This is a genomic window from Pseudomonas sp. GW458-11-26-14-LB4, from assembly GCF_059423925.1.
This window is the reverse complement of sequence record NZ_JBWKYU010000025.1, coordinates 1-92,235: the sequence shown is the minus strand read 5'-3', so window position 1 is coordinate 92,235 and position 92,235 is coordinate 1. Positions and strand designations below refer to the sequence as shown.

Here is a 92,235-nt window from a genome sequence, read left to right as displayed (position 1 = left end):
CCCCGGATAAATCCCTCCACTCAGCCTTCCGATGGGGCCGGCACGTCAAAAGCCTTACTCGAGCTAACGCTCATCGTTTTGAGTGGTGAAGAGCGTAGTGCGGTGCTGCTCAAAACTGGAGTTCAGCTCGGTGATTCAGGTCGGTGTATTCCGTATAAACAACACCGTCAGTTCCCTCTCCCTCCGGGAGAGGGCTAGGGTGAGGGGAGCTTTTGAGGTTGTTTAAATCTCAACAACTACACCGGATCCTTCCCACAAGGTTTTCAGGTTGTCCGTCGGAAGTGCGCTCTCTAGTCTTTGGCTGTCGCTGCCAATTCAGCGAACAGGTGTGGAAACCTGATTTCAAGTAGTTGCAAAGCATCTCCCCGTAATCGTTGCCGATGTCTTCTTTCGTCTGCAAACTGCGTCGCGGCGGCTGTGCGCAGGCAGACTTCGGTCTGGCCGGTTGCCTACTTATCGGTTTTCCACCCTGCGTACAGCTGCCACCTCTTGTCGTGTGGAAACGACAAGGGATGGCTCCATAGCCAAGTAGGAGTTTTTCATGGACAAACTGATACCCGACCCACCCCTCGAATCACCCACCCCACTCGAAGAGGCCATGCGCGCCGAAGACCTCGCCCGTAACCGCGAAGCCATCAAACGCGCCCTCGACTACTACCTCTGCCCCAACCCCACCAAACCGCGCCCGAGCACGATGTATATGGTCACTCCCAACGTCGACACCGAAAGCCTGCTGGCCAATGCCTGCGAGTCCCTGGCGTCGGCCAGTACCATCGCCAGCAATTTCGCCAATGAGCTTTCGGGCCCGCAGCGCAGTACGGCACTGGGAATCCAGCAGATCATCATGCTGGCGGAGCTGGCGGTGAACCGGGCGCTGGATCGGGTTGATCCGCAAACGTGATCCGCTAGTCGAAGAGTCCCGAAAAGGCACAGGTCGTACCCTTTTTGGGGCTCTTTAAACTCCGCTCACGCAGGTATACTGCGCGCTTTCGCGGCTCGTCCACCGGGCCGGACTTTTTGCTTCGCGGAGCTTTCATGACTTCCCCAATCGACAACGCTGTGAGCGATGTCCCGGCAGAGCTGGCCGAGGCCGGCGAATCCAAGCCGACCATTCCTGCGTTCAAGTTTCCGTTCAAGCCAGGTGAGCTGGCAGCTGCCAAAGCGGCGAAGCAGCCCCAGTTCAAGGGCAAGGACGGTGATCGTCATGCCAAGATTCCGGGTGTGGCGCCTTCGGGCACTCGCCGTTCGATGGGCAAGCGCTGATTCATTCCCGCCTCGGCCGTCGCTGTGATTTTCGGTCACAGTGATGGCTAATTGCTCAGTTCCTGAGCCAGATCAACGTTTCACCAGTGAGTGCGCTTAGAGTCAGCAGCCCTGCCGACTCTTTCCAATAAAACGAGCGCGCTTTTCATGAAGATCAATCTCCCGGTGACCGGGCGCAATGTCGATGTTGCGCCGGATGCGAACATTCTCTCGACCACCGATCTGACCAGCGCGATCACCTACGCCAACGACGATTTCATCAGGATCAGCGGTTACAGCCGCGACGAGCTGCTGGGTGCGCCGCACAATTTGCTGCGTCATCCGGACATGCCGGCGCAGGCGTTTGCCCATATGTGGCAGACGCTCAAGCGCGGGCGGTCGTGGATGGGGCTGGTGAAGAATCGTTGCAAGAACGGTGATCACTACTGGGTCAGTGCCTATGTCACGCCGGTCACGCAGAACGGTGCGGCGGTGGAGTATCAGTCGGTGCGCACGCGGCCGGATGCGCGGCAGATGGCGGCGGCGGAGCGGGCGTATGCGCAGTTGCGTGAGGGGCGGGCGGTGCGTTGGCAGCGACTGCCGGCGCTGAGTTTGCGGGCGAAGATCATGGCGTTGACCAGTTCGGTGCTGGCGGTGGTGCTGGGGATTGAAGCCTGGCTGCGGCCGGAGTCCATGGGCATCGAAGCGGCTGCGCTGGTGGTCGGCAGCGGCGCGTGTGCCTTGGGCGTGGGTTGGTTGTTGCGGCCGCTGGAGCGTTTGACCGAGCGTGCCCGGCTGATTGCCGACAACCCGTTGAGTCAGGGCATTTATACCGGGCGGCGGGATCAGTTCGGGCAGATCGAGTTTGCGTTGCAGATGCTCGAAGCGCAGGTCGGCGCGGTGGTCGGGCGGATTGGTGATGCGTCGCAACGGCTGGCCGGACATGCGGCGCAACTGGTGGATCATCTGCATAGCAGTCACACCAGCACGTTGGCGCAGCAGGCGGAAACCGATCAGGTGGCGGCGGCGATTCATCAGATGGCGGCCAGTGTGGCCGAGGTCGCCAGTCATGCGCAGCAGGCGTCGGTAGCGGCGGATATGGCGGGGACGGAAACCCGTGAAGGTCATCTGTTGGTGGGCGAGAGTCGCAGTGCGGTGTTGCGGCTGGCCGAGGAGTTGGGGCGGGCGACCGAGGTGATTCATCAGCTCGAAGGTCATAGCAGCGAGATTTCCGGGGTGCTGGAGGTGATTCGCAGCATCGCCGAACAAACGAATCTGCTGGCGCTCAACGCGGCGATCGAAGCGGCACGGGCCGGGGATGCCGGGCGCGGGTTTGCGGTGGTGGCCGATGAGGTGCGGGGTCTGGCTCAGCGCACTCAGCAGTCGACCAACGAGATTCAAAGGATGATCAGCGCCCTGCAAAACGGCGCGCGGGATGCGGTGCTGGTGATGCAGCAGAGCAGCGAGCATGTGGATAACAGCGTCGAACAGGCGCAGCGTGCGGCCCGGGCACTGGACGGGATCAGCGGGCGGGTCGAGCAGATCACCGAGATGAGTCTGCAGATTGCGGCAGCGGTCGAAGAACAGAGCGCTGTGAGTGAGGACATTAACCGCAACATCGTCAGTATTCGCACGGCCTGTGAATTGACGGTGGATGAGGGGCGCCAGAGCCAGCTCAACTCACAGGATGTGGCGGGGCTGGCGGGGGATTTGCGCTCGCTGGCGCGGGAGTTCTGGGGGCGGCGGCAGGGCGCTTAGGCCGCGCGCAGTGAAATGAACGCGTAGGTCTGTGGCGGCTCGGACACCACTTGTGCCCCGGCCGCCCGTACTTGCCCGGCGATGTCGTCGCCGGAGACATGGAACAGCCAATCGCTGGAAGTTTCGTTTAATGGCTGCGCCGTGACCTGATCGATCACCGAGGCAAACGCACCCATGTCCGGCAGGTACGCGGTGAACCCATCGCCCTTGAGCGCGGTGGTGCGGATGCCGAGCAAGCCGCAGATCGCATCCTTGATCCGGATGTCGTCGCGATCCGCCTGACGGGAGCGCTGGATCAGCGTCACCAGTTCCTGATCCACCAGTTCACCGCCGACGATCAGGTCCGGCCCTTGCTCCCAGGACTCCGGCGGGCAGTCCTTGGCGGCAGGGTTGAGCGGGATATGCGGATTGATTTCGGCGGGATAGATACGGCACACCAGCGGCCGGCGCTCGTAAATGCGGCACAGTTTGTTTTCGTCAAGATTCCGGCAGGGGCCGACGTTGTAGGCCGCGAAAGTGATCGCCACATGGGCGTCGGACATTCCGCTGCGCACCACCGCCGAACGCCGTTGCGCATGTTCGCGCTGCTGTTCCGGCAGGCCCAGGCCGTTGGCAAGAAACGCCTCCACCAGCACGATCACCTGACCGCCGTCGGCCGCCCACATGCGAGCTTCGGCCAAGGTCAGGGGCACGTGGTGATCGGTGCAGCATTTGCCGCAGCCTACGCAGGAAAAGGTCGTATTCATTGAGCGGGCAATCTTCAATCAGGGTGTGAATCGGCGACGTAAAGCCGCCGTACAGGACCGGAGTGAAGCAAGTTGTGCGCCATGCGCTCAGGGTTTGGCGGTCGGGCGGATCGAGTCCCATTCGGTGACGAACGCGGTTTTCGACTTTTTGTTGTACAGGCACAGCTCGGTGCCTTGCTGGCCCTTCATGTGTTTTTGCGGGTACTGGCCTTGCAGCAACAGCGCGGTGTAGCCGACGCGATCATCGAATTGCGCGGCGTTGCCGACCGGTTTGGCGTTTTTCAGGCCGCTGGCCTTGGTGCAACTGGCGAGCACGGCTTTGTCGTAGGCCGCCCAGGCATCGGGGCTGGAGGCGTGGGCCAACGGGGCAATGAGGCAAAGCACGGAGAGGGCGAGGCGTTTCATGGTTCGGGCATCCTTGGAGGTTTGATCGCCAAGGTTGGAACATGCCGCAGGATTTTAGTTTGTCAGTCCGGCACCATTTCCCGGCGAACCACATACATTCCAGACATTTCGTACAAGCGCTGCGCTCGCCGGTTGTCTTCCAGCACCTTCAGGTCGACAAATCCTTCGCGTCGATCCTGAAACGCCTTGAATGCATGAAGCAGCAAAGCCCGACCCAATCCACGTCCTTGGGCGCGAGGATGCACCACCAGGTTCTTGATGTAGGAACTGGTCCAGCATTGCGCCACGCCGATGACGCCGTCGGCATCGCTGGCGATGAAACACAGTGCCGGATCGTATTCCGGATCGTTTTCAAACTGCTGTTGCCAGACGTCCAGCGCCTGCACCCGGCCACCGCCTTCGCGGTAGCCGATCTGCATCAGTTCATGCACGGTGTATGCGTGTTCGGCGCTGTAGGTCGTGAGTTCGATGCCGTTCGGCCATTCGATGGTCGGCACGTCCTGGCTCAGGTCGCGCCGCATCAGAAAACAGAACGTCGCGCTCAAGACTCAGTGACCCTGAGCAGCCACATGCTTGGCCGCTTCGATCAGGCAGTGGGTCAGCTCCGGTGAGGAGAACTTGGTCAGCACGCCGTTGGCGCCGGCGAGGCGGGCCTTTTCGCTGTTCATCGCGCTGTCCAGCGAGGTGTGCAGCAACACGTAGAGGTGGGCGAAGTCCGGGGTTTCGCGCAGGGTGCGGGTGAAGGCGTAGCCGTCCATCTCGGACATTTCGATGTCGGAGACGATCAGGTTGATCTGCTGCGCCGTACCTTGCAAATCCAACAGACAGTCGATGGCCTCCTTGGCGCTGCGGGCGGTGTGGCATTGCAGGCCGAGGTTGCGCAGGGTGTGCACCGATTGCTGCAGCGCCACCTGACTGTCGTCGACCACCAGAATCCGTGCGTTGCCCAGCACTTCGGCGTCTTCCATGCTCAGCTCGGTCGGGGCCATTTCGATCTGCGCCGGGGCGATGCCGTGGATGACTTTTTCGATGTCCAGCACCTGCACCAGCGTGCCGTCCACCGAAGTCACGCCGGTGATGTAGGCGCGTGAACCGCCGGAACCGAACGGCGGCGGTTTGATGTCGGTGGTCAGGCAATGCACGATCTTGCTCACCGCCTGCACGTGCAGGCCCTGTTTCGAACGGCTGACGTCGGTGACGATCAGGCAGCCGCCGTTCGGATCTTCCAGCGGCCGCTCGCCGATGGCGCGGCTCAGGTCGATCACCGACAGCGAAGCACCGCGCAAAGTGGCGATGCCTTTGACGTGCGGGTGCGACTCCGGCAGCTTGGTCAGCGGCGGGCAGGGGATGATTTCACTGACCTTCAGCAGGTTGATCGCCATCAGCTTGCCGCTGCGCAAGGTAAACAGCAGAAGCGAAAGTGAATCTGCGCGGGCTTTGTTGGAAGACATAAAAACCTTCTGTGGAAAAAGGTGATGGGCGAGAGTGGAAATCGCCAGAAACTATTGATGCCGGGTTATCGGCGTCAAAAGGTTGGGCTTTAGGTTAGTTGTCGGGTGGTGGTGTGTCAGTTTGATCGATGGCCCTCACCCCAGCCCTCTCCCGGAGGGAGAGGGAGCCGAATGGGGGATGCTTCAAAGCTACACCGACCTGAAAGTGCATTGTTGAATCCATAATCGACTCGGTGGTTCAGGTCGATGTAGGGCGCAAGACACCTCGGTCGGCTCCCTCTCCCTCTGGGAGAGGGCTGGGGTGAGGGAGCTTTTAAACTTGAAGCACATATCAGCCCTTCATTCCCAAGCGCTTCGCCATCCGCCCCAGATTCGCCCGGTCCAGCCCCAGTTCACGGGCGGCACTGGCCCAGTTGTCCTGATTGCGCTCAAGCGCCGCGCTGATCAACTGCCGCTGATACTGCTCGGTGGCGGTGCGCAGGTCACCGCTGATCAATGGCAGGGCGGCAGTCGCTTCGGACGGCACCGACGAGTTATCCACAACCTCGCGTGGCAGGTCGAGGTCCATCGCGCTCAAGCTGAGAATCTTCGGCCGCACCTTGCAGTTGCCCAGCGCTTTCAGTGCGCTGCGTCCGATCAAGTGTTCCAGTTCCCGCACGTTGCCCGGCCAGGTGTAAGCCAGCAGCGCCTCCTGGGCGTCGCTGTTCAGGCGCAGGCTGTTGAGGCCCATGCGCGAGCGGTTCTGTTCCAGGAAATAACCGCTGAGCAACAACACATCGCGGCCCCGGTCACGCAGCGCCGGCACCCGCAACGGGTAGACGCTGAGGCGATGGTAGAAGTCGGCGCGGTAGCGGCCGCTGCGCACTTCTTCAGCCAGGTCGCGGTTGGTCGCGGCGATCAGGCGCACATCGACCTGGTGTTCCTTGTCCGAACCCAGACGTTGCAACTGGCCGCTCTGCAATACCCGCAACAGCTTGGCCTGGACGGTCAGCGACAACTCGCCGACTTCATCCAGAAACAGTGTGCCGCCGTTGGCCAGTTCGAACTTGCCGCGCCGGTCGCTGGTGGCGCCGGTGAAGGCGCCGCGCACGTGGCCGAACAGTTCGCTTTCCACCAGCGTGTCCGGCAGGGCCGCGCAGTTGAGGCTGATGATCGGTTTGTCGGCGCGCTTGGAGGCAGCGTGGATCGCCTGGGCCACCAGTTCCTTGCCGACTCCGGTTTCGCCAGTGATCAACACGGTCAGGTCGCTGCCGCCGACCAGATTGATTTCTTCCACCAGCCGTTTGTGGGCCTTGCTCTGGCCGATCATTTCACGGTTTTGCTGACCGCTGGCCTGACGATAAACCTCGGCGCGCTGGTGTTCGTCTTCAGCGCGAATCGCCAGACGCTCGATGCGTTCAGCGGCATTCACAGTGGCCGATGCGAGACTGGCGAAGGCTTGCAAGGCGTCGAGTTCGATCGGTTCGAAACGCTCGGGATCGAGGGCGTCGAGGGTGATCAGGCCCCAGAGTTTTTCATCGACGAACAACGGACAGCCGAGGCAGTCGTGAACTTCGAGGTGGTCGTCGAGGCCGTCGACCAGCCCGTCATACGGATCGGGCAGATCGCTGTCGGCGGCGAAACGGGTCGGCCCTTCGCCGGCCAGCAGCACTTCGAAGCGCGGGTGTTCGCTGACCTTGAAGCGTCGACCAAGAGTGTCGGTGCTCAAGCCATCCACCGCCAGCGGCACCAGCCATTCACCGTCGAGACGCAACAGGGCAGCGGCATCGCAGGGCAGCAGGGCGCGCATGGCTTCGAGCAGGCGTCGATAGCGCTCGCCTTCGGGCAGTTCGCGGGACAGGTCGGAGACCAGTGGGAGCAGGGCTGTGAGCAATGATTTGGCGGACATAGGCTTGTAGTCAAAGAGACACGTTGTAGTCGAAGCGACTATAGAGGTACTTGTGTCGATCTGACTACATAATTTTCAAGCTATTGATTTGTATATAAAAAATAGTTGGCACGAATACTGGAATGGATAAGGCACTTTTAGAGAAAGCTCAGGAGTCACCCTTATGCTTAGCGTCCAGGATCGTGCCATCGTCAAATCCACTGTGCCTCTGCTGGAAAGCGGCGGCGAAGCGCTGATCACCCATTTCTACCGCATGATGCTCTCCGAGTACCCGGAAGTCCGCCCGCTGTTCAATCAGGCCCACCAGGCCAGCGGTGACCAGCCTCGCGCCCTGGCCAATGGCGTGTTGATGTACGCCCGTCACATCGATCAACTCGACCAGTTGGGCGATCTGGTGGCGAAGATCATCAACAAACACGTGGCCCTGCAAATCCTGCCGGAACACTACCCGATCGTCGGCACCTGCCTGTTGCGCGCCATCTCCGAAGTACTCGGCGAAGAAATCGCCACGCCGGAAGTGATGAACGCCTGGGGCGCAGCCTACGGTCAGTTGGCCGATATCCTGATCGGCGCCGAAACCGCCATTTATGACCAGAAAGAGCAAGCCGTCGGCGGCTGGCGCGGGGCGCGGGAGTTCATCGTCGCGGCCAAGGTCGAGGAGAGCGCGGAAATCATTTCGTTCTACTTCGAGCCGGCGGACAAGGGCCCGATTCTCGCAGCCGAGCCAGGCCAGTACATCGGCATGAAGCTGATCCTCGACGGCGAAGAAATCCGCCGCAATTACTCGCTGTCGGCACTGGCCAACAAAGGTCAGTACCGCATCAGCGTCAAACGCGAACCGGGCGGCCGTGCCTCCAATTACCTGCACGATCAACTGCATGTCGGCGCCAGCATCCAGCTGTTCCCGCCATCGGGGGAGTTCACCCTGACGGCCAGCGACAAACCGTTGGTGCTGATCAGCGGCGGCGTCGGCATCACTCCGACTTTGGCGATGCTGGAAGCGGCGCTGGAAACCGAGCGTCCGGTGTACTTCATCCACAGTGCGCGCAACGGCAGCGTGCACGCGTTCCGTGACTGGATCGACGGGCTGGCCGCGCGTCATCCGCAGCTCAAGCGCTTCTATTGCTACGCCGAAGATGATGGTGTGAGCCCGGCGGCGGACAAGGTCGGGTTGTTGAGCGAGGAGCAACTGGGCGAGTGGCTGCCGGCGGAGCGTGATGTGGACGCTTACTTCCTCGGGCCGAAAGGCTTCATGGGGGCGATCAAGCGTCACCTGAAGGCGCTGGGTGTGCCTGAGAAGCAGAGCCGGTATGAGTTCTTCGGGCCGGCTGCTGCTCTGGAATAATCCAGGACCGAGTCGCCTCTATCGCGGGCAAGCCCGCTCCCACAGGATTTGAGTTCGACACGGCCCTTGTGGGAGCTGGCTTGCCAGCGATTGGCCGTTACACGGCCCTGATTCTTAAATTCTGTTTAAAGGTTAATCGTTTCTTAACCGGTTTATCGTTTATTCCCCGATGCTGATGATAGGCGCTCGTTCGTTTACATGATCAGGATCGCCCCCATGTCGCACTTCGCCTCTTCCCGTCGTTTCAGCCTGGCCACTTTGGGCCTGTCGGTTGCCTTGTTTTCCAGTCCGTTCGCGTTCGCCGAATCCGCGTTGATCCAGCCACAGACCCTGATCGTCGATCAGAGCCTGCCCAAGGCCCAGCGAGATGCAATGGAACTGGCGGCGCGGCGTTACGGCAGTTTCTGGAACACGGGTGAAGAGGCGTTGGCCACCGCCGCCCTGTCGCCGCAGTTCGTCGACAAGACCCCGCCGGAAGGCCGGGTGCAGGGGCCGACCGGGCCGCTGCTGGCGTCGAAGTTCTTTCGCACGGCGGTGCCGGACGTGAGTTGCGAGATCGAGCAAATGATCGTCGCCGGGGATCGCGTGGTGGTGCATCTGCACTTTCGCGGGCATTTCACCGGCACGTTCAAGGCTCTCAAAGGGCAGGGCCAGCGTGTAGACTTCCGGGCAACCGATATCTATCAGATCGACAACGGTCGCATCGCGGCCAATTGGCATATCGAAGACAACATCAGCCTGATGGCGCAACTGCAAGCGCAGCCGCCGGCCAGCTGAACCATGGACATGAAAGGGAAACGCGATGAGCGAGGAAACGATTCGATTGGGACGTGAGCGGCGCTATCTGGTGTTGCTGGGCATCATCTGCCTGGCGCTGATCGGCGGCGCGCTGTACATGCAGATCGTGCTGGGCGAGGCGCCGTGCCCGCTGTGCATCCTGCAGCGTTATGCGTTGCTGCTGATCGCGCTGTTCGCGTTCATCGGCGCGGCCATGCGCACCCGACGCAGCATCACGGTGTTCGAGGTGCTGGTGGTGATTTGTGCCATCGCCGGCGCCGGTGTCGCCGGGCATCACGTGTACACCCAGTTCTATCCGGCGGTGAGCTGCGGCATCGATGTGTTGCAACCGATCGTCGATGACCTGCCGCTGGCAAAGATCTTCCCGCTGGGCTTCCAGGTCGACGGTTTCTGCTCGACGCCGTACCCGCCGATCCTCGGCCTGTCGCTGGCGCAATGGGCACTCGTGGCCTTCGTGCTGGTGGTGATCCTGGTGCCGCTGCTGACCTCGCGTAACCGAAAAGCGTTGCGCTGAATCAACTTTTCGGCGCGTGCGCCGATAAACCAAACGCCTCGATTTGCGGTGACGCAGATCGAGGCGTTTTGCATTTCAGGGTCTGTGTGAAAACACCGTGACGAACGGCAAGGAAGGGTGCGACAGGTGTGCGACATGTTGTCACACAGGCCGTGTCGCAGCTCGTTTCACAGGCCCGGATTGGAGTGCTGTTACAAAAAAGGATTGGTCTGTTTCAGCGTTTTTCGGTTTTTGCACGCGTGTGCCGGATCAGGCAGTTTTAACAGACTCCGGCAGATGGCCAAAAGCCTTGGCATATCGGGCTTTGCGCGGATCGCGCCGTGGGAAAAAGCCCTCGGAGCTGTCTGAACTGAGGCCGATAGACCTACATTTTTTGGTGTTTTTGTTGAGAATCGATTTCGATAACATGCGGAACTTTTGCAAAAACGGTGATGGATTGTTGCTCGGAGCGATAAAAATTATTTCGGGATAAGACATGGTGTATAGGGCGCTACCTATCTACAATCGCCCGCACTGAATTCCCGGCACTGTTCAGCCTTTATTAAGGAGGCGAGCAGGAAGTCGGGTGTCGAGCAGCCGAGAGGCTTGCGAGACACCCAGGTGTCGGTGCCTTCCAACTTTCCGCACCAAATGGAATTGGTCTGTAACAAGGCCTTTGACCACGAATTCGAATAAGAACTGACCGCTGTCCCAGGTTTTGTCGAGCGTCTGACGCGCGACGGGCGGCCCTTATTCAATCCAAAGAAAATGCCAACCCTTGGCAGGGTGAAGTGTTGGCGATCAAAACCCAACTGCATTGCGCAAGCTGCTTTAGAGGTCGTGAGATGAGTAAAAACAGGTACCCCAGATTACTAGGCCTAGTGCCGCTGCTCGGCACGTTGTTGCTGGGAGGCTGCAACATGACCTTGCTCAATCCAACGGGCCAGGTCGGCCTGGAACAGCGCAACCTGATCATCACCGCCACGCTGCTGATGCTGTTGGTCGTTGTGCCGGTCATCGTGATGACCTTCCTGTTCGCCTGGAAGTACCGTGCCTCGAACAAGAACGCCGTCTACACCCCGAAATGGTCGCACTCGACAAAGATCGAAGTGGCAGTCTGGACCATCCCGGTCCTGATCATCATTGCCCTGGGTTACATCACCTACAAGTCGACCCACTCGCTGGATCCGTATCGTCCGATCGAATCCGACGTCAAGCCTGTGACCATCGAAGTGGTCGCGCTGGACTGGAAGTGGCTGTTCATCTACCCGGAACAAGGCATCGCCACGGTCAACAAGATCGTGTTCCCGGCGCACACCCCGGTTAACTTCCGGATCACTTCGGACGCGGTGATGAACTCGTTCTTCATCCCGGGCCTGGGCGGCCAGATCTACGCGATGGCGGGCATGACCACCAAGCTGCACCTGATCGCTGACCGCAACGCTGAAATGGACGGTATCTCCGCCAACTACAGCGGCGCTGGTTTCACCGGTATGAAATTCAAAGCGATCGCAACTTCTCAGGAAGATTTCGACGCCTGGGTAAGTGAAGTCAAAAAGGCACCTAAACAGCTTGAAGCCGCTGAATACGCAGCCCTTGCCAAGCCAAGCCAGAACAATCCAGTCGAGCTCTACTCCTCGGTCACGCCGAACCTGTTCCAGACCATCGTCGACAAGTACGAAGGCATGAAACCGGGCAAGCCGCTGAAGCACGAGAAGAAAGAGAAAGAAGTGGCGGCAACGGATATGGACTCGAATTCGCATTCAGCTGCCGGGGCAGAGGAGTAAACGATGTTTGGTAAATTAAGTTGGGAAGCGATCCCTTTCCACGAGCCGATCGTGATGGTCACCATCTCGATGATCGCGCTCGGTGGTCTGGCGTTGTTCGCTGCAATCACCTACTTCAAGAAGTGGACTTACCTGTGGACCGAGTGGCTGACGTCGGTCGACCACAAGAAAATCGGCGTGATGTACATCATCGTCGCCATGGTCATGCTGCTGCGCGGTTTTGCCGACGCCATCATGATGCGTACCCAGCTGGCCATGGCCACCGAGGGTTCGCCTGGCTACCTGCCACCTGAACACTATGACCAGATCTTCACCGCTCACGGTGTGATCATGATCATCTTCATGGCGATGCCATTCTTCACCGGCCTGATGAACCTTGCAGTGCCGCTGCAGATCGGCGCGCGTGACGTTGCGTTCCCGTTCCTGAACTCCCTGAGCTTCTGGCTGCTGGTATCCGGCGTCGTGCTGATCAACCTGTCCCTGGGCGTCGGCGAATTCGCCAAGACCGGCTGGGTTGCCTATCCACCGCTGTCGGGTCTGCAATACAGCCCTGGCGTGGGGATGGACTACTACATCTGGGCGCTACAGCTATCGGGTCTGGGTACAACGTTAACGGGGGTTAACTTCCTCGCGACCGTGCTGAAAATGCGTACCCCAGGCATGAAACTGATGGACATGCCGATCTTCACCTGGACCTGCACCTGGGCAAACGTTCTGATCGTGGCTTCGTTCCCGATCCTGACCGCTACCCTGGCACTGCTGACCCTTGACCGTTACATGGATTTCCACATTTTCACCAATGAACTTGGTGGCAATCCAATGATGTACGTCAACCTGTTCTGGGCATGGGGCCACCCTGAGGTTTACATCCTGATCCTGCCGGCGTTCGGCATTTTCTCGGAAGTCATCTCGGCCTTCACCGGCAAGAAACTGTTCGGCCACCACTCGATGATCTACGCCTCGGGCGCGATCTCGGTACTGGGCTTCATGGTTTGGCTGCACCACTTCTTCACCATGGGTTCGGGTGCCAGCGTCAACGCCTTCTTCGGTCTGGCGACGATGCTGATTTCCATCCCGACGGGTGTGAAACTGTTCAACTGGCTGTTCACCATCTACCAGGGCCGTCTGCGCTTCACCAGCCAGGTTCTGTGGACCCTGGGCTTCATGGTGACCTTCGCCATCGGCGGTATGACCGGCGTACTGCTGGCCATTCCGGGTGCTGACTTCGTTCTGCACAACAGCCTGTTCGTGATCGCTCACTTCCACAACGTGATCATCGGCGGCGCGGTATTCGGCTACATCGCAGGCTTCGGCTTCTACTTCCCGAAAGCGTTCGGCTTCAAGCTGCACGAAGGCTGGGGTAAAGCAGCGTTCTGGTTCTGGATCTCGGGCTTCTTCGTCGCGTTCATGCCGCTCTACGCTCTGGGCTTCATGGGCATGACCCGTCGTCTGAACGCCACCACCAACCCTGAGTGGGTACCGTACCTGTACGTTGCCATGTTCGGTGCGGTGATGATTGCTGTGGGTATCGCCTGCCAGCTGATCCAGCTGTACGTGTCGGTGCGTGACCGCAACAAGCCGGAAAACATGTGCGAACACGGTGACCCGTGGAATGCCCATACCCTGGAATGGTCGACCTCGTCGCCACCTCCGTTCTACAACTTCGCTGTACTGCCAAAAGCAGACTGCATCGATCCGTTCACCGAGGCCAAGGAAAACGGTACTGCGTACAAGGCTCCGGCCAAGTACGAACCGATCCACATGCCGAACAACACCGCCACTGGCGTGGTGATGGGCGCACTGCTGACCGTGTTCGGTTTCGCGATGATCTGGCACATCTGGTGGTTGGCGATCGCCAGCCTGGCCGGCACTGTCATCTACTTCGTGATTCACGCAGCACGTGACGATCAGGGCTACATGGTGCCGGTTGAAACAATCGAGCGCATCGAAGCCGAGCAGCACAAGCGTCTGGTAGCGGCCGGGAAGATCCCTGCTTCCGCAACCCGTGTTGAAACCAAGTTGGAACAGGCTTAAACAATGTCGAACTTAGTGACCAATGCTGGACACGCCCATGGTCATGACCATGGGCACGATGACCATCACCACGACTCGGGCGAGATGACCGTATACGGTTTCTGGCTCTACCTGATGACCGACTGCATTCTGTTTGCGTCGATCTTCGCGGTGTACGCGGTACTGGTAAACAACGTCGCCGGTGGCCCGTCGGGCCACGACATCTTCGAACTGCCATACGTGCTGGGCGAAACCGCTCTGCTGTTGTTCAGTTCGATCACCTACGGCTTCGCCATGCTGGCGTTGTACAAAGGTAAGAAGCAGCAGGTTCTGGGCTGGTTGTTCATGACCTTCCTGCTCGGCGCAGGCTTCATCGCCATGGAGATCAACGAGTTCCACCTGCTGATCTCCGAGGGCTTCGGTCCTAGCCGTTCGGGCTTCCTGTCGGCGTTCTTCACGCTGGTCGGTACCCACGGTCTGCACGTGTCCGCCGGTCTGATCTGGATGGGCATCATGATGTACCAGGTCAACAAGCACGGCCTGACGGCGACCAACAAGACCCGTCTGAGCTGCCTGAGCCTGTTCTGGCACTTCCTGGACGTGGTGTGGATCTGCGTATTCACCGTTGTTTACCTGATGGGGACCCTGTAATGGCTAATGCACACTCCCATGACAGCCATGATGCTGGCCACGGCAGCGTAAAGTCGTACGCCATTGGCTTCATCCTGTCGGTAATCCTGACCGTCATCCCGTTCGGCCTGGTGATGTTCCCGACCCTGCCGAAGTCGACGACGCTGGCAATCGTCCTGCTGTTCGCCGTGATCCAGGTGATCGTTCACCTGTATTACTTCCTGCACCTGGACCGTTCCATCGCTCAACGTAACAACGTGATTGCGTTCGTCTTTACGGCCATCGTGATCGTGCTGCTGGTCGGTCTGTCGCTGTGGATCATGTTCAGCATCCACACCTACATGATGGCGAAGTGAGGTAAACCCGATGTCGCTCAAGCACTTTATCCAAATCACCAAACCGGGGATCATTTTCGGTAACGTGCTTTCTGTGGCAGGCGGGTTCTTCCTGGCCTCGAAAGGGCATGTCGATCTGGCCGTGTTTCTGGCAGCCATGATCGGCACTTCCCTGGTTGTGGCCTCCGGTTGCGTGTTCAACAACTGCATCGACCGCGACATCGACCTGAAGATGGAACGCACCAAGAACCGGGTGCTGGTCCAGGGCTTGATCTCCCTGAAACTGGCCCTGGTCTATGCGACCGTCCTGGGTGTCGCCGGCGTTGCGTTGCTGTACAAGGTGGCCAACCCGTTGGCTGCCCTGTTCGCCGTGATCGGCTTCATCATCTACGTCGGCTTCTACAGCCTGTACCTCAAGCGCAAGTCGGTTCACGGCACGCTGGTGGGCAGTCTGTCGGGCGCCATGCCGCCCGTGATCGGTTACGTGGCCGTGACCAACAGCTTCGACATGGCCGCGCTGACCCTGCTGGTGATGTTCAGCCTGTGGCAGATGCCGCATTCCTACGCCATCGCGATCTTCCGCTTCAACGATTACCTGGCCGCATCGATTCCGGTGCTGCCAGTGAAGCGCGGGATCCAGGTGGCCAAGAAGCACATCCTGATCTACATCCTGGCCTTCCTCGTGGCGACCTTGATGCTGACCTTCAGCGGTTACGCCGGCATGAGCTACCTCGCCGTCGCCGCGGCCATGGGCATGTACTGGCTGTACATGGCCTGGACCGGCTACAAGGCGGTGGATGACACGGTCTGGGCACGCAAGCTGTTCGTGTTCTCGATCTTCACCATCACCGCGTTGAGCGTCATGATGTCCCTGGACTTCAAGGTGCCGACCGAGCTGCTGTTGACGTACGCGCCGTAAGGTTCGAACGTTGTACGAGAAACCCCGTTCATCGAGAGATGAGCGGGGTTTTTTGTTGCTCGGTTGATGGAGAAACGACGTCCTTTGTCGCGAACAGACTCTCTCCCAAAAGGGTGGCGTAATCAGCCATTCCCCCGAAACGACTAGCTAGAAATCGACAGGTTGCGGTCGGTAGGCAAAAGTCCTAGATTCGGATCCAACTACATGCATCGATCTAGAGGCTGGGCGAAATGACTGAGAGGATGACCTGCGACGAGCGATTCATTGCCCTGGCAAAAGAGCTGAACTACGACATCAATGGCGAGAACACGGTGGGTGGCAATTACGCGCCGTTGATCCGTCATCGCGATGAGATCTACATCAGCGGCATGGTGCCGCGCACCGAGGGCAAGATTCAGTATCCGGGGCGGGTGGGGCAGGAGTTGACGCTCAAGGATGCGCAGGCCGCGGCGAGTATCAGCGCGATGCGGTGTCTGGCCTTTATCGTCGATGCAGTCGGTTCGCTGGACAAGGTCCGGTCGTTGTTGCGGGTCACGGTGTACGTGAAGTCCACGCCGGATTTCGTCGACCTCAGCGAAGTCGCCAACGGTGCATCGGACGTATTCAGTTATGTGTTGGGCGATGTCGGGCGCCATACCCGCACCACCGTCGGTGTCTATCAGTTGCCGAAAAACGCAGCCATCGAAGTCGACATGATTGCCGCCGTGCACCCATCGGCATAACCGCCAATCTGCGGACAACAAAAAGCCCCGCCTGAAGTTCAGAGCGGGGCTTTTTCGTCAGCGCCGGTATTACTGGGCGGCGATGCTGTAACCGTCGAACGCGGTCTGCTGTTGCAGCGCGGTGATGATGTTCTTGCGGTTGATCGCGTGCTCGGTGCCGGCGTTGTCGACGAAGGTTTCGCCTTCGATTTCCGCATCGTCGCCTTCACCGACGAAGGTGAAGCCGAGGAATTCCAGTGCCTCGCGATCCACGCTCAGGCGCGAGCGCGGTGTGCGCATTGGCAGGGTCACGCTGATGCCGTCCTTGCTGATGCTGAACACTTCAACGTCTTTCTTGGCGCGTGCGGCCTTGCTCTTGCCGCCGCTCGGGTTGCTGATCGCCTGGTGGGTCTGGTTCAGAACCTTGAGGGCCAGGCCATAGACGATTTCCTGGAACGCCGGATCGTCCTTGAAGCTGGACAGGATGCGGCTGATCGGGAATTTGCTGCTCAGATCTTCGAGGGCGGCGATGTCGGCGGCTTCGGCGTCCTTCAGGCGCTTGAGTTCGCCCATCAGCTCATAGGCCTGGTCGTCATCGAAGCGGTCGTGGGCCTGACGGATCGCGGCGCGCAGTTCGCGGATCTGATCGCTTTCGCGGCTCGACTGGAACGCGTCCAGCACCATCTCGCTGATGATCTTCGCCTGTGGGATGTGTTGTGAAAGATTGATGGAGTTTTCGTATTCCGCTTTGGACGACAGAGTGACTACGGATTCAGCGGTGTTGAAATCGGACATTGAAATTTCACTACTTTTTTAACTTGAGATGAGACGAGAAAGCGCTGGGGGCTTTTTCAGGCCGACTAATTTAGGGGAGCGCGGCAGCGTTGTCACGGAGCAAGGGGCCGGTGGTGCCGATTATTTGTCCGGATGATTTGTGAAGGGCAACCAGGCACCGCGCGTGTCCTGTCTCATTCATTGGCGACAGCGTTCTCGGGTAGTCGCCGGGACGTCAGGCCACGCAGCGTCCAGTAGAGCTTCAACGAACGGGTACCGATCAGGCCGCACATGAAACCCGCAATGCCGGACTTGAGCAGCTGCATGTCCGAGGACGCGGAAATCTCCGGATTCACGTCATGCTGGTAACCGAAGTAGTAGTTCGCGGAAAAGAACATCAGGTACATGATCAGGATTTTTACCGTGCCCGGCATGATCAGCCCTGTCGCAGAGTCGTCGAGCACCACGCCCCGCCGCGAGAACACCAGCCAGGCCGAGAGACCGCCCAGCAACAGCGCGCCGAACCAGGTGCTGAAAAACAAGGCCGGGTTGATCGACAGGTTCAGGGAGTACAGCGACCACGCCAAAAACGCCGGGGGTGTTATCAGCATAGAGGCACGGCTTTCGCGTCGGGGAGAAAACGACTTGATGCCGAAATAAACCACCAGCAGAAAAATCAGGTAAACCCGTAGCGGAGTGTTTTGCAGAATCGTGAGCATTGCGCAGCATCCATGCTGGAAAAGGAGGAGGGTGGAGCATAGCCGGGGTCACAGTAACCGTCGGCTATTTCAGCCGCAAACGCTCCATCGCGATCACCGACGTTTCAAATCCCAGGCTGGCGAAAAACGCTTCGGCGCCTTCGCGCCCGGCACGCAGGACCCAGGTAATGTCGGTGTTGTCGCCCATTACATGTTCGACCAGCGCCCGCCCGATGCCCGCGCGCCGATGTTGCCCGTCGACCACGACCATCGACAGGTAACCGTTGGACAAGCCATCGGTGATGCCACGGGCGAAACCGACAATTTGCTGGCCGCTCAATGCCACAGCGCTGCGCTGAGAGTTCTGAACAAGCTGTGCGAAATGTTCGGCGGTGCCGGTGCGATGGCCCCAGCCGTGCGCCTCCAGAAACTGCCTTGCTGCCTCCACTTCCGTGGGCAGAAGGTCGCGTATTGAAATGTCTTTGTTCATTCGTTGATTCCGTCCTTGGTGTATTTCCAACAGTAGCCGCGTTGCTTACGGTCTGCCCCACATCTGCATGGCGAACTCGACGAAGCGACGCAGTTTAGGCAACCGATAGCGATCCGGCGCGTAAAGCAGATGCATCGGGCGGTTCGGCGGCTGATAGTCCGGCATCACCACGACCAGTTTGCCGTCGCGCAGATCCTGTTCCACCAGTGCGTCCGGCAGCATCACGATGCCCATGCCGGTGCGCGCGGCCTGATGCAGGCCGGCGGAGCTGTTGATCAGCATCGGGCCTTTGACGTCGACCATGATTTCTCCGTCCGGGCCGCTAAGGCGCCACTGTTTTTCCACCGATTGCCAGTCGTCACCGGCAGGGTAGGCGAACGACAGGCAGTCGTGCTGGCGCAGTTCCTCAGGCGTGAGCGGCATGCCGCGTCGGGCCACGTATTCCGGGGAGGCGCAGACGGTCAGGGTGTAGTCGATCAGCGGGCGGGCGATCAGGTTGGACTGGTCGAAGTGGCCCAGTCGGAAGGCCACGTCGAGACCGCTTTCCAGCAAATCCGGACGGCGGTTGGTCAGGATCACGTCGAGTTTGACCTGCGGACATTGCAGAGAAAACTCACTGAGCGCCGGGGCCAGACGTTCAACGCCAAAGGTCAGCGGCGCAGTAACCCGCAGAATGCCGCGCGGTTCATCAAGCGTCTGCTCGGCGAGGCGTTCGGAGTCGGCGACCAGACCTAACACCTCCAGGCAGCGCTGATAGTAGACGCTGCCGAACTCGGTCAGCCGCTGGCGGCGGGTGGTGCGTTGCAACAGTTGCACGCCGAGCCGTTGCTCCAGCGCCCGCAGGTGATTGCCCACCATGGTCGTGGACATTTCGCACTGCAGCGCGGCCGCCGTCATGCTGCCGGACTCCACCACCTTGACGTACACGCTCATCGACTGGAACAAATCCATTATCAAGCCCGGCTTTTAAATGATTGAAGTTTTGCCGAGTTTATCCAGTTCAGGTGGATAACCATACTGCCAGCACCTCTCACCTCGCTGGAGTTTGCCGACATGACCGCCGCCCTGATGAACACCTATCAACCGCTGGACTTGAGCTTCATCAAAGGCCTGGGCACCCGACTCTGGGATCAGGCGGGCCGGGAATATCTGGACGCAGTGGCAGGCGTGGCGGTGACCAATGTCGGTCACTCGCACCCGCGCATCGTGTCGGCGATCAGCGAGCAGGCGGGATTGCTGCTGCACACCTCCAATCTCTACAGCATCGACTGGCAACAATCGCTGGCGCAGAAGCTGACGCGGCTGGCGGGGATGGAGCGGGCGTTTTTCAACAACTCCGGTGCCGAGGCCAACGAAACCGCGCTGAAACTGGCGCGCCTGTACGGCTGGCGCAAAGGTATCGAACAGCCGCTGGTGGTGGTGATGGCCAACGCATTTCATGGCCGTACCCTCGGCACCTTGTCCGCCAGCGATGGCCCGGCGGTGCGCCTGGGCTTCAATGACTTGCCGGGGGATTTCGTCAAAGTGCCGTTTGGCGATCTTCAGGCGCTGGAACAGGTGCAGCGCAAACATGGCCAGCGGATCGTGGCGATTCTGGTGGAGCCGATCCAGGGTGAAAGCGGCGTGCAACTCGCGCCGCCCGGCTACCTCAAGGCCCTGCGTGAATTGTGCGATCGCCACGCCTGGCTGCTGATGCTCGACGAAATCCAGACCGGCATCGGCCGCACCGGCCGCTGGTTTGCGTTCCAGCACGAAGGCATCGTTCCCGACGTCATGACCCTCGCCAAGGGACTGGGCAACGGCGTGCCTATCGGCGCCTGCCTGGCACGGGGCCGGGCGGCCGATCTGTTCACCCCCGGCAGCCATGGCAGCACTTTCGGCGGCAATCCACTGGCGTGCCGGGTGGGTTGCACCGTGCTCGAGATCATTGAGGAACAAGGCCTGCTGGAAAATGCCAGGGTCCAAGGCGAGCGCCTGCTGACCCGCTTGCGTGCAGAGCTGACGGACAATCCGAATGTGCTGGCGATTCGCGGGCAAGGGCTGATGATCGGCATCGAACTCAAACAGCCGATCCGCGACCTGACACTGATTGCCGCGCGGGATCATGGACTGCTGATCAACGTCACTCGCGGCAAGACGATCCGGCTGCTGCCGCCGCTGACGATTGATGAGCGGGAGGTGGGGATGATTGTCAGAGGGGTGGCTCGGGCGTTGGGCGAAAGCTGATTGTCCCGGTTGCGTCTGAAATGGCTGCCGTTTTACCGGCAGCCATTTTTATTTAATCAGGATAATCCGACAAATCCGGCGCCAGCATCCGGGTCTTCGGTGCGCCGTTCGCGTTGTGCTGGATGATGTCTTTCGGTTGCCCCTGTTGATTGAAAAACACCTGGCCGATCCCCGCCGAATTCCACAACCGTTCACCCGCTTCGGCGTGTTCCGGCACGTACGGGACGATGCGCATGCGGCGGCGTTTGGTGAGCCAGTTGAGGGGCGAACGCGGTGAGTAGAGCCAGCGATTTAGGCGGTCGAACCATTCCAGCAGGGTCGGCGGGAACTCGTTTTTGATGCCGCTGCTGGTGATCTGCCAGATGCGCGGGCCGGCCTTGCGGTGTCGGATCAGGACTTCGTAGACGAAGGAATAATGCACGTCGCCTGACAGCACCACGTAGCTGCCCGGTGTACGCGAGTGTCGGAAAATGTTCAGGATCACCTGGGCTGCGCCGCGATGGGCCATCCAGTTTTCTGCGTCCACCAGCAGTGGATAACCGCACCAGCTGAATACTCGCTGCACGGTTTCGATCAGCTTCACACCGAAGATCGGTGCCGGCGAAACGATGATCGCCGAAGGGTGGTCGAGCAGTTCCTGCTGCAGTTCGCTCAAGGCTTCCCAGTCCAGCAGGCCTGACGGTTGCTTGAGCGCCATTTCGCTGCGCCAGCGTCGGGTGCGAGTGTCGAGCACCACCAGCGCCGGGCTGGTCGGCAATACGAAATGCCATTGCTGAAAGCGCAGCAAATCCTCAATCAATTCGTCCTGCGCGGGAGCGTCGAGATAGCGGTCGTCACCGCTGGCGCTCAGGCCTCGGGTTTTCTCCAGTACTGCGCTGAATGCATCCGGATTGTTGCCCCAGCCCTGACACAACATGTAGGCGATCAGCGCGTTGCCGATGATGCGTTTGGAGAACGGGTGGCCGTAGGCCGTTTCCTCCCATTGCGCGGACAGGTTCCAGTCATCGGTGATGTCATGGTCGTCGAAAATCATGAGGCTCGGCAGATGCGCCAGTGCCCGGGCCACCTGGCCGAGGCCGGCCTTGAACCCGTCGATGCGGGTCTGTTCGAGGGCATAGCGCTTGAGGCGTTCCGGCGTCAGTGCCGGCGGCTGCGGATTGACCAGTGTCCAGGGCGTTGGCGACCACACCAGTAAATACATCGCCATGACTTCGGCAAACGTCACGAGGTGATTGTCGGCACTACTGCTGGTGAAAATCGGCTTGCGCGCACCGCCGAAGAAACGCTCGCGCAATGTCTCGTTGCTTTCGAGTGCCGGCAGCAGATCTGCACGATGGTAGTAGCTGGCCGGGTGTTCGTAGAGTTTCGCGCTGTCGCTGACCACCGCGCCTTCGAGGTGTTCACCGAACAGGCCGAGGCGCTCGATCAGGGCATGAATCGCCCGCAACATCGGACCGGCCACGTCGTCGGCGTAAACCTGATCGCCGCTCATCATCAACAGGGCGGGACGTTGCTGCGGATCGGTTTCGGCGGCCAGCAACCGATCAACGCAGAGCAGACCGTCGGCGGCCGGGTGATGGGGCTTGCGGCAGGAACCGTGGAGCAACTGGTCGATGCGCGAACGCAGGACGAAGTTCGGGCTGGTGGCGTTGTCGTAAAGCAGGTGTGGCGCCCAATCGGCGATGGGCTGCTGGCCATCGTTCAACAGGTCGTAGTCGATGCGGGTGTCGCAGGGCAGGGCCGTCTCGAGGGGGACATCGATCAGGTGAACAAATGCCCGGTTGCCTACCGGAATGACCGTGCATTTCCCGGCATCCAGTGGAATGTCTCCTACGCCTTGCAGGCGCAAGGTCAACGACAGCTCGCGGCTGCCGACCAGCCAAAACACTAAGCGTGTCGGTTCCAGTCGGCGCAGCAGTGGGCCGGCCAGAACAGCAGGCAACGGGCTCAGGTCATCAAGTGTCGGAGGCATCGGGGGGAAAGCTCAAGGCGCACAGGCCGGCGATGATAGCGCAGCCGGCGCCTCGAACCCTTAAACCAGGCTTAAGAGCCCGTTTTTTCCAGCTTCAGCGCCAACAGGCGCCATTCGGCAGGTGTCGCGTCGACTCTCGGCTGTTCCTGTACGGAGCAGTCGAAGCGGTACGTCACGTCGTCTCCATTCATGTTCCGCGCGGTGACGGTGTTGCTGAAGGTGTAGACCTGATCCTTGAAGCGTTGCGGCGTCAGGCTTTTGCTGTCGGCAAACCGGGCAGACGCGGGGAAGCGCAAGGTGCTAGTCACGAACGGGCTGCACATGACATACGCGAGCATCGATTTGTCGCCCTGCGCGTCGGCGCGCAATTTTTTGCTCAGCACTGTCAGGGCCTTACGCCCCTCATCGTCACTCTGGTCGATCACGGTTTGCACCGACATCGTCTTCGGCGCGCGACTGGCGTAATTCGGCAGCAACGCGGAGTCCGCTGGAGAGGGCGTGTTGTCCGGCTCGATAGCGGCGAACACCGGCGCGTCTTTCAGTGAAGCAGGGCTTGCAACCGCCTCGGCTTCCGGCAGCAGCGAGGTCGGCTCGGCTTCCCGCTGTGCCGCGACGTTTTCAGTCTGCGCGGCGTCGTAGCGATGCGCCGACGGGAACAATGAAAAAGTGATCGCCAGCACCACCATCGAAACAATGAAACCGCCCGCGACACCGACCAGGTTGGCGTAAAACAGATTCCAGCTGCCGCGGTTTTTCAATACCCAGCGCCACATGAAACCCCAGGCCGCGACAAATGCCAGAAAACGCAGAAACTCCATTCGATCCTTTCCTTAAACCTGCTGAAGCCGGATATCAGCGCCGTTCCGATAACGAGCACTGAAAGATGGGCGGCAAGATATCAAAATAGATTTCTGGCGCCACAAGAACCTTCACACGCCGTGTCGATACAGATCACTTGAGCGCAAAAAACGCCAGAGCGGTAATGCCGGCCACTGTGCCGCAAAGGCCTGCCAGCAGCTGCCGCGCAATCAGGGGCTCGACTTGCGAGCGTCGGGCGACCAGCATCCATACGCCGACCAGCGCCGCGGCGGTCGTCATCATTTCCAGCAATGTGGTCGTCAGACCGGTTACGTGCGGACGGCTCGACCCGAACAGACCGATGTAGAACTCCGAGACCACCAGACCTACCAGCATGCCGCTGGCAGCGCCCAGCAGGTTGGCGAGGAACAGGTTCCAGGTGCCACGATGTTTGACCACCCACACCCACATGGCCACCCAGGCTAAAAGACAAAACGCTGCATCCATCGCACCCCTCCTTTTGAATCAGTTTCGTCAGGCCCATGGCTCCCGGGCCGACACTGGACGGCAAGATAGCAAAATAGTAGCTTCGCGCCACTTTCCTGATTCCTGTAATGGACTACTCATGTCAAAAGTCGCCCCTGCTCTACGCCTGCTGTGCGCAATCACTTTCGCCAGCGCCATGACCCCGGCATTCGCCGCCTGGAAAGAGCACCCGGAAAACAGCTGGAAGTATTACCTCGCCAATTGTCAGCGCATGCAGGAAAAAATGGCCGACGTCCAGAGCGGTCGCGTGCCCGGCGCCTTTGAGGTGATGGGCGATTTGGAGAACAGCCAGGGGAGCATGAATGAGCACCGCCCAAACCTGCCTCCCCAATACCTCGCCTCCGGGGAATTCGCTCAATGCGAAAACGTGGCGGCCGAGGCCGATGCGATGATTGCCCGTGGCAAAGCCGAGTTCGCCGACAGAATGAACCAGGCCGCCGAGCAAGGCCGGATCGCCCACCAGAACTCCCCCGAATACCAACGCGCCCGTTCACTCGGCTACAGCGATGTCGGTGAAATCTCCTTCCTCAAACTTCACGAAGACATGGACGGCGAAGCACGCCTGAAAACCATGATGATTACTGTCGATGAAGTCTGCGGCCAATACTTTCGTGCCACGCAATATGTGAAGCCGTATGTGATCTACACCGTGCGGCCGTCGGATGGCGGATGTGGCGAGGAAAAACGCGTGGCGATTGTCGGTGGCAGGTCGGTTGAGAAGGGTGATTACATCGATGAGCGGGGCGAGTTTCAGTATGTGGGCTGGAAGAAACTGGTGGGGGCGGATGGGTTTCCTACTGAGATTCGGGTGTTGAAGGCTCGGCGCTGACCGCAAAACAGTAACGCCGTCCAGTCACATGTGGGGGAAGTAATTCACAGCAAGAAACAGCAGGGTCGCCATGCCGGCGACCAAGCCACACACCGCGCCGAGCAACTGACGTGCAACCGGATGTTCGGGTTGACGGCGATTGGCAATCCACAGCCATACCCCCGCCAGAACGCCCGCGCTGGTGATGAACACCACCAGACTGCGATGCAGGTTGGGTGTCGCCATCGACGTACCAATGACTGCGTCGTAAATCAGCGTGAACACAATGCCGGTAACCACGCCACTTCCGGCGCCGGCAAGGTTGGCCAGCAACAGGTTCCACTCACCCCGTTGCTTCACCACCCATAGCCAGGTTCCAGCCATCACCAGCAAGCACAACACAGCATCCATTTTGGTTCATTCCCGAGTGCGCGATAACAGAGGCGGTTGACAGGCCTCTGGCGAGTGGACGGCAAGATATCAAAATAGTAGCTTCGCGCCACTTTCTTCATCTGCGTAGCTTAAAGAATGTCCTTCAAATAACCCTTGAGCGCGAGGAGCGGCTGATCCAGCTGCTCCAGCGACTGCGCCTGACTGAAGTCGGTCGACAACTTGTGCAGCTCCCGCCCCAACGGTTTCTCGACGCCACCCAACGCATCCATCGCCAGCGCCAGGCACTCGTTCATCTTGAACTGGATCGTCTCGACATCACCCCGGCGCACCAGCAGTTCGAACACGTCTTTCTGATAGTCGCCCATGACCATGTCATCCCGCAGAATCGGGCTCAGGCCTTCCTCCTCATACGCGAGTTTGAGGGAGAACAGGGCGACGGTTTCCAGTGACGTTTCCATGGAGTGAACCTGTGTGAGATCTCGCCGGAGGGCCAGCGGCACTTTCCGACAGACGAAAAAAAGGCCTTGCTAAGCAAGATCTTTTCTAATTTTGGTGCCCGAGGGAGACTGTAGTAGTCCAGTAAACTCAAGGCCTCCAGAGAGGTTTGCTGTTCAGGGATACATGTAGGGATACATGCCCGCCATTGCTAGGCCGGCATGATACCCGGATGGTCGTTCCAGTCACAAACGCCACAGCTCAGATACGAGTCCCCGTCGGGAGCGATATCGACATCGTAGAACTTGCGGATTTCGCGAGACTTGCAAACCGGACAGTGATCAGTCCTGTCCTGCTCTTCACGTTTGAGAATCTGCATCATGTGGCCAACAACTGTCTGGCAAGTGTGAATGGCAATGGACGACGCTGTTTTACTGGCGCTCTTGGTGTGTGTCAGCCAATTCGATAGTTGCCAAGCCTCTTTGGCTAGGTTCTTCAAATGCTGCCGCAGTTCCTTATTGCTACCGCCACCACAGAGATGATTCATCAACAAGTCGATCCATGCGATGAAATTGGCATCTTGAGGGCGGTCGACGTCTTGAGGGATATCGCTCAGTCTTCTGACGGCGCCCATAAGCGAGACCAATGCTTCGCGCAGGAGCATGCCTACAGCTTGAAAGTCTTCAGCTTCGACTGCTGCGTCATGGCGAGCGTCTGCCTGATCCATGCGTCGAAACACTTCATCGAAAGGTGTGGGGTCTGAGCTATCGATCCGATCTGGACGACTCCGCAAGCGCATCATCAGCCCTATGTGGAAAGAGATCGTGTAGTCGAGTGTGGGGAAGTGCTTCTGGGAATAAAGATTCGTGAGGTTGGTAATGACCCACCACCGATCCTTATCCGTCGTTACGTCCCAAATTTCGTATGTGTCACCCAGGACGATTTCCTTTTTTATGCGCTCGACGTGCTGAACAACTTCATCACGTGCCTGGGTCTCAACATAGATAGCGATATCTCGCTCCGCATGGAGGTCGCTTTCCACGCTATAACGCGAAAGCTCGTCGGCCGGAACCGGGTGCGAGTGAATGGTGCATTCCCCTTCAGTCGGCAAATCCTGTTCATCATTCATCGTACTTTCCTTTCAGTCTGCACCACGAGAGCGCTGGTGAATCGAGTATGTCAGAGGAGTGCGGCGGCTGAGGCACCGAAATGTGCTGGGGACCCTGAGAGATTACCGATGGTACGGGGTCGGAAACCCGCGGGACTGTGGTAGCGGGAGATGCTGGAGCTTACTGAAATTTCAACGTTGAAATTGAAAGGATCTTGAAGAAAAAAGGACATCGTTACCGTACCGGTAATGATGACCTTGGATCGATTGTTTTGTAGTGCAGATGCACAGGTAAACAAGCAGTTCACCGGGTTCACCTGTTCACTAAGCTGGGAGTTCTCCCGCTAACAAGGTCCGGCGGGTTTCCGACCCCGTGTCTCGAAGAAAACCTCAGGGGCCCCGGCACACTGCGGGAGATACGCCTGACGTTCGCTGGTGGGATTGATCCTAACGGGGTGTGGGGGGATGTACCCCTCAAAAATGCGGTGTAACTCGTGTGGCTGGTGTAACGATGGTTGGTAAGTAGCTGTATTTATTGAATATTTTTGATGTTACATCGGCTTCGTACACAAACCTTTTGGCGTGTAACTCTGCCATCTGGTGTAACGCTCCGATGCTTGAAAAGAGGGACGGAGGAGGTCATGTCCATGCGCAGGAGACCAGGTACTTCCCCACTCCCAGTCTGCCCAAGAGATGCGATTAACGGGATGTAATCATCAGTTTGGCCGCTCTGCCAGCGATCTGTCAGCAGTCGTAAAGGGCCGCTTTCGGCCAGAAGCGGACGTTCAGCAGCGACTGCTTTCGGCCAGAAGCGGACGCTCATGGCCGACCGCTTCTGACCATATGCTGACGTTCGCAGGTGGCTGCATCCGGCCAGGCGCGGCACTTCATCAGAAAAAAGGGGACTGATTTATTTCTCATAAAAAAATCAGTCCCAATTCTCTCGTTCAGTAATCAACGCGTTCCTGCATCGCCCTCTATGACTTCAACGAAAGGGGTAACTGTCCGGGTTGCGGTGACAAGTATCCCAACGAATGAAAGTATGATGCTGCCCCCCGTGACAACTATTGCCCAGTGATTTTTGCTCAATAGGAAAACGAACGGCAATGCTACAGCAATGCCGCAGACCCCGAGCCGGAAGATCATCCCGCCAACCCGAAGTCTGCGATGAAGAGCCACATGCCATCGCAAAGGTGCCCCGCAAGAAACACACGGTACTACGGGAAACTCCCCAAAAAAAGGAGTCATGCGCCGTTGCGCTGTTCGACTCAACTTTGAGGAGCAGGTGGGACACGCCAATAATGACGAGCTTTGCATGGAGAGAATTTCTCCTGGGTGGGTGTCCGCATTAGTTTAGTGGATGATTTAATGCCTGACCTACGCGATGGTTAGCCATTGGCAATGATTGCTTTTGGCCGATTGCTGCCTGCAAAGACGATACTAGGATTGCCGTATCCGCATAATCGCATCTGTGATCGCTTTTGCATTTGTGTCTAAGGTCTCCATAGCCATCACAGCGTTATCTGCAACGACTGCTGCGCCACTGGCTGCAAGCCAAACGGCAACCTCCTCGATCGCCGCCGCCAGTGCATGCTGGTTGTGCAGGAGCAATGTCAGGGCGTCAGCGGTGGCGATATTAGAAGCTGAGTTATTTGGCATGCGATCCATCCTGGAAATAAGGGTTTCGCGAAGCCTAGCTCATGCGGCCGCAGCAGAGAGGCTTAGATACCGCATGCTTAAAAATTGCTACACCGCGCAGATGATTTGAGACTTTAGCCAATCAGTTGGGGCGGGAGGCGGGCTACTGCATCCATCCATCATCGGAGCCAGCCAGCGTCCGCTTTCGGCCAGTAGCGGACGCTCGAAAAAGACCGCTTACGGCCAGAAGCGGACATTCCCATGCGACTGCATACGGCCAGAAGCGGACCTCGCATGCGACGGGCAAAGGCAACAAGGTGTCTTCTGGGGGCGCATATGAAACCTAAGGCGCTTAAACTTTGATCAATGGAGAACACGGCTTTCACTTCCTAGGAGTAGTGACTGGGGGGGGGCGTCCCGTTAACATTGGACACAAGTAAATAGACAAGGAGTGGTTTCAGATGGCCTTTCGACTGGTAAGTATGGATTTTGACCAAAAACTTGTACGGCTTACTCCCGAGAACGTGTCATCAAGGATTAGAAATTGGTATACAGTCTTAGTGGGTAAAAATGGAATTGGAAAAAGTCGACTCTTATCGTCCATAGCTCAGATTGGTATCGTTAGCGAAGACTATTCCAAGGTGATCGCGGTATCTACCAGCCCTTTTGACAAATTCCCCAACCCGAGAAATCGATCCAGTAATACTGCGAAAGCGAACTATCGATATGTTGGAATGCGAAGTGAAGGAATCTATCAAAGTTCAAATTCCGTATCTCTAATTTCATCCGCTGCAAAAGGATTGCTGGAGAAGCTATCTGTAGAAAATGGAGCTCACAATTTAACAGCAGTCTTCGACGCTTTAAACTTTCGACCTGTCGCTGATTTCATTTTGAAGCCAGGATATCTAAAGGGCAGTCGGAACGCTTATGACACATCTAGAGTTGAGGGGACTAGTCTTGCAATCGAACTCAGGCGACTGGAGCGCGAACATTCAATTGAGGTTGATGAGAGGTATTTTGAACTTCTGGAAAATTTACATTATGGCCGGCTACTTGAGGTCCTAGAAGCTATGGTTACGGTCAATAAAATATTGACCACTAGAAAAGCAATTGAGCTAAGTGCTGACTTTTCCAGATCCACTCTAACTATTGGGGAGTATCAGGCAGGCCGATCAATAATACTAGCCGTATTGATACTTCTTGAAGTAGGTCTGATGCGCCTGATGGACATCACATTAGAGAAGGTCGGTTTCGGTCCATTATCGCTCAAAAAAGCTAGTTCGGGCGAACAATGCTTGCTAGTACTGATTTTGGGTATTGCGGGGCATATCAATGATAACTCACTCGTTCTTATTGACGAGCCAGAGATAAGCCTTCATCCGAGGTGGCAAGAAGAGTTCATGGAACTGCTCATTTCTTCCTTTGCCAGCTACCAAGACTGCCAGTTCATCATTGCCACTCACTCCCCTCAAATAATAGCAAGACTACGAGGGCGCGGCTGCTACATAGCCTCTCTGTCTCGCGGTGAGCTTTACGATGCAGAAGAGTTTCATGATAAATCAGCCGATTTTCAACTAGCAGAACTATTCGACGCCCCTGGAATTATGAATGAATACATTTCTCGCCTAGCTTTCAATCTCCTAGCAAAAGTAAAGCACAGCAAAGAAGTAACAGTCTCATCGCAGACGGATTTATCGCGACTTTTACAATTCAAAGACCAGCTTGAAGAGAGCGATCCAGTGAAGGAGCTGATTGCATCTGTAGCTATGCTGTGTGAGCACTATGCCTCTAATTAAATATCCAATAACGTTAAGTGCTACATCGTCAGTGATCGTTGAACAGAAAAAAATCTCTCCTGACTACTCGCACACAAGTTGGGGGGATGATGAACTCCTACCAGTGCGCCGAGAAATTCGAGAACATTATCGAAATGCTCAGCGGCTTATGTGCGCTTATTGTTTGGGGCCGATCTCATCACACTCAACATTTGGAGCGCAAATTGAACATATTGCTCCAAAATCACAATACCTTAATTTCATGTTTGAGCCTAAAAACATTTGCCTGGTATGCCCAGACTGTAATGAATATAAGTCCAGTCGTGAGGCTTTAGTAAAGCCCATATTAACTGCAAAAAGGGTCAACTACCCTAAAAATTCCGCATTATTCAGAATTGTTCATCCTCATTTTGACTCTTATGAAGAGCACATTGCTAAGTTTAATCGACTTTACGTGGAATGCTCAGATAAGGGAGGGTACACAATTTACATCTGTAATTTAAATCGTTTTTATAGAAAGTTTGGACGTTGCGAAGAACTTGTCGAGGATGTAAATTTGGCAGAGCAATCTGAACTGTTCTTTGAAAACGGTACTATTCCTGAAAGTCGTTGATCCTCCAAAACATTTCAGAATACTGATTACAGCCAATCTTCCATCTTAAGGCGTGCGCACATCTACAATATTGAACTGTTTTTTCTCTTGCCTGCATCCGCGCGAGATCAATCAGTAATTTTACATTCGGAAACGGAGTCTTCCAGGACTTAGTGAGAACAGACAATTTCGGATTGCAGTCGCTCGAACGAAATCTCACGGAGTATCGATTGTTAGAGAGGATCTAGAATGGCGAAGCAGCTCACGAGTGAGCCGCTCTATACCAAAAACTAGTTCTAAAGGTGGGCAACAAATGCGGAAAGCGATGGCGGAATAGTTGATAGTGAAGCTAACGAGCGAATTATTTCACCATTGGGATCAAATTTGACTCCCGCTTTTTTCGCAAAAAGCGTAGGAGCATTAGAGGTTCGGTCACATTTAAGTTGATGCAAAAACTTAATAAACAATTCAAATATAAACTTCCCTCGCCACTGCATATGAGGATCCAGTTTCGAAAAATCACCTTCAACCGAACTGGTGTCTCTCTCGAGATCTACAGGCCAACCAATTAATTGAAAGTAATCGGATTTTTTATCAGTGATATTTTCTAGAGTAAATAAAAAATATTCTGATATGCGATCTTCGATATTTGCCAACTTAACGTCATGAGTTCGCGCATAAAAAATTGCTTGGTTTACGGGGCGCATAATTTCAAAAAAAGCAGCCAAAAAATCATCAAACAAAATATTGATTTTTTTTACCGAATCTTCATCACCTTCACAGCATTTAAACTCTGAATTAAGCAGCGATGATAGAACTGCCGAGTCTGCTAAATGGTTTTCAATGGAGTAGCCCTCTGTCACATATATATCATCGCCAAAATCGTAGCCTTTTAACCCGTCAAAATCATGATCTACAAAAAATCGAACCTTGTCATCCTGGTAATGATTGTTTTGAAGGGATTGACGAAGCGCTAGTACTTGATCTTTGCCTTTAGCAACTATTGATGCAAATTCTATCGAGCGACCAACTCTGTTAAAAACAGTTTCATAATATGGGAGGTCGTCATAGCCTTCAAATACACATATCAGTTTTTCTGGGTTCTTTCCCCGAACTGTAGTGTACGAAATAAGCGCCACTTGAGGGTTGTTTCGAGAGGCACGCATCTTATCGATATTCATTTTTTATTCCTTTCGTACGATACGAAAAGAGGCTGTGCATATTCATCTAAATCATTTTCAAAAATAAATGGTGAATGCGTAATCGCTACAAGTTGCTCGCAGCTTGGTGACTCTAAAAGGTCAGGTAGAAAAAGTTTTTGCCAGGCCATAGATAGTGACAGTTCGGGCTCATCGATCAGCACGATAAATTTCTTATCTTTTTGAAGGTGTAACTTGGCAAATATAGATACGATTTGTTTCTCGCCAGATGATAACTGGGATAGCTCGATAGGGTCGGAGCTATAAGGGGTTCTGATATCGATATCTAATGACATTTTGTCAAACACAAACGTTTTTTCGGCTTGCGAGTTTGATTCAAACGCAGAAGCATTCCAGTATTTATTTATGACTTTTACAAAGCCTTCAATAGACTGCTCATCCTTTTGAGTTGATGTATAAATTTCGAGCATCTGAAACAAATATGAGCGAAGGTTGTCGTAGTGGTGCAAATTAATTTCACTGGAGTCGATAAGATCAAGGATCTTTGCACCCGCTTGCCCCTCCGCTTGACCAAGGCGGGCAAGAACCAACCTCAACTGGTTACCAAGTATTTTATTATCTGAAGGAATCGGCTCAGGCTGTTTTGTTTCAGGAGACAAAAGATCTTCAAGAGATCGAACACTTAAATGGGAATATGCAGTGAAGGTTTCAGATTGAATTGTAGATTTAATGTTCTCAAGTTGAGCTTCGACGTCGCTCATGCCAAACCACATTAGTGTCTCATCTGTGTCAGTTTGAGGTGCCTTCTCAAACAAATTGTGGTGCCTTGATTGTCTTTTTTCAAAATTGGTATTCTCTACTTCAATTCGTCGAAAGGTTGGAAGATACAATACTTCATTTGTGCCCATGCCATTGTTAATGTACTTTAAAAAACCACTATATACCTGCGTTCTTTCTAAGGACGGCATTGCTCGGCGAAATAGGCGTAAAGTTTCAGGTGGATCATATGGGCATTCGTTATAAACGATGTGATAAATATGGTGGGCCCTAACTTTTCGCGCATCAAAAGTAGGGCCAACTTCGGTGAAGAACTCATACAGCTGTGCCTCGGTTACGCCATACTCTGTTAGCTCGGAAAATGCTGAAGCACTTTGGGGCTTAGCATCTGATGGAAAGAGCTCACTTTTTGAAACCTCAAATTTTTCGAAGCCTTCGAACTGGATGGTTATTTTATCAAAATTAAGACTGTATAACTTTGCAACACGACGCGAAAGAATCATGTACAGGGTATTTAATAGCGTTGTTTTCCCTGTTCCATTTTCTGCGACCACAATTCGCACACACGTCGGCGTGTGAAGCGTTAATGTCTTAAATCCATTGAGTCCGGAAATTTGAAAAAGCTTTATAATAGGACTGGTGCTGGTTAGTTCTTCAAGCTTCGGCATAATGGCTCTCCATGCGCTCTTTATGGCCGTATAAGTAAGTTAGATATAGTCTCGACCATGAGGCAAAACGCTATCAGACGGAGATTAAGCTGTCGAGAAGCAGCATCTATCAGCCTTGAAAGGCCTGAAGGATTAAATCTTCAACCTGTTGAAAAGATTGGGAAATCGACAGCGTTAACGATCACTCTTGTTCGAATCATTGGCATTCAACCGATGGCAGTTAATGGCCGGTAACGGTCGCGTGTGAGCGTCCGCTTTTGGCCGAAAGCAGACGTCCGTGAGCGGCGCTAGTGGGCAGAAGCGGTCGTTAAGAAAAAATCGTGGAGGACCGCTAGGGGCAGCTCTTTTCTACCAGGTTGGGAGGGCTGAGCAATACTTCGCGAAAGGCTGCAGCGAGCTATAGGGAAGCAGTCGAGGGCGTTGGGCAAGGCACCTAGCGTTAGCCCAAGTTTGTAGACCGGCGAGAGATGATCATCTCTTCGAGGATCTCTCGAAGCAGGCGGTTAATTACCGCTTCTCCGTGGTACCTGGAGCGATCAATGTTGGCAATCGTGAATTGTCGCTGGTCGGGGCCGATCACTTCGATGGACAAGCTACGGTCGGCATTTATCGAGCAGGCGATAGTGCATTGGGGGAGGCGCCGAGACAACAGGTCGCTAATTTCACGTCTGCTCATTGTGTCCACAACGTTGACTCCTTTTGCTGACGGTAGGGATTTTAGAGGGAGAGCTCGCATGCGCGAAGAGCGTGATCAACAAAAAAAGGCCTCTGAGAGGCCTTTTATTCAAGCTGCGCTATTTGCGAACCCAGCTTTCCACTTCGTCGGAGCCGTGCTTGGTTTTCCACTCTTTGAGCGTCTTGTGGTTACCGCCTTTGGTTTCAACCACTTCACCGGTATGCGGATTCTTGTAGGCCTTCAGCTCGCGGGGCTTGCGTTTGCCAGCTGTTGTCACCGGTGCTGCAGCGCGTTTCGTGCTCTGCGGATCAAGCAGGTTGATGATGTGCTTGAGGCTGAAGCCGTACTGGTCCAGCAGTTCGCGCAGCTTGGTCTCGAACTCAATCTCTTTTTTCAGCGCGCCGTCGCTTTTTAGCGCTTCCAGCGCCTGCATTTGCTCGGCCAGATGTTTTTCCAGCTGACGGTATTCGGCAAGTTTGGACATGGTTTTTTCCTATGTTTGTTTGATGACAGTTTGAATGTTCGGGTGGCTCACAAGTTCAACACTATTCTGACAGCTTCAGAAACTCTCGGATGCTAATGATCTCGGCTTTGATCAATTTTACAGTGAGAATCTCGAGTTCCGTTTTTACGCGGGGTTTGTCCACGAATTCCATCATTTCTTTTAAGGACACTATTCGTGCTTTCAGTATTTCTTTCCAGTTGGGGGTGTTTCTAAGGTCAAATTGAATGATCATTTTGTAGCCTGTGTGGGTTAAACAGCCTACCTGCGCAGGCTGTTTCGGTGGTTCAGCGCGTTACAGCGAGAGAATGTCTCGCACGTTGTAATTGCCGGATCGATCCGACAACTCACGCCAGGTCCAGTTGTAGAAGTCTTCGCCTTTGGTTGGAATCACCAGCTTCATCAACGTGAGGTGTTCCCCACCGAGCATTCCTTCGGCCGCCCACAGCTTGGCGCCCTTATCTATAAGCGCTTGTGCTTGTTCGTTCCACTGTTCTTCCAGTACTGTTCGGGCCAGCGACATGGCTGTTCTCTGGATGGTTTGATATTCCCTTTGCGCTTCGGCAATGTGCTGGTCGACGATGGCCAGTTCCTGTTCCAACGCAGTGATGATCAGGTGTTGGCGCCGATTATGTTCGGTCGCCGTAGCGAGATTTTTCGCGGCTTTCTGCGCGTCGGCATTGGCGTTCTTTTCGCCCTCGGTGTCGCCCCAGGCGACGGCCTGCGCATAGGCGGTCGCGGCATCGGTTTCGGCTTGCCGGGCCTTGGCCATATCCTCTTCCGCCTGCTGCTGGATCTGTGCCAAGCGGGTGCTAAGACTTTGGCGTTTCTCGTTGAGCTCTTGTTCGTCGGCTTTCCAGTTATCCATCGAATCGGTGTAACCCGCCATTAGCGTTTCGTGATTGACCAACTGCTCACGCCGTTGAATCCGAGCCTCTGCATTACCCGCGCGTGTCTTGCAGGAGTCGTAAGGAATTTTGAGGGTGTTGTACTGTTTTCGAGTTTCGTACAACCGATCTGCGTCGAGTTCCTCTTCGTTTTCCAAGAGCGCTTCCAATGGTTCTATATGAGCGTAGTGCTCTGCTGCCTCCCTCAAGAGGCTATCGCGACGGATCTTCAGGTCTGCGATTTCGTCCAGCAATACCCGCTTCTTCTCGCATATGCTGCTCTCTTCGCCGGCGGCTGCTACGGGCAACGAGAGCCCTGTTTCATGGCCATCTGGATCGCTGGCCAGCAATTCGTGTTGTTCGGTGGAGGTTTGGAATTCGTTCATCTGTCTTGTTCCTTCAAAAAATTGAGTTTGGGTTGAATGAGCGGCTGGCGAGGCCGGGAGTCAGCCGGCGCTACCTCGATCAGCGGGGTTGCCCTCAGGCAGCCCGAGCCTCGCTGTCATCCGTTCCCGGAATCGCCTTCACGATGTAGCAGCGTTGCTGACCGAGACCGGGTAACCGCACCAGACTCGACGCTTTCCCGTCGCTGCTCGGTTCCAGCACGCCACGTTGCAACAGCTCCTTGTTCACGGCGTTGATGTTCATGCCGCGGAAGATCTCGGAGCGCCACGCCTCGGTCAGCACGTAGTAAGTGTTGGTGGTGTGCATGGTGTCGCCCATGCCGTGCTCCAGCGTCTTGCGAAAGCCGAGGCGGTCGATGGTGCGCGGGCCGTGTTCGTCGATCTTGGCTGCCGCCGATTCCCAGCGGGTGAAGCGACTTTCACCGAAGCGCTCTATGACCTGGCGCAGCCGCGCCAAGATCGCGTCGCCTTCGAAGTTACCGGCGCCGCCGCGTTCGTGGAGCCAGGCGTTCAAGCACACACGTGCGGCGGTGGTGGCCGTGCCGTCCGGCCAGCCGGTGATTCCCATCGCGGTGGCCAACTCGCCGGCGGCCGCTGCAAGGCCGAAGCGGGCCGCAGCACGGTGTGCCTGACCACTGGCAGAGGCGGGTAGCGCTTGGGCAATAAAGCCGTCCAATGTGCGGCGCAAGATTGCGGCCCAGCCGTGGCGCTTGCCGGGTTCGCACAGAGCTCTCAGAAAGGCGGTGAGCGGGGTGCCGTAGTAGTTCGCTACGCGAGCCTTGAGTGCGTCGGAAAGGGCGGCGGCATCCTCGAAACCGTTGAGCGCGTCGAACATGCCAAGGCCTTTGCTGGCATCGGCCGGGACGGCGAGCATCCTCACCTCCATACCGGCTTTCAGTTCCTTGTTGGCTTCGGCCATGTGCTGGGCCAAGGTCTTCTCGCCGGTGGAGAGAAACAGCAGGCGCCATTCCTGCACCTGCCGGCCTGCTTGGCCTCGATCATTGGCGCGGGCCTTACCGGTGCCGTTGCCGAGCATGTACACCGTCTCGCCGATGATGCGGGCATCACACATGCCGATTTCATCGAGCACCAGAAGCCCGTCGGAATGTGCGGCAGCTATCGACTCCAGCGCGTTGTCGGTCGAGCGCCAGGAGCGCACCAGACGGGGCCCACCGTAGATTGAGGCGGCAACCTGCAGGTGCGTGGTCTTGCCGCCCGAGCTGTCGCCGTACAGGTGAAAACCTCCCGATTCGTGGCCGAGCATGTGCAGCAGGGGACCGGCGAAGGCCACACTGACGACAAATGCCAAGCGATGGTTGCCGATGCACAGCGCGCCGATCTGTTGTTGCCACTGTTCCAACGTGCCCGCTTCGCTGATCGGCGGAAGTTGCGCGCCGGCCTCGTAGAAGTGCAGGTGTTCCGCGTGCATGCCGACCTGCTGCTCGGGCAAAAGAAAGGCGTTGTCATGCCAGCCCAAACGAGTGACCAGTCGCGCACGTTGAGCACTATCGAAGCCGCCCAGGTAACTCTGCAAATCGTTGCGAGCGTTGCGCCCCGAACGACTGCCGGCAAGACGCAACCCCATGTCCACCAAAGGGCCGAGTACATCCTTACCGAAGTCACCGGTCATCGTGCGCGCCGGGATGTTCCAGCGTTTCTTGGTGCCGTCGGGGTCGTCGAACTCGACCAGCAAACCCCAGTTGTGCCCCTTCTCGTCACGGGTACGCGCAAGGATTGCCAGCGGCGAACACACCGGGCGTGCTTCGCCGTCGTCGCCGGCATAAAACACACCCTCGGGCGTCAGGCGAAAGCCTCCCGGCATCAGGTCGTTTTTCGATTTTGCCGGTCGCTTGGCCGCTACTTTGGATTTCGCTTCCGGATCTGGTTCCGGCTTGGGTTCGACCTGGGCAACCGTCGGTTTTTCTTCGATCACACCGAACAGCTCGCCGCCGCTTTCCAGCGCGGTGAAGTGGCCGGCGGTCCAGCCTTTGGAGAGTGCATCGGCGGCATCGTCGCCGTCATCCCATTGACCACCCTTGGCAAACACGGCGCGGTCGTTTTTCAGCGTCGGCTTGCGTTTGAACACCTCCAGCGCGATGACCCGGACCGAAGCGGCGCCGATTTCGCGCAGCTTTTCGGCGACGGTGGCCATGCAGGCTTTACCGCTGTCATCGTTGTCCGGCCACAACAAAACGTCGCGTCCCTTGAGCGGCATTAGGTCAGATTTGTGCCAGGAGTTGGAGCCGTTCGGCCAGCAGGTGGCCACGTAGTCCGGCATTAACTCGGCGGCGGCATCTGCAGCTTTCTCGCCTTCGCACAGAATCACCGGTGCGTCAGCGCGCTGGGCCAGTTCATCAAGGCGCAGCAGCGGACGTGGATCCGGCAGACCTTGCCAGCGCCATTGCTTGGTTTGGCTATCGGCGCGCTGACACCACGTCAGCGGCGCAAAGACCTTCTTCGGCTTGCCGTCTTCATCCGGGCCAAGGTCGAAGCGATACAGCGCCATGAGCGGCTGACCCTGTACGTCGCGGTAGATCCACACCTTGGACGGCACACCGTGTTCACGGTGCTTGGCCGGGCACTTGTTCATGGCCTCGGTCGGGATCGGCTGGATGGCGTTCCATGTTGCTGCCTTGGGCTTGCTCGGAGCGGCCATAGTCTTGGCGGCACCGGGCGCAACGTTCAGCCAGTCCGCCAGCTTGTGGCACGCTTCGACGTCGGTACCGCCGTCCAGATAGCGCACCAGATCGATCAGGTCGCCGCCTTTGTCGCCGGTGGCAAAATCCGCCCAAGTGCCCTTGCTCAAACTGACCTTGAGCGAACCGGCGCGCTTGTCGCTGCGGGTCGGATTTGGAGCGGTGTATTCCTTGCCGCCATCCACGCGCTTGCCGTTGGGCAGCCAGTGCGACAAGACACGATCAATGTCTTTCAGCGCAGCTGCTTTCACGTCGGCAAAGCTCGGGCGTTTAGCGTTGTTCGGTCGTTGGCTCATGTGTCAGCCCTCGGCAGAAACAGCGCATCGTTTATGTCGTCGATCAGCGCTTTGGCCATCTCACCCAGGTACAGAGCAGGCCAACTGAAACGCTCGCCGTGGTCACTCATGGCCGCGTCGAAACTGAGCTGGTTCGCGTGATGCTGCAGCAACGACACCATCTCCAGCGCGTCTTCGATGGGTACACCGGCATTCACCCGAAACAGCTTCAGGTCGGTGGCGTTAACGCGGGAAAAGGTTGCGTGGCCCGGAGTGGTGGAAATGCTCATAGCGCACCGCCTTTTTGCACCGCAGGGGCCGAAGTGTTGTCACCGTGCATGGCCAGCGTCTTGATCAAGCCGAGGGTGCCGCGCACGTCCCAGAGGACGGCGGCAATGACGTGATTGGCAAGGCGCGAGGATTCGTTTTCGAAGTGATCCTCCAGCAGAGTCAGCACCGAGTCGGCACGGGCAATGGCGCAGGTGATAGCGTCGATTGGTACACCGGCTTCTGCGGTTGGATTCACGCAGAGCAGATCTTCGGGCAGGGCAAAACTCAGGGCGTTGTTCATTGGGCACCGCCTGCGGTTTCGAGCGCGCGGGCTTTGGCCATGTGAGCGTTGTAGCGGGAAAGGCGTGTAGCGAGGCTTGAGTTGGCGTGTAAAGCGGCGAGAGCCATTGCACGGTGTGCAGCGGCGCGAATTTTGGACGGATTGAGGGCAGGCATAGGTGACACTCCAAGTTTGAAGATGGAGCTGCCACTGATCGTCGCCAAACGATTTAGGGTGGCAGCTGTGCGCAGGTTGGCGAACCGGGAACTTGGAACCCGGCAGACCCGAAGGTCTCCCACGCACAGCTGCCATAACACGAAACGGCGGGCACAAAAAAAGCGCCTGCTGTCGGATGGGGCGCCTGTGCGCCAAGTAACTCGGGTCGCCAAACCCGGTCGCTGAATTTGCAGCGACGGCCAGAGAGTAACGTCCGTTTTTCGAAAGTGCAACTGCTCTGATGGCTTGCGGATTTTTCAGGTGCGGCATAAATTGTTCGGGCATGTAGGTTGACCTCAACGCCTCCGGATCGCCCCCGGAGGCGTTTTTGTTTCAGGCATGGGCTTCCCAGCGCAGGGAGAGAATGGGCAGGAATCCGCCGCTGAGCATGGAGCGGGCATCTTCGTAGGCGTCGACCTGCTGGCCCTCGTCGACGACCACGGCCCCGGTCTTTTCGCAGTGAAGGGAGAGGGCGCACCAGGTGCCGTCGGTCCAGCTGAGCACGCTGACAACGCGCCCTTGCTTGTCCTGCTGGCTGCGGTAGCGTTCAAGGCGCTGCATGACGCGAGTCGAGAAACCGATCCGACGCAACACGGAAAAGGGATGCATCAAAGCGTTGTTTGCAGTCTTGTGGCTCATGCTGCCACCTGATCGCGTGCCTCGATGCGGCTGCGCGCCCATGCTTGAACTTCGGAAAGGACCCAGGCGACAGGGGCGCCGCGTGCGTTGCTGTTGCTCAGCTTGACGGGCTGCGGAAAGCTGCAGTCGGTGCGCTGCATCAGTTTGTAGATGGTCGAACGCTTCATCCCCACAATGCCTTCCACCTCCCGCATGCGGATCAAAGTTGAAGTGGCATCAAAAAGTGAGGTGGCGTTGACGGGAGTCTTGCGGGGAAAATCGGTAACAGAGGTGTTCATAGGTATTGCTCTCGATTGATTTGGACAACGAGAGCAATGGTCTAGAAAATCGTCTGCGGGAAGCAGTTCACTTCCAATTGAAATTTCGGTGAACCTTTGTTCACAGCACAAAGTTGCGCTTGAGTATGGCCTCTACGCTTTTGCGGGTCAGCGCTTTTTCGGTTTCCAGCGTCAGCCACTCCGCGCGCTGCTTGGGCGGTTTGGAAACCTCCCGTTCCAGCCAAGCATGTACCGCCGTTGTCACGTTTCTTCGTGGCATTCCGCTCGTCACGTAGTGGCGACCTTGCCTAATGATTGCTGTATCTCGTGCGCTGATTTCTTCGTTACGCTCCATTCCGCTGATGATGCCGCCCTTAGTGCGTATAGCGTTCTTGATTGCTCTGTAAGCAGTAGGGGTCAGTTCGTCACTGATCAAGCAGGGTAGGGTTGTTATGGGCTCCAGAAACAGCACGTATTGTTCTAGTGCCTGAATGCGTTCAATGGGATCGACCTGTCCCTCTACGACGAGACAATAAATATCCCACGGACAATCCGTGGGAGGTTCAGCAACATGTGACCATGCCTCGTCTTCCGTAGAGCGCATCCAGTCAGCTAATGCGCTTAGCGCTTTTACTGCGCAGGCCATGACGTAGGCTGCATATGCATCGCGCTCCGAAGCTGAAGGGCAGCTGCTGTATTGGCGAACCCAATGTGCAAGACGATTTTTTTTGTCGGTTGAGGCGTACTGAAAAATGGCCTCTTCATGCATCGTTGTCTGTATGCACATGCTGCTCATATCGCTGCTGATGTCGCCGTTCTGGATGCGTACGCAGCATTGATTGATTAGCTCGCATAGATCAGTGATCTGTTCATTGCAGAGCTCATAGAGCGGTTGACCGGAGAGATATTGAAGCAGGCCGGTGGTTAGCGCCGTGTGCAAAATTGGATGAGTTTCAATCATGCCCATGGTTCTCTACGTGTAACGCTCTATCCCTCGCCCTGCGAGTTGGATGCGTTTCCAGCGATATTTGCGCTCTGGCCCAGCTTGGAGAAATTTGGCCCGCAGCATGCGAGGGGCTTATTCTGGTGTTACACGAACGGCGTGTGTTACATCGCATGTGCGGAAGATCGTGCAAGAGTGTATCGGGATTGAAAGTCAATGAATCCGGGCGTTTGGCCGGCATCGTTACACGAGTTACACCTGTAACACGGATTTTGAAGGTGGTATGGATAAGTGCATTCATACCACTTTTCCAAATTGTCCCTTGATTACCTTTTCGCTTGCTAACGCATCAAGGTGATCTGCATACCACTGCATCATCTTCACTCGATGCTCAAGGTATTGAGCCTTGTTGTAGACCCCCGATATTCCCTCTTCTTTGTGAGCAAGCTGCGCTTCGACGTGCTCTTTCGGCCAGCCGTGTTCCCTGAGCAGAGTGCTGGCGGTGTGACGAGTACCATGACCAACCAATCTCCCCTTGTAACCAACTGTCGCGAAGACCTTGTTGATGGTGTTTTCGCTAATCGTTGGGTTCTTAGCGCCCACCCCAGGGAACAGCCAGCGACTACGACCTGTGAGGCAATGAAGTTCTTTGAGAGCGGAAAGCGCTTGCTTAGGGAGTGGACACACAAAGTCTCGGCGCATCTTCATCTTGGCGGCAGGCGTCGTCCATATCGCTTTATCCAGGTCAAACTCTTTCCATTCAGCTAATCGGACCATGCCCGGTCTGGATGCGGTCCAGATGCAGAGCCATGCAGCAGTTCGGGCCGTCAGCCTGCTGGGAGTGTTTTTGAGTGCTTGGAGGAACTCTGCCAACTCTGGCTCCAGCAAATGAGGATGCTGCTGAGTCTTTGGGGCTTGAGCTGCAATATCTCGGAGGCGACTGCCAGGATCGTTTTCCGTGAGGCCTAAGCCGATGGCTCGTCCGAATATCTGATTGATCCACGTGCGGCACTTTTCCGCCACGTTGTGTGCGTCTCGGGCTTCAAGTGATGCTTGGAGCTCCGCACAGTCAGTACGAGTGATTTCATCCAAGGGTTTATCTCCCAGTGCCGGGAGTATGTCTTTGTCGAGATAAGTGCGGATTTTGTTAAGGGTGGAAGGAGCGAGTCCCTTTTCTTCCTTGGCCTTGAGCCAAGCTTCAGCAGCCGCTCGGAAGGTACGAGTCTTGGCAGCATCAATTGCCGCTTTGGCAGAGCGTTTTTGTTCGAGAGGATCGGCCCCGCTGCTCACGACCTTGCGCAGTTCAGCAGCTTTATCCCGTGCCAACGCACCGCTTACTTCTGGGTAACCCCCCAGCCCCATCCAAGCCCAATTGCCCGCCGGACGTTTGTAGCGGAGCTGCCAGGATTTACCACCATCAGGTTTTACCCTGAAGTAGAGGCCGTTTCCGTCCAGCTCTCGGTATTCCTTTAATTCCGACTCCAATCCCGCAAGTGTCGTATCAGCGAGAGGGCGGCGCTTGATATCTGCGCGCTTCATCCTTGTATCCCAAAGTTCGGTATTTTTCTCAGGATACAAGCAGGGATACAGGGATACAACGGATAAGGGGAGACAGGGATAAACAGGTAGGCACAAAAAAACCGGCCAAGTGGCCGGTTTCTCTGGGTCTGAGAGGCTGGTAGAGACTCTCAGAAACTGCTATGTGGTGCCCCGAGGGAGACTCGAACTCCCACTCCTTTCGAAAACGGATTTTGAATCCGCCGCGTCTACCAATTCCGCCATCAGGGCTCAATGGCGGCGAAGTATAGAGAGGTGCCTACCGTTGGTCAATCACGTTTCATGGTCAATTTTCGATATTTCCGCTAGACTTTCCGGCCCTGCTAGACGAACCCCATCATGCGCGTTGCTGACTTTACCTTCGAGCTTCCTGATTCGCTGATTGCCCGCCATCCTTTGGCCGAGCGTCGCGGTAGTCGCCTGTTGACCCTGGATGGGGTCAGCGGCGCCCTGGCACACCGTCAATTCACTGATCTGCTGGAGCATTTGCGCCCCGGCGATCTGATGGTGTTCAACAATACCCGGGTGATTCCGGCGCGCCTGTTCGGGCAGAAGGAGTCCGGCGGCAAGCTGGAAATCCTCATCGAACGCGTGCTCGATTCCCACCGCGTGCTGGCCCATGTGCGTTCCAGCAAGTCGCCGAAGCCGGGTTCGAAGATCCTGATCGACGGCGGCGGCGAAGCCGAGATGCTGGCGCGTCACGATGCGCTGTTCGAGCTGGGGTTTGCCGAAGAAGTGCTGCCGCTGCTTGATCGCGTCGGGCACATGCCGTTGCCTCCTTATATAGACCGCCCGGACGAAGGTTCGGATCGCGAGCGCTATCAGACCGTGTATGCCGAGAAACTCGGCGCGGTGGCGGCGCCGACCGCCGGGCTGCATTTCGATCAGACGCTGATGGAAGCGATCGCCGCCAAGGGTGTCGAGACTGCGTTCGTCACGCTGCACGTCGGCGCCGGCACGTTCCAGCCGGTGCGCGTCGAGAAGATCGAAGATCACCACATGCACACCGAGTGGCTGGAAGTCGGTCAGGACGTGGTCGATGCAGTCGCCGCTTGCCGTGAGCGCGGCGGTCGAGTCATCGCTGTCGGCACCACCAGCGTGCGTTCGCTGGAAAGCGCCGCCCGCGATGGCGTGCTCAAGCCGTTCAGCGGCGACACCGACATCTTTATCTTCCCGGGCCGGCCGTTCCACGTGGTCGATGCCTTGGTCACCAATTTCCATTTGCCCGAATCCACGCTGTTGATGCTGGTTTCGGCATTCGCCGGTTATCCGGAAACCATGGCTGCCTACAAAGCCGCGGTCGATAACGGATACCGCTTTTTCAGCTACGGTGATGCGATGTTCATCACCCGTAATCCCGCGCCGCGCGGCCCAGAGGAAACAGTATGAGTCGCACCTGTCGTATGTCGTTCGAGTTGCTTGCCACCGATGGCAAGGCTCGTCGTGGTCGTCTGACCTTCCCTCGTGGCACCGTCGAGACCCCGGCCTTCATGCCGGTGGGCACCTACGGCACGGTCAAGGGCATGTTGCCGCGTGACATCGTCGCCACGGGTGCGGAGATCATTCTGGGCAACACCTTCCACCTGTGGCTGCGCCCGGGTACCGAAGTGATCAAGGAACACGGCGACCTGCACGATTTCATGCAGTGGAAAGGTCCGATCCTGACCGACTCCGGCGGTTTCCAGGTGTTCAGCCTCGGCGCCATGCGCAAGATCAAGGAGGAGGGCGTGACCTTCGCCTCCCCGGTCGACGGCTCGAAAGTGTTTATGGGGCCGGAAGAGTCGATGCAGGTCCAGCGTGATCTGGGCTCGGACATCGTGATGATCTTCGACGAATGCACCCCCTACCCGGCTGACGAAGACGTGGCCCGTGTGTCCATGGAGCTGTCGCTGCGCTGGGCCCAGCGTTCGAAGAATGCCCATGGCGACAACACGGCGGCGCTGTTCGGCATCGTTCAGGGCGGCATGCACCAGGACTTGCGCATGCGCTCGCTGGAAGGCCTGGACAAGATCGGTTTCGACGGCCTGGCCATCGGTGGTCTGTCGGTGGGCGAGCCCAAGCATGAAATGATCAAGGTGCTGGACTACCTGCCGGGCATGATGCCGGCTGACAAACCTCGTTACCTTATGGGCGTTGGCAAACCGGAAGATCTGGTTGAGGGTGTGCGCCGCGGTGTGGACATGTTCGATTGCGTGATGCCAACCCGTAATGCCCGCAACGGGCATCTGTTCATTGATACAGGCGTGCTGAAGATCCGTAACGCGTTCCATCGCCATGATGATTCGCCGCTGGATCCGACCTGCGATTGCTATACCTGCCAGAACTTCTCCCGCGCTTATCTGCATCATCTGGACAAGTGCGGCGAAATGCTCGGCAGCATGCTCAATACCATCCACAATTTGCGCCATTATCAGGTGCTGATGGCTGGTTTGCGCGAGGCTATTCAACAGGGTACATTGGCCGCCTTTGTCGATGCCTTCTACGCCAAACGCGGGCTTCCCGTTCCGCCTTTGGACTGAGTTTTCTGACCCCAAGATTCAACATTTGCAACTGGAGTGCTAAATGAGCTTTTTTATCTCTAATGCCATGGCTGACGCGGCTGCACCGGCTGCAGCGCCTATGGGCGGCGGCTTCGAGTGGATTTTCCTGGTCGGCTTCCTGGTCATCTTCTACCTGATGATCTGGCGTCCACAGGCCAAGCGCGCCAAAGAGCAGAAGAACCTGCTGAGCAGCCTGCAGAAGGGCGACGAAGTGGTCACCACCGGCGGCATTGCCGGCAAGATCACCAAAGTGGCCGATGACTTCGTGGTTCTGGAAGTTTCCGACACCGTGGAAATGAAGTTCCAGAAGGGCGCCATCGCCGCCACGCTGCCAAAAGGCACGCTGAAAGCGATCTAAGGTTCCAACTTCTACTCAATCGACGGGGCGCGCAAGGCGCCCCGCGTTCATAACGGGCGGCGTGATGCTGAACAAATATCCTCTGTGGAAATACATTCTGATCCTGGCGGTGCTGGCGATCGGTCTGATTTATTCCGCTCCGAATCTATACCCCGATGACCCGGCCATTCAGATCAGCGGCGCCAGCACGGCCCTGCAGGTCAATCAGGCCGATCTGGATCGCGTGAGCACCGCGCTCAAGGAATCCGGGATCAACGTCAAGGCTTCGAGCCTGGCTGCGAACGGCAAGGGCGGTCTGATCCGTCTGACCAAGGCTGAAGACCAGTTGCCGGCCAAGGACGTTGTCCGCAAGGCATTGGGTGATGACTACGTCGTCGCGCTGAACCTGGCACAAACCACCCCGCAATGGCTGCGCAGCGTTGCCGCGCACCCGATGAAGCTGGGTCTGGACTTGTCCGGTGGTGTGCACTTCCTGCTGGAAGTGGACATGGACAAAGCCCTCGACGCCCGCCTGAAAGTCTACGAAGGCGACGTCAAGAGCCTGTTGCGCAAAGAGAAACTGCGTTATCGCAGCCTGCCGCAACTCAATGGCGCCATTCAGTTGGGCTTCAGCGATGCTGATTCCCGCGAACAGGCCCGTGCGCTGATCCGCAAGAATTTCAACGATTTCGACATTGTTCCGGCCGACCTCAACGGTCAACCGGTGCTGCGTCTGGCGATGACCCCGGCCAAGCTGGCGGAAATCCGTGAATACTCCATCAAGCAGAACTTGACCACGGTACGTAACCGCGTCAACGAGCTGGGTGTTGCCGAACCGATCGTCCAGCGTCAGGGCGCCAACCGTATCGTGGTTGAGCTGCCGGGCGTGCAGGACACTGCCGAAGCCAAGCGTATCCTCGGCAAGACGGCCAACCTGGAGTTCCGTCTGGCTGCAGAGCCGGGTGCTTCGAAAGCCACTTCCGAAACTTTCGAATTCCGCGAAGGCAATCGTCCTCCTGCCCAGATCGAGCGTGGCCTGATCATCACCGGTGACCAGGTGACTGACGCCAAGGCCGGTTTCGGCGAGCACGGCACCCCTGAAGTGAACATCCGTCTGGATGGTCACGGTGGCGAGCTGATGAGCCGCGCGACCCGCAGCAACGTCGGTCGCAGCATGGCGGTGATCTTCATCGAGCAGCGCCCGGTCACCACTTACACCAAGCAAGTGGTCGACGGCGTCGAGAAAGACGTCGCGGTGCAGACCTTCAAGGAAGAGAAGAAGATCATCAGCCTGGCGACCATTCAGTCGCCGCTGGGTGCGCAGTTCCGTATCACCGGCCTGAACGGCCAGGGCGAGTCGTCCGAACTGGCGCTGCTGCTGCGTGCCGGTGGTCTGGCTGCTCCGATGTACTTCGCTGAAGAACGCACCATCGGCCCGAGCCTGGGTGCAGACAACATCACCAAGGGTATCGATGCATCGCTGTGGGGCATGCTGTTCGTCTCGCTGTTCATCATCGCCATCTACCGTTTCTTCGGCCTGATCGCCACCGTTGCTCTGGCGGTGAACATGGTGCTGCTGCTGGCGCTGATGTCGCTGCTGGGTGCCACGCTGACTCTGCCGGGTATCGCCGGTATCGTGTTGACCATGGGTATGGCGGTCGACGCCAACGTACTGATCTTCTCGCGGATTCGTGAAGAGATCGCCGCCGGCATGACCGTGCAGCGTGCAATCAACGAAGGCTTCGGTCGGGCATTCACTGCGATTCTCGACGCCAACCTGACCACCTTGCTGGTCGGCGGCATCCTCTTCGCCATGGGCACCGGCCCGGTGAAGGGCTTTGCAGTAACCATGTCCCTCGGGGTTCTGACTTCGATGTTCACGGCCATCATGGTCACCCGCGCGATGGTCAACCTGATCTTCGGCGGTCGTGACTTCAAGAAGTTGTGGATTTAAGGGGCTGCCATGTTACGTACAATCAACTTCATGGGCGTCCGCAACTTTGCGTTCGGCGTCACTGTATTTCTGACCTTGCTGGCAATCTTCAGTGTGTTCCACAAGGGCATGAACTGGGGTCTGGACTTCACCGGCGGTACGCTCATCGAGCTGACCTACGAGCGTCCGGCCGATGTCACCAAGGTGCGCGAGCAACTGGTTTCTTCCGGTTATCACGAAGCCGTCGTGCAGAACTTCGGCGCGACCACCGATCTGCTGGTGCGCATGCCGGGTGAAGACCCGCAGCTGGGCCATCAGGTGGCGGAAGCGCTGCAGAAGGTCGGCGGCGACAACCCGGCGACCGTCAAGCGCGTCGAGTTCGTCGGCCCGCAGGTCGGTGAAGAGCTGCGTGACCAGGGCGGCATGGGCATGCTGCTGGCGCTCGGTGGCATCCTGATCTACCTGGCTTTCCGCTTTCAGTGGAAGTTTGCGGTCGGCGCCATCGTGTCGCTGATTCACGACGTGATCGTGACCGTGGGTATCCTGTCGTTCTTCCAGATCACCTTCGACCTGACGGTGCTGGCGGCGGTACTGGCGATCATCGGTTACTCGCTCAACGACACCATCGTCGTGTTCGACCGGGTGCGTGAGAACTTCCGTGTTCTGCGCAAGGCCACGCTGATCGAGAACATCAACATCTCGACCACCCAGACCCTGCTGCGGACCATCGCGACCTCGGTTTCGACCTTGCTGGCGATCGCGGCACTGCTGTTCTTCGGCGGTGATAACCTGTACGGCTTCTCCCTGGCGCTGCTGGTGGGTGTTCTGGCGGGTACCTACTCGTCGATCTACATCGCCAACGTGGTGCTGATCTGGCTGAACCTGTCGACGGAAGACCTGATTCCGCCGGTCAACACCGAGAAGGAAGTCGACGACCGTCCATAACGGCCATCGTTTTCCCGGTTGTCAGTCAAAAAAGACGCGAGTTGAACTCGCGTCTTTTTTTTTGCTCCAAGGCTGGGAGAAGCGCGGGCGCGTCCCGCATGTGATGGTCAGGAGGTTCATGTGAACAAGTCGTTGCTGGTTGGTGCGGTATTGGGTGCTGTCGGTGTGACTGCCGGGGGTGCTGTTGCCACCTACAGCCTGGTTAAAAGCGGCCCTGAGTATGCGCAAGTGCTGGCCGTAGAGCCGGTCAAAACACAGATCAAGACTCCACGTGAAGTGTGCAAGGATGTGACAGTGACCCGGCAGGCGCCGGTGAAAGATCAACACCAGATCGCCGGCACCGTGGTCGGTGCGCTGGCGGGTGGTCTGCTGGGTAACCAGATCGGCGGCGGCACCGGCAAGAAGATTGCCACGGTGGCCGGTGCGGTCGGTGGTGGTTACGCCGGCAACAAGGTTCAGGAGGGTATGCAGGAGCGTGATACCTACACCACGACTCAGACTCGCTGTAACACGGTGAATGACATCAGCGACAAGGTCGTGGGCTATGACGTCCGGTATTCGCTGGACGGCAAGGAAGGCAAGGTGCGGATGGATCGTGATCCGGGCAACCAGATTCCGGTCGACAAGGAAGGCAAGCTGATCCTGTCGCAGAACGAGCCGGGCCAGTGACTGGTTGATGGCTTATAAGAAAAGCACCCCTCGGGGTGCTTTTTCATGCCCATAAAAAAAACACCCCGAAGGGTGTTTTTTTGGTTTCGCGAAGCGCTTAGCGCTTAGCGCTTCAGCGAGGCCGGCAGGTGCGGCTGGATCGCCGTCAGAACTGCCTTGAAGCATTTGGTGTTGCCGGCAACGACGTGGCCTTTTTCAAGGAAGTCGTGACCGCCGGTGAAGTCGCTCACCAGGCCGCCTGCTTCCTGAATCAGCAGGGCGCCAGCAGCCATGTCCCACTCGGACAGACCCGACTCCCAGAACGCGTCGAAACGGCCGGCGGCCACGTAAGCCAGATCCAGGCTTGCCGAACCGGCGCGGCGGATGCCGGCAGTCTGGCCAACCAGGGCGCGGAACATGCCCAGGTAGTTGTCGAGGTTGTCCATCTGGTCGTCACGGAACGGGAAGCCGGTGCCGAGCAGAGCGCCGTCCAGGCTTGTGCGACCGCTGACACGCAGGCGGCGACCGTTCAGTTGAGCGCCGCGACCACGGCTGGCGGTGAATTCTTCCTGGCGAACCGGATCCAGAACAACGGCGTGTTCCAGGCGACCACGGTATTTACAGGCAATGCTGACAGCGAAGTGAGGAATGCCGCGCAGGAAGTTGGTGGTGCCGTCCAGCGGATCGATGATCCACAGGTATTCTTCGCCTTCGATGCCGGTGCCGGCGTGCAGGCCGGTCTCTTCACCCATGATCGAGTGATTCGGGTAAGCCTTGCGCAGGGCGTCGATGATTTTCTGTTCGGCGGCGCGATCGACCTCGGATACGTAATCCTTGGCGTCTTTTTCGTCGACCTTGATGGTATCCAGGCGCTCGATGGAGCGGAAGATCAGTTCACTGGCGCTGCGGGCGGCGCGCAGCGCGATATTCAGCATGGGCTGCATGGATGTGTCACCTAAGGTTGTTAAAGAAAGCCGCGCATTCTATCAGAACTTTTCTTCAGGTGAAGGTCGCTGTTCGCTTTCATAGCTTAACGGTAGGCTGTTCTGTAAGATTTGCACCCCTTTGCCGAGTCCGAGAGCGCCCGCCGTGCTGCAAAATATTCGTGTCGTCCTGGTCAACACCAGCCATCCGGGAAACATCGGCGGGACCGCGCGCGCCATGAAAAACATGGGCCTGTCGCGCTTGGTGCTGGTTGATCCGCGCGTCTTTCCGCATCACGAAGCCGACGCTCGTGCTTCCGGTGCCGGTGACATCCTTGAAAACGCGCAAGTCGTCGCCACCTTGGAAGACGCCTTGGTCGGTTGCAATCTGGTGCTTGGCACCAGTGCCCGTGACCGGCGTATTCCCTGGCCATTGCTGGACCCGCGCGAGTGCGGGACCAAAGTGGTCGAGGAGGCAGGGCAGGGCGCGGAAATCGCGCTGGTGTTCGGTCGTGAAGATTCCGGCCTGACCAATGACGAGCTGCAGCGATGTCACTATCACGTGCACATCCCCTCCGATCCTGAGTTCAGCTCGCTGAACCTCGGGGCGGCGGTGCAGGTGTTGAGCTATGAAGTGCGCATGGCGTGGCTGGCTGCACAAGGTCAGCCGACGAAGATCGAGAAGGAAGAAGTGGCCTCCGTGAAAAGCGCAGAGCTTGCGACCATGGATGAGCTGGAGCGGTTCTATGAGCACCTGGAGCAGACTCTGGTGGCCATCGAATTCCTCGATCCGGAAAAGCCGCGGCACTTGATGGCGCGCCTGCGCCGGTTGTACGGACGCAGCTCGGTCAGCCGGGCGGAAATGAATATTTTGCGTGGCATCCTCACGGAAACCCAGAAAGCGGCCCGTGGCGAGCTCCTTAAGCGGAAGGATTAATGATGTTCGAGCGTTTGCGTGAAGATATCCAGAGCGTATTCCACCGAGACCCGGCGGCGCGTAACGCTTTTGAAGTCCTGACCTGCTACCCCGGCATGCATGCAATCTGGATTCATCGACTGGCCGGCATGCTCTGGCGCAATGATCTGAAATGGCTGGCGCGGCTGGTGTCGAACTTTGGTCGCTGGCTGACCGGGATCGAGATCCATCCGGGTGCCAAGGTCGGTCGACGCTTCTTCATCGACCACGGCATGGGCATCGTGATCGGCGAAACCGCTGAAATCGGCGATGACGTGACGATCTATCAGGGCGTCACCCTGGGTGGTACCAGCTGGAACAAGGGCAAGCGTCACCCGACCCTCGGCGATGGCGTTGTGGTGGGGGCGGGCGCGAAGGTGCTCGGTCCTTTCACTGTGGGGGCCGGCGCCAAGGTCGGGTCCAACGCCGTGGTTACCAAGGAAGTGCCACCGGGCGCCACTGTGGTGGGGATTCCGGGCCGGATCATCGTCAAGTCCGATGACGAGGCTGACGCCAAGCGCAAGGCGATGGCCGAGAAGATCGGCTTCGATGCCTACGGCGTCAGTGAAGACATGCCCGATCCGGTGGCGCGCGCCATCGGCCAGTTGCTCGATCACCTGCAAGCGGTGGACGGACGTCTGGAGGGAATGTGCGGCGCGCTGAAGGATCTGGGCAGTAATTATTGTGCGAAAGATCTGCCCGAGCTGCGTGAAGAAGACTTCGCCTGCGTCAAGGGCAAGGACGAATCCAAGCTCCACTGACGCACTTGCAAGGCTGCTGCCGACCGGTGTGCCATTAGGCCGCAGACCCTGCTATCATTCGCGCGCTCTTTTGCGGGTAAACCCGACTAAAGCACTAGGTCTTATAGTTGACTTAAATGCTCGGGAATTGCATACTCCCGCCCATTCCGAACTCCGTGGTAATTGTCCATGCGACTGACTACAAAAGGCCGATACGCCGTGACCGCCATGCTTGACCTGGCGTTGCACGCGCAACACGGGCCGGTGTCCCTGGCCGATATCTCCGAGCGCCAAGGCATCTCCCTGTCCTATCTCGAACAGCTTTTCGCCAAGCTGCGCCGCAGCAACCTGGTTTCCAGTGTTCGCGGTCCGGGCGGTGGCTACCAGTTGTCCCGCGACATGCAGGGCATCCAGGTGGCTCAGGTGATCGATGCGGTGAACGAATCGGTCGATGCAACAAAATGCCAGGGCCAGGGCGACTGCCACTCCGGTGACACCTGCCTGACCCATCACCTGTGGTGCGACCTGAGCCTGCAGATTCACGAATTTCTCAGCGGTATCAGCTTGGCCGACCTCGTAACTCGCCGTGAGGTGCAGGAAGTGGCCCAGCGTCAGGATCAGCGTCGTTGCAATGGCAAGGCGCCGCGCCTGGACAAGATTGAAGCGTCCGCCGTCGAATGACAGCCAGAGAGCTAGCGGCACGCCAGCCAGCCTGATTTAGGAGATAGTCCATGAAATTGCCGATTTACCTTGATTACTCTGCGACCACCCCGGTCGATCCGCGCGTTGCGCAAAAAATGAGTGAATGCCTGCTGGTCGACGGAAACTTCGGTAACCCGGCGTCCCGTTCCCACGTGTTCGGCTGGAAAGCCGAAGAGTCCGTCGAAAACGCCCGTCGTCAGGTGGCCGATCTGGTCAACGCCGACCCGCGTGAAATCGTCTGGACCTCCGGTGCCACCGAGTCCGACAACCTGGCAATCAAGGGTGCGGCACATTTCTACGCCTCCAAGGGCAAGCACCTGATCACCTCCAAGATCGAACACAAGGCTGTCCTCGACACCATGCGCCAACTGGAGCGTGAAGGTTTCGAAGTCACCTACCTCGATCCGACCGAAGATGGCCTGATCACCCCGGCCATGATCGAAGCCGCGCTGCGCGAAGACACCATCCTGGTATCCGTAATGCACGTGAACAACGAAATCGGCACCGTCAACGACATCGCCGCCATCGGCGAGCTGCTTCGTTCCAAAGGCATCCTGTTCCACGTCGACGCCGCTCAGTCCACCGGCAAGGTCGAAATCGACCTGCAGAAACTGAAAGTCGACATGATGTCGTTCTCCGCCCACAAGACCTACGGCCCTAAAGGCATCGGCGCGCTGTACGTCAGCCGCAAGCCGCGTGTGCGCATCGAAGCGACCATGCACGGCGGCGGTCACGAGCGCGGCATGCGTTCCGGCACCCTGGCGACTCACCAGATCGTCGGCATGGGCGAAGCGTTCCGTGTGGCCAAGGAAGACATGGCTGCCGAAAACGTCCGCATCAAGGCGTTGAGCGACCGTTTCTACAAGCAGGTCGAGCACCTGGAAGAGCTGTACGTCAACGGCAGCCTGACCGCCCGCGTTCCGCACAACCTGAACCTGAGCTTCAACTACGTTGAAGGCGAGTCGCTGATCATGGCGCTCAAGGATCTGGCGGTTTCGTCCGGTTCGGCCTGCACCTCGGCGTCGCTTGAGCCTTCGTACGTACTGCGCGCCCTAGGCCGCAACGACGAACTGGCACACAGCTCGATCCGTTTCACCTTCGGCCGTTTCACCACCGAAGAAGAAATCGACTACGCCGCGCAGAAAGTCTGCGAGGCCGTTACCAAGCTGCGCGCTCTGTCGCCGCTGTGGGACATGTACAAAGACGGCGTCGATATCTCGAAGATCGAGTGGGCGGCACACTAAATATAGAAGCCGCCGGATACAGATCCTGTAGCGACGCGGCGGTTTACGCAGCGCAGTTGCAGGGTCTCAAGAGCGGCCCTGATGAGTGAGGATTGAGAATCATGGCTTACAGCGAAAAGGTCATCGACCACTACGAAAACCCGCGCAACGTCGGCAAGATGAACGCGGAAGATCCTGATGTCGGCACCGGCATGGTCGGCGCTCCGGCGTGCGGCGACGTGATGCGTCTGCAAATCAAGGTCAACGATCAGGGCGTTATCGAAGACGCCAAGTTCAAGACCTACGGCTGCGGTTCGGCTATCGCCTCCAGCTCCCTCGCTACCGAGTGGATGAAGGGCAAGACCCTGGACGAAGCTGAAACCATCAAGAACACTCAGCTGGCCGAAGAACTGGCCCTGCCGCCAGTGAAAATCCACTGCTCGGTTCTCGCTGAAGACGCCATCAAGGCCGCCGTTCGCGATTACAAGCAGAAGAAAGGCTTGATCTAAGCATTGGGCGACGAGTAAGGAGTCAATGATGGCTATCAGCATGACAGAAGCGGCTGCTCGACACGTGCGACGCTCCCTCGACGGGCGCGGCAAGGGTGAAGGGATTCGTCTGGGTGTTCGCACCACGGGCTGTTCCGGCCTTGCCTACGTGCTGGAGTTTGTCGACGAGGTGGTTGCAGAAGATCAGGTGTTCGAGAGTCACGGCGAAAAAGTGATCATCGACCCGAAGAGCCTGGCCTACCTCGACGGCACCGAGCTCGACTTCGTCAAGGAAGGGTTGAACGAAGGCTTCAAGTTCAACAACCCCAACGTACGCGGTGAATGTGGCTGCGGCGAAAGCTTCAACATCTGAGGCTTGTCGTGGGTATTCCTTGTCATTTCGCTTTATTCGAGCTGCAACCGGGCTTTCGTCTGGATCTCGAGCAGTTGGCCACGCGCTATCGCGAGTTGGCGCGCGGCGTTCATCCTGACCGCTTTGCCGATGCTTCCGAGCGCGAGCAGCGGTCGGCGCTCGAGCAGTCTGCGCGGCTCAACGATGCCTACCAGACACTCAAGAGTCCGGCCCAGCGTGCACGTTACCTGCTGACCATCAGCGGGCATGAAGTGCCGATGGAAGTCACCGTCCACGATCCCGAGTTTCTTCTGCAGCAGATGCAATGGCGCGAAGAGCTCGAAGATCTGCAGGACAGTGCCGATCTGGACGGTTTCGCGGCGTTCAAGCGTCGCCTGAAAACCGCCCAGGAAGAGCTCAACGAAAGCTTCGCAGCCTGTTGGGATGATGCAGCGCAACGCGAGCAGGCCGAACGCCTGATGCGGCGCATGCAGTTCCTCGACAAGCTCACCTACGAAGTGCGCCAGTTAGAAGAGCGCCTCGACGATTAACCCAGTGCCGCTCCGGTCGCACGCCTGATATACAGATAAGTCCTGATCACGATGGCCCTACTGCAGATCGCCGAACCCGGCCAAAGTCCTCAACCGCACCAGCGTCGTCTGGCTGTGGGGATCGACTTGGGTACTACCAATTCGCTGGTCGCTGCGTTGCGCAGTGGTCTTTCCGAACCGCTGGCCGATGCCGAAGGGCGGGTCATCCTGCCTTCCGCCGTGCGTTACCACGCCGATCGCGTCGAAGTCGGCGAGTCAGCCAAACTGGCTGCGTCCTCTGATCCCCTGAACACCGTGCTGTCGGTCAAGCGCCTGATGGGGCGTGGTCTGTCCGACGTCAAGCAATTGGGCGATCAACTGCCGTACCGCTTTGTCGGTGGCGAATCGCACATGCCCTTCATCGATACAGTGCAGGGGCCGAAAAGCCCGGTCGAAGTCTCCGCCGATATCCTGAAAGTATTGCGTCAGCGCGCTGAAGCCACCCTTGGCGGTGAGCTGGTGGGCGCGGTGATCACCGTTCCGGCGTATTTCGACGATGCTCAGCGCCAGGCTACCAAGGACGCGGCGAAACTCGCCGGTCTGAACGTGTTGCGTCTGCTCAACGAGCCGACCGCTGCGGCGGTGGCATACGGTCTGGATCAACATGCCGAAGGCCTGGTCGCGATTTATGACCTGGGCGGCGGCACATTCGATATTTCGATTCTGCGCCTGACTGGCGGTGTCTTCGAAGTGCTGGCCACTGGCGGCGACAGTGCGCTGGGTGGCGATGATTTCGATCATGCGATTGCCGGCTGGATCATCGAGAGCGCCGGTTTGTCCGCCGACCTCGATCCGGGCGCACAACGCAGCCTGCTTCAAACCGCCTGCGCCGCCAAAGAAGCCCTGACGGACTCTGACAGTGTTGAAGTTGCCTACGGTGACTGGAAAGCGCAACTGACCCGCGAAGCCTTCGATGCGCTGATTGAGCCAATGGTCGCCCGCAGCCTGAAAGCCTGCCGCCGCGCCGTCCGCGATTCCGGCGTCGAGCTGGAAGACGTACACGCCGTGGTCATGGTTGGCGGTTCGACTCGCGTTCCGCGTGTTCGCGAAGCCGTCGCCGAGGCCTTCGGTCGTCAGCCGCTGACCGAAATCGACCCGGATCAAGTGGTGGCCATCGGTGCCGCGATCCAGGCCGATACGCTGGCTGGCAACAAGCGCGATGGCGGCGAACTGTTGCTGCTCGACGTGATTCCGCTGTCCCTGGGGCTGGAAACCATGGGCGGCCTGATGGAGAAGGTGATTCCGCGTAACACCACCATCCCCGTCGCTCGCGCCCAGGACTTCACTACTTATAAAGATGGCCAGTCGGCCATGGCGATCCACGTATTGCAGGGCGAGCGTGAGCTGATCAGCGATTGCCGCTCGCTGGCTCGCTTCGAATTGCGCGGCATCCCGGCGATGGTGGCCGGTGCGGCGAAAATTCGTGTGACCTTCCAGGTCGATGCCGACGGCCTGCTCAGCGTCTCTGCCCGTGAACTGGGTTCGGGCGTTGAAGCCAGCATTCAGGTCAAGCCGTCCTATGGCCTGACTGATGGCGAAATCGCCAAGATGCTGAAAGATTCGTTCCAGCACGCCAATGACGACAAGGTCGCCCGCGTTCTTCGCGAGCAGCAAGTCGATGCCCAGCGCCTGATCGAAGCGGTGCAGGGCGCTCTTGAGGCGGATGGCGAGCGTTTGCTCGACGCCGAAGAGCGCATGGTCATCGATCTGCAGGTGCAGGAACTGACCGAACTGATGAAAGGCACCGATGGCTACGCCATCGAGCAGCAGACCAAGCGTCTGTCGCAAGTGACCGATGCTTTTGCAGCCCGTCGTATGGATCAGACGGTGAAAGCCGCTCTGTCGGGGCGCAATCTGAATGAAATCGAGGATATCTGATGCCGCAGGTCATTTTTCTGCCCCACGAGAAGTTCTGCCCTGAAGGCATGGTCGTTGACGCTGCGCCTGGCACGTCGATCCTCGAACTGGCTCACGAACACCACATCGAGATGGAAAGCGCCTGCGGCGGCGTCTGCGCCTGCACCACTTGTCACTGCATCATCCGCGAGGGTTTTGACTCGCTGGAAGAAGCTGACGAGTTGGAGGAAGATTTCCTTGATCGTGCCTGGGGTCTGGAAGCCCAGTCGCGCCTGGCTTGTCAGGCGATCGTCGGTGAAGAAGACATCACCGTAGAAATTCCGAAATATTCGCTTAACCATGCGGCCGAAGCGCCGCACTGACTGGTAAGACTGTCATGAGCTACGGTTGGAATGATGTTCAACGTATTGCAGAAGAGCTGGCGGAAGCCAAGCCGGGTGTAGATCCGTTTTCTGTCAATTTCGTCGACCTGCAGCGATGGATCATGGAGCTGCCTGACTTCGACAACAACTCTGGCCGTGTCGGCGAGAAGGTGTTGGAAGCGGTTCAGCAGCTCTGGAATGATGAAATAGACTGATCGTCCTCGCAGGTTAGGCAATACCCAAGAACCCGCGTATAATTCGCGGGTTTAATTTTTCGCAAATTACCGTTTCTGGAGTTACACCATGGCTGTTCAACGTACTTTCTCCATCATCAAGCCTGACGCCGTTGCTAAAAACGTGATCGGCAAGATCACCACTCGCTTCGAAGACGCTGGCCTGCGCGTTGTAGCTTCGAAACTGAAGCAACTGTCCAAAGCCGAAGCCGAAGGCTTCTACGCTGAGCACAGCGCTCGTGGTTTCTTCGGCGACCTGGTTGCCTTCATGACTTCGGGTCCTGTTGTTGTTCAGGTTCTGGAAGGCGAAAACGCCATCGCTCGCAACCGTGAGCTGATGGGCGCTACCAACCCTAAAGAAGCTGCTCCAGGCACCATCCGTGCTGACTTCGCTGAATCGATCGACGCCAACGCCGTTCACGGTTCGGACTCCGAAGCCGCTGCTGCTCGCGAAATCGCTTACTTCTTCGCAGCTACTGAAGTAACCACTCGCTAAGCATTGGCTTAAGAGTGAAGGTGAATCCATGACGACATCGACTGTTAAAACCAACCTGCTGGGTCTGACCCAGCCGGAAATGGAAAAATTCTTCGACTCAATCGGGGAGAAGCGATTCCGTGCCGGTCAGGTAATGAAATGGATTCACCACTTTGGCGTCGATGATTTCGACGCCATGACGAACGTCAGCAAGGCCTTGCGCGAAAAGCTCAAGGCTGTTGCTGAGGTCCGTGGTCCCGAAGTGGTCAGCGAGGACATTTCCAGCGACGGCACCCGCAAGTGGGTGGTGCGCGTGGCGTCCGGCAGCTGCGTCGAGACCGTTTACATTCCCCAGGGCAAACGCGGCACTCTGTGCGTTTCGTCCCAGGCAGGCTGTGCCCTGGATTGCAGTTTCTGCTCCACCGGCAAGCAAGGCTTCAACAGCAACCTCACCGCCGCCGAAGTCATCGGTCAGGTGTGGATTGCCAACAAATCCTTCGGCAGTGTTCCGGCTACCATCGACCGCGCCATCACCAACGTGGTGATGATGGGCATGGGCGAACCGCTGCTGAACTTCGACAACGTCGTGGCCGCCATGCATCTGATGATGGATGACCTGGGCTACGGGATCTCCAAGCGCCGCGTGACCCTGTCCACGTCGGGTGTGGTGCCGATGATCGATGAGCTGGCCAAGCACATCGACGTATCCCTGGCGTTGTCCCTGCACGCACCGAATGACGCATTGCGTAACCAATTGGTGCCGATCAACAAGAAATATCCGCTTAAGATGCTGCTCGAGTCGTGCCAGCGCTACATGTCTGAACTGGGCGAGAAGCGCGTGCTGACCATCGAGTACACCTTGCTCAAGGACGTCAACGACAAGCTTGAGCACGCCGTGGAAATGATCGAGCTGCTGAAGAACATTCCGTGCAAGATCAACCTGATTCCGTTCAACCCGTTCCCGCATTCCGGGTACGAGCGGCCGAGCAACAACGCCATCCGCCGGTTCCAGGATCAGCTTCACCAGGCCGGTTTCAACGTCACCGTGCGCACCACCCGTGGTGAAGACATCGACGCGGCTTGTGGTCAATTGGTAGGGCAGGTGCTGGATCGCACCCGTCGCAGCGAACGTTACATCGCCGTGCGCGAATTGAGCGCCGACAGCGATCTGGCGCAGAACGCCGCGAACACTAACTAAGAGAGGATCTCTATGTCCCTGCGCTTTGCGCTGCTGTTGCTGTTGGCCAGCCTGTGTGCTGGTTGTGTCCTGTCGGGCGATTACAACCCGATGAAGACCAGCAAGGGCCGTGACGAAGCGCGGGCTGCCTACGTGCAGCTGGGGCTGGGATACTTGCAGCAGGGCATGACCGAGCGGGCCAAGGTTCCATTGAAGAAGGCCCTGGAGCTGGACGGTTCGGATCCCGACGCCAATGCCGCGCTGGGGCTGGTGTTCCAGGCTGAAATGGAACCTGCGCTTGCTGACGAACACTTCCGCAAAGCCTTGTCCTCCCGTCCCGCCGATGCGCGCATCCTCAACAACTACGGCAGTTTTCTCTACGAAGAACAGCGATACAAGGAAGCCTACGAGCGTTTTGAACAGGCGGCCGCCGATACCCTGTATCCTGAGCGTTCGCGGGTGTTCGAGAACCTCGGCATGACGGCGGCGAAGCTTGGGGAGCGTGATCTGGCGCAGCAGCAGCTGGAAAAAGCGCTGCGTTTGAACCGTCAGCAGCCACGGGCATTGCTGGAAATGGCTGAGTTGTCATTCGAAGACAGGCATTATGTGCCCGCGCGTGACTATTACGACCGTTTCAGCCAGCTCTCCGAGCAAAATGCACGTAGTCTGTTGCTCGCCGTTCGGTTGGCAAAAGTATTTGAAGATCGCGACAAGGCCGCCAGTGCGGGCCTGCAATTAAAACGACTCTATCCCGGTACGCCGGAATATCAGCAATACCTGTCGGAGCAATGATGAAAGCGGCGCATCCCGAAGTTGTAGCAGCGAATCGCGTTAACCCCGGTGAGACCCTGCGCCAGGCCCGCGAAAGCAATGGCTGGTCGCTGGCCGAAGTGGCCCTCAAGCTCAACCTCACCGTGACTTCCCTGAGCAATCTTGAAGCCGGCGCATTCGACAAGTTGCCCGGGCATACCTTCGCTCGCGGTTACATTCGCGCCTACGCCAAATTGCTCGGCATGGATCAGACCGTTCTGGTCCAGCAATTCGATCAGTCTACCGGCACCGATTCCCAGGGCAGCAACGTCCACGCTCTGGGCCGTATCGAAGAGCCGGTACGGGTTTCCCACACCATTTTGCGTATCGTCAGCCTGTTGCTGCTGATTGCGGTCATCGGCGGTGGATTCGTCTGGTGGCAGGATCAGACTTCGCAGCGCACCAAGGACCTGATTGGCCTGGCCCCGGAGCACGTCGAAGTCGAAGGCGCCGACGGCACCACCCAGATTCATCCGCTCGACGAGCCGGAAGACCAGGCCGTCGCGGAAGGCGAAGCCGAGGGCTCGACCGCTCTGGCACTGCCTCAATCGGAAACCACGGCTGAATCGACTGGCGCCGAGACCGAAGCTGCAGCTCCAGCCACCGCACCGGTTGCTCCGGCACCTGCTGCGCCAGCCGCTACTCCGGCTGCACCGGCTCATACGCCGGCGCCTGTGGTTGCTGCTCCAGCGAATCCGGCGCCAGCCGCTCCGGCCACGCCTGCACCGACCGTCACTGCCCCGGCAGCCCCGGCCGTCGCTGCACCCGCGCCGACAGCGCCCGTTGCTCCGGCCGCAGGTCAAGGCCAGGTTCAAGTGCAGTTCATCGCCGATTGCTGGACTCAAGTGACCGATGGCAGCGGCAAAGTGCTGTACAGCGGCCTCAAGCGTAAGGGCGACAGCCTGTCTGTCGTTGGCAAGCCTCCGTTTGCCGTGCGTCTGGGCGTTGCCCGTGGCGCGCAGGTCAGCTACAACGGCCAGCCGGTCGATGTCGCTCCGTTCACCAGTGGCGAGACCGCTCGCCTGAAGTTGGGTCAATAAGTCATGCACGGCGAATCTCCAATCAAACGTCGCGAATCGCGCAAGATCTGGGTCGGTAACGTGCCTGTGGGCGGCGATGCCCCTATCGCTGTGCAGAGCATGACCAACAGCGACACCAATGACGTCGCTGCCACCGTCGCACAGATCAACCGTCTGGAAGCCGCCGGCGTCGACATCGTCCGCGTGTCGGTACCGGACATGGACGCCGCCGAGGCGTTCGGCAAGATCAAGCAACTGGTCAAGGTGCCGTTGGTTGCCGACATCCATTTCGACTACAAGATCGCTTTGCGCGTGGCCGAACTGGGTGTGGACTGCCTGCGCATCAACCCGGGCAACATCGGTCGCGAAGACCGCGTGCGTGCGGTGGTCGATGCCGCCCGTGACCGCGGGATCCCGATCCGCATCGGCGTCAACGCCGGTTCCCTGGAAAAAGACCTGCAAAAGAAATACGGCGAGCCGACCCCGGCCGCGCTGGTCGAGTCCGCCCTGCGTCACGTCGAACACCTCGAACGCCTGAATTTCCAGGACTTCAAGGTCAGCGTGAAGGCTTCCGACGTGTTCATGGCCGTTGAAGCCTACCGTCTGCTGGCCAAGGAAATCGTCCAGCCGCTGCACCTGGGCATCACCGAAGCCGGCGGATTGCGCTCCGGTACAGTGAAATCCGCCGTGGGCCTAGGTATGCTGCTCGCCGAGGGGATTGGCGATACTATCCGCATCTCGCTGGCGGCCGACCCGGTCGAGGAAGTGAAGGTCGGTTACGACATTCTCAAGTCTTTGCATCTGCGTTCCCGTGGCATCAACTTCATCGCCTGCCCGAGTTGCTCGCGGCAGAACTTCGATGTGGTCAAGACCATGAACGAGCTGGAAGGGCGCCTTGAAGACCTGCTGGTGCCGCTGGATGTCGCGGTGATCGGTTGCGTGGTCAACGGCCCCGGCGAAGCCAAGGAAGCCCATATCGGCTTGACCGGCGGCACGCCAAACCTGATTTACATCGACGGCAAGCCGTCGCAGAAACTGACGAATGACAATCTGGTGGACGAGCTGGAAAAGCTGATCCGCGAGAAAGCGGCCGAGAAGGTCGAAGCTGACGCAGCGGTTATCGCGCGCGGCTGATCGAACGAATTAAGGAAATTCTGTGAGCAAGTCTCTGCAAGCCATTCGTGGCATGAACGACATCCTGCCGGAACAGACGCCGGTATGGCGTTATTTCGAAGGCACCGTTTCGCGTCTGCTGGATAACTACGGTTACAAGCAGATCCGCATGCCGATCGTCGAGTTCACCGAGCTGTTCAAGCGCTCGATCGGTGAAGTGACCGACATCGTCGAAAAAGAGATGTACACCTTCGAAGACCGCAACGGCGACTCCCTGACCCTGCGTCCGGAAGGCACGGCTGCGTGCGTGCGTGCGGTGCTCGAGCACGGCATCACCGGCGGTGGCCAGGTGCAGAAGCTCTGGTACATCGGCCCGATGTTCCGTCACGAGCGTCCACAGAAAGGCCGTTATCGCCAGTTCCACCAGATCGGTCTGGAGGTGTTCAACCTCGACGGTCCGGACATCGACGCCGAACTGATCATCATGACCTGGCGCCTGTGGGGCGAGCTGGGCATTCGCGATGCGGTCAAGCTCGAACTCAACAGCCTCGGCACCAGCGAGTCCCGCGGCCGTTATCGTGAAGCGCTGGTCGAGTACCTCTCGGCGCACCACGACAAACTGGACGAAGACAGCCAGCGTCGCCTGAAAACCAACCCGCTGCGCGTGCTCGACACCAAAAATGCCGACACCCAGGCCGTGCTGGTCGATGCGCCGAAAATGGCGGATTACCTGGATGACGAATCCCGTGCCCACTTCGAAGGGCTGAAGGCCCGTCTGGATGCCGTCGGCATTCCTTACGTGCTCAACCCGAAGCTGGTGCGTGGTCTGGATTACTACAGCAAAACCGTATTCGAATGGGTCACCGACAAGCTCGGCGCCCAGGGCACTGTCTGCGCGGGTGGGCGCTATGACGGTCTGGTCGAGCAGATGGGCGGCAAGCCGACCCCGGGCGTCGGTTTCGCCATGGGTATCGAGCGTCTGGTGCTGCTGCTGGAAACCCTGCAGCAGATCCCGGAAGAAATCTCCCGTCAGGTCGACGTCTATCTCTGCGCCTTCGGCGAAGAAGCAGAGCTGGCCGGTCTGGCCCTGGCCGAGCGTGTACGCGACCAACTGCCCAACCTGCGCCTGCAAGTCAATGCCGGCGCTGGCAGCTTCAAGAGCCAGTTCAAGAAAGCCGACAAGAGCGGTGCGCTGTACGCACTGATCCTCGGTGACGACGAAATGGCCCAGCAAGTGGTAGGTTTCAAACCCCTGCGTGGCCAGGGCGAACAACAAAGCATTGCCTGGGATGCGCTCGCTGCACACCTGGCCACCTGCGTCGTGCAGGGTTGAAGCTGTCCAAACAGCCGATTTAGCGATTAAGGAGTATTGGGGTGTCGAGTACCGAAGACGAACAGTTGGCGGATTTGAAGGACTGGTGGACACGCAACGGCAAACCTCTGGTCACCGGCGGCCTGTTGGCGCTGGTCATCGTGTTCGGCTGGCAGGCTTATCACAAGTATCAGAGCAACCAGTCGCAAGGCGCCTCGGTGCTCTATCAGCAATTGCTGGAAACCACGCTGACCCCGGACGGCAAGCCTGATGCCGCGCGCGTCGCGGATCTGGCCGGCAAGCTCAACAGCGAATTCGGCGGTTCTGCCTACGCGCAGTACGGCAGCCTGTTCGTGGCCAAGGTCGCGGTCGACAGCGGCAAGCTGGACGACGCGGCGACCGAACTCAAGGCCATCGTTGCCAAACCGGCCAACCCGGCGCTGGGCGAAATCGCCCGTCAGCGTCTGGCGCAGGTACTGGGCGCACAGAACAAGGCCGACGAAGCCCTGAAACTGCTCGAAGGCGATGCCGACAAGTCGTTCCTGGCCACTCGCGAAGAACTCAAGGGCGACCTGCTGGTACAGCTGGGCCGTACCGACGAAGCGAACGCGGCGTATCAAAAAGCCAAGGCGGCACTGTCGGATGAAGCGGCGGTCGGTGGCCTTCAAATCAAGCTGGACGACCTGGCCAAAGGGGATGCGTGACGTGATCCGTTGGAAGCATGCAGCATTGCTGGCTCTGGCCATTCTGGCCGCGGGTTGCAGCAGCAACAGCAAAAAAGAACTGCCACCGGCCGAGCTGACCGACTTCAAAGAAGAAGTGGTCCTGCACAAGCAGTGGAGCCGCTCGATCGGTGACGGTCAGGGCGAAACGTACAACATGCTGGTACCGGCGATCGACGGTGACACCATCTACGCAGCCGACGTGACCGGTATCGTGATGGGCCTGGATCGCGGCAACGGCGACGTGAAATGGAAGAAAGACCTTGAACTGCCTGTGTCCGGCGCCGTTGGCGTGGGTTACGGTCTGGTCATGGTCGGCACCCTGCGCGGTGAAGTCGTTGCCCTCGACGCCATCAACGGTGAAGAGAAGTGGCGCTCGCGCGTCAACAGCGAAGTCCTCGCGCCACCGGCCAACAACGGTGACGTGGTGGTGGTACAGACCCAGGACGATCGTCTGATCGGTCTGGACGCGTCCACCGGCAATCAGCGTTGGGTGTATGACAGCACTCCGGCCGTACTGACCCTGCGCGGCACCAGCGCACCGATCGTCACCAACCGCCTCGCGGTGGCGGGCCTGTCGACCGGTAAAGTGGTCGCTCTCGACATTTCCAACGGCGTGCCGGTCTGGGAACAGCGGATCGCGATTCCACAAGGTCGTTCGGAACTGGAGCGCGTGGTCGACATCGACGGCGGTCTGCTGTTGTCCGGCGGTACCCTGTACGTCGCCAGCTATCAGGGTCGCGTTGCGGCACTGGATCTGGAAAGCGGCCGTCAGCTCTGGCAGCGCGACGCGTCGAGCTACGCCGGTGTTGCCCAGGGTTTCGGCAACGTCTACGTAAGCCTGTCGTCGGGCACCGTTGAAGGCGTCGACGAGCGTTCCACCACAGCACTGTGGAGCAACGACTCGCTGGCCCGTCGTCAACTGTCGGCGCCGGAAGTGTTCTCCAGCTACGTTGCAGTCGGTGACCTGGAAGGTTACCTGCACCTGCTGAGTCAGGTGGACGGTCGTTTCGTCGGCCGCGAGCGCATCGACAGCGACGGCCTGCGTGCCCGTCCGCTGGTGGTGGGCGACACGATTTATGTGTATGGCAACAGCGGCAAACTGGAAGCCCTGACCATCAAGTAACAACTATGCTTGGGGTTAACTCCCCAGGCGGCCTTGCTTCTGCAGGGTTTGCAGCACCCACGGGTGTTGCCCCGAGCACCAGCCGCTGCCTCGCAGCGGCTTTTGTATTTTCTGAAATAACGAAGTGGAGAGCCGCATGGTTCCCGTAATCGCCCTGGTGGGCCGACCGAACGTCGGCAAGTCCACCTTGTTCAACCGCCTGACCAGGACTCGCGACGCCATCGTCGGCGACTTGTCCGGTCTGACCCGTGATCGCCAGTACGGTGAGGCCAAGTGGCAAGGGCGTTCCTACATTCTGATCGACACCGGCGGTATCTCCGGTGACGAGCATGGTATGGACGAAAAAATGGCCGAGCAGTCGCTGCTGGCCATCGAAGAAGCGGATGTCGTTCTGTTCCTGGTAGATGCCAAGGCCGGTTTCACCGCCGCCGACCAGATGATCGCCGAACACTTGCGCAAACGTAACAAGCGTTCCCACGTGGTTGCCAACAAGGTCGACAACATCGATCCGGAAATGGCCCGCGCCGAATTCGCCCCGCTGGGCATGGGCCACGCGATCCCGATCGCCGGCGCCCACGGTCGCGGCATCACGCAATTGCTGGAAGCCGCCCTGAGCGACTTCCCGCGCGATGATGACGAACCGGCCGAAGGTGAAGAGGAAGAAGTGGTCGCCGAAGGCGAGGAAGCCAAGCGCATTCCTGGCCCGAGCGAAAAAGACGGGATCAAGATCGCCATCATCGGCCGTCCGAACGTCGGCAAGTCGACCCTGGTCAACCGCATGCTCGGTGAGGACCGGGTTATCGTCTATGACCAGCCCGGCACTACCCGCGACAGTATCTACATCCCGTTCGAGCGTAACGACGAGAAGTACACGCTGATCGACACCGCCGGTGTGCGCAAGCGCGGCAAGATCCACGAAGAAGTCGAAAAATTCTCCGTGGTCAAAACCCTGCAGGCGATCAAAGACGCCAACGTGGTGATCTTCGTGATGGACGCCCGCGAAGGCGTGGTCGATCACGACCTCAACCTGCTGGGCTTCGCCCTTGAAGCAGGTCGTGCGCTGGTGATCGCGATCAACAAGTGGGACGGCATGACGCCGAGCGAGCGCGACTTCGTGAAGGTCGAGCTGCAGCGTCGGTTGTTCTTCGTTGACTTCGCCGATATCCACTTCATCTCGGCTCTGCACGGTACTGGCGTGGGCAACCTCTACGCCTCGGTACAAAACTCGTTCAAGTCGGCGGTCACCCGCTGGCCGACCAGCCGCCTGACGCAGATTCTCGAAGACGCGGTCAGCGAGCACCAGCCGCCGATGGTCAACAGCCGCCGGATCAAGCTGCGTTACGCTCACCTGGGTGGTGCGAACCCGCCGATCATCGTGATCCACGGCAACCAGATCGAGAAAGTGCCGAAGTCGTACGTGCGCTATCTGGAAAACACTTACCGCCGTGTGCTCAAACTGGTCGGTACGCCGATCCGTATCGAGTTCAAGGGCGGCGAGAACCCGTACGAAGGCAACAAGAACACGCTGACCGACCGCCAGGTCAACAAGAAGCGTCGCTTGATGTCGCACAACAAGAAGGCCAGCAAGAAGCGTCGCGACAAGAAGTAAAAAAGAGCAGCTGCGGGTTTCGAGCTGCAAGCTTCAAGTTAAAGCGTGGAAGTAAAGAAGGGCTCTGTTCAGAGCCCTTTTTTGTGGGCGATGGATTGATGCTTGAAACTTGTCGCTTGCAGCTTGAAACTTGCAGCTCACCTGCAAGGGGCTCCCGATGATCACCAGCAAGCTGCCGAATGTCGGCATCACTATTTTCACGCAGATGTCTCAGCTCGCGGCGCAGACCGGAGCGATCAACCTTTCCCAGGGTTTTCCCGATTTCGACGGCCCGCAGGCACTGCGCGACGCGGTCGGTCGACACATCGCCAGCGGCCATAACCAGTATTCGCCCATGACCGGCCTGCCGGCGCTGCGTCAGCAGATCGCGGCGAAAATCGCCCGCAGTTATGGCACCAACGTCGATGCCGATACCGAAGTAACCGTGACCCCCGGCGCGACCCAAGCAATCTTCTGCGCCATCCAGGCGGTTATCCACAGCGGCGACGAAGTCATCGTGTTCGACCCGGCCTACGACAGCTACGAGCCAGCAGTAGAGCTGGCCGGCGGGCGCTGCGTGCACGTGCAGTTGGGCCTGAAGGATTTCTCCATCGACTTCGACAGACTCAGCGCAGCCCTGAGCCCGCGCACGCGGATGATCATCCTCAACACCCCGCATAACCCGAGCGGTGCATTGATCAGCCGCGCCGAGCTGGATCAACTGGCGGCGTTGATCCGTGATCGCGACATCTACGTGATCAGCGACGAAGTCTACGAACACCTGGTATTCGACGGCGTGCCGCACGTCAGCGTGCTGGCCCATGAAGAATTGTATCAGCGCGCCTTCGTGGTCAGCTCGTTCGGCAAGACCTATCACGTCACCGGCTGGAAAACCGGTTACGTTGTGGCTCCGCCGGCCCTGACGGCGGAGCTGCGCAAGGTGCACCAGTACGTCAGTTTCTGCGGCGTGACCCCGTTGCAGTTTGCTTTGGCCGATTACATGGCCGAGCATCCGGAACACGTCGAAGAGCTGCCGGGCTTCTATCAGGCCAAGCGCGATCTGTTCTGTGATCTGCTGGCACCGTCGCGATTCAGCTTCACCCGGGTCACCGGCACTTATTTCCAACTGGTCGATTACTCGCAGATTCGCCCTGACCTGAACGATGTCGAAATGGCGATGTGGATGACCCGCGAGCATGGTGTGGCGAGTATTCCGGTGTCGGTGTTCTACCAGAATCCACCTGAAGGCCAGCGCCTGGTGCGCCTGTGCTTTGCCAAGCGTGAGGAGACGCTGCGGGAAGCGGCGGCCAAACTATGCGTGATCTGAGTGCGTTGCCCGATCTCAATCTGGCGCTGATCCAGACCAGCCTGGCCTGGCATGATCGTCAGGCCAATCTCGAGCATTTCGACGCTTTGCTGGAGCAGGCGCGCGGTGTGGACCTGATTATCCTGCCGGAGATGTTCACCACCGGATTCTCCATGGAGTCCGAAACCCTGGCCGAAGCCGAAAACGGCCCGACCAGCAAATGGCTGCGGATCCAGGCGGCGAAACTGAACGCGGTCGTCACCGGCAGCGTGATCATCCAGGCCGCCGACGGCAGCCACCGCAACCGTTTGTTGTGGGCGCGGCCGGACGGCGAAGTGCTGCATTACGACAAGCGTCACCTGTTCCGCATGGCCGGCGAGCACAACCACTACACCCCCGGCGAGCGCCAGGTGCAGTTCGAGCTCAAGGGCTGGCGGGTGCGTCCGCTGATCTGCTACGACCTGCGCTTCCCGGTGTGGAGCCGTGATGCGCAGGACACCGACCTGCTGCTGTACACCGCCAACTGGCCGGGTGCGCGGCGTCAGCACTGGAACCGGTTGCTGCCGGCCCGGGCGATCGAAAACCTGTGCTATGTAGCGGCGGTCAATCGCGTTGGCACCGATGGCAAGGGTTTCGCTTACACCGGCGATAGTCAGGTGCTGGACTTCCAGGGCGAGACGTTGCTCGCGGCGGGGGAGGCTGACGGAGTGTTCAAGGTGGTTCTGGAAGCGGCCTCGCTGGCGGCTTACCGCGAGCGGTTTCCGGCGAATCTTGACGCGGACACCTTCGAGTTCACTTAATAGCCCAAGTCGCCTAGATCGTTCCCACTTCGAGGTGTCGAACCGTCCGCGTGGGAATGCCTCAAGGGACGCAGAGCGTCACGAGCTGCATTCCCACGCAGAGCGTGGGAACGATCAGAAAGTGGCAGGAAAAAAAGGCCCCGGAGTTCGCACTCCGGGGCCTTTTTCATTGCAGCGGTCAGTTACGCCGCTTTTGCTTCCGGCTGGCTCAGCGAGCGATTCAGCGCGCTGAACAGGGCCTTGAAGCTGGCGGTGGTGATGTTTTCATCGATGCCCACGCCGTGCACCGCACGTTCGCCGTTCACACGCAGTTCGATGTAGGCCGCCGCCTTGGCGTTGGTGCCCGCGCCGATGGCGTGTTCGTTGTAATCCATGATCTCCACCGGAATCGGCAGACCGGCCACCAGCGCTTCCAGCGCGCCGTTGCCCTTGCCGCGCCAGTGCAGGTTGGTTTCGCCCTGACCCTTGCTCGCCACTTCCACTTCGACGGCGCTGTTGCCGTTTTCTTCCTGCAGACGATGGCTGACCAGCGCGTAAGGGGTGTTGGCTTGCAGGTATTCGCTGTGCAGCAGCGCGTGGATTTGCTGCGCGGTCATCTCCAGGCCCAGGCGATCGGTTTCACGCTGCACGACCTGGCTGAATTCGATCTGCATGCGACGTGGCAGGCTGATGCCGTATTCCTGTTCCAGCAAGTAGGCGATGCCACCCTTGCCCGACTGGCTGTTGACGCGGATCACCGCCTCGTAGCTGCGGCCGATGTCGGCCGGGTCGATCGGCAGGTACGGTACTTCCCACAGTGCGTCGGATTTCTGCTGGGCGAAGCCCTTGCGGATCGCGTCCTGGTGGGAGCCGGAGAACGCGGTGTGGACCAGGTCGCCGACGTATGGGTGACGCGGGTGAACCTGGATCTGGTTGCACTCTTCGACGACCTTGCGCACGCCGTCGATGTCGGAGAAGTCCAGTTGCGGGTCGAGGCCCTGGGTGTACATATTCAGTGCCACGGTGACGAGGTCGACGTTGCCGGTGCGCTCGCCGTTGCCGAACAGGCAACCTTCGACGCGGTCGGCGCCGGCCATCAGGCCCAACTCGGTGGCGGCCACGCCGGTGCCACGGTCGTTGTGGGTGTGCAGGCTGATGATCACGCTGTCACGACGGTTGATGTTGCGGTGGAACCACTCGATCTGGTCAGCGTAGACGTTCGGGGTCGCGCACTCAACGGTGGCCGGCAGGTTGAGGATGATCTTGTGCTCAGGCGTCGGGTTCCAGACCTCGATCACCGCATCACAGACTTCCTTGGCGAATTCCAGCTCGGTGGCGCTGAAGGTTTCCGGCGAGTACTCGAAGGTCCACTCGGTGTCCGGCTGCATGGCGGCGTATTTGACGAACAGCTTGGCGGCGTTCACGGCGATGGCCTTGATCCCGTCCTTGTCCTGGTTGAACACGATGCGACGGAAAGAAGGGGAGGTGGCGTTGTACAGGTGAACGATGGCTTTCTTCGCCCCGCGCAGGGATTCGAAGGTGCGCTCGATCAGGTCTTCACGGCCCTGGGTCAGCACTTGAATAGTGGTGTCGTCCGGGATGTGGCCGTCCTCGATCAGGGTACGCACGAAGTCGAAGTCGGTTTGCGAAGCGGCCGGGAACGAGGCTTCGATTTCCTTCACGCCCACCTGCACCAGGGTTTTCCAGAAGCGCAGCTTTTTCACCGCGTCCATTGGCTCGATCAACGACTGGTTGCCGTCACGCAGGTCGGAGCTGCACCAGATCGGCGCGGCATCGATGGTCTTCGACGGCCAGGTGCGATCCGGCAGGTTGATCACAGGAAACGCGCGGTATTTCGAAGACGGGTCTTTGAGCATGCTCATCGGGAAATTCCTTATTGTCTGGGCCGAAAAGAGGCGGCCTGCCGGTGGAACGAACGTTCTTGGAAAAGCGTGGGACGAGGCGCAGCGATTCAGCCCGGCAGTCGTGCGCTGACAAGGCACAGGCTGCGGTGCTGGCGAAGCTGAATGAGGGTGTGAGAGGTTTTCATGCCTTCAACCCTAACCGCGGGGGATGAGGATGGCAAGCAGTCGAAAAAAATTGAGAGGAATACCCGGAAAGCGGTTTTTTCCGAGATTTTATTCTTGATATGGCACTAATTGTTGGTGGGGATTGCGCGGACCATTCGTCGTGCGCAATCCCTGCTGGAAGGGCTTCAGCCTGAAATCAAGGCTGGAAAGCCCCAATGAAAATCGCCGGATCGACCCGCGCGTCGTTCAGGCTGACGTTCCAGTGCATGTGCGGCCCGGTCGCCCGACCTGTGGCCCCCACCTTGCCCACCACCGCACCGCGCGCCAGTTGTTGGCCGTTCTGCACATCAATCTTCGACATGTGACAGAACATGCTGATAAAGCCCTGGCCGTGGTCGACGAACACGGTGTTGCCATTGAAGAAGTAGTTGCCGATCAGGATTACCTTGCCGGCTGCCGGGGTCTTGATCGGCGTGCCGGCCGGCACTGCGAAGTCGAGGCCTGCGTGCGGATTGCGCTCTTCACCGTTGAAGAAGCGGCGCACGCCGAACTTGCTCGACAGCGGCCCGTTGACCGGTTTGTCCAGCAGCAGATTGCTCGGCGTATTCGGACTGAAACTGCGGTAGGCCTTGATCTGCTCGGCCAGTTCGCCCTCGATCCGCTTGAGGTTGGCCGGGTTCGGATTGACCTGCTGGGTGTTCTTCAGGGTGATGTGCTGTTCCGGGTATTTCTTGTTACCGACATTGAAGTTGAGGTTGCGGCCGCCACTGCTGATCTGCTGAACGCCGGGTTTGACGGTCAACGGAACGCCGACAATCGCCAGCCAGTTGTTCTGTTCCTTGACCACCAGCACCGGTTTGCCCTGAAACGTGGCTTTCGGCGCTTGCGCAGCGGTCCCCAGATCGACGACCGCCACGCCGCCCGGCACCGGTTTGTTCAGCAGGCGGGTGATGTAACTGTCGGCGTGGGCGTTGAAGGTCAGGCACAGCAACAGCAGCGGAGCGAGAAAACGCGGCATGGATCAGTCCAGTAAAGAGAGAGTGACAGGCGTCAGGTGATTGTCCTCGACGCGCACTTGCAGTTCGCCTTCGCCCAGTCTGGCCTTGAGGCGCTGGCCGGTGTGCGTCTGCGCGGCGTTGCGGATCGCGTTGCCGCGCTCATCCAGCAGAATGCTGTAGCCGCGACCGAGAGTCGCCAGCGGGCTGACCACATGCAGGGTCTGCATCTGGCTTTGCAACTGAAGTCGACGGCGTTTCAGGCCTTCGTTCATGGCGCGCGGCAGGCGCTCGGCGAGGCTGTCGAGGCGGTGGCGCAACAGGGCCAGTTGGCGTCCCGGATGTTGCCCGGCGAGGCGGGTTTCCAGACGAATCAGGCGTTCGCGGCGGGTATTGAGCTGGCGCTCGAACGCTCGGCGCATGCGCATGTCCAGATCATCCAGACGTTGTGCCTGCTGGCGCAGACGCTCGCCGGGATGGCGCAGGCGGCGGGTCATGCCTTCAAGGCGCAGGCGATCGCGCATCAGGCGATCACGCATGCGCATCACCAGTCGGCGATGCAGGCTTTCGACCTGCCGGATCAGGTGGCTGGAATCCGGGGCAAGCAGTTCAGCAGCAGCGGACGGCGTCGGTGCGCGCACATCCGCCACGAAGTCGCTGATCGACACATCGGTTTCATGGCCGACCGCACTCACGATTGGCGTAACACAGGCATCGACCGCCCGGGCCACGGCTTCTTCATTGAAGCACCAGAGGTCTTCCAGCGAGCCGCCGCCGCGAGCCAGGATCAGCGCGTCGAAACCACGGGCATCCGCCAGTTTCAGGGCGCGGACGATCTGTGCGGTGGCTTCTCGGCCCTGAACGGCGGTCGGAATCAACGTCAGTTGCACCTGCGGCGCGCGGCGGCGGAACACGCTGATGATGTCGCGGATCACGGCGCCGGTCGGCGAACTGATGATGCCGATGCGCTGCGGGTGTGCCGGCAGCGGCACCTTGCGCTCGGCACTGAACAGGCCTTCGGCGCTTAACTTTTCCTTCAAGGCATCGAAGGCCAGGCGCAGGGCACCGTCACCGGCAGGCTCCACGGTGTCGAGGATCAACTGATAGTCGCCACGCCCTTCGAACAGCGAGACCTTGCCGCGCACCTTGACCGCCAGACCGTCCTTCAGCGCCTGACGCACCCGCGCGGCATTCTGGCGGAACAGTGCGCAACGCACCTGCGCGCCGCTGTCCTTGAGCGTGAAATACACGTGGCCGGACGCCGGGCGGGCGAGGTTGGAGATTTCGCCTTCGACCCAGATGTTGCTGAACACGTCTTCGAGCAACACTCGCGCGCGGCCGTTGAGCTGGCTGACGGTCAGGACTTCGCGGTCGAGGCCGAGTCTTGCAAAGGGATCTTTAATCATGGGGCGCAGTTTAAAGGCATTCGCCGGTGAATGTCTGGAGGAAGTGTTGCACCAGAGGTGTGGGATTTTGCCGAGATGCGAGGGCGACAGTGCTCTGGCAATCGCCGCTCAGCGGCAGAAATCTCACACCAGCGGGCGCGATGTCCTGTATTGATTCCGGCAGAAGAGCGATGCCAAATCCGGCCTGGATCAATTGCAATTGCGTGGTCTTGCGCGACATCACCCGCGCAGCCTGGGGGAAGAAGCCGTGACGCATGCACAGGTCGGCGCACAAATAACTCAGCCCGCCGCGCTGCGGATGCGGGATGGAGATGAACGCTTCGTCCTTCAATTGCGCCAGATCGACCGCCTCCGCCAACGCCAGTCGATGATCCGCCGGCACGGCAAGCAGCAAGCGTTCGGTATAGAGCGGCACAACCTGAACACCCTCGCGCTGGCGCAGCACCGGTAGGCGCAGAAGACCGATATCGAGCCGGCCCTCGGCCAGTTCTTCAAGTTGTGCCTCCGAGGAGAGCGTGCCGATGTCCAGCGAAACATCGGGTTGCTGCTGCAGATATGCGCTCATGTCGCGCAACAGTCGGCCGCTTATCGGCACGGTGCTGGAGTGACACACGCGCAAAGTGCCGCGCTGCCCTTGGCCAATTTCCGTGGCCAGGGTGCTGGCCTTGTTCAGTTCATTGAGCAGGTTTCTCGCCCGGGGCAGGAACGCTTCGCCAGCGGCGGTGAGCCGGGGCTGACGCGCGGTGCGTTCGAACAGTGACGTTTGCAGGCGAGTTTCCATGTCCTTGATTTGCCGGCTCAGTGCCGATTGAGCGATGAACAGCCGTTCAGCTGCGGCACTGAAGCTGCCGCTCTCGGCGATTTCCACGAAGTAGCGCAATTGACGGGTTGAAAGCACGAGGCATGCCTTTTTGAGATGGCTTGGCGGTTTGGATAATATTAGTCGCAACCCTCGGCGCTGGCTAAAGTCATCGCAGGCTTATAAAGGAAGCGAGCGAATGAGCGTGGCGGGGTTGTTGAGCGAATGGTCGTGGGGTGCGCAGGGCTGGGTGGTGATCGGACTGGCCATCGCGCTGGCCTACATCGTGTTCGGGATTGCCGGTTTCGGTACGGCGCTGGTGGCGGGGCCGATCCTGATTCTGTTCATGCCGCTGTCGAAGATCGTGCCGTTGCTGGTGCTGCTGGATTTCGTCGCGGCGTTCGGCAATCTGCTGCCGTCGCGGCGTGACGTGGCGAAAGCGGAATTGCTGCGGCTGCTGCCGTGCATGGCGGTGGGTTGCACGCTGGGGGTGATTTTCTTGCTTAACCTCAAGTCCGATCTGCTGTTGCTGCTGATGGGGCTGTTCATCAGCGTGTACGCGATCTACAGCTTGTGGATCAAGGCGCGACCGGCGCAGTTGTCCGCCGTATGGGCGTTGCCGATGGGCACCGTGGGCGGGCTGTTCGGCGCGCTGTTCGGCAGTGGCGGCTTTCTTTATGCGATCTACCTCAACAGCCGACTGCCCAAGGACGCAGCCCGGGCCACGCAAAGTGCGCTGATCAGTTGCAGCACGGTGGTGCGTTTGAGCCTGTTCGCCATCGCCGGGGTGTATGCCGAGCTACCCTTGTTGATGCTGGCGCTGTGCCTGTTGCCAGCCATGGCGCTGGGCTTGTGGATCGGGCGGCGTTTGACGATGCGCCTGTCCCGCGAGGCCTTCGTGCGGTTGGTGACCTGGCTGGTGCTGGCGAGCGGGATTGCGCTGATCGGCCGCTATTTAAGCACTTGACCGGATTTTGTCAGGGATTAAGCTGCCGGCCGCGTTTGTCGCAGAACATCCTTTGACGCAGCAGGCTTGCATCATGAACTCCCAAAGCATCATCGTCCCGAAAATCTCCAACCTGCCGGTGCACGAGCCCCGGGCCCGGGCGATCCTGCGCTGGCTGGTGCGCAAGAACATCGTCAAGGAAGAGCTGAGCACGTGCGGACGTACCGGCAATCGCATGGCCTACGCCATCGCCGATGGTGCCCGTGCGGTGGTGCTGCACCCCGAGGCGCTGCCGTTTGGCGAGCCGATCAACGGTCTCGAGGTCATCACTAAGCGCTGCATCTATACCCCGGCCAAGGGGTTTCTCGGAGAAGCCGGGTGCGCCGAATGCCGTCAGGAGATCGGCGAAGCGTTGTTCGAAAGCCTGGAAGACTGGATGCCGGGCCGCACCGACAACTTCACCTGTCCTGAATGCGGGCATGAAGACGACATCAACGGTTTCCTGTATTTGCAGGAGTGCGGTTTTTCCAACCTCGGTTTCATCTTCAACAACTGGCTGGAGGCGGGCTTCAAGCAGAGTTTCATCGACGAATTCGCCGACTGGCTGGATCAACCGGTGAGCTGGGTCAAGGTCGAGTTGTGAGGGGCGTTTTTCCCGTACATCAGCAACATTGATATAAGACAAGTTTTACATTGAGCCCGGTAGGGTGTCTGAGTATAATGGCGCGCTTCCATTTTCCCGCTCGGGAGCCCCCGCGATGCTGCGTATCAGCCAAGAAGCTCTGACCTTCGACGACATTCTCCTAGTGCCCGGTTATTCCGAGGTGCTTCCTAACGAAGTCAGTCTGAAGACCCGCCTTACCCGTGGCATCGAGCTGAACATTCCTCTGGTTTCTGCCGCCATGGACACCGTTACTGAAGCCCGTCTGGCAATCGCCATGGCTCAGGAAGGTGGCATCGGCATTATCCACAAGAACATGACCATCGAGCAGCAAGCTGCCGAAGTTCGCAAGGTCAAGAAGTTCGAAGCCGGTGTGGTCAAGGACCCAATCACCATCGAGGCTGACGCCACGGTTCGTGATCTGTTCGAACTGACCCGCATGCACAACATTTCCGGCGTTCCGGTTCTGCACGATGGCGACCTGGTCGGCATCGTCACTTCCCGTGACGTGCGTTTCGAAACCCGTCTGGAAGCCACTGTTCGTGAAGTGATGACGCCCAAAGAGCGTCTGGTCACTGTTCGCGAAGGCGCCGACAAGAACGAAGTCCGCGAGCTGCTGCACAAGCACCGCCTGGAAAAAGTCCTGATCGTCGACGACAAGTTTGCCCTCAAAGGCATGATGACCGTCAAAGACATCGAGAAAGCCAAGGCCTATCCGCTGGCCAGCAAGGACGATCAAGGTCGTCTGCGCGTCGGCGCTGCGGTCGGTACCGGTAAAGACACTGGTGACCGCGTTGCCGCCCTGGTCAATGCCGGCGTGGACGTGGTGGTGGTCGACACCGCTCATGGTCACTCCAAAGGCGTGATCGACCGCGTTCGCTGGGTCAAAGAGAATTTCCCTGAAGTGCAGGTGATCGGCGGCAACATCGCCACCGGCGCAGCCGCCAAGGCTCTGGCCGAAGCTGGCGCCGACGCGGTCAAGGTCGGTATCGGCCCTGGCTCGATCTGCACCACCCGTATCGTCGCCGGTGTCGGCGTTCCGCAAATCAGTGCCATCGCCAACGTTGCCGCTGCCCTCGAAGGCACCGGCGTTCCGTTGATCGCCGACGGCGGCATCCGTTTCTCCGGTGACCTGTCCAAGGCCATCGTTGCCGGTGCTTCCTGCGTGATGATGGGCTCGATGTTTGCCGGTACCGAAGAAGCACCGGGCGAGATCGAACTGTTCCAGGGCCGTTCTTACAAGGCTTATCGCGGCATGGGTTCGCTGGGCGCCATGTCCCAGGCTCAAGGTTCCTCCGACCGTTACTTCCAGGACTCCTCGGCAGGCGCCGAGAAACTCGTTCCGGAAGGCATCGAAGGCCGTGTTCCTTACAAGGGCACCCTGAGCGCGATCATCCACCAGTTGATGGGCGGTCTGCGTTCCTCGATGGGTTACACCGGCAGCGCCAACATCGAAGAAATGCGCACCAAGCCCGAGTTCGTGCGGATCACCGGTGCCGGCATGGCCGAATCCCACGTCCACGACGTGCAGATCACCAAGGAAGCGCCAAACTACCGCGTAGGTTGAGGCTTCAAGCAAAACGTTAAATGACCGGGGCTGTTTTATTCAGCCCCGAGTCGTTTCTGAATCAAAGACTGTTTCTGAATTACTTAGACGAGACTGAATCATGGCCCTCGACATTCACGCTCACCGCATCCTGATCCTCGACTTCGGTTCGCAATACACCCAACTGATCGCCCGCCGCGTGCGCGAGATCGGTGTGTACTGCGAACTGCACCCGTTCGACATGGACGAAGATGCGATCCGCGAATTTGCGCCAAAAGGCGTGATCCTCGCCGGCGGTCCCGAGTCCGTGCACGAAGCCAACAGCCCGCGCTGCCCGCAAGCGGTGTTCGACCTGGGCGTACCGGTCTTCGGTATCTGCTACGGCATGCAGACCATGGCCGAGCAACTGGGCGGCAAGGTTGAAAGCTCCGAACTGCGTGAGTTCGGTTATGCCCGCGTTGACGTGGTGGGCAAGAGCCGTCTGCTCGACGGCATCGAAGACCACATCGATGCCGACGGCCTGTTCGGCCTCGACGTGTGGATGAGCCACGGTGACAAGGTCACCAAGATGCCAAGCGATTTCCACATCCTGGCCAGCACCCCGAGCTGCCCGATCGCCGGCATGTTCAACGACGAGCGCGCTTACTACGGCGTGCAGTTCCACCCGGAAGTAACCCACACCAAGCAGGGCGGTCGCATCCTGTCGCGTTTCGTTCTCGACATCTGCGGCTGCGAAGCCCTGTGGACTCCGTCGAAGATCGCCGAAGACGCCATCGCCAACATCCGCGCACAAGTCGGTACCGACAACGTGCTGCTGGGTCTGTCCGGCGGTGTGGACTCCTCGGTGGTTGCGGCGCTGCTGCACAAGGCCATCGGTGATCAACTGACCTGCGTCTTCGTCGACAACGGCCTGCTGCGTCTGCACGAAGGCGAGCAAGTGATGGCCATGTTCGCCGAGAACATGGGCGTCAAGGTGATCCGCGCCAACGCGGAAGACCAGTTCCTGAACAACCTGGCCGGCGAAGCCGATCCGGAGAAGAAGCGCAAGATCATTGGCCGCACCTTCATCGACGTGTTCGATGCCGAATCCTGCAAGCTGGACAACATCAAGTACCTGGCTCAGGGCACTATCTACCCGGACGTGATCGAGTCGGCTGGCGCGAAAAGCGGCAAGGCCCACGTGATCAAGTCGCACCACAACGTGGGCGGCCTGCCGGAAGAGATGAACCTGAAACTGGTCGAGCCACTGCGCGAACTGTTCAAGGACGAAGTCCGTCGTCTGGGCCTGGAACTGGGCCTGCCGTACGACATGGTCTACCGTCACCCGTTCCCGGGCCCGGGCCTGGGCGTGCGCATCCTTGGTGAAGTGAAGAAGGAATACGCCGACCTGCTGCGTCGCGCCGACCACATCTTCATCGAAGAACTGCGCAAGGCCGACTGGTACCACAAGGTCAGCCAGGCCTTCGTAGTGTTCCAGCCAGTGAAATCGGTTGGCGTGGTCGGCGATGGCCGTCGTTACGCCTGGGTCGTGGCCCTGCGTGCCGTGGAAACCATCGACTTCATGACCGCGCGTTGGGCACACCTGCCTTACGAGCTGCTGGAAACTGTCAGCGGCCGCATCATCAATGAAATCGAAGGCATCTCCCGCGTCACTTACGACGTGTCGAGCAAGCCGCCGGCGACCATTGAGTGGGAGTGATCCTGCACAAGCCCTGATGGCTTGAGGTCAGGACCAACAAAAAGCCGCGTGAAACGATGTTTCACGCGGCTTTTCTGTTTCTGGCTTTCAGTGGCTGATTACAACGGTCTGGACCAACCCGCCAGTTTCATGCCTCGCTCATCAAGCGCCTTGAGCAGCGCCTTGATACTGGCGAAGCGCTTTTCATGGACGCTGGGCCATTCGGGGCGTTCGATGAAAACGCGGTTGGATTCGAAGTGGATATCGGTGCGCACGATCGCATTGGCGCGGCTGCGATGAACCAGAAAGGTTTCCCGCAATTCCCTTTTCAAGGTGTACAGACCCGGTCGGGAAAGTAGCCGTTCGATGTCTGAGGTCGTCCGGGCGTACCACGGTGTTTCGACTTGCAGGCGCAGGTCACCTTTTACGAATGCCTGGTTCTTGCCCATTTGATCGGCAAGACTTTTACCGGGATCCGCTTCGATACCGCCGGATTGACCTTCAGCGACATCTTCGGCGCGCAGACCGACGACGCCTTCCAGCTCGCTGACACCGGCAACGCCTTCGAACGTGTTCGAGTGGGAGTTCCCCATCAGTGCCACCCAGTTATGCGGCCCGCGAGCCGCCTGGTCAGCCTCGATCACGGTGTGAGCGTAGTAGTTCATCATTCTCTGGCGTGCCGAAGGATCCGCCGTTCTCATTCCTTCAACCCGATAACTGGCCAGGCAGTCGATGGCCTGAACGCGTATCCCGTTGCGATTGGCTTCCTTGACCAGATCGAGAAAGGTGTAGCGTTGCAGCGGATCGGTCACGTGACCACTGTCGAGCTGAATCAGATAGTTCTCCAGATCCCGCGGCATGACCGATGTCCTGGCGTAATTATCCAGCGCGGCCTGATGGAAGTCCGTGAGCAGGTGCTCGGAGTAAAGCGTCTTCACACCCTTGTTGGCCAGGGTTTGCATATTGTCCATCAGCCATTGCTTGCTGCCGATTTCGGCATGGCTTTCGCCAATGACCAGACCGCGAAACTCTGTGAATATCCGCTCGATGAATGCTTGTCCCGACAGTCCTGTGGTTAGCGAATCCATTGATGCGCGTACGGGAAGATGCAGATCGGCATAGAAACATACTGCTGCTTCATGCAGTTGTTTTCGCAGCGTCTTGAATGTATCGAGGGGTGAATTGCCGCCCCATGAAGCGACGGAGTCGTTCAACAGTGAGGCGTCATTGCCCCGCGCCACGTTTTTCAGTTCGGCACGGGCCTGCACCGCGATCTCATACGGCGAGGTGAAGCGGGGTGGATCCTTGATCGTCAAATCCGGGGCGGGTGGCGCTTCAATCGCCGGGATGGACGGCTGAATGTCTGGCAGTTGACCGGGCGTAGCGGTGGGATCAATGCGCACGTGTACCTGCGTGAGGCCTTCATGTTCTATGGCTTGCAACAGTTCATGCAGGCTGTCGAAGTGGCGCCCGCTGATGGCTGACCATTTCGGCCGGAGGATGGAGAAACCGGCGCTGTCCTGCTGAATCGGTGTACGCACCAGACTGCCATCGCCACTGCGGTGAACAAGGGTGGAGGGCTCCTGCACCATGAACATGCCGCGCCTGGGCAGCGCCTCTTCAAGCGAGCGAGCTGTTGCCGTCGCGGGCGGTGCGCTCAGTTGCAGGCGAAGATCGCTTTTCAATTCGTCGAAGGGACGTCCCAGGATGTCTTTGACTTTTTTGCCCGGGTCAGCTGTAAGCCCCTGAGCCTGACCCAATGCACTTTCATCAACGCGCAATGCCACCGCCCCTTCCAGCTCACTCAGCCCTGCAACGTTGTCGAAGCTGCTGGCGCGGGCCTCATCAACCAGTGCGATCCAGCGATGAGCACCTCGTGCGGCCTGGTCGGCCTGAATCACGGTGTCCGAGTAGTAATTCATCATTTTTCGGCTGCTGGCTTCGGTAGTACCTTCCATCCGTGGAAAGCGCCGGGTCGCCATGCTGTCGATCGCTTGTACGCGGATGTGATTCTTCTGTGCGCCTTTTACCAGCTCGGTGTAGGAATACGGTCCGGCAGGGTCGGTCTTGAACCGCGCATCCAAAGCCTTCAGGTACCGCTCGAGAGCCGGCGGCATCTTGCCGCTCTGGTGAAAAACATCCAGATCCGCTTGATGGAAATCCGTGAGCAAGTGATCCAGGTAAAGGGTTCTGACCTTCTGTTTGTTCAGCACTTTGAGATTGTCGACAAGGGTCTGTCTAGCACCGATGGCAGAACTGTCCTGACCGATTACGAGGCCGGTGCCGTCCTTGAACAGGCGCTTGGTCATTTCGGCAAACGGCGTCGTGGGTTTGAAGAGTGGGACGGCCGGACGCGGGGGAAATTCGGTGGCGGCATAGGCGTTGATGGCATCGTCGTAGAGCCCGCGACGCAGGGTTTTGAAGTCTTGATAGAAACGGTCGCTGCTGTCCTGTGGATCCAGCGGGAAATCATCGACCTGAGCTTCGGCAACGGGTTGCAGCGCCGATCGCGATGCTTGCGGCACATCGTACGTCAGTGGTTGCATCTCCACTTCCGGCAGTGGGTCGGCCGTGTGTCCGAAGGGCCACTTGCCGAAAATTTTCATGCCACCCTTGAGTCCGGGACGGGCCACCGGTTCCCACCTGAGCGCTTCGTTCAAGCGAACCGGGACGTTGCGGTAGAACGAGAAAGGATTGGCCGGATCAATAATGACCCAGCCGCGTAACTGCTCGACATAACGCACCTGATAAAAGCCGTCGCTTCCTGCGCGGCGCATGTAAATGTAACGCTTGCCCGACGCGGCCAGGATGATCTCCTGCAGTTTGGAATCACCGGTTTCAACGCGGGTGCCTTCGGTGATTTCAGTCTTGAATGAAGCAAGGAAGTCCTCGGGCTGCGCGGGCAGGACGCGCGTCGGGGCGATTTCCTCCAATGCAGGCAACGGGGGGCGGGCAATCGCCGCTTCGACAAGTTTTTCTTCCGGTGCGAAGACCGTGCTGGCCTCGGCTATTTCCGGTAGACGGCCACTGCCCTTGAGGAAGGTGGCGTTGAAAAGGGTATCGATGGTCGCGAAGATGGCGCCCGTCACTGCAGACTTGCGTTCACCGGGTGTTTTGCCATTGACCGCCTGATCAATCTGCAACCCGACATTGGCGATGCCGGCACCCACGACGGCCAGTGCCACGGGCCAGCCGACAGCGGCCATCGGACCGAACATGCGACCGAAAGCGTTGAGATAGCCGATCCACAGCTTTTTCCGCAGATCGCCATTGGTGTGCATCATGAACGTGGCGTCGCTGATCATCCTGGCGTGAGTGGCGCTGGCGAGGAAGGTGAAGGCGTCGCTCTTGAACGTCTCGCTGGTGTGTTCGATCAGGGAGTGATCGGCGCAGTCCCAGGCGCTGACCAGCAGATCCAGGACATGATTGAGCCCGACATTTTCGACATGCGGCGGGCGGAATATCTCAGTGAGCAGATATGTCCCGGGACTCAACAGGGGGAGCCACCCCGGCTTTGCCGCATCCCGCCATGAGGTGTCTTCCGTGATGTCGTGATCGGCCACTTGAAAATGCGCGAGGAAACGTTGGCGGTCAACCGGTTTACGGGTTTGCGACAACACCCACCAATGCAGATCCTTCGCTGTCTCGAAGGCATGCAGACCCCAGATTTCTCCGGGGGTGTAGAGGATCTTTCGGCAATTGACGTCGGTGATGCACAGAATATCGGTCGCTACATAACCCCCCACCTTCAGCAGGCTCAGATGCATTCCCTTGGCGGGCGCCGCATCCTCCTCCAGCATCTGCAACGTGACGGGCCAGCTCACATTGCCGGCGACAGCCTTGACCACGGTTCGGAAGTTTTCGTCCGACAACCGGCCACCTTCGCGATCCTCCATGGCCTGGGCAATAAAGGTGCACTTGGCCAGGCTGCGAAATGTCCTGGTGTGTTTTTTCCAGAACGACGCGACCTTTTGATTGAACCGATCGGCGAAATTGATCGCCCAGAAGTCCTTCAGTACCTCGTTTCCATGCAACCGCACTTCATTGGTCTCGTCGAAGTCCTCGGCATCCGGTCCGGTCGTGTAAAAGCCCCCATCGACATCGAGCATGTCCGAGTTGTCCTGATCACCGACGCGGAACCGCTGGATCACCAGTTGCGGCAAGGTCATGGACTCGGTTGGCCGGGCACCATGATGTTCCCAGCCCGTGAAGGCTTTCCAGCTGCTGCTGGAGAACTTGAAGCGGTGCCAGTAAACCTGTTCAGGATCCAGATGATCCACGCCATGTTTGCGCAGGATATCCCTGGCGATATCACTGGCCATTTCGTACATGTCGGGGCAGGCCTGAACCAGTGCGGGTACCAGATTTTTCAGGGCCAGTTTGTCGGCAACATTGGGTAGTGCAGTGTTTTCGGATGTGTCCACGGTCTTTCCTTGAGGGTGGTACGGATGGGACCGGATCATTTCAGGCGGGCGTAGGAAGGGTCTGTCGGCTGTCGTGTGTAACGGGTGTCGGAACAATAGGTATGACGTATGGGAAAAGGATCAGGATCCAGTACGAAAACCCGGCAATTTGCAGCAGTTGAGTCCTGCTTTTCGCTCTGAGGAACTGCGGCCAGTCGCCGCGTCGCCCTTACTGTTTCTCATCTGCGGGTGTATCGTATTCGCCCTTTCGGGCCTGCGGGCCCGCCGCAGATACGTGAGGTAGTTGAGTTCATGTCCTTTACCCGTCGCCAAATCCTCGGTGGCCTGGCCGGTCTTGTTGTCGTTGGCGTAGGAGCGGGGGGCGCGTCGCGTTACTGGCTGGGCAAGATGGCCGATGCCGATGCGGGGCATGACTACGAGCTGATCGCCGCGCCACTGGACGTCGAGCTGGTGCCAGGGCACAAGACCGAAGCCTGGGCGTTTGGCCCATCGGCGCCGGGCACCGAATTACGCGTGCGTCAGGGCGAGTGGTTGCGGGTGCGCTTCATCAACCATCTGCCGGTCGCGACGACCATTCACTGGCACGGCATCCGCCTGCCGCTGGAGATGGACGGCGTGCCGTACGTTTCGCAATTGCCGGTGCTGCCGGGCGAATACTTCGATTACAAATTCCGTGTGCCGGACGCTGGCAGCTACTGGTATCACCCGCACGTCAGCAGCAGTGAGGAACTCGGTCGCGGGCTGGTCGGGCCGTTGATTGTCGAGGAGCGCGAGCCGACCGGGTTCAAGTACGAAAAGACCCTGAGCCTGAAGAACTGGCACATCGACGACGAAGGCAACTTCGTCGAGTTCAGCATTCCGCGCGAAGCGGCCCGTGGCGGTACGGCGGGGCGGCTGTCGACCATCAACGGCGTGCCTACGCCGGTGATCGAGTTGCCGGCCGGGCAGATCACCCGGGTTCGTCTGCTCAACCTCGACAACACCCTGACCTATCGCATCAACATTCCTGGTGTCGAAGCGCAGATCTATGCGCTGGACGGCAACCCGGTCGAGCCGCGCCCGTTGGGCAAGGAATACTGGCTGGGTCCGGGCATGCGCATCTGCCTGGCGATCAAGGCACCACCGGCCGGGGAGGAACTGTCGCTGCGCAACGGCCCGGTTCGCCTGGGCACCCTGCGGTCGGTGGCCAACAATGACGCGCCGACCGACTGGCCGAAAGCACTGCCGGCCAACCCGGTGGCCGAGCCGGACCTGGCCAATGCCGAGAAACTCAACTTCAATTTCGAATGGGTCGGTTCGGTGTCGGTGAATGTTGACAACGGCAAGCCGCCGAGCCTGTGGCAGATCAACGGCAAGGCCTGGGACATCACCGACAAGACCTGCGCCGACCGGCCGATCGCCAGCCTGAAACTGGGCCAGAGCTATATTTTCGAACTGAAGAACATGACCCAGTACCAGCACCCGATCCACCTGCACGGCATGAGCTTCAAGGTGATTGCATCGAACCGGCACAAGATCATTCCGTACTTCACCGACACCTACCTGCTGGGCAAGAACGAGCGCGCGCAAGTGGCGCTGGTGGCGGATAACCCGGGCGTGTGGATGTTCCACTGCCACGTGATCGACCACATGGAAACCGGCCTGATGGCCGCCATCGAGGTGAAGTGATGCGCCAGATTCGCCCCGCGGCGATCATCGACCGCAGCCGTGACGGCGACTTCATGCGCGAGGCGCTGGAGCTGGCGGCCCAGGGTGCAGCTCTCGGCGAAGTGCCGGTGGGCGCGGTGCTGGTGCAGGATGGCGAAATCATCGGGCGCGGTTTCAACTGTCCGATCAGTACCAGCGACCCGAGTGCACATGCGGAAATGGTCGCGATTCGCGCCGCTGCACAGGCTGTGAGCAACTATCGTCTGCCGGGCAGCACGCTCTACGTGACGCTGGAACCGTGCAGCATGTGCGCCGGGCTGATCGTGCATTCGCGGGTTGCCCGCGTGGTGTATGGCGCGCTGGAGCCCAAGGCCGGGATTGTGCAGAGTCAGGGACAGTTCTTCACTCAGGGCTTTCTCAACCATCGAGTGCTGTATGAAGGTGGGGTGTTGGCGGAGGAGTGTGGGGCGGTGTTGACTGAATTTTTCCGTGCCCGCAGAGCAAAAAGCCCCTCACCCTAACCCTCTCCCGGAGGGAGAGGGGACTGACCGGATTGGATGGGCGAGATCCGCCGACCTGAGTTATCGAGTCGAACTTAAGTTTTGAAAAGCTCCAAGATCGGCTCCCTCTCCTTGGGGAGAGGGCTGGGGTGAAGGGTGGGCTCACCGTGGTGTTCGGGAGAGCGGGTTATTTCTTCGCGACAATTACGGCCCGCATCGGCGCCGGCAACCCTTCAATCGTCTTGCTGTGATCTTCCGGATCAAGGAAATCACTCAACGACTGATACTTCATCCACTCTGTCCCGCGCTGCTCTTCAACAGTGGTGGTGCTCACATCCACACATTTCACGTCAGTAAACCCGGCACGACGCAGCCACAATTCCAGCGCCGGCACCGACGGCAGGAACCACACATTACGCATCTGCGCATAACGATCTTCCGGCACCAGCACCTGATGCTTGTCGCCTTCGACCACCAGCGTCTCCAGCACCAGTTCACCACCTTTCACCAGGCAATCCTTCAGCGCCAGCAAGTGCTCGATCGGCGAGCGACGGTGATAGAACACACCCATCGAGAACACGGTATCGAAGCCTTCCAGATTCGGCGGCAGGTCTTCGAACGGGAACGGCAGGTGCCAGGCATTCGGTTCTGACAGATAACGCTGCACCGCCTGGAACTGGCAGAAGAACAGCCAGTTCGGATCGACGCCGATCACGCTGTCGGCGCCAGCTCCCAGCATGCGCCACATGTAGTAGCCGTTGCCGCAGCCGACATCGAGGATGCGCTTGCCCTTCAGGTCCAGATGCGGTGATACCCGCGACCACTTCCAGTCCGAGCGCCATTCGGTGTCGACGTGCACGCCGAACAGATCGAACGGCCCCTTGCGCCATGGCGACAGGCCCATCAGCGCGGTGCGCATCTGTGCACGGGTTTCGTCGTCGCAATCGGTGTCCAGTTTCAGGCCGTCGAGCAGGTCGACTTCGGTCGGCTGGATCTTCGGCAAGGCATCCAGCGCACTTTGCCAGCGCTCCAGGTCGCCGTGACCTTTCTCCATTTTCTTGTCGAGTTGCGCTTGCAGGGTGTTGGCCCATTCGGCCAGCGGCGTGCCGGCCAGACGGCGGGCGAGGGGAGACAGATCAATCATGGCAAGGCAATCAACGAGGCAAAGTTAAGACACTGGAACCACGGCACGACTTTCGAGAACCCGGCGGCCAGCAGGCGCTCGCGGTGTTCTTCGAGGCTGTCGGGCTTCATGACGTTTTCGATGGCGCTGCGCTTCTGGGCGATTTCCAGTTCGCTGTAGCCGTTGGCGCGTTTGAACGCGACGTGCAGATCGGTCAGCAGCGCGTGTTCTTCGGCATCGTTGAAGCGCAGCTTCTCCGACAGGATCAGCGCGCCGCCCGGCAGCAACGATTGGCGGATGCGTGACAGCAACGCCGTACGCTGATCCGGGGCAATGAATTGCAGGGTGAAGTTCAACGCCACCACCGAGGCCGGTTTGAAGTCGAGGGCGAGGATGTCGCCTTCGATCACTTCGACCGGCAGCAACTCCTGGAACATCGAATCCTGACCGTTGAGGTACTCGCGGCAGCGCTCGACCATGGCAGCCGAGTTATCCACCGCGATCACACGGCAACCGTCGGTGCGTACGTGGCGGCGCAGGGCTTGGGTCACCGCACCGAGCGAAGCTCCGAGGTCGTAGAGCACGCTGTTCGGCTGGGCGAACTGCGCCGCGAGCACGCCGAGGTTCTCGACGATGGTCGGGTAACCCGGCACCGAACGCTTGATCATGTCCGGGAACACCCGCACCACGTCTTCGTTGAAGGCGAAGTCAGGCACCTGGGCCATCGGCTGGGCGAAAATGCGATCGGGTTCTTTGCTCACGGCGGTTCCGGCGGTGTCGATGAAAAGGCCGGCATTTTAGCCAAACTGGCGCGCAGATGCGCGGGTTGTCTGATAAACCGTGGGCAGGCGAACTCAGGAGTATTCGATATTGAAATCTCCTTTGCCCGTGATACCGATACCGGAACCTTGGGAGTCAATTTCATCTGCCGTGAATTGAAACTGACCAACAATGTGGCGGGTCGTGTGATCCGCATTGATATCGAGAGTCAGTGTTTTCACCTGGTACTTGGTATTGACCCAGTCCGATACGGCTTTCACGAGCTTCACTTCCGGCGAATTCAAGTAATAGCGGCCGCCGGTGATGGTCTTCGCGAGATGGAACTCCATTCGTTTGACTTGTTCTCCCCACTCTTCTCGTTCACCCGTGATTCTGATGTGGTTCGGTTCTTCGAACGCAACGACAAGTTGGAAGGCAACAGGGTTGTTGTTATCAATGGCGAGGCTGAAAGTGCCGGCGGACTTGGGAGTTGGGTTACTCATGCTGAGTCTCTCGATAGTGCGACAAACCACCATGGTTTGCCGCTTCGAGCAACTGTATGTTTTTCAGGCTTGCAATCTAACTGTCAGAAATGACAGTCGTTGATTCGATTTGGTAATCGATTTCGAAACGGTTATAGCGTTTTTTCGGCTTTTTCTACGTGAAACGCCGACGCCGCAATCCCCCACTGTCCCAACCAGTAACTTAGGATGATGATGTAAGGCGCTGCATTGAACGGTGAGACGAACCGGTTGATACCGATCACGCTGTCGGAAAACACGAACGCCACCGCGCCGCCCGCCGCCAGTAATGCCGAACGTTGCGGTACGCCGCTGCCGAGTCGGGCGAGAGCGCGCCAGAGCATGGCGCTGATGGCCGTTCCGTAGACGATCACTGGCACGGTCAACGGGCCGAGTCCGCTGCTGATCAATATGCCCATCAACACTGCACCCACGCTGAGGGCCAGGATCAGCGGCAGCAGGGCCAAACGTCGGCAATCACTAAGGTAAGCCTTGAGATACGCCAGATGCGCGACCAGAAACGCGCCGAGACCGAAGACGAACAAATCCCCCGGCCACGCCAGCAACACATCGCCGATCAACGAGAAAATCAGACCGAGGCTGATCCAGCGCCGATAGTCGCTCGGTGGCGCATCGTGCAGCCAGCCGAGCAACGCCAATACCGGCAGCGGTTTGACCAGCAGGCAAAGCAGCGCCGCGTGGGTGCTGACGCCATAGAGAAAGGTCACGGCGCCCATCAGCGCGAGGATCAGCCAGCCCACGATCAGTTCACCGAAATGGCGCAGTCAAAGGTTTCCACCGGCAACACTTCCGGCGCCCAAGGCTGTTGCGAAGTCAGGCGCAGACGACCGGTGCCGGTGGCGAAAGCCTGGAAGCGCCAGGTCGAGAGACCGGCCGCGCCGACCACGCCGGCGTCTTCCGGATTGCTGTAGACCTCGGGGCTGAGGGCGCGCAATACGCCGCCGGCGGAATCCTGGATGGCCCAGCGGTAGCCGGTGGTGGGGTTGCTCGGGAGCATGACGATCAGGTTTTGCCCGTTGGTGAGGCGCACCGGGCATTCGCTCTGTTTTTCCACGGTCACGTTGGTTTTCGGTTGCGTGGCACAGGCGGCCAGCAGGGCGAGGGACAGGGGGACAAACAGGCGAAGGGGGGACATGGATTCAGTGGCTCCGGCGTTGGCGACGAACGGCGAGCATAACTGAAGATGAGACAAAGTGTGACAACGCCAGGCTTGGCGTCATTCTTCAGCATCGCCGGCCCTCACCCTAACCCTCTCCCAGAGGGAGAGGGGACCGACCGAGGTGTCTTTTGGGATACATCGACCTGAAAGATCGAGTTGATTACGGATTCAGTGAAGAGCTTTCAGGTCGGCGTATCTCTTAAATATCCCCCACTCGGCTCCCTCTCCCTCCGGGCGGTCCGACGTTTCGGGAGGGCCGGGGTGAGGGGCTGCGATGCCAGCCCCCCTCAATACCTCAAGACGAAATCAAAAAAGCACCTTCGCTACATCCGCAAACTTCTTGGCGAAATGCACGGTAATGCCTTCCTTCAAGTAATCCGGCAGCTCTTCGAAGTTGCCGCGATTCGCCTCCGGCAGAATCAACTCGAAGATCTTCTGCCGCCGCGCCGCAATCACCTTCTCGCGCACTCCGCCAATCGGCAGTACATGCCCGGTCAGCGTCAATTCACCGGTCATCGCCACGCCTTTTTTCGGCGCCTGATTACGGGCGAGCGAGAGCAGGGCGCTGGCCATGGTCACGCCGGCGCTCGGGCCGTCTTTCGGTGTCGCGCCTTCCGGCACGTGCAGGTGGACGAAGGCTTCGTCGAAGAACTTCGGATCGCCACCAAAAGATTTGAGGTGCGAACTGACGTAGCTGTAGGCGATCTCCGCCGACTCCTTCATCACATCGCCCAGTTGCCCGGTCAGTTTGAAACCACGATTGAACGTGTGAATCCGCGTGGCCTCGATCGGCAAGGTCGCGCCGCCCATGCTGGTCCAGGCCAGACCGGTGATCACGCCGGTGCCGGACAGCACTTGCTCGTTGCGGAACACCGGATGACCAAGGGACGCTTCAAGGTCTTTCGGCCCGATCTTGATCACCGCTTTCGGATCGTCGATCAGTTTCATCACCGCTTTGCGCACCAGTTTGCCCATCTGTTTTTCCAGCTGGCGCACGCCGGCTTCACGGGCGTAGCCGTCGATCAAGGCTTTGAGCGCCGTGTCGCTGATGCTCAGGCTGCCCTTGGACACGCCGGCCTTTTCCAGCAGTTTCGGCCACAGGTGACGCTTGGCGATGGCGACTTTTTCTTCGGTGATGTAGCCCGACAGGCGAATCACTTCCATCCGGTCCAGCAACGGGCCGGGAATCGAATCCAGGGTGTTGGCGGTGCAGACGAACAGGACTTTCGACAGGTCCATCCGCAGGTCCAGATAGTGGTCGAGGAATTCGACGTTCTGTTCCGGGTCGAGGGTTTCCAGCAGCGCCGAGGCCGGGTCGCCCTGGTAGCTCTGACCCATCTTGTCGATCTCGTCGAGCATGATCACCGGGTTCATCACTTCGACGTCTTTCAACGCCTGCACGAGTTTGCCCGGCTGCGCGCCGATGTAGGTGCGGCGGTGGCCCTTGATCTCGGCTTCGTCGCGCATGCCGCCGAGGCTAAAGCGGTAGAACGGCCGACCAAGGGATTCGGCGATCGATTTGCCGACGCTGGTTTTACCCACGCCCGGCGGGCCGACCAGCAGCACGATGGAGCCGCTGATCTCGCCTTTATAGGCACCGACCGCGAGGAATTCGAGGATCCGGTCCTTGATGTCGTCGAGGCCGGCGTGGTGTTTGTCGAGCACCTTGCGCGCGTGCTTGAGGTCGAGTTTGTCCTCGCCGTACACGCCCCACGGCACCGAGGTTGCCCAGTCGAGGTAGTTGCGGGTGACCGCGTATTCCGGCGATCCGGTTTCGAGGATCGACAGTTTGTTCATCTCTTCTTCGAGGCGCTTCTGCACTTGCGTCGGCAGCACTTTGCCTTCCAAGCGCTGCTCGAACTGTTCGAGGTCGGCGCTGCGGTCGTCCTTGGTCAGGCCGAGTTCCTGCTGGATGACCTTGAGCTGTTCTTTCAGGAAGAACTCGCGCTGGTGCTCGCCGATCTTGCGGTTCACTTCGGCGGAGATTTCTTTCTGCAGGCGCGCGACTTCGACTTCCTTGCGCAGCATCGGCAGGACTTTTTCCATGCGCTTGAGCATTGGCACGCAGTCGAGCACTTCCTGCAGCTCATTACCTGTCGCCGAAGTGAGGGCTGCGGCGAAGTCGGTCAGCGGCGACGGATCATTGGGGCTGAAGCGGTTGAGGTAGTTCTTCAGCTCTTCGCTGTACAGCGGGTTGAGCGGCAGCAGTTCCTTGATCGCGTTGATCAGCGCCATGCCGTAGGCCTTGACCTCGTCGGTCGGCTCGGTGGGCTGGTGCGGGTATTCGACTTCCACCAGGTACGGCGGGCGATGGTGTTTGAGCCAGGTCTTGATGCGCACGCGACTCAGGCCCTGGGCGACGAATTGCAGTTTGCCGTTTTCGCGGCTGGCGTGGTGCACCTTGACCAGGGTGCCGTATTGCGGCAATGCCTTGGTGTCGAAGTGGCGCGGGTCTTCCTGGGGCGTGTCCATGAAGAACAGGGCCAGGGAGTGGTGTTCGGATTTGCTGACCAGTTCGAGGGTTTCGGCCCAGGGTTCTTCGTTGACGATGACCGGCAGGACCTGGGCCGGGAAGAACGGGCGGTTGTGGATCGGGATGATGTAGACCTTGTCCGGCAGGTTCTGGCCGGGCAGGGCGAGGCCTTTGCCGGGGACGTGGTGTTCGATGTGTTCGGCGTCGGTTTCGGTGATGTCGTCGGGGTTCTCGGGGAATTCTTGCTGGTCGCTCATGGGGCACCTGCGCAATTGGGTATGGCTGTTAGATGGGGCAGGGGTTGGGTGGTTTCAATGGGGG

At 58.7% G+C, this 92,235-nt stretch carries 88 protein-coding genes, 1 tRNA gene and 1 pseudogene; 50 read left to right on the top strand and 40 right to left on the bottom strand.

Annotated features, from left to right (window positions below):
- Positions 1-541: 541 nt before the first annotated feature.
- The 4 genes and pseudogenes from AC07XZ_RS26095 to AC07XZ_RS26080 all read left to right on the top strand — a co-directional run bounded on the left by AC07XZ_RS26095 (position 542) and on the right by AC07XZ_RS26080 (position 3,000).
- Positions 542-901 (top strand): DUF6124 family protein, encoded by a 360-nt coding sequence (locus AC07XZ_RS26095; RefSeq protein ID WP_011335854.1) that lies wholly within the window; start codon positions 542-544, stop codon positions 899-901.
- A gap of 134 nt (positions 902-1,035) precedes the next feature.
- Positions 1,036-1,263, top strand: a complete 228-nt coding sequence (locus tag AC07XZ_RS26090; protein ID WP_039765632.1) for a hypothetical protein — start codon at positions 1,036-1,038, stop codon at positions 1,261-1,263.
- Between the two features lie 147 nt (positions 1,264-1,410).
- Positions 1,411-1,692: pseudogene (locus AC07XZ_RS26085) on the top strand (PAS domain-containing protein); the annotation flags it as partial.
- A 243-nt stretch (positions 1,693-1,935) separates the two neighbouring features.
- On the top strand, positions 1,936-3,000 hold the full coding sequence (locus AC07XZ_RS26080) for a methyl-accepting chemotaxis protein (RefSeq protein WP_371921037.1): 1,065 nt from the start codon (positions 1,936-1,938) through the stop codon (positions 2,998-3,000).
- Here AC07XZ_RS26080 and AC07XZ_RS26075 read toward each other — a convergent pair.
- The 5 genes from AC07XZ_RS26075 to norR form a co-directional block, all read right to left on the bottom strand.
- The gene (locus tag AC07XZ_RS26075) at positions 2,997-3,746 is read right to left on the bottom strand and encodes a YkgJ family cysteine cluster protein (protein WP_102688218.1); all 750 of its coding nucleotides are present in this window, start codon (positions 3,744-3,746) and stop codon (positions 2,997-2,999) included. The two genes, AC07XZ_RS26080 and AC07XZ_RS26075, sit on opposite strands and share 4 nt — an antisense overlap.
- 87 nt (positions 3,747-3,833) lie before the next feature.
- The gene (locus AC07XZ_RS26070; RefSeq protein WP_039765638.1) at positions 3,834-4,151 is read right to left on the bottom strand and encodes a hypothetical protein; all 318 of its coding nucleotides are present in this window, start codon (positions 4,149-4,151) and stop codon (positions 3,834-3,836) included.
- 62 nt (positions 4,152-4,213) lie between these two features.
- Positions 4,214-4,672 (bottom strand): GNAT family N-acetyltransferase, encoded by a 459-nt coding sequence (locus AC07XZ_RS26065; RefSeq protein ID WP_102688217.1) that lies wholly within the window; start codon positions 4,670-4,672, stop codon positions 4,214-4,216.
- Between the two features lie 27 nt (positions 4,673-4,699).
- Positions 4,700-5,602 (bottom strand): chemotaxis protein CheV, encoded by a 903-nt coding sequence (locus tag AC07XZ_RS26060; RefSeq protein ID WP_011335848.1) that lies wholly within the window; start codon positions 5,600-5,602, stop codon positions 4,700-4,702.
- 331 nt (positions 5,603-5,933) lie between these two features.
- On the bottom strand, positions 5,934-7,490 hold the full coding sequence (norR, locus tag AC07XZ_RS26055; protein ID WP_102688216.1) for a nitric oxide reductase transcriptional regulator NorR: 1,557 nt from the start codon (positions 7,488-7,490) through the stop codon (positions 5,934-5,936).
- Positions 7,491-7,653: 163 nt separating this feature from the next.
- Here norR and hmpA point away from each other — a divergent pair, with 163 nt between their 5' ends.
- The 9 genes from hmpA (at position 7,654) to AC07XZ_RS26010 (ending at position 16,532) form a co-directional block, all read left to right on the top strand.
- Positions 7,654-8,835, top strand: a complete 1,182-nt coding sequence (hmpA, locus tag AC07XZ_RS26050) for an NO-inducible flavohemoprotein (protein ID WP_102688215.1) — start codon at positions 7,654-7,656, stop codon at positions 8,833-8,835.
- 216 nt (positions 8,836-9,051) lie between these two features.
- On the top strand, positions 9,052-9,612 hold the full coding sequence (locus AC07XZ_RS26045; protein WP_102688214.1) for an ester cyclase: 561 nt from the start codon (positions 9,052-9,054) through the stop codon (positions 9,610-9,612).
- Between the two features lie 25 nt (positions 9,613-9,637).
- Entirely contained in the window at positions 9,638-10,147 is a 510-nt protein-coding gene (locus AC07XZ_RS26040) for a disulfide bond formation protein B (RefSeq protein WP_007956723.1), read from the top strand.
- An 824-nt stretch (positions 10,148-10,971) separates the two neighbouring features.
- A complete protein-coding gene (gene cyoA / locus AC07XZ_RS26035; RefSeq protein WP_011335843.1) occupies positions 10,972-11,913 on the top strand; it encodes a ubiquinol oxidase subunit II in 942 nt (313 codons plus the stop codon).
- 3 nt (positions 11,914-11,916) lie between these two features.
- The gene (gene cyoB, locus AC07XZ_RS26030; protein ID WP_007956721.1) at positions 11,917-13,947 is read left to right on the top strand and encodes a cytochrome o ubiquinol oxidase subunit I; all 2,031 of its coding nucleotides are present in this window, start codon (positions 11,917-11,919) and stop codon (positions 13,945-13,947) included.
- Between the two features lie 3 nt (positions 13,948-13,950).
- On the top strand, positions 13,951-14,577 hold the full coding sequence (locus AC07XZ_RS26025) for a cytochrome o ubiquinol oxidase subunit III (RefSeq protein ID WP_007956720.1): 627 nt from the start codon (positions 13,951-13,953) through the stop codon (positions 14,575-14,577).
- Positions 14,577-14,912, top strand: coding sequence for a cytochrome o ubiquinol oxidase subunit IV (gene cyoD, locus AC07XZ_RS26020; RefSeq protein ID WP_007956718.1), 336 nt, complete (start codon positions 14,577-14,579; stop codon positions 14,910-14,912). Before AC07XZ_RS26025 ends, cyoD begins: the two co-directional genes overlap by 1 nt.
- 10 nt (positions 14,913-14,922) lie before the next feature.
- On the top strand, positions 14,923-15,810 hold the full coding sequence (cyoE, locus tag AC07XZ_RS26015) for a heme o synthase (RefSeq protein WP_007956716.1): 888 nt from the start codon (positions 14,923-14,925) through the stop codon (positions 15,808-15,810).
- A gap of 230 nt (positions 15,811-16,040) precedes the next feature.
- A complete protein-coding gene (locus AC07XZ_RS26010; RefSeq protein ID WP_011335841.1) occupies positions 16,041-16,532 on the top strand; it encodes a RidA family protein in 492 nt (163 codons plus the stop codon).
- 69 nt (positions 16,533-16,601) lie between these two features.
- Here AC07XZ_RS26010 and AC07XZ_RS26005 read toward each other — a convergent pair whose 3' ends face one another.
- The 4 genes from AC07XZ_RS26005 to AC07XZ_RS25990 form a co-directional block, all read right to left on the bottom strand.
- Positions 16,602-17,306, bottom strand: a complete 705-nt coding sequence (locus tag AC07XZ_RS26005) for a hypothetical protein (RefSeq protein ID WP_102688213.1) — start codon at positions 17,304-17,306, stop codon at positions 16,602-16,604.
- A 173-nt stretch (positions 17,307-17,479) separates the two neighbouring features.
- Positions 17,480-18,004: a DUF6622 family protein gene (locus AC07XZ_RS26000; RefSeq protein ID WP_102688212.1), complete on the bottom strand. Its 525-nt coding sequence runs from the start codon at positions 18,002-18,004 to the stop codon at positions 17,480-17,482.
- Between the two features lie 64 nt (positions 18,005-18,068).
- Positions 18,069-18,473, bottom strand: a complete 405-nt coding sequence (locus tag AC07XZ_RS25995; protein WP_102688211.1) for a GNAT family N-acetyltransferase — start codon at positions 18,471-18,473, stop codon at positions 18,069-18,071.
- Between the two features lie 45 nt (positions 18,474-18,518).
- On the bottom strand, positions 18,519-19,424 hold the full coding sequence (locus AC07XZ_RS25990; RefSeq protein WP_085649343.1) for a LysR family transcriptional regulator: 906 nt from the start codon (positions 19,422-19,424) through the stop codon (positions 18,519-18,521).
- A gap of 102 nt (positions 19,425-19,526) precedes the next feature.
- Between AC07XZ_RS25990 and AC07XZ_RS25985 the strand changes: the two genes are divergently transcribed.
- Positions 19,527-20,699: an aspartate aminotransferase family protein gene (locus AC07XZ_RS25985; RefSeq protein WP_102688210.1), complete on the top strand. Its 1,173-nt coding sequence runs from the start codon at positions 19,527-19,529 to the stop codon at positions 20,697-20,699.
- A 52-nt stretch (positions 20,700-20,751) separates the two neighbouring features.
- Here the strand turns inward: AC07XZ_RS25985 and AC07XZ_RS25980 are convergent, their stop codons facing one another.
- The 3 genes from AC07XZ_RS25980 to AC07XZ_RS25970 all read right to left on the bottom strand — a co-directional run bounded on the left by AC07XZ_RS25980 (position 20,752) and on the right by AC07XZ_RS25970 (position 23,976).
- The gene (locus tag AC07XZ_RS25980) at positions 20,752-22,671 is read right to left on the bottom strand and encodes an alkaline phosphatase D family protein (protein ID WP_102688209.1); all 1,920 of its coding nucleotides are present in this window, start codon (positions 22,669-22,671) and stop codon (positions 20,752-20,754) included.
- Between the two features lie 71 nt (positions 22,672-22,742).
- Complete coding sequence (locus AC07XZ_RS25975; protein WP_102688208.1) at positions 22,743-23,489, bottom strand: hypothetical protein; 747 nt, start codon at positions 23,487-23,489, stop codon at positions 22,743-22,745.
- Positions 23,490-23,622: 133 nt separating this feature from the next.
- Positions 23,623-23,976: a hypothetical protein gene (locus AC07XZ_RS25970; protein WP_064383933.1), complete on the bottom strand. Its 354-nt coding sequence runs from the start codon at positions 23,974-23,976 to the stop codon at positions 23,623-23,625.
- A 118-nt stretch (positions 23,977-24,094) separates the two neighbouring features.
- Here AC07XZ_RS25970 and AC07XZ_RS25965 point away from each other — a divergent pair, with 118 nt between their 5' ends.
- Positions 24,095-24,844 carry a hypothetical protein gene (locus tag AC07XZ_RS25965; RefSeq protein WP_085745328.1) on the top strand — a complete coding sequence of 250 codons (750 nt, stop codon included), beginning with the start codon at positions 24,095-24,097 and terminating at the stop codon, positions 24,842-24,844.
- A 24-nt stretch (positions 24,845-24,868) separates the two neighbouring features.
- Here AC07XZ_RS25965 and AC07XZ_RS25960 read toward each other — a convergent pair whose 3' ends face one another.
- The 4 genes from AC07XZ_RS25960 to AC07XZ_RS25945 all read right to left on the bottom strand — a co-directional run bounded on the left by AC07XZ_RS25960 (position 24,869) and on the right by AC07XZ_RS25945 (position 28,418).
- Positions 24,869-25,234: a hypothetical protein gene (locus tag AC07XZ_RS25960; protein WP_102688207.1), complete on the bottom strand. Its 366-nt coding sequence runs from the start codon at positions 25,232-25,234 to the stop codon at positions 24,869-24,871.
- Positions 25,235-25,344: 110 nt separating this feature from the next.
- Positions 25,345-25,674: a hypothetical protein gene (locus AC07XZ_RS25955; protein WP_007956700.1), complete on the bottom strand. Its 330-nt coding sequence runs from the start codon at positions 25,672-25,674 to the stop codon at positions 25,345-25,347.
- A 188-nt stretch (positions 25,675-25,862) separates the two neighbouring features.
- Positions 25,863-26,780, bottom strand: coding sequence for a gamma-glutamylcyclotransferase (locus AC07XZ_RS25950; RefSeq protein ID WP_085745326.1), 918 nt, complete (start codon positions 26,778-26,780; stop codon positions 25,863-25,865).
- 1,419 nt (positions 26,781-28,199) lie between these two features.
- Entirely contained in the window at positions 28,200-28,418 is a 219-nt protein-coding gene (locus AC07XZ_RS25945) for a hypothetical protein (RefSeq protein ID WP_085655295.1), read from the bottom strand.
- 440 nt (positions 28,419-28,858) lie between these two features.
- Between AC07XZ_RS25945 and AC07XZ_RS25940 the strand changes: the two genes are divergently transcribed.
- On the top strand, positions 28,859-30,193 hold the full coding sequence (locus AC07XZ_RS25940; RefSeq protein WP_146024033.1) for an AAA family ATPase: 1,335 nt from the start codon (positions 28,859-28,861) through the stop codon (positions 30,191-30,193).
- 31 nt (positions 30,194-30,224) lie between these two features.
- Positions 30,225-30,785 carry an HNH endonuclease gene (locus tag AC07XZ_RS25935; RefSeq protein ID WP_256590587.1) on the top strand — a complete coding sequence of 187 codons (561 nt, stop codon included), beginning with the start codon at positions 30,225-30,227 and terminating at the stop codon, positions 30,783-30,785.
- A gap of 275 nt (positions 30,786-31,060) precedes the next feature.
- Here the strand turns inward: AC07XZ_RS25935 and AC07XZ_RS25930 are convergent, their stop codons facing one another.
- The 12 genes from AC07XZ_RS25930 to AC07XZ_RS25875 all read right to left on the bottom strand — a co-directional run bounded on the left by AC07XZ_RS25930 (position 31,061) and on the right by AC07XZ_RS25875 (position 43,202).
- A complete protein-coding gene (locus AC07XZ_RS25930; protein WP_102688205.1) occupies positions 31,061-31,945 on the bottom strand; it encodes a DUF4435 domain-containing protein in 885 nt (294 codons plus the stop codon).
- Positions 31,942-33,369 carry an AAA family ATPase gene (locus tag AC07XZ_RS25925; protein ID WP_102688204.1) on the bottom strand — a complete coding sequence of 476 codons (1,428 nt, stop codon included), beginning with the start codon at positions 33,367-33,369 and terminating at the stop codon, positions 31,942-31,944. The genes AC07XZ_RS25930 and AC07XZ_RS25925 overlap by 4 nt, the downstream gene beginning before the upstream one ends.
- A gap of 794 nt (positions 33,370-34,163) precedes the next feature.
- Positions 34,164-34,529: a histone-like nucleoid-structuring protein, MvaT/MvaU family gene (locus tag AC07XZ_RS25920; RefSeq protein WP_102688202.1), complete on the bottom strand. Its 366-nt coding sequence runs from the start codon at positions 34,527-34,529 to the stop codon at positions 34,164-34,166.
- 313 nt (positions 34,530-34,842) lie between these two features.
- A complete protein-coding gene (locus tag AC07XZ_RS25915; RefSeq protein WP_102688220.1) occupies positions 34,843-35,685 on the bottom strand; it encodes a coiled-coil domain-containing protein in 843 nt (280 codons plus the stop codon).
- A 229-nt stretch (positions 35,686-35,914) separates the two neighbouring features.
- Entirely contained in the window at positions 35,915-38,830 is a 2,916-nt protein-coding gene (locus tag AC07XZ_RS25910) for a DUF927 domain-containing protein (protein WP_102688200.1), read from the bottom strand.
- Positions 38,827-39,099: a DUF3077 domain-containing protein gene (locus AC07XZ_RS25905; RefSeq protein ID WP_102688199.1), complete on the bottom strand. Its 273-nt coding sequence runs from the start codon at positions 39,097-39,099 to the stop codon at positions 38,827-38,829. The genes AC07XZ_RS25910 and AC07XZ_RS25905 overlap by 4 nt, the downstream gene beginning before the upstream one ends.
- Positions 39,096-39,380, bottom strand: coding sequence for a hypothetical protein (locus AC07XZ_RS25900; protein WP_102688198.1), 285 nt, complete (start codon positions 39,378-39,380; stop codon positions 39,096-39,098). The genes AC07XZ_RS25905 and AC07XZ_RS25900 overlap by 4 nt, the downstream gene beginning before the upstream one ends.
- Before the next feature lie 528 nt (positions 39,381-39,908).
- Positions 39,909-40,214, bottom strand: a complete 306-nt coding sequence (locus tag AC07XZ_RS25895) for a hypothetical protein (protein WP_102688197.1) — start codon at positions 40,212-40,214, stop codon at positions 39,909-39,911.
- A complete protein-coding gene (locus AC07XZ_RS25890) occupies positions 40,211-40,492 on the bottom strand; it encodes a helix-turn-helix transcriptional regulator (protein WP_102688196.1) in 282 nt (93 codons plus the stop codon). The genes AC07XZ_RS25895 and AC07XZ_RS25890 overlap by 4 nt, the downstream gene beginning before the upstream one ends.
- Before the next feature lie 100 nt (positions 40,493-40,592).
- Positions 40,593-41,432 carry a hypothetical protein gene (locus tag AC07XZ_RS25885; protein ID WP_256590588.1) on the bottom strand — a complete coding sequence of 280 codons (840 nt, stop codon included), beginning with the start codon at positions 41,430-41,432 and terminating at the stop codon, positions 40,593-40,595.
- A gap of 279 nt (positions 41,433-41,711) precedes the next feature.
- On the bottom strand, positions 41,712-42,953 hold the full coding sequence (locus AC07XZ_RS25880; protein ID WP_102688195.1) for a tyrosine-type recombinase/integrase: 1,242 nt from the start codon (positions 42,951-42,953) through the stop codon (positions 41,712-41,714).
- 164 nt (positions 42,954-43,117) lie between these two features.
- A tRNA-Leu gene (locus tag AC07XZ_RS25875) sits at positions 43,118-43,202 on the bottom strand.
- Between the two features lie 108 nt (positions 43,203-43,310).
- Here AC07XZ_RS25875 and queA point away from each other — a divergent pair.
- From queA to AC07XZ_RS25845, 6 genes are all read left to right on the top strand, one after another.
- A complete protein-coding gene (gene queA / locus AC07XZ_RS25870; protein WP_102688194.1) occupies positions 43,311-44,360 on the top strand; it encodes a tRNA preQ1(34) S-adenosylmethionine ribosyltransferase-isomerase QueA in 1,050 nt (349 codons plus the stop codon).
- A 14-nt stretch (positions 44,361-44,374) separates the two neighbouring features.
- Positions 44,375-45,490 (top strand): tRNA guanosine(34) transglycosylase Tgt, encoded by a 1,116-nt coding sequence (tgt, locus tag AC07XZ_RS25865; protein ID WP_161794909.1) that lies wholly within the window; start codon positions 44,375-44,377, stop codon positions 45,488-45,490.
- 43 nt (positions 45,491-45,533) lie between these two features.
- A complete protein-coding gene (yajC, locus tag AC07XZ_RS25860) occupies positions 45,534-45,869 on the top strand; it encodes a preprotein translocase subunit YajC (protein ID WP_007956696.1) in 336 nt (111 codons plus the stop codon).
- A 64-nt stretch (positions 45,870-45,933) separates the two neighbouring features.
- Positions 45,934-47,802 carry a protein translocase subunit SecD gene (gene secD / locus AC07XZ_RS25855; RefSeq protein WP_039765691.1) on the top strand — a complete coding sequence of 623 codons (1,869 nt, stop codon included), beginning with the start codon at positions 45,934-45,936 and terminating at the stop codon, positions 47,800-47,802.
- Between the two features lie 9 nt (positions 47,803-47,811).
- On the top strand, positions 47,812-48,726 hold the full coding sequence (gene secF, locus AC07XZ_RS25850) for a protein translocase subunit SecF (protein WP_007956694.1): 915 nt from the start codon (positions 47,812-47,814) through the stop codon (positions 48,724-48,726).
- 120 nt (positions 48,727-48,846) lie between these two features.
- A complete protein-coding gene (locus tag AC07XZ_RS25845; protein WP_007956693.1) occupies positions 48,847-49,395 on the top strand; it encodes a glycine zipper 2TM domain-containing protein in 549 nt (182 codons plus the stop codon).
- Between the two features lie 104 nt (positions 49,396-49,499).
- Here the strand turns inward: AC07XZ_RS25845 and suhB are convergent, their stop codons facing one another.
- Positions 49,500-50,318: a type III secretion system regulator SuhB gene (gene suhB, locus AC07XZ_RS25840; RefSeq protein ID WP_007941397.1), complete on the bottom strand. Its 819-nt coding sequence runs from the start codon at positions 50,316-50,318 to the stop codon at positions 49,500-49,502.
- Positions 50,319-50,463: 145 nt separating this feature from the next.
- Between suhB and trmJ the strand changes: the two genes are divergently transcribed.
- The 21 genes from trmJ to AC07XZ_RS25735 all read left to right on the top strand — a co-directional run bounded on the left by trmJ (position 50,464) and on the right by AC07XZ_RS25735 (position 69,247).
- The gene (gene trmJ, locus AC07XZ_RS25835; protein WP_007956692.1) at positions 50,464-51,234 is read left to right on the top strand and encodes a tRNA (cytosine(32)/uridine(32)-2'-O)-methyltransferase TrmJ; all 771 of its coding nucleotides are present in this window, start codon (positions 50,464-50,466) and stop codon (positions 51,232-51,234) included.
- 2 nt (positions 51,235-51,236) lie between these two features.
- Complete coding sequence (gene cysE, locus AC07XZ_RS25830; RefSeq protein WP_007956691.1) at positions 51,237-52,013, top strand: serine O-acetyltransferase; 777 nt, start codon at positions 51,237-51,239, stop codon at positions 52,011-52,013.
- Positions 52,014-52,181: 168 nt separating this feature from the next.
- Entirely contained in the window at positions 52,182-52,673 is a 492-nt protein-coding gene (gene iscR, locus AC07XZ_RS25825) for a Fe-S cluster assembly transcriptional regulator IscR (RefSeq protein WP_007956690.1), read from the top strand.
- 50 nt (positions 52,674-52,723) lie between these two features.
- Complete coding sequence (locus tag AC07XZ_RS25820) at positions 52,724-53,938, top strand: IscS subfamily cysteine desulfurase (protein WP_007956689.1); 1,215 nt, start codon at positions 52,724-52,726, stop codon at positions 53,936-53,938.
- Positions 53,939-54,039: 101 nt separating this feature from the next.
- A complete protein-coding gene (gene iscU / locus AC07XZ_RS25815; protein ID WP_003227907.1) occupies positions 54,040-54,426 on the top strand; it encodes a Fe-S cluster assembly scaffold IscU in 387 nt (128 codons plus the stop codon).
- A gap of 28 nt (positions 54,427-54,454) precedes the next feature.
- A complete protein-coding gene (iscA, locus tag AC07XZ_RS25810) occupies positions 54,455-54,778 on the top strand; it encodes an iron-sulfur cluster assembly protein IscA (RefSeq protein ID WP_003227904.1) in 324 nt (107 codons plus the stop codon).
- An 8-nt stretch (positions 54,779-54,786) separates the two neighbouring features.
- Positions 54,787-55,308: a co-chaperone HscB gene (hscB, locus tag AC07XZ_RS25805; RefSeq protein WP_102688193.1), complete on the top strand. Its 522-nt coding sequence runs from the start codon at positions 54,787-54,789 to the stop codon at positions 55,306-55,308.
- A gap of 51 nt (positions 55,309-55,359) precedes the next feature.
- Entirely contained in the window at positions 55,360-57,225 is a 1,866-nt protein-coding gene (gene hscA / locus AC07XZ_RS25800) for a Fe-S protein assembly chaperone HscA (RefSeq protein ID WP_085745316.1), read from the top strand.
- The gene (fdx, locus tag AC07XZ_RS25795) at positions 57,225-57,566 is read left to right on the top strand and encodes an ISC system 2Fe-2S type ferredoxin (protein ID WP_007956685.1); all 342 of its coding nucleotides are present in this window, start codon (positions 57,225-57,227) and stop codon (positions 57,564-57,566) included. The genes hscA and fdx overlap by 1 nt, the downstream gene beginning before the upstream one ends.
- A gap of 14 nt (positions 57,567-57,580) precedes the next feature.
- Positions 57,581-57,781 (top strand): Fe-S cluster assembly protein IscX, encoded by a 201-nt coding sequence (iscX, locus tag AC07XZ_RS25790; RefSeq protein ID WP_085684618.1) that lies wholly within the window; start codon positions 57,581-57,583, stop codon positions 57,779-57,781.
- An 88-nt stretch (positions 57,782-57,869) separates the two neighbouring features.
- The gene (ndk, locus tag AC07XZ_RS25785) at positions 57,870-58,295 is read left to right on the top strand and encodes a nucleoside-diphosphate kinase (protein ID WP_039765715.1); all 426 of its coding nucleotides are present in this window, start codon (positions 57,870-57,872) and stop codon (positions 58,293-58,295) included.
- A 28-nt stretch (positions 58,296-58,323) separates the two neighbouring features.
- A complete protein-coding gene (gene rlmN / locus AC07XZ_RS25780; protein WP_007956683.1) occupies positions 58,324-59,472 on the top strand; it encodes a dual-specificity RNA methyltransferase RlmN in 1,149 nt (382 codons plus the stop codon).
- Between the two features lie 12 nt (positions 59,473-59,484).
- Entirely contained in the window at positions 59,485-60,243 is a 759-nt protein-coding gene (gene pilW, locus AC07XZ_RS25775) for a type IV pilus biogenesis/stability protein PilW (RefSeq protein WP_085745313.1), read from the top strand.
- On the top strand, positions 60,243-61,301 hold the full coding sequence (locus tag AC07XZ_RS25770) for a RodZ domain-containing protein (RefSeq protein WP_085745312.1): 1,059 nt from the start codon (positions 60,243-60,245) through the stop codon (positions 61,299-61,301). The genes pilW and AC07XZ_RS25770 overlap by 1 nt, the downstream gene beginning before the upstream one ends.
- Before the next feature lie 3 nt (positions 61,302-61,304).
- On the top strand, positions 61,305-62,414 hold the full coding sequence (gene ispG / locus AC07XZ_RS25765; RefSeq protein WP_007956680.1) for a flavodoxin-dependent (E)-4-hydroxy-3-methylbut-2-enyl-diphosphate synthase: 1,110 nt from the start codon (positions 61,305-61,307) through the stop codon (positions 62,412-62,414).
- A gap of 22 nt (positions 62,415-62,436) precedes the next feature.
- Positions 62,437-63,726, top strand: coding sequence for a histidine--tRNA ligase (gene hisS / locus AC07XZ_RS25760; RefSeq protein WP_102688192.1), 1,290 nt, complete (start codon positions 62,437-62,439; stop codon positions 63,724-63,726).
- 41 nt (positions 63,727-63,767) lie between these two features.
- Positions 63,768-64,409: a tetratricopeptide repeat protein gene (locus AC07XZ_RS25755; protein WP_011335807.1), complete on the top strand. Its 642-nt coding sequence runs from the start codon at positions 63,768-63,770 to the stop codon at positions 64,407-64,409.
- Positions 64,402-65,553 carry an outer membrane protein assembly factor BamB gene (bamB, locus tag AC07XZ_RS25750; protein ID WP_039765728.1) on the top strand — a complete coding sequence of 384 codons (1,152 nt, stop codon included), beginning with the start codon at positions 64,402-64,404 and terminating at the stop codon, positions 65,551-65,553. The genes AC07XZ_RS25755 and bamB overlap by 8 nt, the downstream gene beginning before the upstream one ends.
- 136 nt (positions 65,554-65,689) lie before the next feature.
- The gene (gene der / locus AC07XZ_RS25745) at positions 65,690-67,162 is read left to right on the top strand and encodes a ribosome biogenesis GTPase Der (RefSeq protein ID WP_007956675.1); all 1,473 of its coding nucleotides are present in this window, start codon (positions 65,690-65,692) and stop codon (positions 67,160-67,162) included.
- 157 nt (positions 67,163-67,319) lie between these two features.
- Positions 67,320-68,468 (top strand): pyridoxal phosphate-dependent aminotransferase, encoded by a 1,149-nt coding sequence (locus AC07XZ_RS25740; RefSeq protein ID WP_102688191.1) that lies wholly within the window; start codon positions 67,320-67,322, stop codon positions 68,466-68,468.
- Entirely contained in the window at positions 68,456-69,247 is a 792-nt protein-coding gene (locus AC07XZ_RS25735; RefSeq protein WP_102688190.1) for an amidohydrolase, read from the top strand. Before AC07XZ_RS25740 ends, AC07XZ_RS25735 begins: the two co-directional genes overlap by 13 nt.
- A gap of 182 nt (positions 69,248-69,429) precedes the next feature.
- On the opposite strand, the gene leuA is transcribed toward AC07XZ_RS25735, so the two are convergent.
- The 4 genes from leuA to AC07XZ_RS25715 form a co-directional block, all read right to left on the bottom strand.
- Positions 69,430-71,109 (bottom strand): 2-isopropylmalate synthase, encoded by a 1,680-nt coding sequence (gene leuA / locus AC07XZ_RS25730; RefSeq protein ID WP_007956672.1) that lies wholly within the window; start codon positions 71,107-71,109, stop codon positions 69,430-69,432.
- 343 nt (positions 71,110-71,452) lie between these two features.
- On the bottom strand, positions 71,453-72,274 hold the full coding sequence (locus AC07XZ_RS25725; protein WP_102688189.1) for a peptidoglycan DD-metalloendopeptidase family protein: 822 nt from the start codon (positions 72,272-72,274) through the stop codon (positions 71,453-71,455).
- A gap of 3 nt (positions 72,275-72,277) precedes the next feature.
- On the bottom strand, positions 72,278-73,657 hold the full coding sequence (gene xseA / locus AC07XZ_RS25720; RefSeq protein ID WP_102688188.1) for an exodeoxyribonuclease VII large subunit: 1,380 nt from the start codon (positions 73,655-73,657) through the stop codon (positions 72,278-72,280).
- A gap of 10 nt (positions 73,658-73,667) precedes the next feature.
- The gene (locus AC07XZ_RS25715) at positions 73,668-74,555 is read right to left on the bottom strand and encodes a LysR family transcriptional regulator (RefSeq protein WP_102688187.1); all 888 of its coding nucleotides are present in this window, start codon (positions 74,553-74,555) and stop codon (positions 73,668-73,670) included.
- Between the two features lie 100 nt (positions 74,556-74,655).
- Between AC07XZ_RS25715 and AC07XZ_RS25710 the strand changes: the two genes are divergently transcribed.
- The 4 genes from AC07XZ_RS25710 to guaA all read left to right on the top strand — a co-directional run bounded on the left by AC07XZ_RS25710 (position 74,656) and on the right by guaA (position 79,308).
- On the top strand, positions 74,656-75,423 hold the full coding sequence (locus AC07XZ_RS25710; protein WP_102688186.1) for a sulfite exporter TauE/SafE family protein: 768 nt from the start codon (positions 74,656-74,658) through the stop codon (positions 75,421-75,423).
- Positions 75,424-75,496: 73 nt separating this feature from the next.
- Positions 75,497-76,045 (top strand): sugar ABC transporter ATPase, encoded by a 549-nt coding sequence (locus AC07XZ_RS25705; protein ID WP_085745307.1) that lies wholly within the window; start codon positions 75,497-75,499, stop codon positions 76,043-76,045.
- Between the two features lie 115 nt (positions 76,046-76,160).
- Positions 76,161-77,630, top strand: a complete 1,470-nt coding sequence (guaB, locus tag AC07XZ_RS25700) for an IMP dehydrogenase (RefSeq protein ID WP_034156270.1) — start codon at positions 76,161-76,163, stop codon at positions 77,628-77,630.
- Positions 77,631-77,730: 100 nt separating this feature from the next.
- Positions 77,731-79,308 (top strand): glutamine-hydrolyzing GMP synthase, encoded by a 1,578-nt coding sequence (gene guaA, locus AC07XZ_RS25695; RefSeq protein ID WP_102688185.1) that lies wholly within the window; start codon positions 77,731-77,733, stop codon positions 79,306-79,308.
- 98 nt (positions 79,309-79,406) lie between these two features.
- Here guaA and AC07XZ_RS25690 read toward each other — a convergent pair whose 3' ends face one another.
- Positions 79,407-83,711 (bottom strand): membrane-targeted effector domain-containing toxin, encoded by a 4,305-nt coding sequence (locus AC07XZ_RS25690; RefSeq protein WP_102688184.1) that lies wholly within the window; start codon positions 83,709-83,711, stop codon positions 79,407-79,409.
- 291 nt (positions 83,712-84,002) lie between these two features.
- On the opposite strand from AC07XZ_RS25690, the gene AC07XZ_RS25685 reads away from it, so the two are divergent.
- Positions 84,003-85,379 carry a multicopper oxidase family protein gene (locus tag AC07XZ_RS25685; protein WP_102688183.1) on the top strand — a complete coding sequence of 459 codons (1,377 nt, stop codon included), beginning with the start codon at positions 84,003-84,005 and terminating at the stop codon, positions 85,377-85,379.
- A complete protein-coding gene (gene tadA, locus AC07XZ_RS25680) occupies positions 85,379-85,879 on the top strand; it encodes a tRNA adenosine(34) deaminase TadA (RefSeq protein ID WP_102688182.1) in 501 nt (166 codons plus the stop codon). Before AC07XZ_RS25685 ends, tadA begins: the two co-directional genes overlap by 1 nt.
- A 166-nt stretch (positions 85,880-86,045) precedes the next feature.
- On the opposite strand, the gene cmoB is transcribed toward tadA, so the two are convergent.
- From cmoB to lon, 6 genes are all read right to left on the bottom strand, one after another.
- A complete protein-coding gene (cmoB, locus tag AC07XZ_RS25675; protein ID WP_102688181.1) occupies positions 86,046-87,002 on the bottom strand; it encodes a tRNA 5-methoxyuridine(34)/uridine 5-oxyacetic acid(34) synthase CmoB in 957 nt (318 codons plus the stop codon).
- The gene (gene cmoA, locus AC07XZ_RS25670) at positions 86,999-87,706 is read right to left on the bottom strand and encodes a carboxy-S-adenosyl-L-methionine synthase CmoA (protein WP_218888027.1); all 708 of its coding nucleotides are present in this window, start codon (positions 87,704-87,706) and stop codon (positions 86,999-87,001) included. The genes cmoB and cmoA overlap by 4 nt, the downstream gene beginning before the upstream one ends.
- 129 nt (positions 87,707-87,835) lie before the next feature.
- Entirely contained in the window at positions 87,836-88,243 is a 408-nt protein-coding gene (locus AC07XZ_RS25665) for a hypothetical protein (protein ID WP_102688180.1), read from the bottom strand.
- 131 nt (positions 88,244-88,374) lie between these two features.
- Positions 88,375-89,022: a lysoplasmalogenase gene (locus AC07XZ_RS25660; RefSeq protein ID WP_173892831.1), complete on the bottom strand. Its 648-nt coding sequence runs from the start codon at positions 89,020-89,022 to the stop codon at positions 88,375-88,377.
- Between the two features lie 2 nt (positions 89,023-89,024).
- Entirely contained in the window at positions 89,025-89,417 is a 393-nt protein-coding gene (locus AC07XZ_RS25655) for a protease inhibitor I42 family protein (protein WP_102688178.1), read from the bottom strand.
- A 330-nt stretch (positions 89,418-89,747) separates the two neighbouring features.
- Positions 89,748-92,171: an endopeptidase La gene (lon, locus tag AC07XZ_RS25650; RefSeq protein ID WP_102688177.1), complete on the bottom strand. Its 2,424-nt coding sequence runs from the start codon at positions 92,169-92,171 to the stop codon at positions 89,748-89,750.
- Between the last annotated feature and the right edge of the window lie 64 nt (positions 92,172-92,235).

Coding starts and splice junctions, on each gene's coding strand:
- norR (WP_102688216.1), bottom strand. CDS start 7,490: ATGTCCGCCAAATCATTGCTCACAGCCCTGCTCCCACTGGTCTCCGAC.
- AC07XZ_RS25920 (WP_102688202.1), bottom strand. CDS start 34,529: ATGTCCAAACTTGCCGAATACCGTCAGCTGGAAAAACATCTGGCCGAG.
- tgt (WP_161794909.1), top strand. CDS start 44,375: ATGTCGTTCGAGTTGCTTGCCACCGATGGCAAGGCTCGTCGTGGTCGT.
- AC07XZ_RS25740 (WP_102688191.1), top strand. CDS start 67,320: ATGATCACCAGCAAGCTGCCGAATGTCGGCATCACTATTTTCACGCAG.
- ndk (WP_039765715.1), top strand. CDS start 57,870: ATGGCTGTTCAACGTACTTTCTCCATCATCAAGCCTGACGCCGTTGCT.
- AC07XZ_RS25995 (WP_102688211.1), bottom strand. CDS start 18,473: ATGAACAAAGACATTTCAATACGCGACCTTCTGCCCACGGAAGTGGAG.
- AC07XZ_RS26075 (WP_102688218.1), bottom strand. CDS start 3,746: ATGAATACGACCTTTTCCTGCGTAGGCTGCGGCAAATGCTGCACCGAT.
- AC07XZ_RS25735 (WP_102688190.1), top strand. CDS start 68,456: ATGCGTGATCTGAGTGCGTTGCCCGATCTCAATCTGGCGCTGATCCAG.
- AC07XZ_RS25685 (WP_102688183.1), top strand. CDS start 84,003: ATGTCCTTTACCCGTCGCCAAATCCTCGGTGGCCTGGCCGGTCTTGTT.
- fdx (WP_007956685.1), top strand. CDS start 57,225: ATGCCGCAGGTCATTTTTCTGCCCCACGAGAAGTTCTGCCCTGAAGGC.
- AC07XZ_RS25890 (WP_102688196.1), bottom strand. CDS start 40,492: ATGAACACCTCTGTTACCGATTTTCCCCGCAAGACTCCCGTCAACGCC.
- iscR (WP_007956690.1), top strand. CDS start 52,182: ATGCGACTGACTACAAAAGGCCGATACGCCGTGACCGCCATGCTTGAC.
- AC07XZ_RS25955 (WP_007956700.1), bottom strand. CDS start 25,674: ATGGAAACGTCACTGGAAACCGTCGCCCTGTTCTCCCTCAAACTCGCG.
- AC07XZ_RS25940 (WP_146024033.1), top strand. CDS start 28,859: ATGGCCTTTCGACTGGTAAGTATGGATTTTGACCAAAAACTTGTACGG.
- AC07XZ_RS26095 (WP_011335854.1), top strand. CDS start 542: ATGGACAAACTGATACCCGACCCACCCCTCGAATCACCCACCCCACTC.
- AC07XZ_RS26065 (WP_102688217.1), bottom strand. CDS start 4,672: ATGCGGCGCGACCTGAGCCAGGACGTGCCGACCATCGAATGGCCGAAC.
- AC07XZ_RS26040 (WP_007956723.1), top strand. CDS start 9,638: ATGAGCGAGGAAACGATTCGATTGGGACGTGAGCGGCGCTATCTGGTG.
- AC07XZ_RS26045 (WP_102688214.1), top strand. CDS start 9,052: ATGTCGCACTTCGCCTCTTCCCGTCGTTTCAGCCTGGCCACTTTGGGC.
- AC07XZ_RS25975 (WP_102688208.1), bottom strand. CDS start 23,489: ATGGAGTTTCTGCGTTTTCTGGCATTTGTCGCGGCCTGGGGTTTCATG.
- hmpA (WP_102688215.1), top strand. CDS start 7,654: ATGCTTAGCGTCCAGGATCGTGCCATCGTCAAATCCACTGTGCCTCTG.
- rlmN (WP_007956683.1), top strand. CDS start 58,324: ATGACGACATCGACTGTTAAAACCAACCTGCTGGGTCTGACCCAGCCG.
- AC07XZ_RS25905 (WP_102688199.1), bottom strand. CDS start 39,099: ATGAGCATTTCCACCACTCCGGGCCACGCAACCTTTTCCCGCGTTAAC.
- secD (WP_039765691.1), top strand. CDS start 45,934: ATGCTGAACAAATATCCTCTGTGGAAATACATTCTGATCCTGGCGGTG.
- tadA (WP_102688182.1), top strand. CDS start 85,379: ATGCGCCAGATTCGCCCCGCGGCGATCATCGACCGCAGCCGTGACGGC.
- queA (WP_102688194.1), top strand. CDS start 43,311: ATGCGCGTTGCTGACTTTACCTTCGAGCTTCCTGATTCGCTGATTGCC.
- iscU (WP_003227907.1), top strand. CDS start 54,040: ATGGCTTACAGCGAAAAGGTCATCGACCACTACGAAAACCCGCGCAAC.
- AC07XZ_RS25655 (WP_102688178.1), bottom strand. CDS start 89,417: ATGTCCCCCCTTCGCCTGTTTGTCCCCCTGTCCCTCGCCCTGCTGGCC.
- cyoA (WP_011335843.1), top strand. CDS start 10,972: ATGAGTAAAAACAGGTACCCCAGATTACTAGGCCTAGTGCCGCTGCTC.
- AC07XZ_RS25990 (WP_085649343.1), bottom strand. CDS start 19,424: ATGGATTTGTTCCAGTCGATGAGCGTGTACGTCAAGGTGGTGGAGTCC.
- AC07XZ_RS25705 (WP_085745307.1), top strand. CDS start 75,497: ATGAACTCCCAAAGCATCATCGTCCCGAAAATCTCCAACCTGCCGGTG.
- xseA (WP_102688188.1), bottom strand. CDS start 73,657: ATGATTAAAGATCCCTTTGCAAGACTCGGCCTCGACCGCGAAGTCCTG.
- bamB (WP_039765728.1), top strand. CDS start 64,402: ATGCGTGACGTGATCCGTTGGAAGCATGCAGCATTGCTGGCTCTGGCC.
- AC07XZ_RS25885 (WP_256590588.1), bottom strand. CDS start 41,432: ATGATTGAAACTCATCCAATTTTGCACACGGCGCTAACCACCGGCCTG.
- cyoE (WP_007956716.1), top strand. CDS start 14,923: ATGTCGCTCAAGCACTTTATCCAAATCACCAAACCGGGGATCATTTTC.
- AC07XZ_RS25970 (WP_064383933.1), bottom strand. CDS start 23,976: ATGGATGCAGCGTTTTGTCTTTTAGCCTGGGTGGCCATGTGGGTGTGG.
- AC07XZ_RS25965 (WP_085745328.1), top strand. CDS start 24,095: ATGTCAAAAGTCGCCCCTGCTCTACGCCTGCTGTGCGCAATCACTTTC.
- AC07XZ_RS25980 (WP_102688209.1), bottom strand. CDS start 22,671: ATGCCTCCGACACTTGATGACCTGAGCCCGTTGCCTGCTGTTCTGGCC.
- cmoB (WP_102688181.1), bottom strand. CDS start 87,002: ATGATTGATCTGTCTCCCCTCGCCCGCCGTCTGGCCGGCACGCCGCTG.
- AC07XZ_RS26000 (WP_102688212.1), bottom strand. CDS start 18,004: ATGCTCACGATTCTGCAAAACACTCCGCTACGGGTTTACCTGATTTTT.
- secF (WP_007956694.1), top strand. CDS start 47,812: ATGTTACGTACAATCAACTTCATGGGCGTCCGCAACTTTGCGTTCGGC.
- AC07XZ_RS26060 (WP_011335848.1), bottom strand. CDS start 5,602: ATGTCTTCCAACAAAGCCCGCGCAGATTCACTTTCGCTTCTGCTGTTT.
- AC07XZ_RS26070 (WP_039765638.1), bottom strand. CDS start 4,151: ATGAAACGCCTCGCCCTCTCCGTGCTTTGCCTCATTGCCCCGTTGGCC.
- AC07XZ_RS25950 (WP_085745326.1), bottom strand. CDS start 26,780: ATGAATGATGAACAGGATTTGCCGACTGAAGGGGAATGCACCATTCAC.
- guaB (WP_034156270.1), top strand. CDS start 76,161: ATGCTGCGTATCAGCCAAGAAGCTCTGACCTTCGACGACATTCTCCTA.
- AC07XZ_RS26005 (WP_102688213.1), bottom strand. CDS start 17,306: ATGTCCGATTTCAACACCGCTGAATCCGTAGTCACTCTGTCGTCCAAA.
- guaA (WP_102688185.1), top strand. CDS start 77,731: ATGGCCCTCGACATTCACGCTCACCGCATCCTGATCCTCGACTTCGGT.
- yajC (WP_007956696.1), top strand. CDS start 45,534: ATGAGCTTTTTTATCTCTAATGCCATGGCTGACGCGGCTGCACCGGCT.
- pilW (WP_085745313.1), top strand. CDS start 59,485: ATGTCCCTGCGCTTTGCGCTGCTGTTGCTGTTGGCCAGCCTGTGTGCT.
- cyoB (WP_007956721.1), top strand. CDS start 11,917: ATGTTTGGTAAATTAAGTTGGGAAGCGATCCCTTTCCACGAGCCGATC.
- AC07XZ_RS26090 (WP_039765632.1), top strand. CDS start 1,036: ATGACTTCCCCAATCGACAACGCTGTGAGCGATGTCCCGGCAGAGCTG.
- AC07XZ_RS25770 (WP_085745312.1), top strand. CDS start 60,243: ATGAAAGCGGCGCATCCCGAAGTTGTAGCAGCGAATCGCGTTAACCCC.
- leuA (WP_007956672.1), bottom strand. CDS start 71,109: ATGAGCATGCTCAAAGACCCGTCTTCGAAATACCGCGCGTTTCCTGTG.
- iscA (WP_003227904.1), top strand. CDS start 54,455: ATGGCTATCAGCATGACAGAAGCGGCTGCTCGACACGTGCGACGCTCC.
- AC07XZ_RS25945 (WP_085655295.1), bottom strand. CDS start 28,418: ATGCCAAATAACTCAGCTTCTAATATCGCCACCGCTGACGCCCTGACA.
- cmoA (WP_218888027.1), bottom strand. CDS start 87,706: ATGGCCCAGGTGCCTGACTTCGCCTTCAACGAAGACGTGGTGCGGGTG.
- AC07XZ_RS25665 (WP_102688180.1), bottom strand. CDS start 88,243: ATGAGTAACCCAACTCCCAAGTCCGCCGGCACTTTCAGCCTCGCCATT.
- AC07XZ_RS25910 (WP_102688200.1), bottom strand. CDS start 38,830: ATGAGCCAACGACCGAACAACGCTAAACGCCCGAGCTTTGCCGACGTG.
- suhB (WP_007941397.1), bottom strand. CDS start 50,318: ATGCAGCCCATGCTGAATATCGCGCTGCGCGCCGCCCGCAGCGCCAGT.
- AC07XZ_RS25820 (WP_007956689.1), top strand. CDS start 52,724: ATGAAATTGCCGATTTACCTTGATTACTCTGCGACCACCCCGGTCGAT.
- lon (WP_102688177.1), bottom strand. CDS start 92,171: ATGAGCGACCAGCAAGAATTCCCCGAGAACCCCGACGACATCACCGAA.
- hscA (WP_085745316.1), top strand. CDS start 55,360: ATGGCCCTACTGCAGATCGCCGAACCCGGCCAAAGTCCTCAACCGCAC.
- AC07XZ_RS25895 (WP_102688197.1), bottom strand. CDS start 40,214: ATGAGCCACAAGACTGCAAACAACGCTTTGATGCATCCCTTTTCCGTG.
- ispG (WP_007956680.1), top strand. CDS start 61,305: ATGCACGGCGAATCTCCAATCAAACGTCGCGAATCGCGCAAGATCTGG.
- AC07XZ_RS25725 (WP_102688189.1), bottom strand. CDS start 72,274: ATGCCGCGTTTTCTCGCTCCGCTGCTGTTGCTGTGCCTGACCTTCAAC.
- AC07XZ_RS26080 (WP_371921037.1), top strand. CDS start 1,936: ATGGGCATCGAAGCGGCTGCGCTGGTGGTCGGCAGCGGCGCGTGTGCC.
- AC07XZ_RS25710 (WP_102688186.1), top strand. CDS start 74,656: ATGAGCGTGGCGGGGTTGTTGAGCGAATGGTCGTGGGGTGCGCAGGGC.
- AC07XZ_RS25960 (WP_102688207.1), bottom strand. CDS start 25,234: ATGGATGCTGTGTTGTGCTTGCTGGTGATGGCTGGAACCTGGCTATGG.
- cysE (WP_007956691.1), top strand. CDS start 51,237: ATGTTCGAGCGTTTGCGTGAAGATATCCAGAGCGTATTCCACCGAGAC.
- AC07XZ_RS25925 (WP_102688204.1), bottom strand. CDS start 33,369: ATGCCGAAGCTTGAAGAACTAACCAGCACCAGTCCTATTATAAAGCTT.
- AC07XZ_RS26025 (WP_007956720.1), top strand. CDS start 13,951: ATGTCGAACTTAGTGACCAATGCTGGACACGCCCATGGTCATGACCAT.
- AC07XZ_RS25930 (WP_102688205.1), bottom strand. CDS start 31,945: ATGAATATCGATAAGATGCGTGCCTCTCGAAACAACCCTCAAGTGGCG.
- iscX (WP_085684618.1), top strand. CDS start 57,581: ATGAGCTACGGTTGGAATGATGTTCAACGTATTGCAGAAGAGCTGGCG.
- AC07XZ_RS25900 (WP_102688198.1), bottom strand. CDS start 39,380: ATGAACAACGCCCTGAGTTTTGCCCTGCCCGAAGATCTGCTCTGCGTG.
- AC07XZ_RS26010 (WP_011335841.1), top strand. CDS start 16,041: ATGACTGAGAGGATGACCTGCGACGAGCGATTCATTGCCCTGGCAAAA.
- AC07XZ_RS25880 (WP_102688195.1), bottom strand. CDS start 42,953: ATGAAGCGCGCAGATATCAAGCGCCGCCCTCTCGCTGATACGACACTT.
- der (WP_007956675.1), top strand. CDS start 65,690: ATGGTTCCCGTAATCGCCCTGGTGGGCCGACCGAACGTCGGCAAGTCC.
- cyoD (WP_007956718.1), top strand. CDS start 14,577: ATGGCTAATGCACACTCCCATGACAGCCATGATGCTGGCCACGGCAGC.
- AC07XZ_RS25985 (WP_102688210.1), top strand. CDS start 19,527: ATGACCGCCGCCCTGATGAACACCTATCAACCGCTGGACTTGAGCTTC.